Origin of the sequence: Variovorax sp. CCNWLW186 (assembly GCF_037203865.1) — a bacterium.
Lineage (GTDB): Bacteria > Pseudomonadota > Gammaproteobacteria > Burkholderiales > Burkholderiaceae_C > Variovorax.
The window spans coordinates 57030-168884 of record NZ_JBBCBO010000002.1 but is presented as its reverse complement, the minus strand read 5'-3'; the positions used below and the strand labels follow the sequence as shown (position 1 = coordinate 168884).

Below are 111855 nucleotides of genomic sequence, written 5' to 3'. Positions count from 1 at the left end.
CGTTAATATTGCCGCTCGACACATGTTGCGCATCTTGAGAGTGCGAATTATTAGACTCGGCCATCTTGAAAGAATTTTAAAACTAGTTTTACGAAAAACCAGGTTCTAACTAACGCTGGCCTCGGATACATTTTTAGTTAACGCCGATGCTCAGATAGAATCTTTTACGGCGGCATCAACAAGTCACGAATCATTTTGCGCTTCGCCACTACTATTTACAGAACGCGAGGCACCGACTGCCTATTAACTATTTTATTCAAGATAGATACATTGCAGACCCACTCGAAAATGCGAACTCGATAACTGAATGGCCGATCATTATGACTGCCCGAAGAAGCGAGATTCCGGGTGTATCGAGCAGCTTGGCGAAAGCTAAGGATGTTGTGCAAAACTTCCTGTAAGCCGAAAGGATGGCAGAAATAAAAAAGCGCCTCAAAAGGCGCTCTTTTACTGGAGGAGAGGGAGGGATTCGAACCCTCGGTACTATCGCTAGTACGCCTGATTTCGAGTCAGGTACATTCGACCACTCTGCCACCTCTCCGGTGCTGTCGAGCCTGCGATTCTAGCAGACAAAAACGGGGGTTTTAAAGCCCCGGGCGCGTCAGGCGCGCAACACTTCCAGCCCGCCCAGGTAGGGCCGCAGCGCGGCAGGCACGTTGATCGAGCCGTCTTCGTTCTGGTGGTTTTCCAGCACCGCGACCAGCGTGCGGCCCACGGCCAGGCCCGAGCCGTTGAGTGTGTGGACCAGTTCGTTCTTGCCCTGCGCGTTCTTGAAACGGGCTTGCAGGCGGCGGGCCTGGAAGGCTTCGCAGTTCGAAACCGAGCTGATCTCGCGGTAGGTGTTCTGCGCCGGCAGCCACACCTCGAGGTCGTAGGTCTTGGTGGAGCCAAAGCCCATGTCGCCGGTGCACAGCAGCACCACGCGGTACGGCAGTTCCAGCGCCTGCAGCACGGCTTCGGCGTGGCCGGTCATCTGCTCGAGCGCGTCGTAGCTCTTTTCGGGGTGCACGATCTGCACCATCTCGACCTTGTCGAACTGGTGCTGGCGGATCATGCCGCGGGTGTCGCGCCCAGCGCTCCCGGCTTCGGAGCGGAAGCACGGCGTGTGGGCGGTGAGCTTGATTGGCAGTTGGGCCTCGGGCACGACTTCGTCGCGCACGAAATTGGTCAGCGGCACTTCGCTGGTCGGAATGAGGTACAGCGCCGAGTGGTCGGGCGCGGGTTCTCCGTCTTGCCCGCCCTTCTTGGCCGCGAACAGGTCGCCTTCGAACTTGGGCAGCTGGCCGGTGCCGCTGAGCGTGGCGGCGTTGACGATGTAGGGCACGTAGCACTCGGTGTACCCATGCTTCTCGGTCTGGGTGTCGAGCATGAATTGCGCGAGCGCGCGGTGCAGCCGGGCAATCGGCCCCTTCATCACGGAGAAGCGCGAGCCCGAGAGCTTGGCGCCCATTTCAAAGTCGAGCCCGAGCGGTGCGCCAAGGTCCACATGGTCTTTTGGCGTGAAGGTCAGCGGCGCGGCATTGGCGCCGGCTCCGCCCTGGGGACTCCAGCGGCGCATTTCGACATTGCCCGTTTCGTCTTCGCCGACCGGCACGCTGGCGTGCGGCAGGTTGGGTACGGCCAGCAGCAAGGCGTGCAGTTCGGGCTGGATTTCATCCAGGCGCTTGGACTGCGACTCCTGCTCGGCCTTGAGCGCGTTGACCTCGGCCATCAGCGCATCGACCGATTCGCCCTTGGCCTTGAGCGGGCCGATCTGCTTGTTCAGCGTGTTGCGTCGGGCCTGGATTTCCTCGGTGCGGGTTTGCAGCGTCTTGCGCTCGGCCTCGAGCGCGGTGAACGCCGATACGTCGAGATAGGGCTGGTTCTTCTTGCGTTTTTCGAGGCCGGCCACAGCGGAGGCCAAATCTTTGCGGAGCAGGGTGATGTCGAGCATGCAAGGATTTTAGGCGGGCGTAGTATCTCGGCCTCGACAACCAAAGGGGAAACAACAATGCAAGCCTATCTGACATTCAACGGCAACGCCGCCGAAGCACTGGCCTTCTACGCCAAGGCGCTGGGCGGCAAGGTCATCTTCAGCATGACCTTCGGCGAAAGCCCCATGGGCGCTGAAACGCCCGATGCCTACAAGAGCAAGATCATGCACGCCACGCTGGAAGCCCGCGGCCACCAGCTGATGGCGTCCGACATGCCGCCGGGCATGGCGTTCGAAGGCTACAAGGGGTTTTCTCTCTCGGTGCAGGGCAACAACGTGGACGAAGGCAAAAAGCTCTTCGAGGCGCTGGCTGAGGGCGGAGAGGTCACGATGCCTTACGGCCCGCAGTTCTGGGCCGTCGGCTTCGGCATGCTGACCGACAAGTTCGGCGTGTCTTGGATGGTGAACTGCGAGAAATAATCCGAAGCTGCGCTGTCAGCCGACCGTGGCTGGATCGACATTGGCGCCGCAGACGATCAGGCACACCTTCTCGCCCTCGCGCGGCACGTAGGCGCCGGTTTGCAGCGCTGCCAGCGGCAGCGCTGCGGCGGGTTCCACGGCCAGCTTCAGCTCCTTCCACAGCCACTGTTGAGCGGCGCGAATGGATTCGTCGGACAGCAGCAGTGCGTCCTGCACGTACTTCTGGGTAATTTCCCAGGAAATGGCGCCGATGCGGCGTGCGCCAAGCGAATCGGCGGCAATGCCGCCCACGTCGACGTCGACTGGCTCGCCGGCCTGGCGGGCGCGGAACAGCGTCGGCGCTTTTTCGGGTTCGAGCGCCACCACGCGGGCGCGCTTTTCGAACCAGCCGGCGAGGCCGCCGATCAGGCCGCCGCCGCCCACGCTCACCAACACTGAATCTGGCAGGCCGCCCTGCGCTTCGATTTCGACCCCCAGCGTGCCTGCGCCGGCCACGACTTCGGGCTGGTCGTAGGCATGGGTCAGCAAGGCGCCGCTCTCCTTCTGGCGCGTAAGGCAGGCCGCAAGGGCGTCGGGATAGAGCTCGCCGACCACGACCACCTCGGCACCGAGCGCCCGCAGGCGGGCGCGCTTGGCTTCGGGCGAGACGCCAGGCAGGAACACCTGGCAGCTCACGCCCAGCGCCTTGGCCGCCGCCGCGGTGGCGATGCCCGCATTGCCGCCCGAGGCCACGACCACGCCGCTTTCGGGAATGTCATTGGCCAGCAGGCGGTTCATCATGCCGCGCGCCTTGAAGCTGCCGCTTACCTGGATGTGCTCGAGCTTGAGCCACACCTCCACGCCCGGCACCTCGATGCCGAAAGCGGAAGCCGGCAGCTTCCAGAGCGGGGTTTCGCGCAAGAAACCGCCGGCGCGTTCGCGCAGCCTGCGGGAAGCGCTCTCTGTTTCAAGGCGCCAGTTCGTCGTGTCTTTGTTCAAGAGATGTGTCCCGGAGGAGGAATGTCGTCGAGCTTGAGGCCCTTGGGGAGCGGAAACTTGATGGTTTCCTCGATGCCGTCCATCTTGCGGACCGACACCGCGCCGAACGCCCGCACGCGCTCGATCACCTCGCGCACCAGCACTTCGGGGGCCGAGGCGCCCGCCGTGAGGCCGATGCGGCCCTTGCCTTCGAACCACTCCGGCTTGAGCTCGTCGGCCGAATCGACCATGTAGCTTTCGGTGCCCAGGCGCTGCGCCAGTTCGCGCAGCCGGTTGCTGTTGGAGCTGGTGGGGCTGCCGACCACGATCACCAGGTCGACCTGGGGGCTCAGTATCTTCACCGCGTCCTGGCGGTTCTGCGTGGCGTAGCAGATGTCCTGCTGCTTGGGCTCGCGCACCATCGGAAAGCGCGCGCGCACGGCGGCCGCGATTTCGGCGGCGTCGTCCACGCTGAGCGTGGTCTGCGTCACGACGGCGAGCTTTTCGGTCTGCGCGGGCGACACCGTTGCCACGTCTTCCACATCTTCCACCAGGTGGATGCCGCTCGAGAGCTGGCCCATGGTGCCTTCGACCTCGGGGTGCCCCTTGTGGCCGATCATGATGAACTCGTAGCCTTCCTTGGCGAGCTTGGCGACCTCGACGTGCACCTTGGTCACCAGCGGGCAGGTGGCATCGAAAACGTCGAAGCCGCGATCGCGCGCCTCTTGCTGCACCGCCTTGCTCACGCCGTGGGCACTGAACACCAGCGTGGCGCCGGGCGGCACGTCGGCCAGGTCTTCGATGAAGATCGCACCCTTGGCCTTGAGCTCGTTCACCACATAGGTGTTGTGCACGATCTCATGGCGCACGTAGATGGGCGCGCCGAACTTGGCCAGCGCGCGCTCAACGATTTCAATGGCGCGGTCCACCCCCGCGCAAAAACCGCGCGGCTCGGCAAGGACGACTTCTTCGAGGCCCTTGTTCATAGGACTCCGATCAGCCGCACCTCGAAGGTCACGGGCTGCCCGGCCAGCGGATGGTTGAAGTCGAAGCGCACCGCGGTTTCGTTCGATTCGACCACCGCGCCCGCGTAGCTGCCCGTGCCGTCGGGCGTGGGGAACTGCACCACGTCGCCGACCGCATATTGCTCGTCGGGATCGCCCATCTGCGCGAGCAGCTTCCTGGCCACCCATTGCTGCATTTCGGAGTTGCGCTCGCCAAAAGCCTCGCCGGCGGGCAGCTCGAAGGTGGCGTGCGTGCCCTCTTCCAGGCCCATGAGCCGCTGCTCCATGGCCGGCGAAAGCTCACCCGTGCCCAGCGACAGGGTCGCGGGCTTGTCGGCGAAAGTGTTGATGATGTCGCCCGCCGGACCGGCCAGCCGGTAATGCAGGGTAAGGAACGAGCCGGAAGTCACAACGTGGGACATGGGTGCAGCGGAGATAGGCAAAGACAAGGTGGGTGTCCCGATAAACTGGACTGCATTTTAAGGAGCCGGGGGTTCCACCCGCTCTTTCAAGGTTTCACCAGGTTTTCGATGGCATTCAAGGATCTCCCCGCTCACGCCCGCCCGCGCGAAAAACTCATCGCGCGAGGCGCCGCCGCGCTGGCTGACGCCGAACTGCTGGCGTTGCTGCTGCGCACGGGCGTTGCCGGAAAAAACGTGCTCCAACTCGCCCAGGAGCTGCTCGATCACTTCGGCGGCCTTTCGGGGCTGCTGCAGGCGGGCGCCGAAGACCTGAAGGTCATCAAGGGCATGGGCGGCGATGCCAAGCGCGCCGAAGTCATCGCGGTGCTCGAACTGGCGCGCCGTGCCATGGCCGAGCGGCTGAAGGAGCGCACGGTGTTCGACTCGCCGGGGGCGGTCAAGGAGTACCTGCAGATGCACATCGGCTCACGTCCGTACGAGGTGTTCGCGGTATTGTTTCTCGATGCCCAGCACCGGCTGATCGTGCTCGAAGAACTGTTTCGCGGCACGCTCTCCCAGACCAGCGTCTACCCGCGCGAAGTGGTCACGCGTGCGCTGCATCACCACGCCGCGGCCGTGGTGCTTTCGCACAACCACCCCAGCGGCAGCATCGAGCCCTCGCGCGCCGACGAATCCCTGACGCAAACGCTCAGGGCTGCGCTCTCGCTGATCGACGTGCGCGTGCTCGACCACGTGATCGTCAGCGCCGGCCAGAGCTTTTCGATGGCCGAGAAAGGGCTGCTCTGATGGCTTCTTCCCGCACGCCGCCCATCAAGGACCTGGCAGACCTGAAGCAGGTGCAGCGCACACTGGCTGAAACCCGCGAGCGCGAAGCGGCCACGGCAGCCGCCAAGGCCGCGGCCGAACGCAAGCGCGCGGCCGAAAAAGACCTGTTCACGCGCGCCATCGGCGCCACGGAGCCGCTTCGCCGCAAGGCTGCCGTGGTGCCGCTCGCGCCGGAGCCACCCGCACCGATCCCCGTGCAGCACCAGCTCGACGAACAGCGCGTGCTGCGCGAATCGCTTTCCGACGAGTTCGACGTGACGACCTTGCTCGACGTCGACGACGCCATGAGCTTTCGCCGCCCGGGCATCGGCACCGACGTGACCGCGCGGCTGCGCAAGGGCGACTGGAGCATTCAGGCGCAAATCGACCTGCACGGGCTGCGCAGCGATGAAGCGCGCGAGGCGCTCGGCGGGTTCATTCGCAACGCCTACAAGCAGGGTTTGCGCTGCGTGCGCGTGGTGCACGGCAAGGGGCTGGGGTCGCCCGGCAAGCAGCCGGTGCTCAAGACCAAGGCGCAGCGCTGGCTCATCCAGAAGAACGAGGTGCTGGCCTTTGTGCAGGCCAAGCCCGCGGAGGGCGGCGCAGGCGCGCTGGTGGTGCTATTAGCGCCAGCGCGGCGCTGAGGCTGAATTGCCCGGCGGCTTACGCCAAGTGATTCTTCAGCGGAATGGACGCATCCGCCACCGCCGCTGCATCCGGATTGCGCCCTGCTTCGAGCAGCTTGCGGCACATCATGTGATCGACCGGCGCATTGACCGATTCGACGCACACCAGCTGTCCATCCACATAGTGGAACAGCGAGAACGCATCGGGCTTGGGCCCGGCGCGCCGCACGCTTGCCAGCCCCGGCGTGCCTTCGGCCGGCATCAGGCCGACCATCTGCAGCCGCAAGCCGCCCTGGTCAGACCAGAACCACGGCACCACGTCATGCGGCCGGGCGGCGCCGGTCAACGTGGCCACGGCCGTGCGTGCCTGGTCGTTCGCGTTCTGCACCGACTCGAGCCGCAGCGCGCGGCCTGCGCGCCGATCAGGGAAGCGCGTGCAATCGCCTACCGCGAGCACGTCGGCCGCGCTGGTCTGCATATGGCTGTCGACCACAATGCCGTCCGCGCACTCGATGCCCGCGGCCTGCGCCAATGCGGTCTCGGGCACAGCCCCGATGCCGAGCAGCAGCAGGTCCACCGGCTGCTTCGCGCCGTTGACCTGAATGGACAGCAGCCGATCGCCTTCGACCTCGAACGCACCGGTACGCGCACCAAGCACGATGTCGATGCCCGCCGTGCGATGCGTCGCGAGCACATGCGCCGACAGCTCGGGCGACACGGCGCGGCCCAGGAGGCGCGGCGCGCTTTCGATCACCTGCACACGATTGCCGAGCGCATTGGCGGTGGCCGCCACTTCGAGCCCGATGAAGCCGCCGCCCAGCACTGTGACCTGCTGCGCATCGGCCAGCCGCTCGCGCAGGCGATGCGCCTCGTCGGCGGCGCGCAGGGTCGCAACGTTTTCAAGGCCCGGCTTCAGGTCGGGCATCTGGCGTGCACGCGTGCCGGTGGCCAGCACCAGCCGCTCCCATGGCAGGACAGCGCCCGAACGCAGCGTGACCGTGTGCGCCTCGCGGTCGATGGCCACGGCCGCATCGCCCAGGTGCAGCGTGATGCCCGCTTCGCGGTACCAGTCGGCGGCCTTGTGCGGCTGCCTGGTCTCCTCGGCGCTCTTCAAAAAAGCCTTGGAAAGCGGCGGCCGGTGGTACGGCTCGCAGGCTTCCTCGCAAACCAGGTGCACGCGCGCGCCCTGCCCGGCTTCAGCCAGGCCCGCGCAAAGCTGGGCCGCGGCATGGCCGCCGCCGATGATGACGATTGAATTCATTGAAGAGAGTCTCTTTCGGAGTCGTTGTCTGTCTTATTGCTCACCGCGGTTTCGCATCCAGTCCGCGGTCTGGAAGAACGAATCGCGCAACCTGGCGCGCAACCCCTCGGGCACGCCGGTTTCACCCATCGCCTGGTCCATGCAGGCCAGCCACTGGTCGCGCTCCTTGATGCCGATGCTGTGCCCGCCAATGCTCTGCGGCAAATGGCGCGCACGCAGCATCGGATGGCCGAAGCGGTCGGTGTAGTGCTGCGGCCCGCCGAGCCATCCGCACAAGAACCAGAAGAGGCGCTGGCGCGCATTGTCGAGGCTGGTGCCGTGCACCGCGCGCAGCTGTGCATAGGCCGGTTCGAGCTCCATCAGGTCGTAGAAGCGGTCGACCAGCGCCTGTACCTTGGGTTCGCCGCCGATCCATTCGAACGGGGTGTCGACGGGGGGCTTTTCATGAATCTGCATGGCGGGAGTATCCCTCCAGCAGCCCCCCAGGCCCGCACGCCGGCTGAATTCTCGCGATTCCAGTACCGGCATCAGGACCATTCGGGCACCCATATGTATATGTCGATTGAGGATTTAATAATCCACGGTTTTATTGATATGGTCCCGTCCTTGTTTTCCAAGAAGGAGAAGAACATGCGCTTGAACTTCATTGCCGCGGCCCTCGCCGCCTCCGCCCTCTTCACGGGCATTGCGGCCCACGCGGACCAGCTTGCCGACATCAAGAAAAAAGGCGAACTCGTGGTCGGCGTGCTCGGCACCGACGAACCCGCCACCTTCATCGACCCCAAGACGCGCCAGATCGTCGGCTACGAAGTCGATCTGGTGAACGCCATCGCCAAGAAGATCGGCGTGAAGCCCGTGCTCAAGCAGATCGCCGTGGCGGCGCGCATTCCCGAGTTGCAGCAGGGCCACGTCGACCTGGTGGCCGCGGGCCTCACGCACAACAAGGAGCGCGAGGCGCAGATCGACTTTTCGCTCACCACCTTCGTCACCGGCCAGAAGGCCATCGTGAAGAAGGACAGCGGCATTACCGACGTGCCGCAGCTCGCCGGCAAGAAGGTGCTGACCATCCGCGGCGGCACCCAGGAGCCGAACATCCGCAAGGCCGTTCCCACCGCCGAAGTGGTGACCTTCGACACGAGCCAGCAGGCCTTCCAGGCGCTGCAGCAGGGCAAGGGCGTGGGCTATGTGGACGACGAGGCCGCGCTGCTGCGCAGCTATGCCAAGCTCGGCCCGCAGAAGGCGAAGTACGTGGTGCTCAAGCAGAACCTGAGCACCGAGGCGCTGGCCATCGGCATCAAGAAGGGCGAGAGCGGCCTGAAGGCGGTGGTGGACGACACGCTGCGCGAGCTGGAGAAGTCGGGCGAAGCGCAGAAGATCTTCGTCAAGTGGTACGGGCCGAACACGGCTTCGGGCTTCCAGACGCGGGACTTCAAGTTCGAGAGCGACAAGATCGACTGATCTCGAGTCTTTCTCCTTCCCCCTTTGGGGGAAGGCAGGGATGGGGGCTTGCGGCGTCCGAACGGCCAGCGGCGCGTTGAATGCCCTCGTGCCCCCACCCCAACCCTCCCCCAGCGGGGGAGGGAGCCAATCCCTCCCGCGGCGGTGATACTGTCGCCCCTCATGCCCCTGTTCGACTATTCGCTGCTGCTCACCGGCCAGTACCACGACATGCTGGTCGCGGGCCTGCTGCTCTCGCTGCAGCTGCTGGCCGCTTCGCTTGTTTTGGCCCTGCCCATCGCGCTGGTGGTGGCGCTGCTGCGCCTTTCTCCACTTGCCCCACTGCGCTGGCTGGGCTTTGCGTATGTGGAGTCGATCCGCAACATTCCGCTGCTCGCGCACATGCTGTTCTGGTACTTCGGCGCGCCCGAGCTGCTGCCCGAGGGCATCAAGCAGTGGCTGTATGAAGGCCACATCGAAGCGTACAGCGCCATCATCGCGCTGGCGCTCTACACAGCCGCCTTCATGGCGGAAGACATCCGCAGCGGCATTCGCGCGATTCCCGCGGTGCAATTCGAGGCCGGCCGCGCGCTGGGCTTCGGCTTCATGGGCACCATGCGCCGCGTGGTGCTGCCGCAAGCGCTGCGGGTGACGGTGCCGCCGCTCATCTCGCAGACGCTGAGCCTGTGGAAGAACACCTCCATCGCCACCGTGATCGGCGTGGCCGAGCTGATGTACCAGGCCGGGCAGGTCGAGAGCGCGACATTCCGCAGCTTCGAGTCGTTCGCATTCGCGAGCGCGGCCTACCTGACCGTGTCGCTCGCGATCACGGGGCTGGCCACCTGGTACCACCACCGCTTTCCGGTAAGAACCATCTAGAGCGGCTGGCCAGATGCTCGAAATCATCAACGACTACTGGGTGTACTTCCTCATCGGGCAGTACCCGAACGGCCCGCTCGGCGGACTGGTGCTCACGCTGCTGCTGGCCTCCTGCGGGCTGGTGCTCGCGCTGCCGCTGGGCATCGCGCTCGGCCTCGCACGCGTAAGCCCGTGGCGCTGGCTGCGCTGGCCGGTAACGGGCTTCGTCTTCGTGGTGCGCGGCTTGCCGTTGCTGATGGTGATCTTCTGGGCCTACTTCTTCCTGCCCAGCGTCACGGGCGTGAAGACCGACCAGTTCACCACCATGCTGATCGCGCTCGTGATCTTCGACGCGGCCTACCTCGCCGAGATCGTGCGCGCCGGCATCCAGGGCCTGCCGCGCGGGCAGATGGAAACCGCGCGTGCGCTGGGCCTCGGCTACGGCCGCGCGATGCGGCTGGTGGTGCTGCCGCAGGCCCTGCGCAGCATGCTGCCCTCGCTAGTGAACCAGTTCGTCTCGACCATCAAGGAGACCTCTCTCGGCTACATCATCGGCCTTGCCGAGGTGTCGTTCATCGCCACGCAGATCAACACGCAGGTGTTCACCAAGCCGGCCCAGATCTACCTGATCCTGGGCCTGACCTATTTCATTCTCTGCTTCGGGCTGTCGCGCTTCGCCTACTGGCTGGAGCGTCGACTCGCGCGGCGCGGCATGTCCGTGGCCGACCCCGCCACGGCTCCCAAGGTGTCCGTATGATCGAACTTCAGAACGTCAACAAGTGGTATGGCAGCTATCACGCCCTGGTCGACATCAGCGAGACCATCCACAAGGGCGAGGTGGTCGTGGTGTGCGGGCCCTCGGGCTCGGGCAAGTCGACGCTGATCCGCACCTTCAACCGGCTCGAGCCGATCCAGTCGGGCCGCATTCTTTTCGAGGGCAAGGACATCCATGCGCCCGGCACCGACGTGAATGCGTTCCGCTCGCGCATCGGCTTCGTGTTCCAGCAGTTCAACCTGTTCCCGCACCTCACGGTGCTGCAGAACTGCACGATGGCCCCGATGCAGCTGCGCGGCCTCACGCGCAAGGAAGCCGACGAGCGTGCGATGGCGCTGCTGCAGCGCGTGGGCCTGGCGCACAAGGCGAATGCGTGGCCCAGCGAACTCTCGGGCGGCCAGCAGCAGCGCGTGGCCATTGCGCGCGCGCTCGCCATGCAGCCGCCGCTGATGCTGTTCGACGAGCCCACCAGCGCGCTCGACCCCGAGATGGTGGGCGAGGTGCTGCTGGTGATGCGCGACCTCACGCGCGACGGCATGACCATGGTCTGCGTCACGCATGAGATGGGCTTTGCGCGCGAGGTGGCCGACCGCGTGCTGTTCATGGACGAAGGCAAGGTGCTAGAGCGCGCAACGCCCGACGACTTTTTCAACCGGCCGCAGCACCCGCGCGCGCAGCAGTTTCTTTCGGACATCCGGTCGCCGTTCTCGCGCGGCGCATGACATGCTCTCCACGCCCATGACAGCCACGCAGACTCTTCCGCTGATCGATGTCGCGCCGCTCGTGGCCGGCGCGCCTGAACGCGACCGTGTGGCCGCGCAGATCGGCGCCGCCTGCCGCGCGCACGGCTTCTTCTATGTCACCGGCCACGGCGTCGACCCCGCGCTGGTGCAGCGGCTCGAACTGCTGAGTCACCGCTTTTTCGAGTTGCCCGAAGAAACCAAGATGCAATGGCGCATGGCACTGGGCGGGCGCGCCTGGCGCGGCTACTTTCCGCTCGGCGGCGAGCTGACCTCGGGCCGGCCCGACTGGAAGGAAGGCCTGTACCTGGGCATCGAACTGCCGGCCACGCATCCGCTGGTACAGGCGAAGACGCCGGTGCACGGGCCGAACCTGTTCCCCGACGTGCCGGGATTTCGCGAAACCATCCTCGACTACATGGCGGCCGTGACGCAGCTGGGCCATCGGTTGATGGAAGGCATCGCGCTGAGCCTGGGCCTGCCGGCCATGTATTTCGCCGAGCGTTACACCGCTGACCCACTGATCCTGTTCCGCCTCTTCAACTACCCCTCGCAGCCCGTGCCCGAAGGCCTGGACGTGCAATGGGGCGTGGGCGAACACACCGACTACGGCCTGCTCACCATCCTGCACCAGGACAACGTCGGCGGCCTCGCGGTACATACGCCGGGCGGCTGGATCGATGCGCCGCCGATTCCCGGCTCGTTCGTCTGCAACATCGGCGACATGCTCGACCGCATGACGGGCGGGCTCTACAAATCGACCCCGCACCGGGTGAAGCGCAACACCTCGGGGCGCGACCGGCTTTCGTTTCCGCTGTTCTTCGATCCGAACTTCGAGGCCCGCGTGCAGCGCATCGAAGGGCTGCAAGGTGCGGAGGCACGCGACGACAGTGCCGAGCGCTGGGACCGCGCCAATGTGCACGCCTTCAGCGGCCGCTACGGCGACTACCTGCTCGCCAAGGTGTCGAAGGTGTTCCCGCAGCTGCGAGACGAAGTGCTCTGAGCGCTAGCGACTGTCTGCCGCTTTGTAGCGGCGCCGCGGTCTTCGCCTGTAACCGCGGCTATCCTTCACCCGCGTCTTCGCGCTTTACGCCTGGGAGCATCGAGAGACTACATTGGCGAACGGGTGCGGCTATTCGGATCAGCGCGGCGAACGCGCTGGCGCTGGCGCTGCATCAAGCGTTGCCCTGAACGCGCATGTAGAGGTTCATGTCATTGCGATGTTCCTCGGCCAGCCGACCGTGCTCGGCGATGACGTCATCCATTCGTTCCATGGACAATTCCGCGTAAGTAACGGCTACTTGATCTCGGATCATTGAAGCCATCCGGTGCAAGGCATGGGCAAACAGTCGCAACGCAATAGCCTCGACATACAAGGCATCCGATGCGCACCGAGCGGTACGGTATGCATGTGCAGCCTTGCGCTCCTCCTGCGAACCACGTTCGCATTGCAGGAAGTTCATCAGTTCCTGTGCGGTGGTTTGTTCGGCGTTGGTAGCGGCCGCCAACACGGGGTGTACCCACTCGCCCATCCCTACCGCATCCGCACGTGCGCCAAGAGACGACCAAGCCGGCGCGCTCGCGTACCAGGGCGACTGAGCGCAATCCGACGCTAGTTGCTCGGCCCTTTGACGAGCCTCCTTGTTCTCCGGCGCCACAGCCTGCCAGGCGGCAAAGCGCGTGCGTTGCCCGTCGAGAAGATTGCGCAAGGCGCCTGTCAACCTGTCCCCACCTGGGTCGTCCAGCAAGTACACGATGTTCACGGCCAGATGAATCGCGTCCTGGGCTAGCGCCTGCGCACCGAAATCGTGTTCCTGGAGTAGCGCAGATATTGCGACCGCATGCAGGTCTGCCAGTGCATTCAGCCCGTACCAGGCATAGAGATTGGTGGCGGTTCCCTGGCTAACCTGGAGTTGTCCGACGCCGTGTGAGAGTTCTGTTTGACTGCGCTGCATCACCGGAAGGTGGCGGCGCAGTGCGTGCAGGCTGCTCGCCCACACCTCGTTTTGCGCCATGCGGCGCTTTTCTTTTTCGTTCATTGCCTGGCTCTTGTCGACGTGCCTCTTGGCGTGGATTGCAGCATGTTCTTGGCGCTTTGGTCGCCGGTTTCACAGCATCGCCGCCCCTCAACCGCCCATCACCGGCCCCTGCTGCTGGTTGGCTTGCGCTGCGGCCTGCGCCTGAGATTGGGCCCGATCGATCGCGCGCTGCTCGTCGAACTGCTGCACGTCCTGCATGGTCTGCTGCACTGTGCGCAGAGGCTCCGTGGCTTCAAGAGCGGCGTACCGGCCGGGCAACGAGGTCGACCTGAACAGAACCGTTCCGTTGATGCCGTGGACGTCGCCCAGATCGTCGGGCTTCCTGATGTTCGACATGTAGCAGGCAGCCGTCGCCTGTGCCACCCATCTGGGAGACGTACCCTCGGGAAGCACCTCTTTGAGGGTGTTGTACAGCGCATGCTGGGGATGACTCGGGTCGCTGAATTCGCGCAGCAACGGGCGGCTTGTATCGGCCACGGCAGTGGCGGATATCTGCTTGTCGTGCGTGCCAGCCTCCAAATCTTGCCGGCTGTCGCGGCCTTGCACGATCTGCGTCGTCCCAGGCTGATCGCGCTGATCCCTCTCATCGCGCTCATCACGCCGCTCCAGGCCGTCGTATCCGCGCTCTGCGGCCATGCGCGCCATCTGCTGGCGCATCTGGGCCAATTCGGCCTGCGCCGCAACTACCTGGGCCTGCGCCGCAGCCACCTGGGCTTGCGCCGCCGCAATGGCTGCGGCATCGCCTTGAGGGTTCGAGTGCACCGGGGCAGCCATTGAGGTGTGGGTTGTCGGCGAGTGCATCGCCTCGGCGCCAGCGGCCGGCCGAGCAGGGCTGACATGCGCCTGTGCCACAGGCTCTCCTCGGCTTGGGGCCGGCGCCTGCTCCTGCATGCGTTCCTGCGTGCGGTCCACCGAAGGCTGCAGCGTCCTTTGAGGGCTCGGCTCGTTCCCGAACCGCTCCCTGTCCTGCGCCAGCGCAATCTTCAGGTCGCGCATATGGGCCTGCTCCTGCGCCAGGTGCATCCGGTACAACCGGCTGCCCTTGTCCATCTGGGATGTATCCAGCTTGCCCACGGGCCGCAACGAGCCCGGGGAAATCTGCTCGGGCTCGTCGCGGCGCCGGTGTGCCTCGGCAAAGCTCATGCCGCCCGGCGTGGGCACGATGCGCGATTCATGCGTGGTGATGCGTTCGATCTGCTGCGGTGTCAGGTGGCCGTTCGCGGGCTGCGGCGGTGCGGGCACCTGCTGGCGCGTGGCATTGGGCTCCTCGCGCACATGGCCCTGGGCGGCGTTGGTGACGGCGGCCGGCACCGAGCCGTGCTGCTTCCACCCATGCTGACCATAGGCCTCCAGATAGCGCTGCGCGATGGCTTGCGGACTGTGGACGATGTTGTCCGCGATGACGCGCTGTGCCGCCGCGTCCAGTTGGTGGCTCTGCGCCGGGCTGGCCGTGACCGTGCGCTGAACCGGCATGCCGTGCGTCAGGGGCGTGGCCGGCGCGATGGCCTGACGCGTCCAGGCATGGCTTTGCGGGTCGCGGGTCCACGGCTCGTTGGCGCCGATGCCGGGGCGCACCGTTTCGCCGATGTGCTCGGGCGCCTGCCTGAACGGGTCTTGGGGTGTGCGCGGGTGGGTCAGCGCCAGGTCGACGGCAGTGCTGCTGGCCTTGTAATTCAGTTCGTCGGCCAGGAGGGCATTTGCGCGCACCGCCCGCACGGGCATGCCGGCCCGCCCTGGGCCTTCGTCAGCGCTCATGCGCATCCAGCCCTGTCCGGGGCGTTCGTCGTAGTACCAGCTGTTGCCGTCGCTGCCGCGCTGGGTGTGGATGTGCTGCTGGTCTGCAGCGTCCAGAAGCTTGTCGCCGCCGAGGACGCCGGCGGCGCCGCCCAGGATGCCGCCGCCCACCGCACCCCAAGGGCCGGCAACCGCGCCACCCAGGGAACTGCCCGCCACTGCACCCGCTGCGCCGCCACCGGCGCGCCCGGCGAAGTGCAGGATTTCGGATTGGGCGCCGGTGGTGTTGCCCTGGTTGAGAAGGTGGGCGACTTTTTGGCCGGTGATGTAGCTGTCGACGACGCCGACACCGATGGCGGTGGCTTTGAGGCCGAGAGCGGCGGCTTCGGCGGCACCAAATTGCCGCAACAGCCCTGGCGAAGCTTCGCGCGCCCCCTGCACGACATGCAGGTTATCCACTGATTTCACATAGGTGTGTGGCTCGAATAACTGCCGATTGGGTGTGATGTATTGGGTGGCACCACCGGTTTTTTTAATCTGCCCATCCAATTCACTCGTGGGAGCAACGGTGCTGACAAGGACTTCGGTGGGACCTTTGGGGACGATTTTGTAGACGTCGTACTTGGCGGATTCGCTGGCGATAGGGAGGCCAAAATGATCTGAGATGTTTTTGCCGGATTTTATTGCGGCGTCAAGATCCGATTCTTTGCCCCAGTAGACAGATTTTGGATGCGGGCCCCTTCCTCCTGCGGCGACAATTTTGACAAGCGGTTCATTTATTGACGTTAATCGAGGGATTTCCCGACCTGAAGTGAGGTGTTCAATGGCAAGGCTGTTGATTTTTTGCGGTGAAGCCTCAGGGCTGCCTTCGATAAGATGTTGTCGATATTTTCGACCTTCCGTTGTTCTGAGAAATGCAATAGCTTCTTTTTCACTAATCCCGTTCGGCTTGAATGTACTGTAACTTGAGATGGCGGAGGCATGTTGCTGCCTTATGGAGTCCGAGGTCAATCCTTTATTTTCTATGATTAACCCTTCCTAAAATTTCTTTTTGAAGGGACTCGGTGTCGGAAAGAAGTTCCTTTTCTTCTTCTGAAAGCCCTCCTTTCATTTCCGTGGAAAAATTAACATATGCCTCATCAACATTGGGTGATTTATATGACTCATATAGGCCGTCACCAAAAAGATAGCCGCATGGAATCTTTTCGACGGGAGTTCGCACCCTCTCTGCTTTGGCATCCTCAATCAACGGAAGGAGGGCTTCATATAAATCCTGCACGACCACAATGCCCGGATACTGCTTGCACACCCACTCCAAATGCTCTGCAGCGGCTTTGAGTTTTACGGAATCTATGGCTTGGGTCATGTTGTCACCTCAATTAAAAAATATCTTCGATCTGGATAAATTGGATGCACATGGCGCAACGGATGAGAAATTAGAAGCTCGCAAATTAATTCTTGAAGCCCCACTCCTGGTGATAGTATATTTTGCGATGGCTTCCGCATGCTGCTGCTTCAAATTTGTCGATGTTAGATCGAAATCACCCATGGTCTCTTTTTGTGGTTTTTCTTATGCCTTCAATAATTGAATTAATTTCTCTGTCTCCTTCCGTTAATCCTCCTTCCATTTCTATGGAAAAGCAAACATAAGCGCCTTCAACATCCGGGTTTTCATAGGGTTGGTAAACGCCTTCGCTCTTGAGATATCTGCATGGCATTTCTTGCCTATTCATTGGACGCGAAACCCTGCCATTTTTTGCATCCTCAATCAAAGATCGCAAAGCGTCATACAAATGACCTATGTCACTGACGCCAGGGTATTGCTGAAGTACCCACTCCAAGTGCTTGGCCGCCGCTTTGAGATTTATGGGATCTATGGCGTGAGTCATATCGTCGGCTCAATTAAAAATTCTCTTCGATCGGATGAGTTGAAAGATGGCGCAACGGATGCGAAATTAGAAGTTAAATTCATTCTTAATGTTCCACTCCTGACGAAGCTCACCCATGATGCTCTCTGGAGTGATTGAAATACTGTTTTCCATTGTCGCCAAGCGGAGGAAACGTTTCAGAAGATGCGCCATGGGAAGGTGAGACGAACGATTGAGACGAAGCGTCTTACAAAGCTCTGCGGCCCAAAACTTCAGGCCATCCATGTTCGCGCATTCTGATAATGGGATCGAAACGGCGTGATCGAATTCAGATCGAATAACTCCATTCACAGCAAAGAGTTTCTCGTCGAGCGTGTCGAGCCAAGCCTCGTAGTCGTGCAAGGCAGTCACGTGGGACTTCAGGTGAAACCAGGAAGGGTGAACTCGTTGATAAAAGTCGTGCAAGTCCTCATAAATCATGCGCGTTTGTGCAACAGAGCGGATCAGTTAAAGCCTTTCGGCAGGCTTTGCCGAGTGCCTTCGTCAAACCCGCCAGTCCTTCCCAACGCCAGCCCGCCGGCCGCCCCCTTGATCGGCGCCGGCGCCATGCTCGCCCGCTCCTTGAAAACCTTGTCCTTGAAGAACCAGTTCTTGTGGGCCCGGATGGGCTTGCAGCCTTCATAGAAGATCAACTCCTCGTCGGCGGGCAGCTCCTTGATCTCCTGCGGCAGAAACAGGGCCCGGCGCTCTTCGGTGTAGTTGGTCGAGACCTGGTTGGAGCCGCCGCCTCGGCTGGTGCTGCGGTGCTCCTTGCGGATGGTCTTGTAGCCCAGCATCTCGCTGTATTCAGCCGCATCGCTTTGCTCGCGTGGCGCAAACACGATCTGTGCGCCGTGGTTGGTGATGAAGTTCTGTGCGTCGTTGTCGCCGTAGGCCGAGCGCAGCTGAGCGCGGCTTTGCACGATGCACAGGTCGCGCACACCGTAGCTGGCCGAGATCGAGATGCGCTTGGCCCACACATCCACTCGCCCCATGGCGGTGAATTCGTCCATCAGCATGAGCATCTGGTATTTCAGGTCCGGCTCGTCACCCAGTTGCTTGGTGAGGTTGTTGCCGATCACGCTGCTGAAGAAGATGTTCAGCAGCTTGCCGCTTTCATCGAGCTTGTTGGTCGGGATGTCGACGTACAGCGTGGTCGGATGTTTGCGGATGGCGGTAATGTCGAAGTCGGTGGCGTTGGTGGCAGCGGCCAGCACCGGACTGAGGAACTGCTGCAGCGGCGCCTGCATGGTGGCGATCACCGAGGAGAAGGTTTGCTCGGCCAGGCCGGCGAGGTTGCCAAAGACGGTGCGCGTTTGCACGCTGACGAAACTGGACTCTTGCGGGTTGTCCACGATTTCCTTGAGCATCGCCAGAGTGCCCCGGCCGTCGGTGCCGCTGGACAGGCGCAGGATGCGTTCAAGACTGGGAAAGTTCTCGTCGGTGTTGGGGTCCTGGGCACGCCCGAGGATCCGACCCCAGTGGTCCCATGCCTCGAACATGTAGGAGGCGAAGGCCGTGAAGGCGGCGCGGCCCTGGCTCGTCCAGAAAGGATCCTTGCCAGGCTCGTCCGGGTAAAGAATGGCGGCGATGGTCTGGATTTCGCCGATGCGCTTGCCCGCATCCATGCCCACCAGCAGGGTGAAGGCGTTGAAGCGGTGGGTCTTTCCCTGGTCGTCGTAGGGGGCCCACACATAGATGGTGTGACCCTGTGCCGCGCGCCAGCCGCTGGTGGCTTTGCGCAGTTCGCCCTTGAGGTCGAGCACGACCATGGAGTGCAAATACGACAACAGCACCGGGATGGCGATGCTGGTGGTCTTGCCCGAACGGGTCGGACTGACCGTGATGACGTGCTGGGCGCCGCCCAGCCACAGGGACTGGCCTTTGTACTTGCCGATGAGGATGCTTTGCGGGGTCTGCTTGAGCAGGCCGGCTTTCTTGAGATCGGAAAGTTCGGCGAAGCTGGCGTCGCCATGCAGGGATTCGGCCTTGGCTCGAAAAAGCGGGATGAGCAATGCGGCCCAGCCCAACAGTGGTACGCCAAAGCCCAGGGCGCCGCTGAGCTTGATCTTGGTAGCGTAGGGCGCGTACTGCGGCAGGTCTGCCGCCTGAATGTATTGCCACCACGTGTTCCAGGCCAGCGGTGCGTCTCGCAGATCGAGGATGAGCAGAACAAGGTAATTGGAGAGAAACCAGCCGCCTGCCAAGACCCCCAAAAGTGTCACCAACGCGATAAGTAGCCTGCTTTTGCTCATATCCTGAGTCATCTCCCTATTAATAAGGAAAGACTTATACAAGCCGCGGCAATCTCAGCAGGTTGTGCAATGGGCCATCGAACATAAGACTGCGGCCCTGTTGCCAAATTCTTCACGCATTCGAGTTGCCCGCGATCTGGTGGGCACCCATAAAGGCCGGAGCAATGAGGTTCAGGCTGACATGGCTGCGGCTGGGCACGCTCACCAAGCGCATGGAAAACACGACTGACTGAGCGCTAGATTCAGGCGCGCTTCTCCGCGGGGGCGGGAAACCACAGCGGCAGGTGCGCCATGGCGTCGTGCAGCGAATCGAGCACATGAAACGCCTGCCCGATAATCGACTCCGGCGGGTGCTTGAGGTCCGGCACGATGACGACCCTGAGGCCCGCCGCCAGCGCCGCCTTCGCGCCGTTCTCGCTGTCTTCGAAGGCCACGCACTGCGCCGGGTCCACACCCAGGCGCTCCGCCGCAAGCAGGTACAGCGCCGGGTCGGGCTTGGCGCGTGCCACCTCGTCGCCGCCCGCGAAGGCCTCGAAGTGATGGAGCACGTCGAGGCTGCCCAGGCAGGCTGCGATCTGGCCGCGCGTGGACGACGATGCAACCGCACAGCGTGTGCCGAGTCCGCGCAAGGCAGTTAGCAACTCGGCCGCGCCGGGCTTGATGGGGAAGAGCGGCCGCAGGTCGCCGTCGGCGCGCTGCAGCTGCAGCGCGGCGGTCACTTGCGATGCCGCGTGCTGGTAGGCGGCCGCGCCGCCGAGCAGCGCAGCAAGGATCTGCTTCGACTCAGCCATGGCCAGCCCCACGCATTGCAGGTACTGCGCGTGCGAAAGCTCGATGTCCAGCGTGCGGGCAGCTTCGATCCAGGCGGCCATGATGGGCCGCTCCGAATCGATGAGCAGCCCGTCCATGTCGAAAATTGCGGCGGTGAACATGAGGCGAATCCTAAGCCAGCACGCGCTGCGGCGCCTGAAACAGAAAAGGGGCCGACCGGCCCCTTTTTCGAACACCGGCGTCTGATGGAGATCAGTCCCGCACCAGCGCCCGGTTCAAGCCCAGGGCCGCCAGCGTGCCGACCGCGCCGGACAGCAGGTAGACGCTGACATAGGCCAGCCCGAAATTCGCCGACAGCCCCAGCGCCACCAGCGGCGCGAAGGCGGCACCGATGAGCCAGGCCAGGTCGGCCGTGAGGGCCGCGCCGGTGTAGCGGTACTTGGGCTCGAAGTTCGAGGTCACCGCACCAGCCGCCTGGCCATACGAGAGCCCCAGCAGCACGAAGCCCAGCAGAATGAAGATGTCCTGCCCGATGCGGCCGCCGTCGAGGAGCGTGGGCGCAAAGCCGCTGAACACCGCGATCATCGCGGCCAGCCCGCCCAGCGTGAAACGCCGGCCCACACGGTCGGCAATCAAGCCCGAAGCCACGATGCCGCCGGCGCAGAACACCGCACCGATCATTTGCACCACCAGGAATTCGGTGATCGATTGGTCGGAGTACAGCGTGATCCACGACAGCGGGAACACGGTGATCAGGTGGAACAGCGCGTAGCTGGCCAGCGCGGCAAACGCGCCGATCAGCAGGTTGGCGCCCTGCGAGCGGGTCAGCTCGACCACGCTGGTGGGCTGCAGCTCGCGCTCTTCGAGCAGCCGCGAATACTCTTCGGTGGCCACCAGCCGCAGGCGCGCGAAGAGCGCCACCACGTTGATCGCGAACGCAACATAGAAGGTGTAGCGCCAGCCCCAATCGAGAAAATCCTTGAGCGCCAGGCTGCCGTAGAGATAGGCAAAAAGTGCGCTGGCCACAAAGAAGCCGAGCGGAGCGCCCAGCTGGCCGAGCATGGCGTACCAGCCGCGGCGGTTCTGCGGCGCATTGAGCGCCAGCAGCGAAGGCAGCCCGTCCCACGAGCCGCCGAGCGCCAGGCCCTGTGCAAAGCGGAACACCGACAGCAGCACGATGGACGTGAATCCGATGCTGGCGTATCCCGGCAAGAAGGCGATGCCCGCGGTGGAGGTGCCCAGCAGGAACAGCGCGATGGTCAGCTTGGCCTCTCGCCCGAACCGCCTCTGGATGGCCATTGAAATGACGGTACCGAACGGCCGCGCAATGAAGGCGAACGAAAAAACCACGAAGGCGTAGAGGGTTCCCTCGAGGCGCGCTTCGAACGGAAAGAAAACCGCCGGAAATACCAGCACCGAGGCGATGCCGTAGACGAAGAAATCGAAGTATTCCGATGCCCGCCCGATGATCACGCCGACGGCGATCTCGCCCGGCGCGATATGGGAATGTCCGTCGCCCTGCCGGGCGTCGTTTTCGGACGTGTTCGGCACCGGCGGTGCGCCTTGCGGAAGGATGCTGGACGTCGTCGTCATTGCGTTTTGTAATTCGGGTGTCACGTGCAGTGACAAAGGTAGACCATGAACAGGGAGGCTCCAAGCGTCTCACCGAACGGGGATTCCCGCCATAGGACAAAACGTCCAATAGCGGGGCGCAACCTTTGATCGTAGATTGTGGGGTCTTTGCGCAGCCCCTGCACTTCTTTCTTTCGGCATGCCCACCCTCAAAACTCTTCGGCGATGGTCCCTGTTGCTTCCCCTTGCCTTCCTGGCAGGCTGCAACACGGTGCTCATGAATCCTTCCGGCGACATCGCCAATCAGCAGGGACGACTCATCGTTGTCTCGACCGTGCTGATGCTGATCATCATCGTTCCGGTGATCGCGCTGACGCTCTTCTTTGCCTGGCGCTATCGCCAGTCGAACAAGGAGGCCGACTACAGCCCCGACTGGGACCACTCCACCCAGCTCGAACTGGCCATCTGGGGCGCGCCGCTCCTGATCATCATCGCGCTGGGCGCCATCACCTGGATCAGCACGCACACGCTCGACCCGTACCGGCCGCTCAGCCGGCTCGACGCCGAGCGCCCGATTCCCGCCGAAGCCAAGCCGCTGGTGGTCGAAGTGGTGGCGCTCGACTGGAAGTGGCTCTTCATCTACCCCGAGCAGGGTTTTGCCACGGTGAACGAAATGGCCGCGCCGGTCGACCGGCCGATCACTTTCAAGATCACGGCCTCTTCGGTGATGAACTCCTTCTTCATTCCCGCACTGGCCGGCCAGATCTACGCCATGCCGGGCATGGAAACCAAGCTGCACGCGGTCATCAACAAGCCCGGCGAGTTCGAGGGCTTCTCGGCCAACTACAGCGGCGCCGGCTTCTCGGGCATGCGCTTCAAGTTCCACGGCCTGAGCAACACCGACTTCGACCAGTGGGTGCAGAAGGTCAAGGCGGGCAAGGACGGCGAACTCACGCGCGAGCAGTACAAGAAGCTCGAAGTGCCGAGCGAGCGCGAGCCCGTGCGGCACTACGCCACGGTTGCGCCGGACCTGTATGACGCGATCCTCAACCTCTGCGTGGACCGCAACAAGATGTGCATGAAGGAAATGATGGCCATCGACGCGAACGGCGGGCTGGGCAAGCCCGGCGCGTTCAACGTTGCCACCACGCAGGCCTGGCAGGCTGACCCCCTCATCAATTCGCCAACGCGCAAGTACGTCACGGCGATGTGCACCACCGAAGAATGACGATGCTCGAAAACCTTGACCTGACGAAGCTTGTCTTCGGCCGCCTCACGTGGGAGGCGATTCCTTACCACGAGCCCATTCTGCTGGCGACCTTTGCGGCCGTGGTGCTGGGCGGCTTGGCCATCCTGGGCGCAATCACTTACTTCAAGCTCTGGGGCACCCTGTGGCGCGACTGGATCACCAGCATCGACCACAAGAAGATCGGCATCATGTACATCGTGCTCGGCCTTGTCATGCTGCTGCGCGGCTTTGCCGACGCACTCATGATGCGCGCCCAGCAGGCCATTGCCTTCGGCGACAACGCCGGCTTTTTACCGCCGCACCACTACGACCAGATCTTCACCGCGCATGGCGTGATCATGATCTTCTTCGTGGCCATGCCGCTGGTCACGGGCCTCATGAACTTCGTGGTGCCACTGCAGATCGGCGCGCGCGACGTGGCTTTTCCGTTCCTGAACAACTTCAGCTTCTGGATGACCACCTTCGGCGCCGGCCTCGTGATGGCGTCGCTCTTCGTGGGCGAGTTCGCCAAGACCGGCTGGCTGGCGTATCCGCCGCTCTCGGGCATTCTCTTCAGCCCCGACGTGGGGGTCGACTACTACATATGGTCGCTGCAGATAGCGGGGGTAGGTACCCTGCTCTCGGGCGTCAACCTGCTGGCCACCATCGTGAAGATGCGCGCGCCCGGCATGACGATGATGAAGATGCCGGTGTTCACCTGGACTGCCCTTTGCACCAACGTGCTCATCGTGGCTGCCTTCCCGGTGCTCACCGCCGTGCTCGCCCTGCTGTCGCTCGACCGCTATGCCGGCACCAACTTCTTCACGAACGACCTCGGCGGCAACGCCATGATGTACGTGAACCTGATCTGGATCTGGGGCCACCCCGAGGTGTACATCCTGATCTTGCCGGCCTTCGGCATCTTCTCGGAAGTGGTGTCCACCTTCAGCGGCAAGCGCCTCTTCGGCTACGCCTCGATGGTGTACGCCACCATCGTGATCACCATCCTGTCGTACCTCGTCTGGCTGCACCACTTCTTCACCATGGGCTCCGGCGCCAGCGTGAATTCGTTCTTCGGCATCACGACGATGATCATCTCGATCCCGACGGGCGCGAAGATCTTCAACTGGCTCTTCACCATGTACCGCGGCCGCATCCGCTTCGAGCTTCCCATGATGTGGACCGTCGGCTTCATGGTCACCTTCGTGATCGGCGGCATGACGGGCGTGCTGCTCGCGGTGCCCCCGGCCGACTTCGTGCTGCACAACAGCCTGTTCCTCATCGCGCACTTCCACAACGTGATCATCGGCGGCGTGCTGTTCGGCATGCTGGCGGGCATTACCTACTGGTTCCCCAAGGCCTTCGGCTACAAGCTCGATCCGTTCTGGGGCAAGTGCTCGTTCTGGTTCTGGCTCGTCGGTTTCTGGGTCGCGTTCATGCCGCTGTATGTTCTGGGCCTGATGGGCGTCACGCGCCGCATGAGCCACTTCCAGGACATGTCGCTGCAGTTCTGGTTTCAGGTGGCGGCCTTCGGCGCGGTGCTGATCGCGCTGGGCATTGCGTCCTTCCTGATTCAGCTGGTCGTGAGCTTCGTGCGCCGCGAGTCGCTGCGCGACACCACGGGCGACCCGTGGAACGGCCGCACGCTCGAATGGTCGACCTCGTCGCCGCCGCCGGCCTACAACTTCGCGTTCACGCCGCGCATCCATGACAACGACGCCTGGACCGACATGAAGCGCCGCGGCTACGCCCGCCCGCTCGAAGGCTTCACGCCCATCCACATGCCCAAGAACACCAGCGCCGGCTTCATCATCGCGGCCCTGGCGGCGGTCTGCGGCTTTGCGCTGATCTGGCAGATGTGGCTCGTGGCGGGTATCGGCTTTGTCGCCATGCTGGCCGCCGTGATCATCCACACCTTCAACTACAAGCGCGACTACTACATTCCCGCGGAAGACGTCGTCCGTACCGAAGCCGAACGCACGCGCCTCCTGGCAGCAGCCCATGTCTGATACCACCGCCCTCCACTCCCCCGCGGCCGGCCACGCCCACAGCGACCAGACGGGCAAGCCGCCCGTGTTCGAGCTGTTCCACGTCGGCAACGACCACCACCCCGAGAACGGCACACTGCTCGGGTTCTGGCTTTACCTGATGAGCGACTGCCTCATCTTCGCCTGCCTGTTCGCGGTGTATGGCGTGCTGGGCCGCAGCTATGCGGCCGGCCCCTCGGGCGCCGACCTGTTCGACCTGCCGCTGGTGGCCGTCAACACCTCGCTGCTGCTGCTGTCTTCCATCACCTACGGCTTCTCGATGCTCGAAATGCAGAAGAAGCGCATGGGCGGCACGCTGGTGTGGCTGGCCATTACGGGCCTGCTGGGCGCGGGCTTCATCGGCCTGGAGATCTACGAGTTCGCGCACCTCATCCATGAAGGCGCGGGCCCGCAGCGCAGCGCGTTCCTGTCGTCGTTCTTCGCGCTGGTCGGCACCCACGGCCTGCACGTGACCTTCGGCATCATCTGGCTCGTCGTGCTGATGTTCCAGCTGCCCAAGCACGGCTTCACCGCCGCCAACCGCCGCCGCCTGATGTGCCTTTCGATGTTCTGGCACTTCCTGGACGTGGTGTGGATCGGCGTCTTCACCTTCGTTTATCTGATGGGATCGATGGCATGAGCACCGCCCACACCAACACTGCCGCCGCGCACGGCCATGACGCGCACCACGAGCACCACGCACACGACGACCATCACGACGATGGCCCCGTGAGCCACAGCACCTTCAAGGGCTACATGACCGGTTTCGTGCTGGCCGTGATCCTGACCGCGATTCCGTTCTGGCTGGTGATGGGCAAGGTGCTTGCCAACACGCACACCACCTCGCTCATCATCCTCGGCTTTGCCGCGGTGCAGATCGTGGTGCACATGATCTACTTCCTGCACATGGACGCCAAGTCCGAAAGCGGATGGAACATGCTGGCGCTGATCTTCACCATCGTGCTCGTCGTGATCACGCTGGCCGGCTCGCTCTGGGTCATGTACCACATGAACGCCAACATGATGCCGATGTCGGTGCACGACATGAAGAACATGCCTTGACGACGACCCTGCCGCCAGACCACAGCACTCGCAACACAATGGCCGGACGGCAGCGCTCCACGGCCGCGCGGGTGATCTTCATGGTCTGCGCGGCGCTTGCCTTTGCCGGCTTCGTCGCGCTCGGCAACTGGCAGGTCGAGCGCAGGGCTTGGAAGCTCGATCTCATCGCCCGCGTCGAACAGCGCGTGCACGCCCCGGCCTCAGAAGCCCCAGTGCGCGACCGCTGGCCGCAGATCAACGCGGCCGCCGACGAATACCGTCATCTCCGCGTCACCGGCACTTTTCTGCACGACAAGGAAACCCTGGTGCAGGCCAGCACCCGGCTCGGTGCCGGCTTCTGGGTGCTGACTCCGCTGCAGGCCGCCGATGGCACCACGGTGCTGGTCAACCGCGGCTTCGTGCCGCTCGAGGCACGCGAGCGCTCGTCGCGCACGGCCACCGAGCCCAAGGGCGAGACCGCCGTGACCGGCCTGCTGCGCATCACCGAGCCCAAGGGTGGGTTCCTGCGCAAGAACGATCCCGCCGCCGATCGCTGGTTCTCGCGCGACGTGCAGGCCATTGCCGCCGCGCGCGGCCTGGGCAATGCGGCGCCCTACTTCATCGATGCCGAGGCCATGCCCTCCGCCCCTGGTGCAGCACCGGCATGGCCCGCTGGGGGGCTCACGGTCATCGCCTTTCCCAACAGCCATCTTGTCTACGCCATCACCTGGTACGGCCTGGCGCTGATGGTCGCGGGTGCGGCCTGGTTCGTGTGGCGCGACGATCGCCGCCGCCGCAAGCTCGCCAACCCAGCCGACAGCAGCGGCGACAATGCCTCTCATGCCGACGGAAGACATCACCAAGACGACCGCCGCCCCGACTGAGGTCTCCGCGGTGGCGGGGGAACTGCACGCGCCCCGCGCGGGCGTGGCAAGTCTGGACAACGCCACCGGCCACAAGAACATGCAGCAGCTGATCCAGCTGCGTTGGTTTGCGGTGGTCGGGCAGGTGATCACCATCCTGTTCGTGCACTACGGCTTCGGCATCCGGCTGCCGCTCGACCAGCTGCTGCTGGTGCTGGCGTGCCTGGCTCTCTTCAACGTGGTGAGCCTGCTGCGCTCGCGCACGCTTCGCAAGGTGACGAACGGCGAATTGTTTCTGGCGTTGCTGGTCGATGTGGCCACGCTCACTGCCCAGCTTTACCTCAGCGGCGGTGCGACCAATCCGTTCGTTTTTCTGTATTTGTTGCAGGTCATTCTGGGTGCGGTGCTGCTCAAGGCATGGTCGACATGGACCATCGTGGTTGTCACCGGCCTGTGCTTCGCGGGGCTGGCGCTTTTCTCGCGCCCCCTCGCACTGCCGCTCGACCACGACCGGGGGCTCTGGAGCCCTTATGTGCAGGGCATGCTGATCTGCTTTGCGCTCAATGCGGCGCTGCTGGTGGTGTTCATCACGCGCATCAGCCGCAACTTGCGCGCGCGCGATGCGCGGCTGGCCGACCTGCGCCAGCGCGCGTCGGAAGAAGAGCACATCGTGCGCATGGGCCTGCTCGCATCGGGCGCGGCGCACGAGCTGGGCACGCCGCTTGCCACGCTGGCGGTGATCCTCGGCGACTGGCGCCGGCTGCCGCATTTCAGTTCCGACCCCGAGCTGCTGACCGAAGTGGCCGAGATGGAACTGCAGATCCAGCGCTGCAAGAGCATCGTGAGCGGCATCCTGCTGTCCGCCGGCGAGGCGCGGGGCGAATCGTCCGAAGAAACGACGGTGAGCACTTTCCTCGACGAACTGGTGGAGGAATGGCGCACCACGCGCCCCGTGGAAGAGTTCGACTACGACAACCGTTTTGGCCGCGACCTGCCCATGGTTTCCGACTCGGCCGTGAAGCAGATGATCTGCAACGTGCTCGACAATGCGCTGGAAGCCTCGCCGCACTGGTTGCGCCTGGAAGTGGCGCAGGACGCCGATGCGCTGACGCTCACGGTCACCGACGCGGGGCCGGGCTTTCCGCCCGCTATGCTGAAGCAGTTCGGCAAGCCCTATCAGTCGAGCAAAGGCCGGCCGGGCGGCGGGCTCGGGCTGTTCCTGGTGGTGAACGTGGCCCGCACGCTCGGAGGCCGCGTTGCGGTGCGCAACCGGGCTGAAGGCGGCGCCATCGTGTCCATTGCGCTTCCGCTCGCGGCCGTGGTGCTGGAGGAAGAGGACGACGACGAGGCCATCGACGACACCATTGCCATGACTGGAACCAAAAGCCCATGACCGAAGAAGCCGCCGAAGCCGAGCGCCAGTTGCTGATCGTCGAGGACGACGCAGCCTTTGCGCGCACGCTCGGCCGCTCGTTCGAGCGCCGTGGTTATGCGGTTACGCACGCGAGCAACGCCGACGAGGTCGAAGCGCTGCTGCAAGACCATTCGCCCGGCTACGCGGTGGTCGACCTGAAGCTCAACGGCGAAGCCTCCGGCCTGGCGTGCGTGCAGATGCTGCACCGGCACAACCCCGAGATGCTGATCGTGGTGCTCACGGGTTTTGCGAGCATTGCCACCGCAGTCGAGGCCATCAAGCTGGGCGCCTGCCACTATCTGGCAAAGCCTTCCAACACCGACGACATCGAAGCCGCCTTCGGCCGCGCGACGGGCACCACCGAGGTAGAGTTGACCAACCGCTCGACGTCGATCAAGACGCTGGAGTGGGAGCGCATTCACGAAACACTTGCCGAAACGGGCTTCAACATTTCCGAGACCGCGCGGCGACTTGGCATGCACCGGCGGACGCTGGCGCGCAAGCTCGGCAAGCAGCAGGTCAAATAGCAAGGCGAAATCGACAAACATGAATTCCGGAAAGCCGACATCCACTGTGCGTGACCAGACCACGCTGGAAGAAATCTTCAACGCGCTGAGCCACGGCCTCGGCTTGCTGCTGGCGATCGTGTCGTTGCCGATCCTGGTCTACAGCGCCGCGCAGAAAGGGCAAGCCGCCAGCATCGTCGGTGCATCTCTCTTTGCAGGAACGGCCATCGTGCTGTACCTGATCTCGACGCTGTACCACGCGCTACCCACCGGCAAGGCCAAGGCGTGGTTCAACCGGCTCGACCACGCGGCCATCTACTTGTTCATTGCGGGCAGCTACATGCCGTTTCTGTTCGGCGTGCTGCGCGGGCCGTGGGGCTGGACGTTGTTCGGAGCCATCTGTGCGGCGGCAGCGCTGGGCGTCGGTGCCAAGCTGTTCAACCGGCTGCAGCATCCGCTGTGGTCAACGGGGCTCTACGTGGCAATGGGCTGGATGGCGTTGATGGCGGCGGTACCGCTGTACGAACGCATGTCGCCGGCAGGCCTGGGTTGGCTAGTGGCCGGTGGGCTTTTCTACACGGCCGGTGCGGTGGTCTTTTTGTTCGACAACAAGGTGCGGTTTGCCCACTTCGTATGGCACCTGTTCGTGCTGGCTGGCAGTTCTTGCCACTTCTTTGCTGTGCTCTGGCATTCGCACGGCTGATCTCTTTGGTCTGAGCGGCGCTTTCGTTCGGGGCGCTCTTGTTCAGGGGTGTCGTTGAGGGCGCTGCTGTTCGGAGGCCCTGTTGTTCAGGGCGCGTGCAAAGGCCACCGGGTACTCCCCTCCGCGAATGTCCCCCGGGGCTGCGCCCCCCCTCCTTTATTTCGCTGCGGGGAGCACCCGATGCCCTGTGCACACCGGGCGCTGCGCTTGTTCCATTCGATCAACGACCGCTCTTGATCACGCGCCCGTCGATGGGGTGCCTTGCGCAGCGAAATAAAGGAGGAGGCCGCAGGCCGGGGGACATTCGCGGAGAAAGGTACCCCGTCGGCGGGTGCGCCGCCCTGAACAACAGGCTCTCAGTAATGCGGCGGCAACTCGTCCCGCAAGCTGCGCGCTGTCCCCTCCTGCCCCGCGTTCTGGCTCTGCTGTTTCAGCTGGGTCACCTGAAGAATCAGGCTGTCGATCTGCTGCTGTTGGCGGTAGATCGTCATGTTCAGTTGCTCCAGCAGATCTTCCGCGTAACTCGACTTGATCTCGAGTTCGGTCAACCGCTCTGCAATGTCGTCCGGTAGATGTTCCATGGCTCTATTGGACAGGAACCGCCGCCAGAACGCTTTCCTCGACGGGCGTGGCGACCTCGTTCACCATGCGGCTCAACATGAGCGCGGCCCGCAACGGGTACAGCGTGCGCTCATCTCCCTCTGCCTTGTTGCTCACGATGGTGCCGGTCGAAGGCCCCATGCTGGCCGTGCGCACCGCGTCGGGCCGATGAACCGGCACCATGAACGGCGAGTGCGTGGTGTAGATGATCTGGTTGTCGAAGTCTCGCTCGAAGTGCTCGAGCAGGTCGGCCTGCGAGCGCGCATGCAGGTGCAGGCCTGGCTCGTCCAGCAGCAGGATGGCATCGCCTGCACGGCCACCCTTGGTGTCCGCAAAGAAGGTGATGTAGAACGAGAAGAACCACTGGAAGCCGCGGCTGCGCTCGTCGAGGTTCACTTCCACCTCGTAGGTGTCGTCGGGGTCGGACACCAGCGTGTCCATGTACGGTCCGTCGAGATTGAAGCGCACCTTGAGCTCGCGGTCCTTCCAGAGCCGGCGAATCTCGGAAGTGACGACGGCGCCCGCGCGATTGACGAGCTGGTTGCGCGTGGCCAGGTCGTTCTTGTCCAGCAGGTCTTGCAGTTGCTGCGGGTCGAGCCCGGCTGCCTTGCAGAGCTTTTCGAAGCCCTGCTGCTCGGGTGCCGCCTGGCCCCAGCCCTTGCGCACCAGGTAGTCGGCAATGTTCTGGCGGCCGGGCAGCGCCGGATACTCATCCACGTAGATGAAGCGGGGCAGCTTCTCGAGCACCCACTGCTTTGCCTTCGCGAGCGCCGGCGTGTCGTTGGCAATCGCGCGGGCCATGTCCTCGAGTTCGACCAGCATCTGCTCCTGCTTGTCGCTGAGCTCGGCATCCGCAGCGGCCAGCGCCTTGCGCAAGGTTTGCAGCGCCTTCACTGCGCCTTCCGACCACCGGATGTAGTCGGGGCTCAGGATCATGGCGGCGTCGAAGGCGTCGGCCTCCTGCTCCAGCGTCGCCCGTGCTTCCTCGGCCACTTTCTCGGCTGCGGCCTTCACCGCCGGCACGATCTTGCGCACCTTGCCCTTGATGTCCGACACGTCGAGCGATAGCTCAGCCAAGCCTTCGAGCCCCGTCCAGCGCGCCGTGCCGTAGCCTCGGCCCGCGGTGACGTGCCGCACGTTGGCCGCGCGCGGAAGCATCTCCGCCAGTTCGGCCCACTCGCCCTCGTCGAGGGCCCAGCGTGTAGCGACGACCGGTGTATCGGCCTGGCACTCTTCAAGGCGGCGGTGCCGCGGAAAGTCCTTGATCGGGCTGAGCTCGGTTATGCCTTCAGCGGGGTTCAGGCTGTGCAGCGCGCGCAGCAGGTTCGACTTGCCGCTGTCGTTGCGGCCGAGAATTGCCGTGAGCTGTGTGGAATCGATGGAGCCGCTGTCGTTGATCGAGCGAAAGTTGGTGATCTGGAATGACGCCAAGCGCATGTAAGGGGGTTCTCATCGAATGAATGCAGGGCCGGGGAATGTATTGCATTCCCAGGCCCTTCCCGCCCGCGGCTAAAGAAAAAAATCTATCTCTATCAATTACTCACTCGGCCGCGCGCCGCAGCGTATCCACCACCGGCCTGCGCAGCACGTCGCGCAAGCCCCACCATCCTGCGGCCAGCGCCAGCACCGCACCCGCGAGCGCGCCGGCCACCGGCACCACGGGCGATGCGGTCCAGGTGAAGTCGAACACGTAGCGCGCCAGGCCCCAGCCGATGACCGATGCCACGATGCTCGCCAGGAAGCCCGCGAGCAGGCCGACGCCTGCCAGCTCGGCACGCTGCACCTGGCGCAGCAGGCTGGCGCGCGCGCCCACCGCGCGCATCACCGCGAACTCGCGCGCGCGCTCTTCACGCGTGGCGGTGACTGCGGCAAACAGCACCACCAGGCCCGCCGCAAGCGTGAAGCCGAACAGGAACTCGACCGCGCGAATGACCTGGTCGAGCACGCGCTGCACCTGGTTGATGGTGGCGCTCATGTCCACGTTGGTCACGTTGGGGTAGCTGCGCACCAGCGCGTTGTCGAAGCCGCGGGTTTCGGGTGCGCGGAAGGCGCCCATGTAGGTCACGGGCACATCGGGCAATGCGGCCACGGTGTACATCACGAAGAAGTTCGCATGCATCGAGCCCCAGTCGACCTTGCGCAGCGAGGTGATGCGCGCGTCGTTCTGCATGCCGCCGATGTCGAAGCGCAGCACGTCGCCCAGCTTGAGGCCAAGCGTTTCGGCCAGGCCTTCTTCCACGCTCACTTCGCCGGGCGCGTCGGGCTTCCACGCACCCGCGACGATGCTGTTGTGCGCCGGGGCCTCCACGCTGTTGCTGAGGTTGAACTCGCGGTCCACCAGGCGCTTGGCGCGGTCTTCCACGTAGTCGTCGGGCGACACCGGCTTGTCGTTGATGGCCACCAGCCGGCCGCGGATCATCGGGTACCAGTCGAACTTGCGCACGCCCGCATCGCGCAACGATTTCTGGAACGCCGTGCTCTGGTCGGGCATGACGTTGATGACGAAGCGGTTGGGTGCATCGGGCGGCGTGGCCTTGCGCCAACTCGCGACCAAATCGGTGCGCAGCAGCACCAGCAGCACCAGCGCAAGCAGGCCGACTGCCAGCGCGCTCACTTGGACCACGGCGTACGCCGGCCGCGCCGAGATCTGGCGCGTGGCCAGCACCAGCCAGCGCGGCGCGGTGGTTTCGTTGACGCTGCGGCGCAGCACCTTCACAGCGAGCCAACTCAGCAGTGCGAACACGGCCACGGCGCCCGCAAAGCCGCCGACGGCAATCAGGCCCAGCTTCAGGTCGCTGCTGGCCGCGATCAGCAAGGCCGCAAAGCCGGCCACGCCGATGCCCAGCACCGCGAGCGACGCGGGCTTGAGCCCGCCGACATCGCGCCGGATCACCCGCAGCGGAGGCACCTTGGCCAATTGAAGCACCGGCGGCAGGCCGAAGGCGAACAGCAGCGTGAGCCCCATGCCCAGGCCGAACGCCACGGGCCACAAGGTGGCCGCCGGCAGCGCCGTTTCCACGAGCCCCGCAAGCAGCACGACGAACATGTAGTGCACGGCAAAGCCGATGGCCACGCCGAGGCCGCTGGCGACGATGCCGACGACCGCGAATTCGAACGAATACGCCATGGCGATGGTGCGCTGGCTCTGGCCGAGCACGCGCAGCATGGCGCAGTCATCGAGATGATTGGCCGCAAAGCCGCGCGCGGCCAGCGCCACGGCCACGGCCGAGAGCAGCGCCGCTAGCAGCGCGACCAGGCTCAGGAATTTCTCGGCCCGGTCCAGCGTCTGGCGCATTTCGGGGCGCCCGCCTTCGAAGGAGTCGAGCCGCACGCCGCGCATTTCGCCCTTCTTGATGGTGGCCTCGGCCCAGTCGGAAAAGCGCTTGACGTCTGCGTCGTCTCCGGCCACGGCATAGCGGTAGCCCACCCGGCTGGCGGGCTGCACGAGGCCGGTGCGCGGCACGTCGGCCTGGTTGAGCATGACGCGCGGCGAAAAGCTCATGAAGCCAGCGCCCCGGTCGGGTTCGAGCGTGATGACGCGTCCGATGCGCAGGCTGCTGTCGCCAAGAAGAAGCATGTCTCCCACCTTGAGCGCGAGCGAATCGAGCAGCGAGGCATCGACCCAGACCTCGCCCGCCGGGGGAATGTCGCGCGTGATGCTGCCGGGCGCATCGGCGGCATTGGCGGTTTGCAGGTTGCCGCGCAATGGGTAGCCCGCGGTCACGGCTTTCAGCGCCACCAGCTTGCTGGCGCCGCCCTGGGCGTCGTCCGCCCGGGCCATGGTGGGAAAGCCGTAGGTGCTGGTGCCCTGGAGCCCGAATGCGCGCGCCTGCGCGATGAAAGCCTCGGGCGTGGGGTTGTCGCTCACTACCACGGCATCGCCGCCGAGCAGCTGCCGCGCGTCGCGCTGCAGGCCTCCCTGCAATCGGTCGGCAAAGAAGCCGACGGCCGTGAGTGCGGCCACGGCCAGCAGCACGGCAACGATCAAGAGGCGCAGTTCGCCGGCGCGCAAATCGCGCCAGAGGGTGCGCCAGCCAAGGCGGAGGGAGGCATTCATGGGCGAGACGATAGCCGACGCGGGCGCGCCGGCGCCTTTCAGGGACTTACCGTGAGTAGGGAGAACAGCCCTTAGGCCGGATTGCGGCGCGCGAGTTCCGGCTGCAGCACGAGCCGGTCGACACCCGCATAGCAGACGAAGTGCCGGTTGGTGGCACGGCCAATGGCGCACAGGCCGACGCGCGTGGCCACCTCGTGGCCCATTTGCGTGATGCCGCTGCGCGAAACCACGATGGGCACGCCCATCTGTGCCGACTTGATCACCATTTCGCTGGTGAGCCGGCCTGTCGTGTAGAAAACGCGGTCGCCCGCCAGAGCGCCCGCCGGCTGCATGGCGCACCAGCCCGCAATGGTGTCGATGGCGTTGTGCCGGCCCACGTCTTCGACGAAGCAGTGCATCGTCGCCTCGGTACCGCCGGGCTCCAGCGTGAACAGCGCACACCCGTGCACCGAACCGGCCGACTTGTAAGTGCTCTCCTGGAGGCGGATGGCGTTGACCAGCGTATAGAGCTGCGCCTGCGTCATGCGGGTGGGCGGCAGCTGGAGCTTGTCGATGTCGGCCATCAAATCGCCGAAGACGCTGCCCTGCCCGCAGCCGGTGGTGACCACCTTCTTTGCGGTGCGCTCTTCGATGCGGTCGATGCCGGCGTGCGTCTTGACGGCGGCGGCGCCCACTTCCCAGTCGACGGTGACCGATTCGACGTCACTGGCCGATTCGATGAGGCGCTGGTTCAGCAGGTAACCCAGCACCAGCAGTTCGGGCTGGGCGCCGAGCGTCATCAGCGTGACCAGTTCGCGCCGGTCCACATACACCGTGAGATCGCGCTCGGCCGGAATGGACACGGTGCCATGGGCGCCATGCTCATCGACGACCGCGACCTCGCGCGTGAGCGCGGCGCGGGCCTGGGTAAGACGTGGAAGCTGCAACGGCAAACGCGTCGTCACTGCGCCTTGGGCGTGGGATTGACGGTGGCCGCGGGCTGGTTGGTGCTGGGTGGCGATGCGGCCGTGGGGGCCGGCGAATGCGCGCCCGAAACCTCGAGCGGCTTGGCCTGTTCCACCGGCGGCGCAAAGGCGAAAGGCCCGGGGTCGGCGCAAGGCGGCGTTGCGGCGGCCGTGGGCACCGGCTTGCCGGCCGCGGCCGCGCTGGCGCGGTATTTCGCGGCCACGCGGTCCTGCGCCAGGCAAAGCTTGTACGAATCGACCTTGCCGCTCCAGGCCGTCCTGGCGGCGGTTTCGGCGGCCTTGGCCTTGGCCTCGGGCGTGGCGGGCGGCGGCGGCAGCTTGGCCCATGCCATGGGCGCGGCCAGCGCAAGCACCAGCGCGGAAAGTTTCAACGACACAGACAGCTTCTTCATGAGGACGTTCCTTCGGCGGGCCGCGGTGCCCGCACTACGACGGGTGCCGACGCATCGGCCGGAACCGTGCGCTGCGCGGGGATCTTGCCCGCGGCAATGTCGTCGTACCAGAGTTCGTGGTGTTCCTTGGCCCAGGTCTCGTCGACGTAGCCGGTGCGCATGGCCTTGTAGGCGCCCGTCATGCCCAGCGTGCCGATGTAGATGTGGCCCATGATCATCGCCATCATCAGCAGCGTTGCAACGCCGTGGATCATGTGCGCCACCTGCATCTCGCCGCGGGTGTAGACGAAGCCGGGCAGCAGCTTGTCGAGGAAGAGCCCCGAGCCGATGACGAAGAGCCCGAGGAACAGCACGCCGCCCCAGAAGACCAGCTTCTCGCCCGCATTGAAGCGGTGCGAAGGCACTTCCTTGCCGCCGAAGAGGCCGCCGAAACGCGCAAGCCATTTCAGGTCCATCGCGCGCGGAATGTTGTCGCGGATGAAGGTGAACACCATGAACACCGTCGTCACCACGAACAGCGGGCCGACGAAGTTATGGACGTTCTTGAGCGCGTAGGTAATCCAGCCGAACAGCGTCAGGCCCATCCACGGCAAGAGGAAGAACTTGCCAAAGGCCATCACGATGCCGGAGATGGCGAGCGTGACGAACGCGATGGCGTTCGACCAGTGCGTGGCCCGCTCGAACGGTGTGAAGCGCTCGATCTTGCGGCCGGTTTCCTGGCCGTGCAGGCGAATGGGCCCGCGCGTGAAATAGAAGATGGCAAGCGCCAGCAGCGTGACGAACAACAGGGCCGCGCCGTAGGGAATGAGCCAGTCGTTGCGCACCTGGCGCCAGGCTTCGCCGGCATTGGTGAAGCGCGAGCCGGGGTACTGCACGAACGGCTGGATCAGGTTGCCGGCTTCAGGCGCCTCGCTTTTCGGCAGGCTGCTGTAGCCGGTAACGCCCTGCCCCACCTGCCGCCACATGGGCGCGTTGTTTCCGGGCTGCACCTTCATGCGCTCGCCGTTGGTCTGGTTCGGGTAGTTGGGGTCGGCACTCGCTTCGGGCTTGACCTCGAAGATGTTCTGGCTGCGGATGCCGCCCGCGGCGGGCGCCGGTGCGGCGGTTGCAGCAGGTGCCGGGGGTGCGGCCGTCGTTCCCGGCGCGGCCGGCGGCTGCGCCTGCGCAAGCGCCGAACCCAGCGCGGCGGAAAGAACGAGAGCGGTCAGCGCTTGCTTCATGGGCTCTCCGTTCAGTTCTCTTTGTTGTATTCGTTCTGCCCGTTTTGCGTGCGGGTCTTGAGCTGCTGCTGCCAGGCGGTCTTGTCGCCGACCTTCCAGTCGGGCGCGGTGAACACCGTGCCGGCGTTCTCCTTGGTGCCGGTGCCGCTCCAGGGAACGGCGTCGTGCTTCACGCCCTGCGCATTGGTCTGCGGCTTTTCGCCGCAGGCCGTCACGCAGGTTGCGACCAGCGCAACACCCAGGACGACGAGGCCCTGCCGCTTCACTTCTGCACCCCGTTCACCGGCGGCGTGCCGGCTTGCTGCGAGCCGTAGGCAGTGCCCCAGCCCCACACTTCGGCGCCCTTGCCGCGCTGGACGACGCGGGTGCGGAAGATGTCGGCCACCACGTCGCCGTCGCCGGCCAGCAGAGCCTTGGTCGAGCACATCTCGGCGCAGGCCGGAAGCTTGCCCTCGGCCAGTCGGTTGCGGCCGTACTTTTCAAATTCGGCTTCCGAACCATTGGCCTCGGGGCCGCCGGCGCAGAAGGTGCACTTGTCCATCTTGCCGCGCACGCCGAAGGTGCCTTGCGACGGGAACTGCGGTGCGCCGAACGGGCAGGCGTACGAGCAATAGCCGCAGCCGATGCACACGTCCTTGTCGTGCAGCACCACGCCTTCATCGGTGCGGTAGAAGCATTGCACCGGGCACACGGCCATGCAGGGTGCGTCGGAGCAATGCATGCAGGCCACCGAGATCGATTTCTCGCCCGGCACCCCGTCGTTCAGCGTGACCACGCGGCGGCGGTTCACGCCCCACGGCACTTCGTTTTCGTTCTTGCAGGCAGTGACGCAGCCGTTGCATTCGATGCAGCGTTCAGAGTCACAGACAAATTTCATTCGCGCCATGGTGCTTCCTTATGCCTTTTCCACATTGCAGACCGTGGTCTTGGTCTCTTGCATCATGGTCACGCTGTCGTAACCGTAAGTCGTGCCGGTGTTGATGGCTTCGCCGCGTACCACCGGGGCAGCGCCCGCCGGGTAATAGCCGAGCATGTCGACACCCTGCCAGCGGCCCGAGAAGTGGAACGGCATAAAGACCGTGTCGGGCCCCACGCGCTCCGTGACCAGGGCCTGCACGTTGAGCTTTGCGCCGGTGGGTGTGTGCACCCAGGCGCGCTCGCCGTTGCGAATGCCCTTCTCGGCCGCGACCTTCGGGTTGATCTCGATGAACATCTCCTGCTGCAGCTCGGCAAGCCAGGGGTTCGAGCGGGTTTCCTCGCCGCCGCCCTCGTACTCGACCAGTCGGCCCGAGGTCATGATGTACGGGAATTTCTCGTGCACCTTGTCGGCGATGTTCTTCTGCTGCACGGTCTTGTAGAGCGTGGGCAGGCGCCAGAACGCCATCTTGTCGTCGTGCGTCGGGTACTTGGCCATCAGGTCGGGCCGGTTGCCGTACAGCGGCTCGCGGTGCTGCGGAATGGCGTCCGGGAAGTTCCAGACCACTGCGCGCGCCTTGGCGTTGCCGAACGGATGGCAGCCGTGGTTCTTCATGAACACGCGGATCATCCCGCCCGAGCTGTCGGTCTTCCAGTTCTTGCCCTCGGCCTTCGGCTTCTCGGCCTCGGTGAGCTCGTCCCACCAGCCCAGCTTCTTGAGCAGCATGTGGTCCAGCTCAGGGTAGCCGGTGGTGATGTCGGCGCCCACCGAATGCGAGCCGTCTTCGGCCAGCAGGTTCTTGCCGTCGCGCTCCACGCCGAAGTTCGCGCGGAAGTTGCCGCCGCCTTCCATCACGTGCTTGGACGTGTCGTACAGGTTGGGCGAACCCGGGTGCTTGAGCTCGGGCGTGCCGTAGCAGGGCCACGGCAGGCCGAAGTAGTCACCGGTGAGGTCGTAGCCGTTGACCTTGTCCTTCACGCCGGCCTTCACCTTGAGCGTGCGCACGTCGAAGGCGCCCATGTTGCGCATGTGCGCCTGCAGGCGCTCGGGGCTCTGGCCGGTGTAGCCGACGGCCCAGCAGGTCTTGTTGATTTCGCGCAGGATGTCGTCGGGCAAGGGCTCGTCCATGCCCTTGACCTTCTGCATCTTGTAGTTCTTGCTCAGTTCCTTGCCAAAGCCCAGGCGGTCGGCGAACTGCTGCATGATCATGTGGTCGCTGCGGCTCTCCCACAGCGGCTCGATCACCTTCTCGCGCCACTGGATCGAGCGGTTCGACGCCGTGACGGAACCACTGGTCTCGAACTGCGTGCACGCGGGCAGCAGGTAGACGGCGCGGTTGGGATTCTGGTCTTCCGGCCGGCCGGGCATGGCGGCCATGGCGGCCGTGGCCGACGGATACGGGTCGACCACCACCAGCAGGTCGAGCTTGTCCATGGCGCGCTTCATCTCGAGACCGCGGGTCTGCGAGTTGGGCGCATGGCCCCAATAGAACACGCCGCGAAGGTTCGAGTCCTGGTCGATCAGCTCGTTCTTCTCGAGCACGCCGTCGATCCAGCGCGACACGGTGATGCCGGGCTTGGTCATCATCGCGGGCGATGCGAAACGGCCCTTGATCCATTCGTAGTCGACGCCCCAGGTGGCGGCAAAGTGCCTCCACGAGCCTTCGACGATGCCGTAGTAGCCGGGCAGCGAGTCTGGGTTGGGGCCCACGTCGGTCGCGCCCTGCACGTTGTCGTGGCCGCGGAAGATGTTGGTGCCGCCGCCCGACTTGCCCACGTTGCCGAGCGCCAGCTGCAGGATGCACGACGCGCGCACGATCGCGTTGCCGATGGTGTGCTGCGTCTGGCCCATGCACCACACGACGGTGCCGGGGCGGTTTTCATTGAGCCAGGTGGCTACCTTGAGCACCTGCGCCTCTTTCACGCCGCAGGCCTCTTCGACCTTGTCGGGCGTCCACTTGGCCAGGACCTCTTCGCGCACTTTTTCCATGCCGAAGACGCGGTCGTTGATGTACTGCTTGTCTTCCCAGCCGTTCTTGAAGATGTGATGCAGGATGCCGAACAGGAAGGCGATGTCCGAGCCCGAGCGAATGCGCACGTACTCGTCGGCCTTGGCCGCCGTGCGCGTGAAGCGCGGGTCGACCACGATCATCTTGCAGCCGTGCTCCTTGGCATGGAGCATGTGCAGCATGCTGACGGGGTGGGCCTCGGCCGCGTTGGAGCCGATGTACATGGCCACCTTGGCGCCACGCATGTCGTTGTACGAATTGGTCATGGCGCCGTAGCCCCATGTATTCGCCACGCCCGCAACGGTGGTCGAGTGGCAGATGCGCGCCTGGTGGTCGCAGTTGTTGCTGCCCCAGAAGCTCACGAACTTGCGCAGCAGGTACGACTGTTCGTTGCTGTGCTTGGACGAACCGATCCAATAGACCGAATCGGGGCCGCTGGCCTGCCGCAGGTCTTTCAGCCGGGCCGTGATCTCGGTGAGCGCGGTGTCCCAGCTGATGCGTTCGTACTTGCCGTTGACCAGCTTCATCGGGTAGCGCAGCCGGTACTCGCCATGGCCGTGCTCGCGCAGCGCGGCGCCCTTGGCGCAGTGCGCGCCCAGGTTGATGGGCGAGTCGAACACCGGCTCCTGCCGCACCCACACGCCGTTCTCGACCACGGCGTCGGAGGCGCAGCCTACCGAGCAGTGCGAGCACACCGTGCGCTTGATTTCAACCTTGCCGGCGCCCACCGCGGTGGGACGGGCATCGCCTGCCGCCTCGGCCTTGCGCATCAGCGTGAGCTGGCTGGCAGCCAGCCCCACGCCCACGCCGAGCCCGGAGCGGCGCAAAAAGGCACGCCGGTCCATAGTGGGCAGCGCGCCCGAAAGGCCGCGCCGCAGGCTGTGAATGAACGGAGAAGACTCGCGTTCCCCTTGCCGCGACACGCTGTTCGCGGGGGTCGTTTTCTTGGTCAGCAACATCGTGGGTGTCCGCTTCAGGCCGAAGCGGTCTTGTAGTAGTGCTTGACGTGTTCGCTGAGCGAATAGCCGCCGCCTTTTTCAGGCGCGGGCTTCAGCTCGGGAGCGGCAGCCTCGACGGCTGCGGGGGCCTCGGCCACCTTGGGAAGCACCGAAACCGCGGCGACCGCGGCACCTGCGGTGGCGGCGCCAAAAAAGAAACCTCGACGCGAGGCCGGCTTGATACCGGCCGCTTGGCTGTCCTGCATGTGATCTCCAGGAGTGGCTGGGGGCAAATCAGATGTGAACTGATCTTCGTACATCTGGATACTAGTCTAGACCCTAATTTCTAACAATCGTATTTCTACGGAGCAAAAAGCTCAGTCGAGCATGTCGAAGCCCTGGACTTCGACCTCGGCAAAAGCGCGGGTGAAACCCGCCAGGGACGCATAGAAATGCGCCTTGGGATGTTGCGCGACCGCGTCGCACAAGGTCGGCAGCCAGGACTGCAGGTGCGCCGCAAAAAACGCCTGCTGCTGCGCGAGGTTGGACACCGCCGCGTCGTCACCGGCAATAAGGTAGCGCATCACCTCGAACAGGCAGGCGACGTGGTCTTCGCTTTCGGACACGGCCTCGTCCCGCGCGAGGCCCAGCCGCGCCAAGTCGGTGCGCAGCTGCGCCAACGGCTTGTCGTTGAGAAAACCGCTCAGGTAGTGCGAGCCGAACAGGTAGACCTCGGGCTTGCCCATGCCGCCGAAGAGCGCGTCGTATTCGGCATGCACCGCGGCGGCATCGGTGCCGCGCGCCGTGCCGACCAGCTGGCGCCAGGGCTCCTCGAGGAAGGCACCGGCTGCGGGAGCCTCGGTGGGCGCCACGCTGAAGGCGCCGAGCAGCTCGGCGTCGGGCGCGGCGTACCAGAGGCGCGCAAGCAGACCGTAAACCTCGGCACGCGCAATCTCCTCGTCGAGCGCCGAGGTCATGGGGGGAAACTGGCTCATAGCTGCGTGATCTTCATTTCGTTCTGCGCGCTGTACAGGTCGATGACCCGGCAGTCGCTGCACATCTTGAGCCGCTCGAGCGCCTCGCCCTGGAACATGGCGTGGCCCGCCAGCTTGCCGAGCATCGCTTCGATGGCTTTCTGCGTGCCGAATGGCTTGCTGCAGCGGATGCAGGCCCAGGGCTTGGCCTCGTTGAGCACCACGGGCTGCTTGCGTTCGGGCGCAGCCAGCAGGCGCGGCACGAGCGCAATCGCGTTTTCGGGGCAGGTGGTTTCGCACAGGCCGCACTGCACGCAGTTCTTTTCGATGAACCGAAGCTGCGGCGCGTTCTGGTTGTCTTGCAGCGCGCTGGCGGGGCAGGCGCTCACGCAGGCCAGGCACAGGGTGCAGGTGTCCTTGTTGACTGTGATCGCGCCGAAGGGAGAACCGGCGGGCAGGGGGATTGAGAGGGGTGGGGCGGCATCGTTCGACGGCGCCGCAAGCACGGGTGCCTGCGCCATCAGGTGGTCGAGCGTCATCTCCAGAGTGCCGCGCTTTTCCCCGCCGACGGCAAAGCGTGCCGCGGTGACCGGCACGCGCTGCCGCGTGGCGCGCAGGCCAGCCATGGCCGCATCGAGCGCGGCCGGCGTGGCGGCCTCGATCAGGTGGAAATGCGTTCCGGTGTAGCCCAGGCCCGTGAGCAGCGCCTGTGCAACGGCCATCTGCTTCTTCAGCGCATCGAGGTATTGCGGCGCTTCCTCCCCGGTGGAGAGCACCGCCACTTGCGAGGCCCCGAAGGCGATGGCGCTGAGCCAAAGGTCGATGCCGGTGCTGGCAACATGCATCAGCGCCACCGGCAGCACATGCGCGGGCACGCCGGCCAGGCCGTCGCGCTTGCCGCGCCCGAGCTGCGCCGCGCGGCCGAGCTGCTCGACGAGCCCCTGCCCGCCCTCTTCGTTGTGCAGCAGCACCGCGGCATCGCGGCCGCCGGCTCCCGTGTAGGTAGACAGCAGCGTGCGCAGCTTGCGGCCCTGGTCGGGCGTGCGCGGGTAGGTGTAGCCCAGCGCGCCGGTCGGGCACACGGTGGTGCAGGCGCCGCAGCCCACGCAAAGCTGCGGATTGACAACGATGCGCTGGCGCTCCTTGTCGCTGGAGATGGCATGCGCCGAGCACACCTCGACGCATGCGTTGCAGCCCACCACTTCATTGCGGCTGTGGGCGCAGAGCTTCTGCTTGTAGTCGAAGAACTTGGGCTTCTCGAACTCGCCCACCATTTCGCGCAGGCGAAGCAGGGTCGACAAGCCTTCGGCATGCGCGAGCCCACCCGCCAAGTGGAAATAGCCTTGCGGCGGCGCATGCCAGTCGATCAGCGCGTTGGCGCCCAGGTCGAGCACCAGGTCGAAATCCGCATCGAGCGCCTCGGGCGCGCGGCTGAAGTTGATGGCGCCGGCCACGGTGCAGGCCTTTTCGCAGTCGCGGTGCGAGCCGCATTTCGCCAGGTCGATCTGGTAGTCGAGGCCGATCGCCTGGTCGGGGCAGGCGCCCAGGCAGGCGTTGCAGCGCGTGCACAGGTCGAGGTCGATGGGGTTGTCGCGTGTCCAGCGCAGCGAGAACTTGCCCAGCCAGCCGGTGAGCGAGCCCACGCGTCCCGCCATCACGGGCCAGCGGCGCTCCTGCGCGCCGCCGGTGGCACCCGGGCCGGTGGAAAAGATGGAGACCTGCAGCGAATCCGCCACCAGCGTCGCGGCCTTCTCGGCCTGGTCGAGCGGGCCGACGATCAGCAGCCGGCCCTGGCTCACGTAGCTCACCGTCGAGACCGGCTCGGGCTCGGGCAGGTGAGCCAGCGCCAGCAAGGCGGCAATCTTCGGGCTGGCGTTCTTCGCGTCGCGGCTCCAGCCGCCGGTCTCGCGGATGTTCACGAAGCGGATCGGCGAGGTCGCGCCTTCGGTCTGTTCGGCCAACTCGGTGAACAGCTTGCGCTCCTGCGTGCAAGCGACCACCACGTCGTCGCCCGAACGGATGGCGCGCTGGAAAGCGGGCGCCTCGCGGCGGCACAGGGTGGAGTGAAGGGGCAGCGACTCAGCCAGCGCCGCGCCGAGCTTCTTCGGCTCGAGCGGCATCGTCTGGTTGCAGTCGCAGATCAGCGTTGTGGTCATCGGTCTTCTGGCTTGCAGGCTTCGCATCGGCAACCTGCTGGCTGGGGAGGGAGTCTCCCGGGTGCTCTGACTGTGCCACGTCCGTGGGCGCAGCGTCTTGCGGGGTTTCCGCTGATTTTCCGGCAGTTTCCTGCGCTTTTTTTTCTTCTTCCTCTTCGTCGTCGAACAGCTTGAGGAACTTGGCGCTCGCCATCTGGCGCAGCACGTTGCCCGGAATCGGCGTCGACTCGGAGTAGTCGTCTATATAAGTGTCCATGCCGTCCATCACGTTGAACTGCGGGTCGGCAAAGAGCTTCTTGAAGGCGGTGTTTTTCACCTCGGGCGCGACGTTCCTGCCAACGAAGGGCCGGAAGTCGGACTCGGGCGTGAGCGCCTGGGCGTCGGCCAGCGTGGGCTGGGGAACTTCGGACGGGTTTTCGGCGGGAAGGGCTACCGCTGCTTCGAGCGCAGCGGGCACGGGCATGGCGGTTCCGGCGACCGCATCGGCGGGCTTTTCGGCCTCTTGCGCAACAACGGGGGGCGGCGCCTCTTCGCGGGCTTCCTTCTTGCGCCGCGACCACCGGTCGAAGAAATTCTCAGGCATCGCCCGCTCCGCGTCCGCGCTTTTTCTCGGTCGACACGCTGGCCGCGTTGCCGAAGCGGTCGACCAGCGGGCGGAAACTCTCGGGCCGCTTGCGGCGCTTGGGCTCAATCACGTAGTGCGCCTGCACGAAATCGCGCATCCACTCGATCACCTCTTCGGGCGCGGGCACCTGCTCGACCGTTTCCTGCGCATCGAGCCAGCGGCCGGCCTCGTTGTAGCTGAGGCTCACCACCACGGGCCGTGCCAGCGGCTCGTCGGCAATAGTGGGCTCTTCTTCCATGCGCCACAGCACGAACCAGCAGGGCGCGGGCGTGGTGGCATTCAGGTGGTAGCCCTCGACGTCGTCGCGGAACAGTTCTGTCTTGAAGCCCGGGTGCAGCCAGCGCTGCGCGCTCTCGCTTGCTTCGAGCAGGCGCGGTTCGGTGCCGAAACCGGGCTGGTCGGGCCCGACGCTTTCAAGAATCCAGCGCCAGGATTGCCAACGGTTGTCGATGCGCTCGCGGCGCATCACGATGGCAACGTCAATGGAAGGATTCATCCGCCAATCGTAGCGCCGCGGCATGGCGCTTCTGGTTTGAGGGTCATCCGCGGTGGCTGGCCGGCTTTGCCTTGCTCAGGCGCCCGGCGCGCCCTGCATCAGCAGGCTGCGCAGCTTGCGGTGCAGGGGCGTGGCTTCGGCGGCCGGCACGCCGCCCGCCTCGCGCAGCGCAATGTCGCGGCTCTCGGCGTTGTGCAGGTCGATCTCGCGCACTACCCTGCCGTTGTCGTAGACAAACGCCACGTCGGCCAGGGCCAGCACGTCTTCGATGTCGTGGGTGATCATCAGCACCGGAATACCCCACTGGCGGCGAACCTGGGCCAGCTCGTTGCGCAGCTCACTGCGCAGCATGGGGTTGAGCGCGGCAAAGGGCTCGTCGAGCAGCAGCACCTGCGGTTGGCAGGCCAGCGCGCGGGCCAGCGCCACGCGCTGCTGCTGACCGCCCGAGAGCTTTTGCGGCCGGCTGTCGGCCAGCGCCGCGAGGCCGAAACCTTCGAGCAGCGACTGCACCATTTCAGCCTCGCGCGGCGGCAGCTTGCGCCGGTGCCATGCGGTCAGGCCGAAAGCCACGTTTTCTCGCACCGAGAGGTGCGGAAACAGCGCGTAGTTCTGGAACAGGTAGCCGATGCGCCGCTCCGGCGTGGGCACGTCGATGCGGTGGGCCGAGTCGTAGAGCGTGCGGCCGTCGAGCCGCACATGGCCCTCGGAGGGATGCAGCAGCCCCGCGATGGCCTGCAGCGTGAGCGTCTTACCCGCGCCCGAGGGACCGTACAGCGCGGCAAAAGGCACGTCGGTCGCGAAGCGCGCCGCCAGGTCGAAGCGGCGTGTGCCGTCGGTGACCGTGAGCTTCAGGTCGACGTCGATCATGGCTTGCCGAAGCCGTAGCGCGCGAAGACTTCGCGCGCGGCATCGCTGGAGAGAAACGCGATGAAATCCGCGCCTAATGCCTTCTGCCTGCTGTCGACCACCACGGCGACAGGGTAGGTCACGGGCGTGTGGCCTGCGGGCGCGAACGCAACCTTGACCTTGTCGCCCGCCGTGGCCGCATCGGTGCGGTAGACGAACCCGGCCTCGACCTCGCCGCGGGCCACATAGTCGAGCACCTGGCGCACGCTGTCGGCCTGCACGAACTTGGGCTCGAGCACGCTCCAGAGCCCTGCCCCTTCCAGCACCTGCCGCGTGTAGCGGCCGACCGGCACGGTCGCCGTCTTGCCGATTGCGATTTTTCTCACGCCCGCGCCGGCAAGGTCCTGCAGCGATTTCACGCCGGCCGCGTCCCTGAGCGGCTCGACCAACACCAGGCTGTTGCCGGCGAAGTTGCGGCGCGTGTCCGCGTCGACGAGCTTCTGCACAGAAGCGCGGTCCATGGTTTCCTGGTCGGCACTCGCGAACACGTCGACCGGCGCGCCCTGCGCGATCTGCTGCAGCAGCACGCCGGAGGCCGCAAAGTTGAAGCGCACCCTGGCGCCCGGCTTCGCGGCTTCGAACCTGGGGCCCAGCTCCTTGAATGCGTCCGTCAGGCTGGCCGCCGCGGACACGGTGATCTGCTGCGCCGCCGCGCTCAGCGGCAATGCCATGACCAGGACAAGAGACAGGAGGCGGAGCGGACGCATGTTGGTTTTCGGATGGGGGTGAGCCGGTCAGCGCAGCGAAAAGAACCGGTTCGACAGCACCAGCACGGTGATCGACAGCAGCGAGGTCACCGCCACCAGCAGCAATGCCAGGTCGTCGTTGCCGGATTGCGCGGCGTCGTAGATCGCCATCGACAGGGTCTGGGTCTGCTTGGGAATGGAACCCGCCACCATGAGCGAGGCACCGAATTCACCCATCGCCCGTGCAAACGCGAGCAGCGTGCCGGCCAGGATGCCGGGCCAGGCCAGCGGCAGCGTGACGCGCACGAACACGGAAAACGGCGACTGGCGCAGCGTGCTGGCAGCAGCTTCGAGCGAGCGGTCCACGCCCGCGAACGCGGCGCTGGCCGACTTGAGCACCAGCGGCAGCGCCACCACGGCCGACGCGACGACGGCGCCGTGCCAACTGAAGATGATGCTGTAGTCCAGATGCTCACGCAGCCAGCTGCCCAGTGGGCTGCGGCGCCCCGCGGCCACCAGGATGGCATAGCCGATGACGGTGGGTGGCAGCACCAGCGGCAGCATGCACACGGCTTCGAGCACCGAGCGGCCCGGAAAGCGCTTGCGCGCAAACACCCAGCCGAGCGCCACGCCGGCAACCAGCGCCAGCAGGGTCGCGACCGAGGCCACCTTGAGCGACAGCCCCAGGGGGAACCAGTCGGTCGAGGCGATGAGGGCATGCGTCGTATTCATGAAGATACAGCGCAATTGTTGCACGAACGCGTTGCCCCTCTAAAAGGCCTCTGCGGAAGGTGCGGGAAGACGGCGCCGATATCCTTCCGGATACAGCGCGCGGGGGACGGATCAGGGCGCGAGCAGGCGCGTCAGCGCGCGGACGTCCGCCGCCGTGGCCAGGCGCGCGGCATTCTCGATGGCCCGGTAATGCTTGACGATTTCTTCACCCACGGGCGTGAGCGCGGTGCCGCCGCCGCGCGAGCCGCCGGCCGCGGTGTTCACGGCCGGGGAACTGAGGGCGTTGTTCATCTCGTCGATGAGCATCCAGGCACGCCGGTACGACATGCCCAGCTTGCGCGCCGCCGCCGAGATCGAGCCGGTCTCCGCCACGGCTTCCAGCACGTCGATCTTGCCGGGGCCGAAGGCGATGCTGTCGTCCCTGTAGATGCGAAGGCGAAACTGGACTCTGGTTTTCATGCCGGTGGTGGTGAGCGGTGCGGGAGAGATGAGCGCAAAGGTTAAACCATGCCCGCACCCACGCCCACGCCCTCACCGCCGCACCGCGTCAATCCACTTTTGCCAGCACGCCCGAGCCGGTTCCGTACCCAGCCGCCGCCACCGGCTGGCCGCCACGCGCAATGCGCACCGCGCAGTACTTGAACTCCGGAATCTTGCCCATCGGGTCGAGCGCGGCATTGGTCATCAGGTTGGCTGCCGCCTCGTAGTAGGCGAAGGGCACGAACACCGCGCCATTCGGCGTGCCGTCGTCGCGCCGCACATGGATGGCCACCTCGCCGCGCCGCGACTGCACCGTGATCACGTCGCCGGCCTGGAGCCCCAGCTTCAGCAGGTCGGCCTGGTTCATCGAGGCGGTCGCCATGGGCTCCAGCGCGTCGAGCACGGTGGCGCGGCGCGTCATGCTGCCGGTGTGCCAGTGCTCGAGTTGCCGGCCCGTGATGAGCACGAACGGGTATTCGGCATCGGGCCGCTCGTTCGCCGGAATGATGTCGGCCGGCACCAGCTTCACGCGGCCGTCCGCGGTCGGAAAGTCGTCGATGAACACGGTCGGCTGGCCCGGGTCTTCCTCGCTCAGGCACGGGTAGGTCACGCTCGAATCGCGCTGCAGCCGCTCCCAGCTGATGCCGCTGATCACCGCGTGCATGGCCTGGCGCATTTCCTCGTAGACCGCTGCCACGCCGGACTCTTCGCCCTCGTAGTTCCACTGCAGGCCCATGCCCTTGGCAATCTCCTGGATGATCCAGAGATCGGGCCGCGCATCGCCCGGCGGGTTGAGCGCGCGCTTGCCCAGCTGCACCATGCGGTCGGTGTTGCTTACCGTGCCGGTCTTCTCGGGCCAGGCGCTTGCGGGCAGCACCACGTCGGCGAGCCACGCGGTCTCGGTCATGAAGATGTCCTGCACCACCAGGTGCTCCAGGCTCGCGAGCGCATGGCGTGCATGGTTCAGGTCGGGGTCGCTCATGGCGGGGTTTTCGCCCATGATGTACATGCCGCGCACCTTGTGCGGATCGGTGTCGGGCGCCAGCGCCTTGTGCATGATCTCGACCACGGTGTAGCCCGGCGTTGCGTCGAGCGGCGTGCCCCAGAAGTTCTCGAACCACGCGTGCACCGCCGGGTTGTCGACGCGCTGGTAGTTGGGGAACATCATCGGGATCAGCCCCGCATCGCTCGCGCCCTGCACGTTGTTCTGGCCGCGCAGCGGATGCAGGCCCGAGCCCGGCTTGCCGATCTGCCCTGTGACGGTGGCCAAGGCAATGAGGCAGCGCGCGTTGTCGGTGCCGTGCACGTGCTGGCTCACGCCCATGCCCCAGAGAATCATCGAGCCCTTGGCGGTGGCAAAGGCGCGCGCCACTTCGCGCAGGGTTTCGGCCGGCACGCCGCAGATGGGTGCCATCGCCTCGGGGCTGTAGCCCTTCACGTTCTCGCGCAGCGCCTCGTAGTTGCTGGCGCGCGTGCGCACGAACTCCTGGTCGACCAGGCCCTCGTCGATCACGGCATGGATCAGCGCGTTGAGCATGGCCACATCGGTGTCGGCCTTGAACTGCAGCGTGCGCCAGGCGTGGCGGCTGATGTCGGTGCGGCGCGGGTCGGCCAGCACGATCTTCGCGCCGCGCTGCGCAGCGTTCTTCATCCAGGTGGCAGCGACCGGGTGGTTGGCCGTCGGGTTGGAGCCGATGACGAAGATCAGCCCCGCATGCTCCACGTCGTTGACCTGGTTGCTCACCGCACCCGAGCCCACGCCTTCGAGCAGCGCGGCCACGCTGGAGGCATGGCACAGGCGCGTGCAGTGGTCGATGTTGTTGCTGCCGAAGCCCGTGCGCACGAGCTTCTGGAACAGGTACGCCTCTTCGTTGCTGCCCTTGGCCGAGCCAAAGCCCGCGAGCGACTTGGCACCGTAGGTGTCGCGCAAGCCCGAGAGCTTGCCGGTGGTGAGCGCGAGCGCCTCTTCCCAGGTGGCCTCGCGGAAATACTCGCTCCAGTCGTCCGGACGCGGCGTATCGCCGAAGTCCTTCGGCACGCCGGCCTTGCGGATCAGCGGCTTGGTCAGGCGCTGCGGGTGGTGCGCGTAGTCGAAGCCGAAGCGGCCCTTCACGCACAGGCGGTTGTGGTTGGCCGGGCCGTCGCGGCCGTCGACGCTGACGATCTTCTCGTCCTTCACGTTGTAGGTCACCAGGCAACCCACGCCGCAGAACGGGCACACCGAATCGACCTTGCGATCGACCTCCTGCGAGCCGATGTGGCTCTTGGGCATGAGCGCGCCCGTGGGGCAGGCCTGCACGCATTCACCGCAGGCCACGCAGGTGCTGTCGCCCATCGGGTCGTCCAGGTCGAACACGATCTTGCTGTCCGCGCCGCGCATGGCATAGCCGATGACGTCGTTGACCTGCTCTTCGCGGCAGGCACGCACGCAGCGGTTGCACTGGATGCAGGCGTCCAGGTTGACGGCCATCGCCGGGTGCGAGATGTCGGTCCTGGGCTGCTCGCGGCGCAGCGCCTTGAGTTCGGGCCGCACCGCGATGTCGAGCTTTTTTGCCCAGGCGCTGAGCTCGCCGTGCTGCTGGGTGGCGTCGTCGCCGATCCACTTGTAGCCCTGGTCGGGCATGTCGGACAGCAGCATCTCGACCACCATCTTCTGGCTCTTGAGGGCGCGCTCGCTGGTGGCCTTCACTTCCATGCCGGCCGTCACGTTGCGGCAGCAGCTGGGCGCCAGCGTGCGCTCGCCCTTCACCTCGACCACGCAGGCGCGGCAATTGCCGTCGGGGCGGTAGCCGTCCTTGAAGCACAGGTGGGGAATCTCCACGCCGTGGCGCTCGGCCGCCTTGTAGATGGTCTCGCCATCGAAGGCCTGGATGGGTTGGCCGTCGAGCGTGAATTCGATGGTTTGCGGCATGAGCTCCGCGAGCTTGGACGGGGCGTTCATGCCACCTCCTCCGGAAAATATTGCTGGATGCACCGAATCGGATTGGGGGCCGCCTGTCCGAGTCCGCAGATGGAGGCGTCGCCCATGACCTGAGCCAGGTCTTCGAGCGTGGTGTTGTCCCACGTGGGGGCCTGCATCAGCGCCGCGGCCTTGGCGGTGCCGACGCGGCATGGCGTGCACTGGCCGCAGCTTTCATGCTCGAAGAAGCGCATCACGTTGAGCGCGGCATCGCGTGCGCGGTCGTGCTGGCTCAGCACCATCACGGCGGCCGATCCGATGAAGCAGCCGTAGGGCTGCAGCGTGTCGAAGTCGAGCGGAATGTCGTTCATTCGCGCCGGCAGAATGCCGCCCGACGCGCCGCCGGGCAGGTAGGCGTACAGCGAATGGCCGTCGAGCATGCCGCCGCAATATTCGTCGATGAGCTCCTGCACCGTGATGCCGGCCGGCGCGAGCTTGACGCCCGGGTGCTTCACCCGGCCGCTCACGCTGAAGCTGCGCAGGCCCTTGCGGCCGTTGCGCCCGAAACCGCTGAACCATGCCGCGCCTTTTTCGACGATGTCGCGCACCCAGTAGAGGGTCTCGAAGTTGTGCTCCAGCGTCGGGCGGCCGAAGAGGCCCACCTGCGCAATGTACGGCGGGCGCATGCGCGGTTCGCCGCGCTTGCCTTCGATGCTTTCGATCATGGCGGACTCTTCGCCGCAGATATAAGCACCCGCGCCGCGCCGCAGTTCGATGCGCGGCAGTGCGCACGGCGGATCGGCCTGCAGCCGGGCCAGCTCCCGCTCCAGTAGCGCGCGGCAGTCGTGGTACTCGTCGCGCAGGTAGATGTAGCACTGCTCGATGCCGACGATCTGCGCCGCCACCACCAGGCCTTCGAGAAAGCGGTGTGGGTCGCGCTCGAGGTACGTGCGGTCCTTGAAGGTGCCGGGCTCGCCTTCGTCGATGTTCACCGCCATGAGCCGGGGCGCGGGCTGGTCGCGCACGATGCGCCACTTGCGCCCGGCCGGAAAGCCCGCGCCGCCCAGGCCGCGCAGGCCCGAGTCTTCCATCGTCTTGATGATGGCCTCGGCGTCTTCCTCGCCGTTGACCAGCGCTGAAGCGAGGGCATAGCCGCCATTCGCGCGGTAGGTGGCATAGTCGGTGAATGCCGGCATGCGCTCGATGGCGCCGGGCAGCGGCGAGACGCTTTTCAGCGCGAACTCGGCCGCATCGAAATGCGCGACCGTGGCTTCATCGGGGTCGGACTTCAGGGCCTGCAGCACCTTGGCAGTCGTCGCGAGCGGCACCGCCTGGCGGTCGACGACCACCGCGGGCGCCTGCTCGCAGCGACCGACGCAGGGCGCCGCAATCACGCGCACGTCGTCGCCGTCCACGCCCAGCAGTTCGGGCAGGCGCGCCAGCAGATCCTTGGCGCCGGCCAGCTCGCAGGCCAGGCCGTCGCACACGCGCACCGTGAGGCCCGGCGCTTCGTCGCCGCCGCGCACCACTTCGAAGTGGTGATAGAAGGTCGCGACCTCGTACACCTCGGCCATGGGGATGTTCATTTCCCGCGCCAGCGCCACCAGGTGGCGGTCGTGCAGGCAGCGGAAAGCGTCGTTCAGCTTGTGCAGGTGCTCGATGAGCAGGTCGCGCCGGTGGCCCTCGGCGGGGGGCGCGCCGATGAGCGTGCGCACTTCGAGCAACGCCGCCTCCTCGGGCTGCCGGCCCTTCAGCTTGCTCTTGCGGCGGATGCGCTCGCGCATTTCGTCGGCTGTGGCTAGCGGCACGATGGTGTGCGTGCGGGCTGTCGCTGTCTCGCGGGTCGTGGCTGGGTGGTTGTTCACTGCCTGGGCCTTTTCTCGATGTCTCGGAACTGCCCCCGATGCTTGAGGGCTGACCGAGTGTGTGGGGCGGCCCTGGGCCCGTCAAATTCGATCGGAGCATCGATCGATTCAATAACTAAATGGTGCGCCGGGCCCGAGTCGGCCGCGCCCGCCGGCCAGTTACTCGCCGAGCGCGCCGCTGTGCAGCCGCACCTGCTCGCGCCAGGCCGGCGTTTGCAGGAAAACCAGCGCGGCATCGAGCGCCCGCGAGGGGCGCACGCCGGTCTGGGTCATGAAGCCGAGCGGCGTCTTGACCTCCGGCCCCACGAGCGGCAGCGCCTCCAGCTCGCGGTAGCTGCGCACGGCCGCGACCATGGCGCCGGGCAGCACGCTGCTCACCGTGCCCGCGAGCACGGCCAAGGCAAGGGTAAGTACCGAGTTGGTCTCGATGGCCGGCGCCACGGCCGTGTCGGCTTCACGCAACGCCTGGTCGATGATGGAGCGGTTGTGCATGTCGGGCGTGAGCAGGCACAGCGGCAGCTTGCCGGCATCGGCCCACGACATCGGCTGGCCGATGCGCAGCCGGTCGGCCGAGGGCCGCTCGGCACGCCTCAAAAGATAGTAGTGCTCCACGCTCTGCGGCCAGGCCGTGAGCTTGATGCCCGGCAGGTGCATGCGCTCGGTGTAGCCGAGCGCCAGGTCGACCGAGAGGCTCTCGAGCCCTGTTTCCAGCTCTTGCGAACTCATCGACAGCACGGCCGGCACGATACCGGGGTGCAGTTCGTGCAGCATCGCGGCAAAGCGCGACAGCATCGGAATGGCGGTGGGCACCGCCGCCATGCGCAGCCGCCCGCGCGGATGCCCCTCTTCGCTGCGCAGCTCCTGCAGCAGCACCTCGTTGTCGCGCAGCATGCGCTGCGCCGTGGCCAGCACCCGCTCGCCCTCGTGCGTAAGGCCCACGTACACGCGCCCCCGCTTCACGATGACCACGCCGAACTCGCTTTCGAGCGAGCGCAGCGCGTTCGACAACGCCGGCTGCGTGATGTGGCAGGCCTGCGCCGCGCGCCCGAAATGCTTGTGCTCGCTCAGCGCCACCAGATAGCGCATCGAAGCCAGCAGATTCACTTCGCCTGCTCCGGCACGCGTTTACTGAAGCTGGGCGGGCGCACCATGCGTCAGGTGTTCTTGCTGATCGAGATGGTCGGGAACTTCGAGGAGAAGTCCTTGGCCTTCTCGGCAATGCCCACGGCCACTTGCCGGGCCACGGCCTTGTAGATGCCGGCCACTTCGCCGTCAGGGTCGGCCACCACGGTGGGCTTGCCGCTGTCGGCCTGCAGGCGGATGTTGATGTCCAGCGGCAGCGCGCCGAGGTATTCCATCTCGTACTGCGCGGCCATCTTCTTGCCGCCTTCGGAGCCGAAGATGTGCTCGACATGGCCGCAGTTCGAGCAGATGTGCACCGCCATGTTTTCGACAATGCCCAGGATCGGCACGCCGACCTTCTCGAACATCTTGATGCCCTTCTTGGCGTCGAGCAGCGCGATGTCCTGCGGCGTGGTGACGATCACCGCGCCGGTCATGGGCACGCGCTGGCTCAGCGTGAGCTGGATGTCGCCGGTGCCGGGCGGCATGTCGACGATCAGGTAGTCGAGGTCTTTCCAGTTGGTCTGGCGCAGCAGCTGCTCCAGCGCTTGCGTGGCCATGGGCCCGCGCCAGATCATGGCTTCGTCCTGGTCGACCAGGAAACCGATCGACATGACCTGCACGCCGTGGTTCTCGAGCGGCTCCATGGTCTTGCCGTCTTCGCTCTCGGGGCGGCCCTCGATGCCCAGCATCATCGGCTGGCTCGGGCCGTAGATGTCGGCGTCGAGCAGGCCCACGGCGGCGCCTTCGGCCGCCAGCGCCAGCGCCAGGTTGGCGGCCGTGGTGCTCTTGCCCACGCCGCCCTTGCCGGATGCCACCGCAATGATGTTCTTCACGTTGGGCATCAGCTGCACGCCGCGCTGCACCGCATGGCTGATGACCTTGGTGACGATGTTGACGGAGACGTTGCTCACGCCCGGCACCGTCTTGGCCGCCGCCACCAGCGCCTTGCGCATGGCCGCGTGCTGGCTCTTGGCCGGATAGCCGAGCTCGAGGTCGAACGACACGTCGCCGTCTGATATCTGCAGGTTCTTGAGCGAGCGCGTCGCCACGAAATCCTTGCCGGTGTTCGGGTCCTGGACGGCCTTGAGCGCGTCCATGAGCCCTTCTGGGGTGAGTGCCATTGATCTAACTCCTGAATGGCGGGTAGTCTAGTGGCTCGCCCGGCGCCTCCGCGCACTTCGTGCGGCTTCGCCTTCCTGCACCTGGGGGCAACGCGGGCGGCCCGGCAAGGCCGGATTTCCCGACAACCCGGGAGCGCAAGCCCCTTTTCAACAGACAACAGCAACAAGAAGATGCCCGAGACACCCCCCGCCACCGGTCTCCTGCTCACCGGCGGCGGCGCCCGGGCTGCCTACCAGGTCGGCGTGCTCGAAGCCATTTCCGAAATCCGGCGAACGGCCGGTTTCGCGGGCCAGCCCAATCCCTTTCCCGTGATCACCGGCACCTCGGCCGGGGCCATCAACGCCGCCGCGCTGGCTTGCGGCGCCGACGATTTCGACGGAGTGGTCGCGCACATTGCCCAGGTCTGGCGCAACTTTCACGCGGGGCAGGTCTACCGCGCCGATTCGCTCTCCGTGCTCGGCAGCGGCACGCGCTGGCGCATGCTGCTCGGGCTGGGGCGATTTGCCGCCAACTGGATGCGCATCAAGCCCCGCTCCCTGCTCGACAACGCGCCGCTGGCCGAGCTGCTGGCCCGCATGGTGCCGCTCGACCGGCTGCCGCAGCTCATGCAGCAAGGCCACCTGCGCGCGCTGGCGGTGACCGCGTCGAGCTACAGCTCGGGCGAGCACGTCACCTTCTTCGAAGCCGCCGCGCCGATGGAACCCTGGGTGCGCTCGCAGCGACTTTCCGTGCGCGACCGCATCAGCCATGCGCACCTGCTGGCCTCGTCGGCCATTCCCTTCGTGTTTCCGGCCACGGCGCTGCCGATGCAGGGGCATACCGAATATTTCGGCGACGGCTCGATGCGGCAGTCGGCGCCCATTGCCGCGGCAATCCACCTGGGCGCCCAGCGCATCCTGGTGATTGGCGCGGGCCGCATGCACGAGCCGCGCGACACCGACGCGCCCAACACCTACAGCGGCTATCCCACCATGGCGCAGATCGCGGGCCATGCGCTGTCGAGCATCTTTCTGGACGCGCTGGCCGTGGACATCGAGCGCCTGCGGCGCATCAACCACACGCTCGGCCTCATTCCTGAAGAAGCCCGCAAGTCCAGCTCGCTGCGCCCGCTCGACCTGCTGGTGATTTCTCCGTCGGAGCGGCTCGACGTGATTGCGGCTCGCCATGTCGATGCGCTGCCCGGCGCGGTGCGCCACCTGCTCGGTGGCTCCAAGGTTGCGGCCGACGTGAAGGGCGGCGCGCTTGCGAGCTACCTGCTGTTCGAATCGGGCTACACGCGCGAGCTGATGGCGCTCGGGCGGGCCGACGCGATGCGGCAGCAGGACGAAGTGCTGCGGTTCTTCGGGTGGAACGCCGCTGCCTGAGGCAGGTCAGCGCCTGCCGCCGCCGTTTGCGGACAGGCCCGCCAAAAGCAGATCCAGGCTCGCATGAAATTCGCTGTCGGCCGTGCTGCCTGCGGCCGCATTCGCAATGTCGATCAGGTGCGCGAAACGCTCCTTTGGCAAGGCCCTGAAGCGCGCGATGGTGAGCTCCGCCGATTCCGCGGCCTGCAGCGCCAGCGGGCCCGCCAGCTCGGCTTGCGCAAGCCCCGTGATCAGCGCCGACACCGCGCGGAATGCGACGAGCAACCCCTCCCCCGAGCGCCCGCTGCGGGCCAGCGCACGCAGCATCGCCTCGGTCACCTCGAACACCGCCGGCGACCGGCTTCGACGCGTGAGGATCAGCGGAATGGCATGCGGATGCGCCCGCACCGCCTGCCACAACGCCGTGGCAATCGCCCGGACCTCGTCCTGCCATTGCGCATAGTTGACAAGCGGCCAGCGCGCCTCGCCGATCACCGCCTCCACCACCAGCAGATCGATGTCCTCGCGCTGCTTCACGTAGTTGTAGAGCGTCATGGCGCCCGTGCCGAGTTCGGCGGCAAGCGCGCGCATGGAAAGCCCTGCGAGCCCTTCCCTGTCGACAAGGGCCAGTGCGGCGGCCTGGAGCTGCGAATGTGTGAATTTGGCGGGTCGTCCCATGGAGGCGGATGTTGACGCAGTTTGAAAGAGGCGAGTATATTTGAATACGTACATCGTACGTTTAAGGAAATTCAAATGAAACTCGCGCCCGGGGATGTGGCCCCCGCCATTGCCGCAAGCACCATCCATGGCAAACCGGTCGAAATTCCGGACCCGACGTCGCGCTACGTGCACCTGCAGTTCCGCCGGTTCGCGGGCTGCCCCGTGTGCAACTTCCATCTGCTCACCATGGGCAGGCGCCAGGCGGAAATTGCCGACGCTGGAATTCGCCAGGTTGTCTTCTTTCATTCGTCGCGCGAAGAAATGCTCAAGTACCAGGCGCAGCTACCGTTCGACTGCGTTGCCGATGCAAGCAAGAAGCACTTCAAGGCGTTCGGGGTCAAAACGTCCGTGCGGGCGCTGCTGAACCCCCGCGTCTTCTGGAGCGGGCTGCGGTGGGTGTTGGCGGCCAGGCGCTTCTACACAAAGGCCGAGAACGGCATCTTCGGCCTGCCTGCGGACTTTCTGGTGGATGCGGAAGGCCGCGTCGTGGCCTGCAAGTACGGCGCGCATGCGGACGACCATTGGGAGGTCGGCGAATTGCTGCAGCTGGCCAGCAAGGAGCAGCAGCCTGCTCAGGCGGCGCCGGTCATGGCGCCTGCATTGCCCGTCTAGCCGCCCACCGCCCGCACGATCGCTTCTTCTACAGGGCAGCGCGCCTGCGGCGGCGCATCGAGATTGAACGGTTGCGCCGGCAGCAGCGGCGGCTGGGCCATGAAACGCGGCCGCGTGCCGCGGTGCGGCTGGGCCGAATGCACCAGGAACGGATGGCACAGGTACACGGTGCCCGCCGCCCCCGTCGCCAGCACCTCGGGCCGCGAGGCGGACTCGGCAAAGCCGTTGCGCGCCAGTTCACCGAGTGACAGGCCTTCCTCGCCCGCGGGCATCAGCATTCGGGCGATGTCGGCATGCGAGCCGGCGCGAATGCGCGTGGGCGCGTCGTCCTCGTCCACATCCGAAAACAGGAAGAGCATCAGCAGTGCCCGCCCCTTGGAGCGAAGGTTCGCGCGCCATGACATGAAGTCCGGGTTCTCCAACCCGAAGCTCACATCGATGTGCCAGCCGGCGTCGCCCGGATCTTCGGCAGAAGGAAAGCGCACGGGAAAGGTGCCCATGCTGCGGCACGGCTGCCACCGGCCGGGGCCGACGAGCAGGTTGAAGGCCTCGTGCAGGAGCGGTGTATTGGCGGCCTCGACGAAAGGCCTCTGCGGGTACATGCCGAGCCTGACAACAGGCTTGGTCCAGGTCGAAGGATCGTCCGGATTGCATCCGGTATCCCGCCAGAGAATCGTGCGGGCCTCTTCTGCGAGTTCGCGTGAAAAGGCGTTGTCGATGCGCAGGAATCCGTCGCGGATGAAGGCTACGAAGCGCGGGTCGTTCGCGGGAAAAATCGGATGATCAGGCATGTCGATTGATTGATCGAGGCCGAAAAACAACGAGCAAAGAGGTTCGCGAGGCGGCGCACCCGCTACCCCGCCGCGGAGATCCCGAGTTCGGAACACACCCGCCCCACCAGTGCCTTCAGCGACGCAAGCTCGGCTTCGAGCCGCGCCACGTTGGCCTTGAGCGCTGCGAGCTCGCCGAGCGACGCATCGTGCGGCGCGTAGGCACCATCGGCCGAAGCGCCGCCAGGTCCGGCGACCTCTTCCGCCGGCGCACCGCTCAGCAGATGCGCCCAGCGGCTTTCGCGCGCCCCGGGCAGGCGCGCGAGCTTGACGACCAGCGCGCCGGCTGGCCGTTCAGCGAGTTCGTCGAGAAAGCCCTCGACCGACGAGATGTCGGCAAAGCTGTGCATGCGGTCGCAGGCAATGCGCAGCTCGCCGGCCGTTTGCGGGCCGCGCAGCATCAGCACGGTGAGCAAGATGACCGACTGCGAGGGAATGCGCAGCACGCGGTCGATGTTGTGCTCGTAGCGAAAGGCGCGGCCGCCGCTGGTTTCCGCCACCAGGCTGTAGCCCTTCAGGCTGTCGATGGCGGCCTGCACCTGTGCCTCGCTCAGGTCGAGCACGGGGTTGCGGCTGGTCTTCTGGTTGCAGCCCGATACCAGCGAATTGAGCGTGAGCGGATAGCTGTCGGGCACGGTGCGCTGCTTTTCGGCCAGCACGCCGAGCACGCGGGTTTCGACAAGCGAAAGAATGGGTAAGGCCTGGGTCATGACTCGGAAATTCTGAATGAAAACATTGGCGGCAAAGGCCGGCTCACGGTGCGGTCACGCCGAGTATCGGACCCAGCTCCCTCGTGAGATCGCTGCGCCGCAAGGCAAGCGAGTACAGCGCCGACACGGTGCCGTCGAGGTAGAGCGCATCGCGGCAATGCAGCACGTCGCGAAAGTAGAGGGCGAACTCGTAGAAGTTCACCGGCTGCTCGCTGATCACGAACATTGCCGTGTGGCCCGATACGCCCACGCCGTTGCGGATCTTGCGCGAGTCCGAATGTGGAATGAAGGCCGGATGCACCACGCCATGGCGCAGCAGCAGGGGGCCCGATTGGGTCGCCAGCCGAACACCGCTCTTCGAAAGCGCCGGATATTCCGACGATTCGACCACGCGCGGCCCGGCATCGGACACCAGGAAAACGCCGTTCGGCTTGAGAAAGAAGTTGCCCGCGCCCCCCGACAGGTTGAGCGGCGAAATCTCGCGTCCCTCCTGCACCAGCAGGCCGACCGGCGAAAAGTCGGCGTGGTACATGCCGGCATTCATCGCGAACAGCAGTTGCCGGTTGCGCCCCGCTAGCCAGGCTTCGAGGCGTTCGAGGCTCTTGAACTCGACGCCCGTGTCATCGCGCAGGAACAGCTCGAGCCGTTCCGTGCGCAGGTCGACCCTGACGACGGTGTAGCGCGGCGGATCTTCCACGGCGGCTGCCGCGCTGGCCATGCCGGCGGCGCTGGCCACGCCGGCCGCGCAGAGCGCCAGCAGGAGCAGCAGCTTTCTCATGAAGTAATGGAAAGCCGCCTCCGCCTCAGCCGTTCTGGATGCGGCTGACCAGCGCCTTGGTGAACCCCGCCGTGTTGGCGGTGCCGCCGAGGTCGCCGGTGCGCACCTTGTCGATGTTGAGCGTGTCGTCGATGGCCTTGCGCAGGCGCGTGGCCAGGTCGGGCAGCTTGACGTGCTCGAGCATCAGCGCGGCGGCCAGCAGCAGCGCGGTCGGATTGGCAATGCCCTTGCCGGCGATGTCGGGGGCGGAGCCGTGCACGGCCTCGAAGATCGCGGCATCGGCGCCGATGTTGGCCCCCGGTGCCATGCCCAGGCCGCCGACCAGACCGGCCACCAGGTCGGAGAGGATGTCCCCGAACAGGTTGGTGGTCACCAGCATGTCGAACTGCCACGGGTTGAGCACCAGCTTCATGGCGCAGGCGTCGACGATGATCGAGTCGAGCTCGAACTTGCCCTTGTATTTCCGTTCGTACAGATCGAGGCCCGTCTCCAGGAAGAGGCCCGTCAGCACCTTCATGATGTTGGCCTTGTGGACCAGCGTGACCTTCTTGCGGCCCGTGGCAATGGCAGTCTCGAACGCGTACTCGAGCAGGCGAAGGCAGCCCTGGCGCGTGTTGATGCCGGTGGCCATGCCCACGGCGTGCGGGTCTCCGTCGATGCGCACATAGTGCTCGTGGCCGATGTAGAGGCCCTCGAGGTTTTCACGCACGACCATCAGGTCGATCTTGTCGAAACGGCCGCCCGGAACAATGGTGCGGGCGGGGCGCAGGTTGGCGTACAGCTGGAATTCTTCGCGCAGGCGCACGTTCGACGAGCGGTAGCCGCCGCCCGACGGGGTTTCGAGCGGGCCCTTGAGCGCCAGGCGGGTGCGGCGGATGCTGTCCAGCGTGGCCTGGGGCAGCGGATCGCCCGAGGCCTTGACGCCGCCGAGGCCGGCAATCTGGCGGTCCCACTCGAACGGGGCCTTCAGCGCATCGAAAGCCGCCAGCGTGGCGTCGACGATTTCGGGGCCGATGCCATCGCCGGGGATCAGGGTTGCGGGAATGGGGCTGGTCATCGGAAAACTCGCTTTCTGTGTATCTATCTTGTATATCTCTTCGCCATATCAGGAGGGAGCGTTGGCGAAATGCGCGGCATGGAGCATACGTCGCGCCGGAGACACCCCGCCGGCTTTCGGGTCACTCGGGGTCCGGCAGCTCGTATTTGCGGCGCGGCGGCGAAGCCGTAATCCCGGCCAATCGGGCGGTGAGATCGGCGGCATTGGGCAGGGTGCGATGCAGCCACCTAAAATGCCCGGTTCCCGGAAGCAGCCCCAGGCCGCCTCTGAAGCCAGTCAGCCACTCCCCGAAAGCGCCCTCCCCGATGTCCGCCCCGCGCAAGCTCTTCGTTACCACCGCCCTGCCGTATGCCAACGGCAAGTTCCATATCGGCCACATGATGGAATACATCCAGGCCGACATCTGGGTGCGGAACCAGCGAATGAATGGCGCCGAGGTCAACTTCGTCTGCGCCGACGACGCGCATGGCGCGGCCATCACCATTGCGGCCGACAAGGCCGGTGTGACGCCGCAGGCCTTCGTGGCCGAGATCGCCGCGGGCCGCAAGCCCTACCTGGACGGCTACTACATCTCGTTCGACAACTGGCACTCGACCGACGCGCCCGAGAACCACCAGCTCGCGCAGGACATCTACCGCGACCTGCGCGCCAACGGCCTCATCGAAACCAAGAGCGTCGAGCAGTTCTACGACCCGGCCAAGGGCATGTTCCTGGCCGACCGCTTTATCAAGGGCGAGTGCCCGAACTGCCACGCCAAGGACCAGTACGGCGACAACTGCGAGGTGTGCGGCGCCGTGTACGCGCCCACCGAGCTGATCAACCCGTACTCGGCCCTGTCGGGCGCCAAGCCGGAACTGCGCAGTTCCGAGCACTTCTTCTTCAAGCTCTCGGACCCGCGCTGCGAGGCCTACCTGAAGGACTGGACCGCGGCCCCCGGCCATGTGCAACCCGAGGTGCAGAACAAGATCCGCGAGTGGCTCTACAAGGACGACGAAGGCAAGGGCGGCCTGGGCGATTGGGACATCAGCCGCGATGCGCCCTACTTCGGCATCGAGATTCCCGATGCGCCGGGCAAGTACTTCTACGTGTGGCTCGACGCGCCCGTGGGCTACCTTGCCTCGCTGAAGAACCTGCTCGACAAGCGCTGCATCGAGCTCGGCGGCGACGGCATCTCGTACACCGAGTACATGGCCGACCCCGACCTGGAGCAGGTGCACTTCATCGGCAAGGACATCATCACCTTCCACACCCTCTTCTGGCCCGCGATGCTGCATTTCAGCGGCCGCAAGGCGCCCGATGCGGTGTACGTGCACGGCCACCTGACGGTGAGCGGCGAAAAGATGAGCAAGAGCCGCGGCACCGGCATCGACCCGCTCAAGTACCTCTCGATCGGCCTCGACCCCGAATGGCTGCGCTACTACATCGCGGCCAAGCTCAACGGCCGCAACGAAGACATCGACTTCAACCCCGAAGACTTCGTGGCGCGCGTTAACAGCGACCTGGTCGGCAAGTACATCAACATTGCGAGCCGCGCGGCCGGCTTCATCGGCAAGCGCTTCGGCGGCAAGCTGGGCGAAATTTCAGCCGACGGCGACGCGCTGCTGTTTGCGCTGCGCGATGCGGCGCCGCAACTGCATTCGCTGTACGACGGCCGCGACTACGCCCGCGCGCTGCGCGAGGTGATGGCGCTGGCCGACAAGGTGAACGAGTACGTCGACCAGAACAAGCCCTGGGAACTGGCCAAGAAAGAAGGCCAGGAGGCGCGCCTGCACGACGTGTGCACCGTGTGCATCGAGGCTTTCCGCCTGCTCACGCTGTACCTGAAGCCGGTGCTGCCGGCGCTTGCCGTCAACGTCGAGGCCTTCCTCAAGATTGCGCCGCTGACCTGGGCCGATGCCGCGCAGGCGCTGCCGGTCGGTCATGCCATCGGCGAATACAAGCACCTGATGCAGCGTGCCGACGCGAAGATGGTCGACCAGCTGTTCGATGCGCCCGAGCCGGTAGCGGCAGCGGCAACGGCCATTGAAGCCACCACCGGTGCGCTGCCCGGCGGCGAGGCCATTGCGCCCACCATCACCATCGACGACTTCGCGAAGATCGACCTGCGCATCGCGAAAATCGTGGCCTGCGAGAAGGTCGAAGGCTCGACCAAGCTGCTGCGCCTGACGCTCGATGCGGGCGAGGAAAAGACGCGAAACGTGTTCAGCGGCATCGCCTCGGCCTACCAGCCCGAGCAGCTCGTGGGCAAGCTCACGGTTCTGGTCGCCAACCTGGCGCCGCGCAAGATGAAGTTCGGCATCAGCGAAGGCATGGTGCTGGCCGCCAGCCATGCCGACGAAAAGACCAACCCCGGCATCCACGTGCTCGAACCCTGGCCCGGCGCCACGCCCGGCATGCGGGTTCGCTGATTTGCTAGAGGACCGCACCATGCTGAAGCGCACCATCCTTGTGTTGTCATTCGCGGCCATGCTGAACGGCTGCGCGGTGGTGACCGTGGCAGGTACCGCCGTGAGCGTGGGTGCCGGCGCGGTGGGCCTGGCCGCCGATGCCGCCATCGGCACCGCGCGCATCACCGGCAAGGCCGTGGGCGCGGCGGCCGACGCGATGATTCCCGACAGCGACTGAGCCCGGCCGAGCGATCAGCGGGCGGGTGACGCCGCCAGCCCCGGCTGGGCGGCGTACGGTGCCGAGGAAGCGGGGTACACAATGGATGCCCATGCATTCACCGCTGAACATCACCCGCTTCCGCCCACGCCTGCTGGACGCCATGGCGGGCTACGACCGGGGACGCTTCTTCAAGGATCTGGGCGCGGGCGCCACCGTCGGCATCGTGGCGCTGCCGCTGGCCATGGCCTTTGCCATCGCCTCCGGGCTCAAGCCCGAAGCTGGCATCTGGACGGCGATCATCGCGGGCTTCCTGATCTCGCTCCTGGGCGGCTCGGCGGTGCAGATCGGCGGGCCGGCCGGCGCTTTCATCGTGATAGTCTACGGCATCGTCGAACGCTACGGCCTTGCCAACCTGCTGATATCGACCGCCTGCGCCGGCGTGCTGCTGTTCGCGGCGGGGCTGTTCGGGCTCGGCCGGCTGGTGCGCTTCGTGCCGCTGTCGATCGTGGTCGGGTTCACCAACGGCATCGCGGTGCTCATTCTTCTGTCGCAGCTCAAGGACCTGCTCGGGCTCACGGTGGAGAAGATGCCGGCCGACGTGTTCTCGCAGCTGCACGCCATGGCGCTGCAGATCGGCACCTTCAACCCCTACGCCTTCGCGCTGGGGCTGGCCTGCGTGGCCGGGCTGATGGTCTGGCCGCTGCTGCTGCAAGGTGAATCGAAGGTGGGCCATGCGGTGCAGCGGCTCGCGGGGCGCATTGCGCGCACACGGGCGGTGCGGGTGGGCGCGCGCATGCCGGGGCCCATCGTCGCGCTGGTCACCCTCACGCTGGTGTCATGGGGTTTCGAGCTGCCGGTGGAAACCATCGGCACGCGCTTCGGCGGCATTCCCGAAGGCTTGCCGACGTTCGCGCTGCCCGATTTCTCGTGGGAAACGGTCAAGCAGCTGGTCACGCCCACGCTGACCATCGCGCTGCTGGGTGCCATCGAGTCGCTGCTGTGCGCCCGCGTGGCCGACCAGATCAGCGGACAGCCGCGCCACGACCCGAACCAGGAACTGATGGCGCAAGGCATTGCCAACCTGGTGACGCCGTTCTTCGGCGGCATGCCCGCCACCGGCACCATCGCGCGCACCGTGACCAACATCCGCTCGGGCGGCAATTCGCCTATCGCCGGCATCGTGCATGCGGTCACGCTCATGGTGGTCGTGCTGCTGGCGGCGCCGCTGGCGCGCCATGTGCCGCTAGCGGTGCTGGCGGGCATTCTGGTGTTCGTGGGCCTGAACATGGGCGAATGGCGCGAGTTCACGCCCGGCCAGCTGCGGCACTTCAGCCGGCATTACCGGCTGCTGATGCTCGGCACTTTTTTTCTCACCGTCGTTTTCGACCTGACGGTGGCGGTGCAGGTGGGCATTGTGCTGGCCTGCGCGCTATTCATCCGGCGCATGAGCGGGCTTTTCAGCGTCGAGCTGGTCACCCTGCAGCCGCCGGTGCTCACCTATCGGATGTACGGCGCGCTGTTCTTCGGCGCGGCAGCCAAGCTCGATGAAGCAGTGAACGCGGCCGAGAGCGCGCCACGCGGCATGACGGTGGTGCTCGATGCCACGCACCTCATCTACCTGGACGCGACCGGGGTCGATGCGCTGCGGCAATTGCATCGGGCGGTGCTGGCGCGCGACGGGCTGCTGCGGTTGGAGTCGCTGCAGCCGCAGCCGCTCGAGGTGATCGTGCGTTCGGGCTTTGCCGATGAGCTGACGAGCGGCCGGCTGCACGACGCCGAAGGCTAGTTCTCAGTTTGCCTCCGTGCCCCGGTCGGGCGAGGAGCCGCTGCGCACCACGCGCTGGTCGTCGTTGAGCGTGGCGGTAAACACCATCGGCGAATTGGGCGGCTGCACCCAGCGCCATTCCCATTCGGTTTCGCGCTTGAGCGCATAGGGCGTGACCTTGGCGGGCTTGCCGAGCAGCTTGCGCAGGTCTTCCATCATCATGCCGGGCTGCACCTTGGCAAAGTTCTCGGGCGTGAGCACCTGGCGCAGCGCGCTCATCTTGCCGTCGGCGCCGATGGTGATCATGTAGTTTTTCTGGCCCTGCGGCTGGCGGTTGTACTCGAGCACGCGGCCGTTCGGCACGTCCCAGATGTTCTCGGGCTCGCCGAACCGGGCCCGCACATCGGCCTCGGTGGACACGCCTTCTTCCAGTTCGTCGATGCGCTGCGGGTCGCATCCCGCAAGCCCCATAACCGCCGCCAGCAAGGCCGCTGCCGTGCCGATCCGCCACTGTTGTCGTCGCTTCATGCCATCCCCGGTAAAATTCGCGCTACAAAGGTCCAGTCTATGTCCATCTTCCGCCGCCCCCACTACACCTCCGAGATCACCAGCTTCATCGAGGAGATGAAAGAAAAGAAGCCGACGCTGGAAGCCGAACAGCGCGCCGGCCGGGCCCTGCTGTGGGACAAACACCTCGACCGCAGCCTGCTCGAGGAATACAGCGAAGCCCGCGTGCCGCAGCAGCCGTACGTCTACCAGACCCAAAGCAAGTAATGGTGCCCAGCCGGCATCCATCGTTGGCCGTCATCGCGCCTGCAGCTATTGAAATGATAGCAAGCGCCCGATGAAGGACAACGAGGACAACGACACGCTCGTGGCCAGCATGCCCGAGGTGGTCGACCAGGTCGCGCTCGCCAGGCTCTATGGCGAGCCGTTGTTCGCGATGCCGAAGGACCTGTACATCCCGCCCGAGGCGCTGCAGGTTTTTTTGGAGGCCTTCGAAGGCCCGCTGGACTTGCTGCTCTACCTCATCAGGAAGCAGAACTTCAACATTCTCGACATCCCGATGGCGGGGCTCACGCGGCAATACCTGAGCTACGTCGACGAGATTCGCCAGACCAACCTGGAGCTCGCGGCCGAGTACCTCCTGATGGCCGCGATGCTGATCGAGATCAAGTCGCGCATGCTGCTGCCGCCCAAGAAGGTGGCCGACGGCGAAGAGGCCGAAGACCCGCGCGCGGAGCTGGTGCGCCGCCTGCTCGAATACGAGCAGACCAAGCTGCAGGCCGCCGCCATCAGCGCCATGCCGACCTACGGTCGCGACTTCTGGAAGGGGCAGGTCTACATCGAGCAATCGCTCAAGCCCCGCTTCCCGGACGTGAACGTGGTCGAGCTGCGCGACGCGTGGGCCGACATCATGAAGCGCGCCAAGCTCATTCAGCACCACAAGATTTCGCGCGAAGAACTCAACGTGCGCGAGCACATGAGCATCGTGCTGCGGCACCTGCAGGGGCAGCGCTTCGTCGAGTTCGAAAAGCTGTTCGACGTGTCTCGCGGCGCGCCGGTGCTGATCGTCACCTTCATCGCGATGCTCGAGCTTGCGAAGGAAACGCTGATCGACATCACGCAGGCCGAAGCCTTCGCGCCCATTTACGTGCGGCTGGCGTACTCGCCGGCCTGAGCTTTCCGGCTTTCGCCCCCGTGAACTCCGCCGTGCGCGACTTCGACGTCCTCATCGTCGGCAGCGGCCTCGCAGGCCTCTCGGCGGCGCTGCACCTGGCGCCGACGCACCGCGTGGCGGTGCTGACCAAGCGCGCACTGAACGATGGCTCCAGCGCCTGGGCGCAGGGCGGCATTGCCGCCGTGCTGGCCGCGGGCGACAGCTTCGACGCGCATGTGGAAGACACGCTGGTGGCCGGCGCCGGGCTCTGCGACCCCGAGGCCACGCGCTTCGTCGTCGAGCATGCGCCCGAGGCCATCGACTGGCTGCGCGAACTTGGCGTGCCGTTTTCCGCAGAAGCCGACGGCGGGCTGCACCTGACGCGCGAAGGCGGCCACAGCCAGCGCCGCATCGTGCATGTGACGGACGCCACCGGCGCGGCCGTGCAGCAGACGCTGATCGAGCGCGTGCGCCGCACGCCGAGCATCACCCTCTTCGAGCACCACACGCTGGTCGACCTGATCACCGGGCCCAAGCTGGGGCTGGCCGACCCGGCTTGCCTGGGCCTGTACGCGCTGGACGACGAGACCGACGAGGTGCTGAGCTTTCGCGCGCCGCACACCATCCTGGCGACGGGCGGTGCGGGCAAGGTCTACCTGTACACGACCAATCCGGATACGGCCACGGGCGACGGCATTGCCGCGGCCTGGCGCGCGGGCTGCCGGGTTTCGAACATGGAGTTCATCCAGTTCCACCCCACGTGCCTGTACCACCCGCATGCGAAGTCCTTCCTGATCAGCGAAGCGGTGCGCGGCGAAGGCGGGCTGCTGAAGCTGCCCGAATCGGCGGGAGGCACCCGCTTCATGCCCCAGCACGACGAGCGCGCCGAACTCGCGCCGCGCGACGTGGTGGCGCGCGCCATCGACTTCGAGATGAAGAAGCACGGCCTGGACTGCGTGTACCTGGACATCTCGCACCAGAGCCCGGCGTTTCTGAACGAGCACTTTCCCAACATCCTCGCGCGCTGCGCGGAGCTGGGCATCGACATCACGCAGGAGCCCATTCCCGTGGTGCCGGCCGCCCACTACACATGCGGCGGCGTGCTGAGCGACCTGGCCGGCCACACCGATGTGCCGGGCCTCTACGCCATCGGCGAGACCGCCTGCACCGGCCTGCACGGCGCAAATCGCCTCGCGAGCAACTCGTTGGTCGAATGCATGGTGTTCGCGCGCGCGGCAGCCGGCGCCATTGCGGCAGCCCCGGCGCGCAGCAGCGTCGATCTGCCGCAGTGGGACGACAGCCGCGTGACCGATGCCGACGAAGCCGTGGTCATTTCCCACAACTGGGAAGAGCTTCGGCGCTTCATGTGGGACTACGTGGGCATCGTGCGCACCAACAAGCGGCTGGAGCGCGCAAGCCACCGCATTGCGTTGCTGCAGGCCGAGATCCACGAGTTCTACGCCCACTTTCACGTGACGCGCGACCTGCTGGAACTGCGCAACCTGGTGCAGGTGGCCGAACTCATCGTGCGCTCGGCGCAGGCCCGGCATGAAAGCCGCGGGCTGCATTTCAGCCGGGACTATCCTTCGCTTGCCGAGCCCTCCGCGCCGACGGTATTGACGCCGCCGGCCCGCTGACCGCCCCACCCGCTTTAGCTTTTTCTTCATTCAAGGATGCCCGGCCACCGACGCCCGCAGGGAGAAACCCAACCATGTCGAACACCACCGCAACCCCTTCGTCCGAGACGCCGGCGGCCGCCACGCCCTACGGCACGCTGCCCCCGGCCTCGCCACCCGCATCGCGCAAGCCCGTGAGCCTGCCGCGCCTGGCCGACATGCATGCGCGCGGCGAGAAGATCTCGATGCTCACCGCCTACGACGCCACCTTTGCGGCCATGGCCGACGCGGCGGGCGTCGATTGCCTGCTGGTGGGGGATTCGCTCGGCATGGTCTGCCAGGGCCTGAACAGCACTGTGGGCGTGAGCCTGGACACCATGCGCTATCACACCGACAGCGTCTCGCGCGGCCTGCGCCGCGTGCAGGGCACGGCCTGGCTGATTGCCGACCTGCCCTTCGGCAGCTACCAGGAATCGCGCGAACAGGCCCTGCGCAGTGCCACCGTGCTGATGCAGGCGGGCGCGCACATGGTCAAGCTCGAAGGCGGCGGCTGGACCACGGAGACGGTGCGCTTTCTGGTCGAGCGCGGCATTCCGGTGTGTGCGCACCTGGGCCTGACGCCGCAGACCGTGCATGCGCTGGGCGGCTACCGCGTTCAGGGCAAGGGCGATGCAGCCGGCGCGCTGCTGAAGCAGCATGCACACGCATTGCAGGATGCCGGCGCCGCGATGCTGGTACTCGAAATGGTGCCGGCCGCGCTGGCCGCCGAGCTCACCGCTGAACTGAAGCACTGCGCCACCATCGGTATCGGCGCGGGCAAGGGCACCGCCGGCCAGGTGCTGGTGTTGCACGACATGCTGGGCATCAACCTCGGCAAGATGCCGAAGTTCGTGCGCAACTTCATGGCCGATTCCTCGAGCATCGCGCAGGCCCTCGAAGCCTATGTGCGCGCGGTGAAGGACGGCAGCTTTCCCGACGATCAATTGCACGCCTGGTAAGGAGCACAGACCATGTACATCGCACACACCATCGCCGAGCTGCGCGAGCACCTTTCGGCTTTCAAGCGCCCGGCCTTCGTGCCCACCATGGGCAACCTGCACGACGGCCACCTGGCGCTGATCGAACAGGCCAGGCCACTGGGCGACGTGACGGTGGCGAGCATCTTCGTCAACCGGCTGCAATTCCTGCCGCATGAAGATTTCGACACCTATCCGCGCACCTGGGACAGCGACTGCGAGAAGCTGCGCGCCGCCGGCTGCAACGTGCTGTTCGCGCCGGACGAAAAAGCGCTCTACCCCGAGCCGCAGACCTGCAAGGTGCACCCGGACCCGGCGCTGGCCGACATCCTCGAGGGCCACTTCCGCCCCGGCTTCTTCATCGGCGTGTGCACGGTGGTGATGAAGCTCTTCCAGTGCGTGCAGCCGCGCGTGGCCGTGTTCGGCAAGAAGGACTACCAGCAGCTCATGATGATCCGCCACATGGTGCGGCAGTTCGCGCTGCCCATCGAGATCGTCGGCAGCGAAACCTTCCGCGCCGACGACGGCCTGGCGCTGTCGTCGCGCAACGGCTACCTGAGCGAAACCGAGCGCGCGGAGGCCGTGCAGCTCTCGAAAGCGCTGAAGGCCATGGCCGCGGCCGTGCAAGCCGGCGAGCGCGATTTGGCCGCAATCGAAGCGCGGGCAATGCAGACGCTCACGGAGCGCGGCTGGCAACCGGACTATCTTGTGCTGAGGCGCCGCGCCGACCTGCAGGCGCCCACTTTCGGGCTGGCCGGCGAGCCGCTCGTGGCGCTGGCCGCGGCGCGGTTGGGCGCTACGCGGCTGATCGACAACCTCGAGATCGAAAACCCGGCTTCTTCATGACCTACAGCGTCAAGGAAATCTTCTACACCCTGCAGGGCGAAGGCGGCCAGGCGGGCATGCCGGCCGTGTTCTGCCGCTTTGCGGGCTGCAACCTGTGGACGGGCCGCGAGGAAGATCGCGATACGGCCGTCTGCCGCTTCTGCGATACCGATTTCGTGGGCACCGACGGCACGCTCGGCGGCAAGTTCAAGACCGCCGATCTGCTGGCCGACACCATCGCTGCGCAATGGCCGGCCGGCGATGCCGAGCACCGGCTGGTGGTGCTCACCGGCGGCGAGCCGCTGCTGCAGGTGGACGCGGCGCTGGTCGACGCGCTGCATGCGCGGCGCTTTCGCATTGCCGTGGAAAGCAACGGCACGGTCGCGGCGCCCGAGGGCATCGACTGGCTCTGCATCAGCCCCAAGGCCGGTGCGCCCTGGGTTCAGCAGCGCGGGCAAGAGCTGAAGCTGGTGTGGCCGCAGGCCGAATTCGACCTCGACACCATGGCGCGCACGGGTGAGTTCACGCATCGCTTTTTGCAGCCGATGGACGGGCCCGACCGCGTGGCCAACACCGAACTGTGCATTGCCGAGTGCATGCGACAGCCCGCATGGCGCCTCAGCGTGCAGACCCACAAGATCACCGGAATCCGCTGAGCGCGGAGAGATTTTTCAGATGCGATTCACCATCAGCCAACGCTTTTTCTTCGATGCCGCCCACACCCTGAAGCGCGACATCGAGGTGGAAGGCAGCCGCCGTATTCACGGCCACACGTACCACGCCGAAGTGTGGCTCGCGGGCCAGCGCGATCCCATCACAGGCATGGTGGTCGACCTGGGGCTGCTGCGCCGCCGGCTGGACGACGTGCGCGAGTTGCTGGACCATCACCTGCTGGACGACGTGGAGGGGCTGCATCCGCCGACGCTGGAGAACCTGTGCCTGTTCATTGCGGACGCGCTGCCGGATTTTCGCGCTTCACTCGCGCGGGTGCGCGTGTGGAGAGAGGCGCTGGGGGACAGCTGCACGCTGGAGTTCTAGGGTTTTGCTCCCTCCCCTTCCGGGGGAGGGTTGGGGTGGGGGCAAGCAGCCTTCACATCGCCGTCGGCCCGTTCGGCGCCGCGAGCCCCCATCCCAGCCTTCCCCCAGAGGGGGAAGGAGCAATGCGGGGTCAGGCGGCGCCTATGCCTGCCACCAGGCTTCCAGGCGCCTGGCCATTCTTGAGGCCCGCCGTAAACGCCAGCATCCGGTCAATCGGCACCCGCGCCCGCAACCCCAGCGCCGGGTCCACCTGAATCTCACCCGCGCCCGTTTCCAGCGCATTCGCCAGCTCCACCAGTCCGTTCATCGCCATCCAAGGGCAATGCGCGCAGCTTTTGCAGGTGCCCCCATTGCCCGCCGTCGGCGCCTCGATGAAAGTCTTGCCCGGGTTCAGCGTGCGCAGCTTGTGCAGCATCCCGCTATCGGTGGCAACGATGAACTCCTTCGCGTCCATGCGCTGCGCCGCACTCAAAATGGCCGAGGTGGAACCCACCGCATCGGCGAGCGCAATCACGTCGGCCGGCGACTCCGGGTGCACCAGCACCTTTGCAGCGGGGTGCGCCTTCTTCAGCAGGTCAAGCTCCAGCGCCTTGAACTCGTCATGCACGATGCAGGCGCCGTTCCAGCTGACCATGTCGGCGCCGGTCTGGCGCTGGATGTAGTCGCCCAGGTGGCGGTCCGGGCCCCAAAGAATCTTGCGGCCTTGCGCATGCAGCGCGCTCACCACGTCGAGCGCGCAGCTGGAGGTGACGAGCCAATCGGCGCGCGCCTTCACGGCCGCGCTGGTGTTGGCGTAGACGACCACGGTGCGGTCGGGGTGCTGGTCGCAGAACGCGCTGAACTCATCGACCGGGCAGCCGAGATCGAGCGAGCAATTCGCGTCCAGGTCGGGCATGAGCACGCGCTTTTCGGGCGAGAGGATCTTGGCGGTCTCGCCCATGAAGCGCACGCCCGACACCACCAGCGTCTGCGCGGCGTGGTCGCGGCCGAAGCGCGCCATTTCGAGCGAATCGCTCACGATGCCGCCGGTTTCCTCGGCCAGGTCCTGCAGGTCCGGGTGCACGTAGAAGTGCGACACCATCACTGCATTGCGCTCGCGCAGCAGGCGGCGAATGCGCTCCTTCAGGGCGATGCGTTCGTCGGGCGAGGGTTCGGGCGGCACACGCGCCCAGGCGTGGCGGGTGTCGCAGGCCGATCCGGCTTCGGCCACCGGTTGTTCGTAGTCGACGTCGATGACGAAAGAAGAAGCCACGGCCGCCGTCCTCAGCTTTCCTGGAATCGCATCGAAAAATCGATGGCCTTCACATCCTTGGTGAGCGCGCCGACCGAGATGCGGTCCACCCCGGTTTCAGCCAGGGTGCGCAGGCCTTCGAGCGTGACGCCGCCCGATATTTCGAGCACGGCCTTGCGTTCGTTGCCGGCCGTGTCGTTGATGCGAACGGCTTCGCGCAGCGTGGGCAGGTCCATGTTGTCGAGCAGCACCATGCGCGCGCCCGCATCCAAGGCCTCGCGCAGTTGCGCCAGCGTTTCGACCTCGACTTCGACAAAGGCCGCGCGATCCGCCACCGGTGCCACTGCACACAGCGCCGCAGCCACGCCGCCGGCCGCCGCAATGTGGTTTTCCTTGATGAGCACCGCGTCGTAAAGACCGATGCGGTGGTTCACGCCGCCGCCGGTGCGCACCGCGTACTTCTGCGCCAGGCGCAGGCCCGGCAAGGTCTTGCGGGTGTCGACAATGCTGGCGCGCGTGCCGCGAACGGCGTCGGCATAAATCGCGGTCTTGGTCGCAACCGCACTCAGCAGCTGAAGAAAATTGAGCGCGGTGCGCTCGGCCGTCAGCAGTGCGCGGGCCGAGCCTTCGATTTCAAGCACCGTCTGGTCGGCCGCGCAGCGTTCGCCCTCGCCGCACAGCCATTCAATGCGAGCTTGCGGATCGAGCTGCCGCACGGTGGCTTCGACCCAGGGCGCGCCGCACAGCACGGCCGATTCGCGCGCCAGCACGCGGGCGCGAGCCCGGCGGCCCGGGTCGACCAGCGATGCAGTCAAGTCACCGTCCGCCACGTCTTCCTGCAACGCGCGTGCGGCATCGGCTTGGGCCAGCGCGGCCAAGGCCGGCGCCGAAAAATCAAAGCGAGGGCTCATGGCTCTTTTTTGTCTCTTCAGTCTTGTCAGGGTGAACCGCGCGACCCGTGGGCACGGACGGTTTCCGGCACCGGATCACGGCCGGTGAGCGACGCGACGGCTTCCCGCGGGCTCACCCGGCCATCGAGCAGCGCCACCACGCCTTCGGCGATGGGCATTTCCACCCCCAGGCCGCGCGCGCGCTGCACCACGGTGCGCGCGCAATACACGCCTTCGGCCACATGGCCGAGCGAGGCGACGGCTTGCGCCAGGGTCTGCCCTTGGGCCAGCAACAGGCCCACCTTGCGGTTGCGCGACAGGTCGCCCGTAGCGGTCAGCACCAGGTCGCCCAGGCCGGAAAGGCCCATGAACGTCTCGGCCCGCGCACCGAGCGCCAGCCCGAAGCGGGTCATTTCGGCCAGGCCGCGCGTGATGAGCGCGGCGCGCGCATTCAGCCCGAGCGCCAGGCCGTCGCACAGCCCCGTGGCAATGGCCAGCACGTTCTTGACCGCGCCGCCCACCTCGACGCCGACGATGTCGTCGTTGGCATAGACGCGCAGGGCCGGGCCGTGAAAGGCATCGACCAGCGCGTCGCGCACTGCGGCGTGCGGGCTCGCGGCCACCAGTGCGGTGGGACGGCCTTCGGCCACTTCTTGCGCAAAGCTCGGGCCGCTGAGCACGCCCGCTATCAAATCTGGAGCAACCTGCGCCCAGATCTCGTGGGCGAGCAGGCCGAAGGAAGTGGGGGAAGAAGCGTCGAGCGCCGGCTCCACGCCCTTGCAGAGCCACGCAACGGGCACGGTGCAGCCACGCAGCGCGATAAGCTGTTCACGCAGGGCCGCCATGGGCGTGGCCACGATGACGAGGTCGGCGCCGGCATACGCCTGGCCGATGTCCCCGGCCCGCACGGCAAGCGAGGCCGGCAGCGCCAGCCCCGGCAGGTAGCGGGTGTTTTCGCGCGCCTTCGAAATGGCATTGGCCTGGGCGGCATCGCGCGCCCAGAGCGTGACCTCGTGGCCGACGGCGGTGCTGAGGGCCGCATTGACGGCCACCGCCGTGCCCCAGGCACCGGCGCCATGAACGCAGATCTTCATCGGCGTTGGCGGCGTTGTGCCGGTTTACTGTGCGAGGGTCGGGGCGGGCTGGCCGGCGGCCTGTGCCTGCTGCTGCTCGTACATGGCCTGGAAGTTGATTTCGGCCAGGTGCACGGGCGGGAAGCCGCCGCGCTGGATCACGTCGGCCACGTTGCCGCGCAGGTACGGGTAGACGATCTGCGGGCAGGCAATGCCGAGGATCGGGCCCATCTGGTCTTCGGGCAGGTTGCGGATCTCGAAGATGCCGGCTTGTTTGGCTTCGACCAGGAACACAGTCTTGTCCTGGATCTTGGTCTGCACGGTGGCCGACACGGTGATCTCGAAGATGCCTTCAGCGACGGGCTGGGCGTCCACGCCAAGCTGGATGTCGACGGTGGGCTGCTCTTGCTCGAGCAGGATGCCGGGCGAGTTGGGCTGTTCGAGCGACAGGTCCTTGAGGTAGACGCGCTGGATCTGGAAGATGGGATCTTGGGCTTGCTGGTCGGCCATGGCTGAACTTTCGAGAATCAAAACAATGCCCGCCGGGGAGAGGTTCCCGCAGCGGGCTGCAGATGAATGAGCAGGCGATTATCGCCCGGCGCCCGGACCGCTTCCGTGACACCCGGCCGATTCGTTTTCAGGCGGCTTGCAGCAGGGGCACCAGGCCGCCGCGGCTGTCGAGCGCCATCAGGTCGTCGCAGCCGCCCACGTGGGTGTCGCCGATGAAAATCTGCGGCACCGTGCGGCGCTGGGTGATTTCCATCATGGTGCTGCGGGCCTCGGGATCGGTGTCGATGCGAATTTCTTCGATCTCGTCGACGCCCTTGGACTTGAGGATCTGCTTCGCACGAACACAGTACGGGCAGAACGCGGTGGTGTACATCTTGACGGCTTGCATACGCTGTACCTTGGGAAGACTTAGGCTTTTTCAACCGGCAGGTTAGCCTCTTTCCACGCCTTGAGACCGCCGGAGACGGCTTGGGCCTGCTCGTAACCGAGTTTCTTGGCCATGGCCACGGCGCGCTGGGCGCGGGCTCCGGTGGCGCACACCAGGAGCAGCGGCACGTTCTTGTTCTTGACCGTACCGGTCAGCTTTTCTTCCAGCAGGTTCAGCGGCACGTTCTTGGCGCCGATCATGTGTCCGGTAGCGAACTCTTCGGGTTCGCGCACGTCCACCAGCACCGCGCGTTCGCGGTTGATGAGGTGCACCGCGCCCTGGGCCGTGAGGGTGCCGCCGCCGGCGCCGCCGCGAATCAGCGGCCAGGCCAGCATGCCACCCGAGCTGAGTGCAATCAGGATCAGCATCCAGTTCGCGGTGACGAATTCGATCAATTTCACGGGGGTTCCTTGGATGGCAAACCCGGGATTTTAGAATGCTGGTTTTCCCAAGCGCTGCCAAAGGCCTCCCACATGCACAAACTGGTACTGATCCGCCACGGCGAATCGACCTGGAATCTCGAAAACCGCTTCACCGGCTGGACCGACGTCGACCTGACCGAAACCGGCATCGAGCAGGCCAAGCAGGCCGGCCGGCTGCTCAAGGCAGAGGGCTACGACTTCGACGTGGCTTACACCAGCGTGCTCAAGCGCGCCACCCGCACGCTCTGGCACACCCTGGACGAACTCGACCGCACCTGGCTACCGGTGGTGCACTCGTGGCGCCTGAACGAGCGCCACTACGGCGCCCTGCAGGGCCTGAACAAGGCCGAAACCGCCAAGAAATACGGTGACGAGCAGGTGCTGGTCTGGCGCCGCAGCTACGGCACCCCGCCGCCGGCCCTGGAAGCCGACGATCCGCGCAGCGAACGCAGCGACGTGCGCTACGCCAAGCTTTCGCCCGAGCAGATTCCACTCACCGAGTGCCTGAAGGACACCGTCGCGCGCGTGCTGCCGTTCTGGAACGAATCGATGGCGCCGGCCATCCGCACCGGGCGCCGCCTGGTGGTGGCCGCGCACGGCAATTCGATTCGCGCGCTGGTCAAATACTTGGACGGCATTTCGGACGACGCGATCGTCGGCCTGAATATTCCCAACGGCATTCCGCTGGTCTACGAGCTCGACGACGACCTGAAGCCCCTGCGGCACTACTACCTGGGCGACGCCGCGGCCGCCGAAAAGGCCGCCGCGGCGGTCGCCTCGCAAGGCAAGGGCTGAAGAATTAAAACCCCTCGGCGGCGCTCCCCCGTGGAACCCCGGCAGGCAATTTGCTTCCAAGCTGTGTATATTGGTTCGACAGCCGACAAGGACAATCACTCATGATGGGCCACAAATTGAAGATTACCGGCTGGGTCGCCGCCGGCGCCGTTGCCGGCGTCTTGACCACCGTCTCGTTGCAGACGGTCGCACGCGGCTCGCTCGCGCCGCTCCCGCTCGAGGAATTGCAGCAACTCGCCGCCGTTTTCGGCATGGTCAAGAGCGACTATGTCGAACCCGTCGATGAGAAGAAGCTCATTTCCGACGCCATTTCCGGCATGGTCGCCGGCCTGGACCCGCATTCCCAGTACTTCGACAAGAAGTCCTTCAAGGAATTCAGGGAAGGCACGACCGGCCGCTTCGTCGGCGTGGGCATCGAAATCTCGCAGGAAGACGGCCTCATCAAGGTGGTATCGCCCATCGAGGGCTCCCCGGCCTTCCGTGCGGGCCTGAAGCCGAACGACCTGATCACCAAGATCGACGACACGGCCGTGCGCGGCCTGTCGCTCAACGAGGCCGTCAAGCGCATGCGCGGCGAGGCCAACACCAAGGTGCTGCTGACCATCTTCCGCAAGGACGAAAGCCGCACCTTCCCGGTGACGATCACGCGCGAGGAAATCCGTACCCAGTCGGTGCGCGGCAAGGTCGTGGAGCCGGGCTACGGCTGGATCCGCCTGTCGCAGTTCCAGGAACGCACGGTGGACGACTTCGTGAAGAAGGTCGAGGAAATCTACAAGGAAGACCCCAACCTGAAGGGCCTGGTGCTCGACCTGCGCAACGACCCGGGCGGCCTGCTCGACGCAGCGGTGGCCATCTCGGCGGCCTTCCTGCCCGAGAACGTGACCGTGGTTTCCACCGACGGCCAGCTGGCCGAAAGCAAGTCGGTCTACAAGGCGGCGCCCGAGTTCTACCAGCGCCGTTCGGGCAGCGACCCGCTGCGCAACCTGCCCGCGGCCCTCAAGACCGTGCCGCTGGTGGTGCTGGTGAACGAAGGCTCGGCCTCGGCCAGCGAAATCGTCGCCGGCGCATTGCAAGACCACAAGCGCGCCACCATCATGGGCAGCCAGACCTTCGGCAAGGGCTCCGTGCAGACGGTGCGCCCCCTGGGACCGGACACGGGCCTGAAGATCACCACCGCGCGCTACTACACGCCGAGCGGCACCTCGATCCAGGCCAAGGGCATCGTGCCCAACGTGCTGATCGACGAGAGCGCCGAGGGCAGCCCCTTCGCCGCCCTGCGCATGCGCGAGGCCGACCTCGAAAAGCACCTGGCCAGCGGCCAGGGCCCCGAGACGAAGGACCCGGAACGCGAAAAGGCACGTGACGAGGCCCGCAAGCGCCTCGAGGAAGAAGCCAAGAAGCCGCCGCAGGACCGCAAGGTGCCCGAGTTCGGCACCGACAAGGACTTTCCGCTGATGCAGGCGCTCAACCGCCTCAAGGGCCAGCCGGTGCTGGTCAGCAAGACGCAGGTCATCGTCGACAACAAGGAAGAGAAAAAAGAGAACTGATCGGGAGCTCGGCGCTTTCAGATCCGGAAATACCGCGGAACCGGCGCTGCCGGGCCGCGGTATTTTTTCGTTTGGCACAAAAGCCGGGGTGAGCCACCATGAATGACGACGACCTGCTGCGCTATTCGCGCCATATCCTCCTCGAAGAATTCGGCATCGACGGCCAGGCGCGCGTGAGCGCCGGCCGCGCGCTGGTCATCGGCGCGGGCGGCCTGGGCTCGCCGGTGGCGCTGTACCTTGCCGCGGCCGGTGTCGGGCACGTCACGCTGGTGGACGACGACGAGGTCGACCTCACCAATCTCCAGCGCCAGGTGGCCCACACCCATGCGCGGGTGGGCAGCCTGAAGGTCGAATCGGCCGCGCAGGCCATGCGCGACATCAATCCCGGCATGTCCATCGAAACGCACGCCGCACGCGCCGACGAGGCGCTGCTGTCGCGCCTGGTCGAGGCGGCGGACGTGGTGATCGACTGCTGCGACAACTTTGCGACGCGGCAGGCGGTGAACCGCGCCTGCGTGGCGCACGGCAAGCCGCTGGTGGCGGGCGCCGCCATCCGTTTCGACGGCCAGTTGAGCGTTTACGACACGCGCGACGAGGCGTCTCCCTGCTACGCGTGCATTTTTCCGCCCGACGCGGCCTTCGAGGAAACGCTCTGCGCGGTGCTCGGCGTGTTCGGTCCCGTGGTGGGCACCATCGGCACGCTGCAGGCGAGCGAGGCGCTGAAGCTGCTCGCGGGCATCGGTCCTTCGCTGGCGGGCAAGCTGTTGATGTTCGACGGACGCCGCACGGCATTCGACACGCTGCAGATTGCGCGCGACCCGCATTGCAGCGTGTGCGCGCATCGCGCGGGCACCGCCTGACGGCAGCCCCATTCCTTCGGCGCCCTCCTCGTCTCTTCCCGGCCTCAGCGCTGCTTTGCGCCCTTCGCCTTGGCCGCTCCGGCGGCTGCGCCGGAGCCGGGCTTGTTGGCCTGCGACAGCACGCCCTTGCAGTCCGCATCTTCGCCCGGCCCGGTCTCGATGGTCGCCGCCAGCGCCAGCAGCGGATTGAGCGCGCCCAGCACCAATGCGGCCAGGCCGCGCTCCGCCAGCGGAACCACCTGAACCCCGCCGGACGGTGAACCGAACGTGCCGCCGATGACCAGCGGCGTGCGCAGCGAGAGGAAGCTCGCGTCCTTGGGCTCGGGCCGCACCACGAAGTCGAGCTTCTCTGTCGCCAGGTTGGCTTGGCCGGTGGCATAGAAAACGGTGTCGGCCGTGTCGAGCACCACGCTGCGGCTGGTCATGAGGCCCTTGTTGACGTCGAACGCCATCGCGGCGCAGCGCAGCTCGACGTTCTGGTCGCCGCGCAGCAGGAACTTGATGATCTCGGCGCCGTCCAGGCCCATGAACTCGAGCAGCAAATTGCTGAAGCGGCCCCGTCCGGTCAGGGCCGCCACGTCGCCCGAGGCGCCGCCGAGCCAGCTGGCCACCGAGTTGCCCCGCCCCGAAAGGTTGATCCGGCCATCGAGCCGGCTGAAGCTGCTGCGCATGGTCTCGATCTTCGGCACCACGCGGTTGAGCTGCATGTTGCGCAGGTCGAGCGAGGCGCGAATGTCCGCCGGGTTCTGCGTGGCGTCGATGCGGATGGCGCCGACCAGCTTGCCGCCGGCCACGCCCAGGTCGAGCGGGTCGAGGGCGAGCACGCCCTCGGTCAGCTTGACCTGCACGCTGCCGCGGTCGAGCGGCACGTCGCGCACGTTGCGGATGCGATCGGCCGTGTACTTCACGTCGGCGTTCATTGCGCGCAGGCGGTCGAAGTCGAGCGTGGCGGTGGGCAGCACCTTGTCGCCCGCCGCCCGCTTGGCCTGCTTGATGGTGGGCGGCGGCGCCACGCCTTCGACCGCCTTGGCCGAGCGCTCAGTGGGCGGCAAGCCGATGAGGGGGCCCAGGTCGTCCATGTCCATCAGGCGCGAGCGCAACTCGCCCGCGAGGCGCGGCAGCTTTCCGGCCTGGTCGAAACGCATGTCGCCCGCAATGTCCGAAAGGCCGAGCCTGCCCTTGAGCCCTGCCACTTCCCACAGCTTGGCGCGCTTGCGCAGGTCGCCGCTCAGCGCATAGGGCGAGGTCTCAGGCAGCGCGATGCCAAGCAGCGGAAACAGGGCACCGAGCGTCTGGCCCTTGAGTTCGAACTTCGCGTCGATGCCGTCGAGATCGGCGAAGTCGGTCACGGTGCCTTCGGCCTTGAAGCGGGTCTGCCCCGCCGCGGCATCGATCTCCATCGGAAACGGTTCCTGGCCGGCCGACTTGAGTTGCAGCACGTTGCCGGTGCGCCCCTCGGCCGTGAGCGGCTGGCCCTTGTAGCGGCCCTTGATGCGGTAGCTGAGCGGCAGCGTGCCGCGGCCCGTGTCGTAGCTCACGTCGGCGTGCAGATCGACGCCCAGGTGCGTGGCCAGGAAATCGATCGTGCCGTTGTCGACCTGCATCAGGCCGATGACGGGCACGGTTCCGGGATCTGAGGTGTCCTTGCCGAGCGCCCATGTGCGGCGCCCGTCCGGTTCCATCTGGAGCCCCAGCGTCGGCGAGAACAATGCCAGGCGCGGAATCACGATCTTCTGCGTGAGCAGAGGCCACAGCCGTATGTCGAACTCGGCGCGCTCGGCCTTCACCAAGTAGGGATCGCGGGCCCATGGAGGGTTGGCAAACTCAATGCCGTCGAACTTCACGGTGGCGCCGCGCAGGCCCACGCCCACATCGAGCCGCCGGGTGATCTCGAACTTGCGCCCGGTTTTTTCGCTGACGTAGCGGTTGATCGGCTCGCGCAATGTGTCCCACGGAAAGAACGCGACCACCACCGCCAGCGCGGCCAACAGCAGCACGAAAGCCGCAAGCAGCTTGAGCCAGAGTGGCCGGTTGCGAAGGACGTTCGTTGCCATGGTGTCTGGATATACCTGCCCCTCGACGGCCCGGGTCGGCAATGAACCGCAAAAACCGTGCGGCATTGCCTACGGAAGGGCGCGGCGAGCCCGACTCGTCAGAACCCGCCTACAACACCCATCCTCCGAACCCTGCATGATGCGTGGCGGCGACGCCTCAATCTTCGATGCGCAGGCAATCGCCAGCAGGGGCGGTCGCGAAGACACCTGCCAACAGAGGAAGCGCGGTTCGGCATGGATACCAGATTGCAGACATACATCGTCGAAGACAACCTCACGATCCGTGAAAACCTCATCGGTACCCTGGAAGAACTCACCTGCACGACGGTCGTCGGCTTTGCCGAAACCGAAGCGCACGCGCGCCAATGGCTGCAGGACCACAGCGACGAGTGGGACCTTGCGGTGGTCGATCTTTTTCTCAAGCAGGGAAGCGGCCTGGGCGTGCTCCAGGCCTGCACGTCGCGCCGGCCGAACCAGAAGGTGGTGGTGCTCAGCAACTACGCAACGCCCGACATCCGGCGGCGCTGCGCCGAATTCGGAGTGGATGCTGTGTTCGACAAGTCAAACGAGATCGACGCGCTGGTCGACTTCTGCATCCTGGAGGCGGTGGCTCATCGCCCCGCCACCGGCACAAAATGAAAAAGAGGCCGAAGAAGCCGCGCCGGACCTCTTCGCCTCCTTCTTCAGCCGCCGGCCGGTTCTTTTCTCAATCGATCAGCTTGTTCTTCAGCGCGTAGTACGTGAGGTCGCTGTTGGAAGACAGGTTCATCTTCTCCATGAGGCGCGTGCGGTAGGTGCTGACGGTCTTGACCGACAGCGACAGCGTCTTGGCGATGTCGCCCGCGGTCTCGCCCTTGGCAAGCTTCAGGAACACCTGGAATTCGCGCTCCGAGAGCTGCTCGTGCGGCGCGGCGTCGTCCTTGCGGTCGAGCTGGCGGGCGAGCAGTTCCGCCACGGCCGGGGTGATGTAGCGGCGGCCCAGCGAGATGGTGCGGATCGCGTTGACGATCTCCATCGGATCGCACTCCTTGTTGAGATACCCGCTCGCGCCCTGGCGGATGAGGTTCATCGCGTAGTGCTCTTCGGGGTAGCCGCTGAGGATGAGAATTCCCACGTCCGGCGCCTTGGCGCGGATCATGGCAAGCGCGTCGATACCGCTTTGCCCGGGCATCGAAAGGTCCATCACCAGCACGTCGAGTTCGGTGGTGCGCACCAGCTCGATGGCCTCGCGCCCGCTGGCAGCCTCGCCGGCCACGCGCAAGTCGACGTGTTCGGAGAAGAACTGCCGCAGGCCCGAACGCACGATAGCGTGGTCGTCCACAATTCCAATTTTGATCATCTGTTACTTTCTTCGTTGTGTCGCGGCCCAGGAGGCCGCAACATGCCGATCCCCTGGTTGTTATCAATTATTCACGAACTTGTGCTGAAAGCACCTTTGAAAGTTTCATGCACTGGCTAGCTCCTCCAAAAATGGCCGTGAGCCTACTGCTCGCGGCACTGGCTGCGCTGGCCCTCGTCGGTATCAACGAGGCCGGCTACCGCCAGTCGACCCAGGCCCTGGCGAACATCGACGAGGCGCAAAGGGTTCGCGCCACGGTCAACCTGATCCTGCAGAGCATGCTCGATGCCGAAACCGGACAGCGAGGCTACCTCCTGACCGGCGAAACCAGCTACCGGCAACCCTACGACATGGCCGTCAAGCAGGTCGATGGATACCTTGCCACACTGCGCCAACTTTACGCCGAACGGCCGGCAGAGCGTACCCAATTGGCGGAGCTCTCCAAGCACGTGCTGCGCAAGATAGCCGAAATGGACATGAGCGTGCGCCTGCGGCAGGACGGCAAGGAGGATGCCTGGAAGTTCGTCATCACCACCGACGTGGGGCGCGAGGAAATGGACGCCATCCGCAAGAGTGCCCACGACCTGGTGGCGGCCAGCAACAAGACCCTGCAGGAAAGCCAGGTGCAGGTGATGAAGTCGCTGCGGCTTGCGCGAGTCGGCACCGCCATCGTGGCGCTCGCCGCCCTCATCGCGTTCTTCCTGTACCTGCGGCAGACGCATGCATTGCGCTCCATCGGCGAGCGCCAGCAGGAAACGCTTCAGCGCGAGCGCAACGCACTCGAAGACGAGGTGCGCGAACGCACGGCCTCGCTGGCCGAACTGGCCACCCACCTGCAGGACGTGCGTGAAACCGAGCGCGGCTATCTCGCACGCGAGCTGCACGACGAGCTCGGCTCGCTGCTGACGGCGGCCAAGCTGGACGTCGCCCGCCTCAAGTCGAGGCTGCTGGAGGCACCGGACGCCACCCAGCGGCTGCAGCACCTGACCGAGCTGCTCAACAGCGGCATTGCGCTGAAGCGCCGCATCATCGAGGACCTCCGGCCGTCGTCGCTGTCGAACCTCGGGCTGGTGGCGTCGCTGGAAATCCTCGGGCGCGAATTCGCCGAGCGCTCGGGCATCCAGGTGCAGATGGCGCTGGAGCCCGTGACCATGGACGAGTCGCGCCAGCTCACCATCTACCGCATGGTGCAGGAGAGCCTCACCAACATCGGCAAGTACGCCGAAGCCAGCGAGGCGACGATCGTGCTGAAGAACTACGAGAACCACGTGATCGTGGAAGTTGCCGACAACGGCAAGGGCTTCGACCCGCAACGCATCCACCCTTCGACGCATGGCCTCGCGGGCATGCGGCACCGGGTGGAAGCCGCACGCGGCAAGCTCACCATCTCTTCCACGCCGGGCCGGGGCACGCGCCTGAGTGCGATGTTGCCGGTGGTCAAGCCGCGCTGAGGCACGGCCGGTTGCGCGACCGGTGCGGCCGCAGGTGCGCATGAACGGCCTGCCCGCGAAGGGGAACTCGGTCGTCTCCTACGTTCCCCGCGCCCAGCCGCTGACAGGGCCTTGCAGGGGCGCCACTTAAGGTTGCTCCTGTGCCGTTCATTTCATCTTTTGAACGCGCAGTCCCACAACAACGAGCGAAGTCTCGAAGGAGTCCACATGTTGCATTACACGGTGGTGTTTCTGGTCATTGCGCTGATTGCCGCTGTGTTCGGCTTCGGCGGCATTGCCGCCAGCGCGGTAGGAATCGCAAAGATCCTTTTCGTGATCTTCGCCGTACTTGCCATTGCCAGTTTCCTGGCCGGCTTGCTCAGGCGCAAGTAGCGTAGTTACGATCAATAGGCTCCCGCAATTCATCTCCCCGGAAAGGAAATTCTCATGAACACGACGACCAAGACTCCCTCGCAACTCGCCGATGACGCACGCCAGACCGCCAACGAGGCTGTCGAGTCGACCCGCGCCTACGCACAGAACGCGGTGAATGCGGCCGGCGAGAAGGTCCGCGAGCTGCGCCGCGACGCAGAACCGGCGGTCGAACAGCTGGCAGCGCGCGTGCAGCAGGCCGTGCAGCGCGGCCTGGACGCAGCCTCGACCACCAGCGCCCGCGCACAGCGCCGCCTGGAGCAGGCAGCGGACGTCACCGGCCGCTACATCTCCGACCAGCCCGTGCGCTCGGTGCTGATTGCCGCCGCAGCGGGTGCAGCCATCACCGCGCTCATCGTGCTGGCCAGCCGTAGCCGCCGGGACGAATACTGATCCGCTGACGCCCCGTTCCACCGATTCCGCGCACCATGCTTCATCCGATTTTTTCCACGGTGCTCGGGCATCCGGAACTCATCGCCGAACACGCCGCCAACTACGCCGCTCTCGTGAGGCAAGAGGCCTCCGAGGCGGGACGCGGGCTCGTCGCCCGCATTGTTGCGGGCGTGGTCGCGGCCGCGAGCGCCATGCTGGCGCTCGGGCTCATCGGGGTTGCGGTGTTGATGGGCGTGCTGCATGGCAGCTTCCATTGGGTGCTGGTGGCGGTGCCCGGCGTTGCGCTGGTGATTGCCGGCATTTGCGCCTGGGTGGCAAGCCGTCCGTTCCCGGGCTACGCGTTCGACGATCTTCGCGCCCAGGTCGACGCAGACCTGCAGGCGTTGCATGAAGCAGGAGCCCGCCATGACCGGCACTGACCGCAGTTCACTCACGCCGCAGGAGCGCCTTGCGCTTTCGCGCCGTGCACTCGTGCGGCATCTGAACGGCGAAGACGACGAGCCGCGCGACAGCCGCTACGGCAGGCGGTACGCGGCGCAGGAAGATCATCCGGAGATGTACGCCGCAGACGGCGCGCAGCAAGAGGCGCCGCCTCGCAGCAGCCGCCATAGGTGGACGTCGATGGCGCGCAGCATGACCGAGCGCTGGTGGCGCCGGCACCCCGCCCATGCGGTGGGCCAACTCGCACGCCCCTTGCTCGAGCACTATGCGCGCAAGGAGCCAGCCAAGCTCATGGCCATTGCCGCCGCCACGGGCGCCGCCATCGTGCTGGTCAAGCCATGGCGCCTGCTCTCGTTCACGGCGGTGCTGGCGGCGGTGCTCAAGACATCCGATGTGGCAGACGTCGTCAACACGTTGATGCATCAGAAAAACACCAGCCCACGAAAGGACCCTCCATGAATGCGAACTCCCCGGGTACCAACCCGGCAAGGCACGAGCACCTGGTGCTCGACGAAAAAGCCATCGAGGCGGCGGCCAACAGCCTCGACGAAGGCGCGGTCACGCCGAGCTACGGCCCCTGGCGCGACGATGTCGTGAAGCTGCTGAACGATGCGCTGGCCACCGAACTGGTGTGCGTGCTGCGCTACAAGCGCCACTATTTCACTGCCAGCGGCGTGTCGTCGCCTGCCATCGCAGAAGAATTCCTGGTGCACGCCAACGAAGAGTCGGCCCACGCCGACCGCATTGCGGAACGCATCGTGCAACTGGGCGGCGAGCCCGACTTTGCGCCCACCCACCTGCTCGAACGCAGCCACGCCGGCTACGACGAATCGACCGACCTGCAGGCGATGGTGCGCGCCAACCTCGTGGCCGAGCGCATTGCGGTGGAAACGTACCGGCAGATGATCGCGCTGATCGGTGACAAGGACCCGACCACCCGGCGCATGCTGGAAGACATTCTTTCCGACGAGGAAGAGCACGCGGACGAGCTCAAGGACTGGCTCGGCCACTGATCTTTACGGGCCCTCGCGAGGGCTCCGCAACAAAAAAAGCCCGGACGAGCCGGGCTTTTTTGTTTGGGACGAGGCAGAGCGCTTTCAGCTCTTCACTTCAAGCTGGTTGTTCACCGAGGTCACGCCCTGCACGCCCTTGGCGATTTCCTCGGCGCGTGCCTTTGCGGCGGCGGTGGGCGCGGGGCCCTTCAGGCTCACGGCGCCGGCCTTTGTGTCCACGTCGATCTTGATCGCGCTCAGGTCCGGGTCTTTGGCCAGGCCCGCGGCGACCGATGCGGTAATGGCGGCATCGTCCACCGTCGCGCTCGCGGCCGTACCGGCTCGCTTTGCGGCATCCGTCATGTTGGCCATGCCGTCCTTCACCTCGGCAGTGGTGCCGGAGGCATCGATCTTGGCCTTGGCGTCCTTGACGGCCTCGCCTGTCTTGGCCGCGGCAGTCTCCGCCGCCTTCTCGGTCTTTGCAATGGCGCTGTCGAGCTTCTCGCCCGCGGTGCGGTTGTCCGAGGCGTCGCAAGCGGCGAGCGTCAGTGCCGCGCCCGCCATCAGCAGCACGGCGAGCCATGTGCGTGGCGACGGCATGGCGAGGGTCTGAACAGTTCTTTTCATTGGAATCCTCCGTTTCGCTCTGAAGAGCGGGTGACGCGCGCGGGTTGCGCGCAGGGGGTCCGGACGAGACCGGACCGCCTTCCCAATCTAGCTTTCAGGGCGAAGACGCGGGAGTCGTGGCCGGCGCGAAACCCTGTAGGACAAGAAGGCTCAGGCCGTGACGATCCAACCCTCGATCGGATCGAAATTCTCCGGCAAGCCGAAACCCGGCCCAGGCGCGGATACGCGTTGCGCGCTCCACGCGGCCTGAACAAGGCAAAGCACCGCATCGATGTGATCGCCGCGCGCATCGCCCAGTAATTCGGTGCGTTGCGCCTTGCTGAGCGCCACCCGCAGGCCCAGCCGCGTGTTGCCCGCCTCGAGCGCGGCGAGCAGGCTCGTGCGCGCCGCCAGCCGCTCGGGCGTTTGCTTGGCCGCCTCGTCGCTCTTGTAGCTGCGGCGGCCGATCAGCTCGCGGGCCAGCAGCCCGGGGTAGGCCTCGAGCGCGACACGGTCTTTGTTGCTGCCGATGTGCAGCCCCGGAAGGCTCGCGCCGGCAGCCAGGAGCGGCGGCACGCCCGCATGGAGCATGAAAGCCACCGGCGGGTTGACCCATTTCATCGACGTGCTCGAACCGGCGGGCGCATCGGTGGCGCGGTGCGCAAACTTGCCGCCGACCGGGCGCGCCGCACAGAACGCGGCAAAGGTGGCGCGAATCTCCGCGCGGCTCAGGCCTGCATAGTGGGCCATGAGCGCATTCCATTCCAGCGGCCACCGCAGGTGCTCGACCAGTTCGCGCGGAAGGCCGAACGGAAAATCGAACCCGCCGATCCACGCCGGCTCGCTGCGCAGCCACTCGGCCCAGGCGTCGAGCGTGGTGAAGCGCTGGAGGCCCGTCAGCACCAGTTCGCCCGCCCCGCTGGTGCGTCCGGCGGCGACGACGATCGGCTTGCGCGACGTGGGTGCGCAAGAAAAATCGCATCCGAACAGCAGCGGCGAATTCATCTCACCCTAGCGCGAGTGCCACCACCCCGGCGGCAATGAAAGCTGCGCCCAGCAGCCGCAGCAGGCGATCGCCCTCGCGCAGCAGATGGCCGCCGATCAGCGCGGCGAAAAGCATCGAGACTTCGCGCGCCGGCGCAACATGGGAAATGGGCGCCTGCTGCACCGCATAGAGCACCAGCACATACGAAACGGGGCTGATCACCGCCACCAGCAGTGCGTACTTCCACTGCGCGCGCCACATCCGCGCCGTTTCGGCGGGGTCGTGCAGCCCGGCGGGCAGCAGCAGGCCCACGCGAACCAGGTTGCCGAAGTAGTCGAGCAGGATCGGGGACATCGCCAGGAATTTCACCGCATAGCTGTCGGCCACTGTGTAGGCCGCGATGAAGGCCCCCGTCAGCATGCCGTAGCGAACGCCCTTGTGAACCCGCGCGCGCTGGGCCGGGTCATGCTTCTTGCGCCAAAGGCCCGGTCCGCCGGCCACCAGGAAGACGCCCAGCACCACGCCCGCAATGCCGGCGACGCCGACGAGGCTGATGCGCTCGCCAAGGAACAGGATGGCGACCAGCGACGACAGCAGCGGTCCCGAACCGCGCGCCAGCGGATAGACCACGGTGAGATCGGACTTGCGGTAGCCGCGCAGCAGAATGACGTAGTAGATGACGTGCAGCACGCCGCTCAGCCCGACGAAGCCCCACTCCTTCAAGCCCCAGGTCGGCACCACGCTCCAGCCCAGCGTGACGCCCACGGGGGCCCACACAACGGCCATCAAGACGCCGCTTTGCAACGCGAAGCGTGCGTCGCCGTTCGCCTTTTTGGCGGCGATGTTCCAGCTGGCGTGAATGATCCCGGCAAGCAGGATCAATGCGAAGGCGGAGAGCGGCACCCCGGGTTATGCGAGGCCGGGAGAACGCGGAGTGCCTGGCGCGGGCACCACTGGCCTCAGTGGCGGCCGACGATGGCCGCGGTGGCCATCAGTTCCTCGAGCAGCGCCAGCGAGACCTTGCCCGACACCGCATACGGATTCAGCTCGGGCTTTTCCGAGTACTTGAGCAGCGTCGAGGCGTTGAGCTTGGAGAGGTTGACCTGCCCCATGGTCCAGCCGCCGAAGCGGCGCTCGGAAATTTCTTCGTAGTGCAGCAGCACCACGTCCTTGTGGCGCGCATCGCGCTGGATGTGGCCGTAGAGTTCGCTCACGGCCATGCGCCCGCCTTCGATGGCCTGCAGGAAGGTGCCGGCACCGTAGCAAAGAATGCCCGTGATGCCGCAGGACGGGTTGTGCGTGCGCGATTGCGCGAGGATGGCGTCGATGGCCTCGGGGCTGGTATCGACGGCGCGGCTGGCGTAGAGAAGTCGGACCAGCATGTTCAGCTCCTCCTCGGCAGCAGCGAAAGAAATTCGCGGCGCAGGCTCGGGTCTTTCAGGAACACACCGCGCATCACGGAATTGATCATCTTGCTGTCCATTTCCTTCACGCCGCGCCAGGCCATGCAGAAGTGCTCGGCTTCCATGACGAGCGCCAGGCCGTCAGGCTGGGTTTTTTCCTGGATGAGGTCGGCCAGCTGCACCACCGCCTCTTCCTGGATCTGGGGCCGGCCCATGACCCATTCCGCAAGGCGCGCGTACTTCGACAGGCCGATCACGTTGGTGTGCTCGTTGGGCATGATGCCGATCCACAGCTTGCCGATGATCGGGCAGAAGTGGTGCGAGCAGGCGCTGCGCACGGTGATCGGGCCGACGATCATCAGCTCGTTCAGGTGCTCGGCATTGGGAAACTCGGTGAGCGAAGGCGGCGCCACGTAGCGGCCCCTGAACACTTCGTTGAGGTACATCTTGGCCACGCGGCGCGCTGTGTTGCCGGTGTTGTGGTCGTTCTCGAGGTCGATCACCAGGCTTTCGAGCACGCCCTTCATCTTCACTTCGACTTCGTCGAGCAGCGACTCGAGCTCGCCAGGTTCGATGAACTCGGCAATGTTGTCGTTGGCGTTGAAGCGCTTGCGCGCGGCAGTCAGGCGTTCGCGGATCTTCACCGAGACGGGGGTGCCCTCGTCGTCGTTGTTTCCGTCAGGGCGCGGTTCCACGTCGGTTTTCCTCAGCATCCGCGCATGGTATCAGCGAACGCATTTTGCAGGCCCGGCAGGGAGAAGCCAGCAAAAGCGCGCCTCATGCCAGCACAAAATCGGCCACCAGCGGCAGGTGGTCAGACATTCGCGCCCAGATCGGCCCGCGCGGCACCGAGCAGGCCACCGGCTCCAGGTGCCGCCCATAGACGAAGTCGAGCTGCGCCACGGGCAGGCGCGAGGGATAGGTGAGCGTTCGCGACCCGCGCAGGTCGCTGGTGTCGCGCAGGCCCATGGCGTTCATGGCGTAGCGCATGCGCGCGCCCCAGTCGTTGAAGTCGCCCGCAACGACCACCGCCTCGCCGGCCGGCACTTCGCGCTCGATGAACTCCCGCAGCCGGGCAACCTGCCGCACGCGGCTGCCCTTGATGAGCCCCAGGTGCACGACGATGGCATGCACGGGTCGGCCCTCCACCTCGATGACGACATGCAGCAGCCCGCGCTGCTCGAAGCGGTGGTCGGAAATGTCCTGATGGCCGGTGCGGATCACCGGCCAGCGGGTCAGCAGGGCATTGCCGTGCTCGCCGTGGCGCGTGATGGCATTGGTTTCATAAACCGCGGTGTAGCCCTCGGGCGCCAGGAAGTCGGCCTGGGGAAGCTCTGGCCAGCGCTCGAAGCGAAGCGCAGCCTGCCGGTTCATCTTTCGCACCTCCTGCAGGCAGACGATGTCGGCGTCGAGCTGCTCGATGGCATGGCCCAGGTTGTGGATCTCCAGCCGCCGTGCCGGCCCGATGCCTTGCACACCCTTGTGGATGTTGTAGGTCGCGACCCGAAGGGTGTGTGCCGGCAGGTTCATCGGGCAAATTCTGGCAGCAACAGAATGGCTTCGGCATTCGACGGAGAAAAGCACGCGTCAGCCGCCTCGCGGTAGGGCAGCCATTTCCAGTCGGTGTGCTCGCGCGGCGCCAGGGTGGGCACCAGGCGCTCGGGCACGCACAGGCCGAACAGGTGTTCGGTGTTGTGCGTCACGCCCGGTTCATAGCGTGCGCGCCAGCCTGGGTAGATTTCGTAGACGTTGCTCAGCTGCCAATCGACCAGCCCCGCGGCCAGGGGCGTGCCCTCGCCGCATTGGATGCCGGTTTCCTCGGCCACCTCGCGCGCTGCGGTGAGCATGAGCGGCTCGTCGGCCAAGTCCTTGCTGCCAGTGACCGATTGCCAGAAGTCATTGGCATCGGCACGCCGGATCAGCAGCACGTCGAGTGCCGGCGTATGAATGACGACCAGCACCGACTCCGGAATCTTCCAGGGCCGGGTGCTCGTCGTCATGGGCGCATCAGGCGGTTTGGGGCGTGTTGCGCAGCTTGATGTGCAGCTCGCGCAACTGCTTCTCGTCGACCGGGCTCGGCGCCTGCGTGAGCAGGTCTTGCGCGCGCTGGGTCTTGGGGAAGGCGATCACGTCGCGGATCGACTCGGCACCGGTCATCAGCATGACCAGGCGGTCGAGGCCGATGGCGATGCCGCCATGCGGCGGGGCGCCGTATTGCAGGGCGTCGAGCAGGAAGCCGAACTTGAGCTGGGCGTCCTCGGCGCTGATCTTGAGCGCGCGGAACACCTTGCTCTGCACTTCCTCGCGGTGGATACGCACCGAGCCGCCGCCCATCTCGATGCCGTTGAGCACCATGTCGTAGGCCTTGGCAATGCACTTCTCGGGGGCCGTGTCCATGAGGTCTTCATGGCCGTCCTTCGGCGCGGTGAACGGGTGGTGCACGGCGCTCCAGCGCTGGCCTTCCTCGTCAAACTCGAACATCGGGAAGTCGACCACCCACAGGGGCGCCCAGCGGTCGTCGAACAGGCCGGCCTTCTTGCCGAAGGCGCTGTGGCCGATCTTCACGCGCAGCGCGCCGATGGCGTCGTTGACGATCTTTTCCTTGTCGGCGCCGAAGAACAGGATGTCGCCGTTGCGGGCGCCCGTCCGGGCGATGATCTCGGCCAGCGAGGCGTCGTCGAGGTTCTTGACGATCGGGCTCTGCAGACCTTCGCGGCCGGCGGCTGCGTCGTTCACCTTGATGTAGGCCAAGCCCTTGGCGCCGTAGATCTTGACGAACTCCTGGTACGCGTCGATCTCGCCGCGCGACAGGCCGCCTTCGGCTCCGCCGCCCGGCACGCGCAGCGCAACCACACGGCCGCCCTGCATGGTGGCGGCGTTGGAGAACACCTTGAACTCGACCCGCTTCATGAGCTCGGTGAGTTCGGTGAACTCGAGCTTCACGCGCAGGTCGGGCTTGTCGGAGCCGTACTTGAACATGGCGTCCGCGTACGTCATGGTCGGGAACACCGGCAGGTCGATGCCCGCGGCATTGCGGAACACGTTGCGGATCATGCCCTCGAACATCTCGCGGATTTCTTCTTCGGCGAGGAACGAGGTCTCGATGTCGATCTGCGTGAATTCGGGCTGGCGGTCTGCGCGCAGGTCTTCGTCGCGGAAGCACTTCACGATCTGGTAGTAGCGGTCGTAGCCGGCCACCATCAAGAGCTGCTTGAAGAGCTGGGGCGACTGCGGCAGCGCAAAGAAGCTGCCGTCGTGCACGCGGCTGGGCACCAGGTAGTCGCGCGCGCCTTCGGGCGTGGACTTGCCGAGCATCGGCGTCTCGATGTCGATGAAGCCGTTGGCGTCGAGGAACTTGCGCGTTTCCATCGTCACCTTGTAGCGCAGCATCATGTTGCGCTGCATGGCCGGGCGGCGCAGGTCGAGCACGCGGTGCGTGAGGCGAGTGGTTTCCGACAGGTTGTCGTCGTCCAGCAGGAACGGGGGCGTGACCGAGGGGTTGAGCACCTTGAGCTCATGGCACAGCACTTCGATCTTGCCGCTCTTGAGCTGGTCGTTGGTGGTGCCCTCGGGGCGCGCGCGCACCAGGCCGGTGATCTGCACGCAGAACTCGTTGCGCAGGTTCTCGGCCACAGCGAAGGTGGAGGCGCGATCGGGGTCGCACACCACCTGCACGTAGCCTTCGCGGTCGCGCACGTCGACGAAGATCACGCCGCCATGGTCGCGGCGGCGGTTGACCCAGCCGCACAGGGTGACGGTTTGGCCCATCAGGGCTTCGGTCACAAGACCGCAATAGTGAGTACGCATGGCCATATCTTGATTTCCAGCGCCGCGAAGGCGCGTTTCTTACTTGTTCGCGAGGGTCGAGGGGCCGCCGGGAACGACCACGCCCATCGAGACGATGTATTTGAGCGCTTCGTCCACGCTCATCTTGAGTTCGATGCAATCGCTGCGCTTGAGCATCACGAAATAACCGCCCGTCGGGTTGGGCGTTGTGGGTACATAGACGCTGAGGTAGTCGCCGCCGCCCAGGTGCTCGACCACGTCGCTACCCGGCGCGCCGGTCACGAAGGCGATGGTCCACACACCCTCTCGGGGCCACTGCACCAGCACCGCGGTGCGAAAGGCGTTGCCGTTCTCGGAAAACAGCGTGTCGGACACCTGCTTGACGCTGGAGTAGATCGAGCGCACGACCGGAATGCGCCGCACCACCGCATCGCCCCATCCGAGCAGGCGTTTGCCCACGAAGTTGCTTGCAATGGCGCCCACGCCCAGCAAGATGGCCAGCGTGAGCAGCACGCCGAGCCCGCGCACGTTGTTTTCGTGCAGCCATGTCTGCCAGACCACCGGCAGCACCCAGAGCGTCTGGTCCAGCGTGTCGATGATCCACTTCAGCACCGCCAGGGTGATGAACAGCGGAACGATGACCAGCAAGCCGGAAAACAGCCATTTGCGCAGGGCGAGCATGGTGTGTTGTTCTCGGTCGCTCGTCAGTCGCTCTTGGCCGCGGCAGCTGGCGCCGGCGCAGGGCTGGAGGCAGGGGCGGGTGCAGGCGCGGGGCTGGAAGCCTCCGCGGTCTTGGCGGCTGGCGCGGCAGCGCTGTCGCCATTGGTCGCGGGTGCAGCGGTGGCAGCTTCGGCCTTCTTGCCGCCGCCATCGCGGAAATCGGTCACGTACCAGCCGGAACCCTTGAGCTGGAAACCGGCGGCGGTGACCTGCTTTTCGAAGGCACTCGCGCCGCATGCCGGACACACCGTGAGCGGCGCATCGGACATTTTTTGCAGGGCGTCCTTGGCAAAGCCGCAGGCGCTGCACTTGTAGGCGTAAATGGGCATGGAATTGAGTAAAAAAGCGGCGCAAAAACCGAGCAGAGGCCGCTCGCAAAGCCCTCGATTATAAGGGTGCCCCTGCAGGCATGAACCCGCATGGCCCGGCCAGTGCACCCGTGGAACCGGCTCTGCCGGGCCGCCGGGTGCGCCCCCCAGTGGGGGGAGGCGCCAAAGGCGCTTCGGGGGGCGTTCCTAGGCTGCGAGCATCCGGTGCGGCGTGCGGGTGTTGGTCACCCACTGCGGCGCCAGCGATCCGGCCACCATCCCGCCGAACGAGGCGAGCACGCCGGCCAGTTGGGCCGGAAACTCGGCGCCCCAGGGCATCGACAGGAACAGCAGCCAGGTGCCGATGCCGAACAGGATCGAAGCGAGCGCCCCCTGCGTGGTGGCGCGGCGCCAGTAAAGCCCGCACACCAGCGGCACGAAGGCGCCGACCAGAGGCACCTGGTAGGCGCCCGACACCAGTTCGTAGATGGGCGTGCCCTGCATGCGGATGGCATAGGCCAGCACGGCCGCGCTGAAGACCAGCACCGTGATGCGCATGGTCATGAGGTTCTGGCGGTCGGTGCCCGCGGGCCGGAACTGGCGCCAGATGTTCTCGGTGAAGGTAACGCTCGGCGCCAGCAGCGTGGCCGAGGCGGTCGACTTGATGGCCGACAACAGCGCGCCGAAGAAGAGCACCTGCATCACGAACGGCATCTTCTCGAGCACCAGGGTCGGCAGCACCTTCTGCGGATCGTCCTTGAGCAGCGCGGCGGTCTGCTCCGGCATGATCAGGAGCGCGCTGGCCACCAGGAACATCGGCACGAAGGCGAACAGGATGTATGCCACGCCGCCGATGACCGGCCCGCGCGTCGCGGCCTTGACGCCGTTGGCCGACATGACGCGCTGGAACACGTCCTGCTGCGGAATGGAGCCGAGCATCATCGTGATGGCCGCGGCAAGGAAGAACACCATGTCGTGCCAGTTGGGCTCGGGCCAGAACTTGAAGAGGTCCTTGCTGACCGCGAAGGCCACCACCTTGTCGGCGCCGCCGGCCATGTTGCCGGCGAACACCGCAATGATGGCAAGCCCCGCGACGAGGATGATCATCTGGATGAAGTCGGTCACCGCCACCGACCACATGCCGCCGAAGAGGGTGTAGGCCAGGATGGAAACCACCCCGATCACCATGCCCACCGGAATGCTGATGGCGCCGGCGGAAAGCACGTTGAACACCAGCCCGAGCGCCGTGACCTGCGCCGACACCCAGCCCAGGTAGCTCAGCATGATGATGAGCGAGCAGGCCACCTCCACGCCGCGGCCGTAGCGCTCGCGGTAGTAGTCGCTGATGGTCAGCAGGGTCATGCGGTAGAGCTTGCCCGCGAAGAACAGCCCGACCAGGATGAGGCAGGTGCCCGCGCCGAACGGATCTTCGACCACGCCGTTCAGCCCGCTTTCGATGAACTTGGCCGGAATGCCGAGCACCGTTTCGGAGCCGAACCAGGTGGCGAAGGTGGTCGTCACGATCATGAAGAGCGGCAGGTGCCGCCCCGCAATGGCGAAGTCGGTGGTGTTCTTCACCCGCTTGGCGGCGTAGAGGCCGATCGCAATGGTGACCAGCAGATAAACGACAACCAGCGTCAGCAACACGGGGACTCTCCTCTAGAACAACTTCACGCGCACCAGCAACTGCATGGCGAGCAATCCCAATACAAATCCTATGCCACCGTAGATGATGGTCTGCAGCAACCGGTTGGTGCGCTTTTGCGCGGCCAGCAGTTCGAGCAGCTCGCGGCGGTTGTCGGCCGGCCGATTTTCAAGGAAATCGTGCAGCAGCCGCGGCAGTTGCGGCAGCAGTTTTGCGTAGCGCGGCGCCTCGGCCTTGAGCTGCTGGAACAGCTTCCTGGGGCCAATCTGATCGACCATCCACTTTTCGAGGAATGGCTTGGCGGTGTGCCAGAGGTCGAGCTCCGGGTCGAGCTGGCGGCCCAGGCCCTCGATGTTGAGCAGGGTCTTCTGCAGCAGTACCAGTTGCGGCTGGATCTCGACGTGAAAGCGCCGCGAGGTCTGGAACAGCCGCATCAGCACCATGCCGAGCGAGATTTCCTTCAAGGGCCGGTCGAAATACGGCTCGCACACGGTGCGGATTGCCGCCTCCAGCTCGTCGATGCGGGTGCCTTCGGGCACCCAGCCGCTTTCCAGGTGCAGCTCGGCTACGCGCTTGTAGTCGCGCCGGAAGAAGGCCACGAAGTTCTGCGCCAGGTATTCCTTGTCCGACTCCGTGAGCGTGCCGATGATCCCGAAATCAAGCGAGATGTAGCGCCCGAAGGTCTCCGGCGCGAGGCTCACCTGGATGTTGCCCGGGTGCATGTCGGCGTGAAAGAAGCCGTCGCGGAACACCTGGGTGAAGAAGATCGTGACGCCGTCGCGAGCGAGCTTGGGAATGTCGACACCGGCTGCGCGCAGACGGTCGAGCTGGGCAATGGGCACGCCGTTCATGCGCTCCATCACGATCACCTCGGGGTGGCAGAAGTCCCAGAACATCTCGGGGATGAGCACGAGGTCGAGTTCGGCCATGTTGCGGCGCAACTGGGCCGCATTGGCCGCTTCCCGCACCAGGTCGAGCTCGTCGTGCAGGTACTTGTCGAACTCGCCGACCACCTCGCGCGGCTTCAGGCGCTTGCCGTCGGGCGATAGCCGCTCGACCCAGCCGGCCATCATGGCCATGAGGGCAAGGTCTTTCTCGATCACGCCGCGCATGCTGGGACGCAGCACCTTGACGGCCACCTCCCGCACCTCGCCCTGGTTGGTGCGGATGGTCGCAAAGTGGACCTGGGCAATGGACGCGCTGGCAATTGGCGTCTCGTCGAACTGCACGAACACATCGCCCACCGGTCGGCGGAAGGCCCGCTCGATGGTGGCAATGGCCACGGACGACGGGAACGGCGGCACGCGGTCCTGCAGAAAGGCAAGCTCGTCGGCAATGTCGGGCGGCAGCAGGTCGCGCCGGGTGGAGAGCACCTGGCCGAACTTCACGAAGATGGGGCCCAGCCGCTCGAGCGCCTCGCGCAGGCGCTGGCCGCGCGGCGCGTCGAGGTTGCGGCCGATGGAAACGACCCGCGCCACCACGCGCAACCAGGGTTTCTGGAAGCTCGTGAGCACGAGTTCGTCCAGGCCGTAGCGCAGCGCGACCCAGACGATGAAGAAGCCGCGGTAGAAGCGCCTCATTCGGCCGTGCTCGCCGGGCCGGCTGCCGAACCGCCGGTTTGCGGGGGCTTGCCGCCGACGAACTGGCGCAGCGCGCCCGCCACCTTGCGGGCGCCGTTGGCGATGGTGTGTGCCGGCACGTCGCCAATCAGGCGCGCGAGGTCGTCCTCGACGTCCCAACGCACATGGTCGACCAGCCAGTTGACCTCGGCCGCAAGCTGCACGTCGCCGATGATCTGCACCGATGGCTTGTCGCCACGCAGCGTGGCGCGCGCCAGGTCGAGGGGGGACTCATCCGTGACGGTGAGCGTGAGCTCAGGCACCAAGCCTGGCGGCGCCAGGTCGAGCAGGCCGGCGGGCGTAGCCACCAGCTCCATCGTGACGAAGCGCCACTGGAAGCGCACCACCCGCCCCTGCTGCCGCAGCAGCCGCTGCTGGGCTTCGGGCTCCTGCTGCAGCACATGATTGAGAAACAGCACCGCGCGATGCTGGATCTCGTGCACAGCCCAGGCGGGTGGCTGCAGCCGTTCGCCGATGCGATTGAACAGGTCGTCGAGAAAAGAAAATGGGGACGATGGTGTGGCCATGTCCCCATTATCGGTTCTGTAAGCGGCCTCATGGCCGCCGGAATGCGCTTACTGCAGCGCTTGCACGCCTGCCACCAGCCAGCCGCTGTTGCCGCTGACGGGCTTGGTCATGTTCCAGACTTCGCGGAACGGGCCCGGGCCGGCCGAGTCGTCCTCGCGGATCATGCCGGAGAACTCCACGCTGGCCATGTAGGCATCGGCCAGTTCCTCGATGCCGAGCAGCTTGGCGTCCAGCATCACCACCTCGGTCTTGTTCGGAGCGCCGCCGGTGTGGCTGGCGCGGTCGGCCAGCTGCGTGCGGATCTCGTCGACCATGCTATCGGTCATCATGGAGCGCAGCGTGGCGACGTCGGCGCGGTCCCAGGCGTCTTGCAGCGTGACGAAGTTGCGCTTGGCGGCGCCAAGGAAGCCGTCCACGTCGAAGCCGACCGGAATGCCCCACGACTGCGAGCCCGAGAGCGCCGAGCCGATCATGCTGCCGCCGGCCGCGGCACCCGCCGCGGAAAGGCTGCTGCCATGCCGCTCGTCGGTGTGCGCGGGCGAGGCGTCAAAGGCGGTTGCGTTGCGCTCCCACGGCCGTGCCGAGGCGTCGTTGCCGACGTTGGCAGGGCTGTACTGCGCAGGCGCACTGGCGTTGGCCGGGTTGCCCGCGCCCTGGAAGGCGAAGCCGCCCTGGCGGTTGGCGCCCGACGAGGCGGCCGAACGCGCCTTGAACATGCGCCACACAAACAGGCCGGCCATGACCAGCAGGCCGATCAGCAGGATGTTGGCAAAGCCGGCGCCAAGGCCGAGCGAATTCGCGAGCCAGGCCAGGCCCAGGCCGGCGGCCAGGCCGCCGAGCATTGCACCCCATGGGCGCTTGGGTGCCGCGGCAGCGGGCGCCGGCGTTGCGGGCCGCGGCGCTGCGTTGGTTGCGTTTTGCTGCGCGGGCGCGCTGGGCGATGCGGCTTCACGCTGCGTCACGTTGGACGATTGGCGACCGACCGATTTGCCGCCGCCGATGCGGGCTGCATCGGCCTGCACGCTGACCAGGGCCAGCACGCAAGCCAGGAACAAAGAACTCAAACTTTTCATGTCGTCTCCTCTTTAGAGCGAAGAATTCGCGTCATCAACACTTGATTCCAACATGAAGGGCGACCACGCCCCCCGTCATGTTGTGATAGTCCACATGCCCGAAACCGCCCTCTTTCATGAGGGTCTTGAGCTCGTCCTGCGCGGGATGCATCCGGATCGATTCGGCCAGGTAGCGGTAGCTGGCGTCGTCGCCCGCCACCAGCTTGCCCAGGCGCGGCAGCACATTGAACGAATACCAGTCGTAGGCCTTTGCGAGCGGCTTGGCCACCTTCGAGAACTCGAGCACCAGGAGCTTGCCGCGCGGCTTGAGCACGCGGTTCATTTCCTTCAGTGCAATGTCCTTGTGCGTCATGTTGCGCAGGCCGAAGGCGACGGTCACCACGTCGAAGTGGTCGCTCGGGAATGGCAGTTTTTCTGCGTCGCACACCAGCGTGGGCAGCGCGACGCCGGCATCGAGCAGGCGGTCGCGGCCAGTGCGCAGCATGGCTTCGTTGATGTCGGTGTGCACCACCTGGCCGCTGGCGCCGACCTTCTTGGAGAAAGCCAGTGCGAGGTCGCCGGTGCCGCCCGCGATGTCGAGCACGCGCGAGCCTTCGCCCACGTTGGCCACCATCACGGCGTAGGCCTTCCAGGCGCGATGCAGCCCCATCGACATCAGGTCGTTCATGAGGTCGTAACGCGTGGCGACGGAGTCGAAGACGCCGCGAACACGTTGCGCTTTCTCGCTTTCGTCGACTTTTTCGAAGCCGAAGTGGGTGGTGCTCATTGGCCTGATATTAGGCCGGAAGCACACACCTCAAGATGGCGACCCTGCGAAGACGCCGGGCATTTGTTGCTTTTTCTTCAAATAGCGGGGCGCTGCAGAGCGCGCCGCGCTTGCGTGCGCGGCTATCTTTTCGGTAGCGGAGGCCGTTTGGGGCTCAGTGGCTGCTGCAGGCGGAGCCGCCCTTGTCGATCATCGGCGCGTCGCGGTCCACGCCCGCGGCGGCAAGCCGGCGTTCGTATTCGGCCCAGAGCTCGGCCTGCTTGGCGCCGAGTTCATACAGCAGGTTCCACGAGAAGATGCCCGTGTCGTGCCCGTCGCTGAAGACCGGCTGCACGGCGTAGTTGCCCACCGGCTTCAGGTCGACCAGCTCGACTTCGCGCTTGCCGGTCTGCAGCACTTCCTGGCCCGGGCCGTGGCCCTGCACTTCGGCGGATGGCGAATAGATGCGCATCAGCTCGAACGGAATGCGGAACGTGGCGCCGTCCGAGAACCCGACCTCGAGCATGCGCGACTGGCCGTGCACGGTGATCGATTGCGGCGTCGGTGCGCCGGCTTGCAAACCTGCCATCAGAAGCTCCTTGTGCCCAGTCGGGCGATCATCGCACTCTCGAGCGCGGGCAGGCGCGCGGCCACGGCGGCTTCCTGGGCTGCATTGGCCTCGCGCTGCGCCGGCGCCCAGACGGACCCCGGAAAATGCGTGTCGTCGGCGAACCGCGCAATCACATGCCAATGCAGGTGCGGCACCATGTTGCCGAGCGCCGCAAGGTTGATCTTGACCGGCGCCAGATGCTCGCGCAGGCACTGCTCGACCACCGTCACCGCCTCCATGCACAGCACGCGGTCGGCGGCACTGAGATCGGAAAATTCTGCTGCATGCTCGCGCCAGATCACCCGATAGAAGGCCGGAAAGCCGGCCTCTTCGGCATGAATGACGCGAAGCTTCGCGCCTTCGAACACGACGCGGCCACCCGGGCCTTCGCAGAACGGACAGCCCGGGACCGAGCCGGTGGTGGCCATGGTCATACCAGCACTCGCTCGATGCCGCCATGGTTGGCGGCGGCCACGTATTCGGGCATCCAGTCCTTGCCGAGAATCTTGTTGGCCATTTCGACCACGATGTAGTCGGCTTCGAGCAGCCCGTTGTTCAGGTCGTTGCCGTAGCGCGAGAGGCCTTGCAGGCAGCTCGGGCAGCTGGTCAGGATCTTGACGTTGTCCTTTTCGCCGACCTGGCCGTTCGCACGCAGCGCGGCCTCGCCCTTCTTCAGTTCTTCTTCCTTGCGGAAGCGGATCTGCGTGGAGATGTCGGGCCGCGACACGCCCAGCGTGCCGGACTCGCCGCAGCAGCGGTCGTTCTTGAGCACGTTGTCGCCGACCAGCGCCTTCACCGTCTTCATCGGGTCCTGCAGCTTCATGGGGCTGTGGCAGGGGTCGTGGTAGAGATAGCCACCACCCGCGGCATCGGCCAGCGTGATGCCCTTTTCGAGCAGGTACTCGTGGATGTCGATGATGCGGCAGCCCGGGAAGATCTTGTCGAACTGGTAGCCCTGCAGCTGGTCGTAGCAGGTGCCGCAGCTCACCACCACCGTCTTGATGTCCAGGTAGTTGAGCGTGTTGGCCACGCGGTGGAAGAGCACGCGGTTGTCCGTGATCATCTTCTCGGCCTTGTCGAACTGGCCGCTGCCGCGCTGCGGATAGCCGCAGCACAGGTAGCCTGGCGGCAGCACGGTCTGCACGCCCGCGTGCCAGAGCATCGCCTGCGTGGCCAGGCCCACCTGCGAGAACAGGCGCTCCGAACCGCAGCCCGGGAAATAGAACACCGCCTCGGTTTCCGATGTGGTCGCCTTCGGGTTGCGGATGATCGGCACGTAGTCGGCATCCTCGATGTCGAGCAGCGCGCGCGCCGTCTTCTTCGGCAGGTTGCCCGGCATCTTCTTGTTGATGAAGTGGATCACCTGCTCTTTCAGCGGCGCCGGGCCCAGCGTGGCCGGCGGTGCGGCCGTCTGCTTGCGGGCAAGCCCGCGCAGCAGGTCGTTGCCCAGGCGCTGCGCCTTGAAGCCGATGCCCACCATGCCCGCGCGCACTGCCTTGATGGTCTGCGGGTTGGTCGCGTTGAGGAAGAACATCGCGGCCGCATTGCCGGGGCGGAAGCTCTTCTGCCCCATCTTGCGCAGCAGGTTGCGCATGTTCATCGACACGTCGCCGAAGTCGATCTTCACCGGGCACGGCGTGAGGCACTTGTGGCACACGGTGCAGTGGTCGGCCACGTCCTCGAACTCTTCCCAGTGCTTGATACTGATACCGCGGCGGGTCTGCTCTTCGTACAGGAAGGCTTCCACCAGCAGCGAGGTCGCCAGGATCTTGTTGCGCGGGCTGTACAGCAGGTTGGCGCGCGGCACGTGGGTGGCGCACACCGGCTTGCACTTGCCGCAGCGCAGGCAGTCCTTCACGCTGTCGGCAATGGCGCCGATATCGCTCTGCTGCATGATGAGCGACTCATGCCCCATGAGGCCGAAGCTCGGCGTGTAGGCGTTGGTCAGGTCGGCATGCAGCTCGATGTTCTGGCCGGCGGGCGCGCGCAGCAGCTTGCCTTTGTTGAAGCGGCCTTCGGGGTCGACGCGCTGCTTGTAGTCCATGAAGGGCGCGAGCTCTTCGTCACTCAGGAATTCGAGCTTGGTAATGCCGATGCCGTGCTCGCCCGAAATCACGCCGTCGAGGCTGCGCGCCAGCGCCATGATGCGTACCACTGCCGCGTGCGCGGTCTGCAGCATGTCGTAGTTGTCGCTGTTGACGGGAATGTTGGTGTGCACATTGCCGTCGCCCGCATGCATGTGCAGCGCCACCCACACGCGGCCCTTGAGCACCTGCTTGTGAATGGCCGTGCACTCGGCCAGGATCGGCGCGAACTCGGCGCCCGAGAAGATTTCCTGCAGCGGCTGGCGCAGCTGGGTCTTCCAGCTGGCTCGCAAGGTGTGGTCCTGCAGCTGCGGGAACAGCTTGTCGACGTCGCGCAGCCATTCGGCCCAGAGCGCACGCACGCCCTGCACCAGTGCCACGGCCTGCGCCACGCGGTCTTCCAGCAGCTCGGCCGCGGGAATCTCGTGCGCATCGTCGGTCTTGCCGAGCGGCAGGTTGCCGCGCAGCAGAAAGGCCTCGAGCGCGTCGGTGAGCGCGAGCTTGTTCTGCAGCGAGAGCTCGATGTTGATGCGCTCGATGCCGTCGCTGTACTCGGCCATGCGCGGCAGCGGAATCACCACGTCTTCGTTGATCTTGAAGGCGTTGGTGTGCTTGCTGATGGCGGCGGTGCGCTTGCGGTCGAGCCAGAATTTCTTGCGCGCCTCGGGGCTGATGGCAATGAAGCCTTCGCCGCTGCGCGAATTGGCGATGCGCACCACTTCGGAGGTGACGCGCGCCACCGCATCGGCGTCGTCGCCCGCAATGTCGCCGAACAGCACCATCTTCGGCAGGCCGCCGTGCTTTTTCGACTTGGTGGCGTAGCCCACGGCCTTTAGGTAGCGGTCGTCCAGGTGTTCGAGGCCCGCCAGCAGCACGCCGCTGCGCTTCTGCTCCGCGAACATGAAGTCCTTGATCTCGACGATGCTCGGCACGGCATCTTTCGCGTTGCCGAAGAATTCGAGGCACACGGTGCGCGTGTGCGCCGGCATGCGGTGCACCACCCAGCGGCAGCTGGTAATGAGGCCGTCGCAGCCCTCTTTCTGGATGCCGGGCAGGCCCGAGAGGAACTTGTCGGTCACGTCCTTGCCGAGGCCTTCCTTGCGGAAGGTGCGACCCGGAATGTCGAGGCGCTCGGTGCGCAGCTTGGTCTTGCCGTCGGCGGCGAAGTACTGCAGCTCGAACACGGCGCTTTCGGCGTCGTGGATCTTGCCAAGGTTGTGGCCTATGCGCGTGACTTCGAGCCATTCGGCCTGCGGCGTCACCATGCGCCACGACGCCAGGTTGTCGAGCGCCGTGCCCCAGAGCACGGCCTTCTTGCCGCCCGCGTTCATTGCCACGTTGCCGCCGACGCACGAGGCTTCGGCGGAGGTGGGGTCGACCGCGAACACATAGCCGGCACGCTCGGCCGCGTCGGCCACGCGCTGGGTGACCACGCCCGCTTCAGTCCAGACAGTGGCCACGGGTGCTTCCAGGCCGGGAAGCGAGACCATCTCGACCTCGGTCATGGCCTCGAGCTTCTCGGTGTTGATGACCACGCTCTTCCACGTGAGCGGAATGGCGCCGCCGGTGTAGCCCGTGCCGCCGCCGCGCGGAATGATGGTCAAGCCCAGCTCGATGCAGCCCTTGACGAGCAGCGCCATCTCGGCTTCGGTGTCGGGGCACAGCACCACGAACGGATATTCGACGCGCCAGTCGGTCGCATCAGTCACGTGCGACACGCGCGAGAGGCCGTCGAACTTGATGTTGTCCTTGGCTGTCAGGCGGCCCAGCACGCGCGTGGCCTTGCGGCGCAGGGCCGCCACGTCGCGAAAAGCGGTGTCGAAGGCCGCAACGGCCTGGCCGACGAGCCCCGTGAGTTCGCCCACGAGCTGGTCGCGCGGCAGGTCGCTGTCGGGGGTGCGGCGTTTCTGGACTTCGGCCAGGCGGTGCCTGAGCGCATCGACCAGCTGGCCGCGGCGGCGCGGGTTGTCGAGCAGGTCGTCGACGAGGTAGGGGTTGCGCTGCACCACCCAGATGTCGCCGAGCACTTCGTACAGCATGCGGGCCGATCGGCCGGTGCGGCGCTCGGCGCGCAGGGTCTGGAGCAGTTCCCAGCCGCGCTCGCCCAACAGGCGGATCACGATCTCTCGATCGGAAAAGCTGGTGTAGTTATAGGGGATCTCGCGCAGTCGTACAGGCTCTGCGGCCTGCGACAACAGCGTGGTCAACGCGGTCGGAGCATTCATCGGGGGTGGCACCTCGGCCGGGCGCTGCGCGCCCATAGCCGGGGGTGGGGATTTTAGGCCACCGCCCGCGGGTTTGCCCGGAGGGGCCTTAGAACAGCACCCGACTGCGGATGGTTCCGTTCACCTTGGCCAGCTTTTCCAGCGCCAGGTCGGAGTAGGCCGCGTCGATGTCCATCACCACGTAGCCGATCTTCTCGTTGGTCTGCAGGAACTGCGAGGAGATGTTGATGTTGTTGTCGGAGAAGATCTTGTTGATTTCCGACAGCACGCCGGGCACGTTGCGGTGCACGTGCAGCAGCCGGTGCTTGCCGGGGTGGGCCGGCAGCGCCACTTCCGGAAAGTTGACCGACGAGGTCGAGGTGCCGTTGTCGCTGTACTTCACCAGCTTTTCCGCCACCTCGAGGCCGATGTTGGCCTGCGCCTCCATGGTCGAGCCGCCGATGTGGGGGGTCAGAATCACGTTGTCGAGGCCCCGCAAGGGCGACTGGAACTCGTCCTTGTTGGTGCGCGGCTCGATCGGGAAGACGTCAATGGCGGCGCCCAACAGCTTTTTCTGCCTCAGGGCTTCGGCCAGCGGCTCGATCTCCACCACCGTTCCGCGCGAAGCGTTGATCAGGATGGAGCCCGGCTTCATGGCGGCGATTTCGGCCGCGCCGATCATCCACTGGGTGGCCTGCGTCTCGGGCACGTGCAAGGTCACGATGTCGCTCTGGGCCAGCAACTGGTGCAGCTCGCGCACCTGGCGCGCATTGCCCAGCGGCAGCTTGGTGACCACGTCGAAAAAAGCCACCTGCATGCCCAGCGCCTCGGCCAGCACCGACAGCTGGGCGCCAATGGAGCCGTAGCCCACGATGCCGAGCGTCTTGCCGCGAATCTCGAAGGCGTTTTCGGCCGATTTGAGCCACCCGCCGCGGTGCGCCACTGCGCTTTTTTCAGGCACGCCGCGCAAGAGCAGGATGGCTTCTGCCAGCACCAGCTCGGCCACCGAGCGGGTGTTGGAATAAGGTGCATTGAACACCGCCACGCCGTGTTCGCGCGCAGCCTCCAGGTCGACCTGGTTGGTGCCGATGCAGAAGCACCCCGCCGCCACCAGCTTCTGGGCGGCCGCAAAAACCTCGGCCGTCAGTTGCGTGCGCGAGCGGATGCCCAGGAAGTGAACGTCGGCAATCTTTGCCTTGAGCTCCGCGTCGGGGAGCGCGCCCGGCAGAGATTCCACGTTGGTGTAGCCCGCGGCATGCAGGACCTCCACGGCGGAAGGGTGGATGCCTTCGAGCAAAAGGAACTTGATCCTGCTTTTGTCGAGGGAGGTTTTGCTGCTCATGACGTACTCGCGGAAGCCCCGGCCACGGCAACAGGCTAGGCCGAAAAAAGGGGAAGGCGATGCTAGCATGCTGCGCCGCAGCATGAGGGACCAAGCCCTGCTGGAAGCCTTGTGCCAAAGGGGTTTTCCCGATTGGAAAATGACAACAGTCCGTGCGCCAATGTGACGCGGTCATGTCATCCATATGGCCTAGCATCCGCGCTTTCATTTCCCATCAGGAGTCTTCATGCGATTCAAGACGCTCGCGCTGGCATCGGCGCTGGCCGCCACCACGCTGTTCAATGTGGCCCACGCCCAAACCGAAATCCAGTGGTGGCATTCCATGAGCGGCCCGCTCGGCGAATGGGTCAACGACCTCGCCAAGCAGTACAACGCCAGCCAGAAGGAATTCAAGGTCGTGCCGACCTACAAGGGCCAGTACGACGAATCCATGACGGCCGCAATCGCGGCCTATCGCGCCGGCAATGCGCCGGACATCCTGCAGGTGTTCGAGGTCGGCACCGCCACCATGATGGCCTCCAAGGGCGCCATCAAGCCCGTGGGCGAAGTCATGAACTCCGGCGGCGCCAAGTTCGACCCGAGCGTGTACGTGCCGGCCGTGTCGGGCTACTACACCGCCCCCAACGGCCAGATGCTGAGCTTCCCGTTCAACAGCTCGACGACCATCTTCTATTACAACAAGGACGCCTTCAAGGCGGCCGGCCTCGACCCCGAGAAGGCGCCCACCACCTGGCCCGAAGTGATTGCCGCGGCCGACAAGCTCAAGGCGAGCGGCCACAAGTGCCCGTTCACCACCAGCTGGATGAGCTGGACCCAGCTCGAGAGCTTCTCGGCCTGGCACAACACGCTCTATGCGACGCAGAACAACGGCTTCGGCGGCACTTCGGCGCGCCTGGCCTTCAACTCGCCGCTGCAGGTGAAGCATTTCGAGAACCTGGCCAAGATGTCGAAGGACGGCACCTTCGTCTACAAGGGCCGCAACAACACGGCCGACGCCGCCTTCCCCTCGGGCGAATGCGCCATGATGACCGGCTCCTCGGGCCTGTACGCACGCGTGGCCAAGGACGCCAAGTTCAAGTACGGCATCTCCACCCTGCCCTACTACCCCGACGTGAAGGGCGCGCCGCAGAACACCGTCATCGGCGGCGCCAGCCTCTGGGTCATGGCCGGCAAGCCGGCCGACCACTACAAGGGCGTGGCCAGCTTCTTCACCTTCCTGTCCGACACCAAGGTGCAGTCCGAAAGTCACAAGCGCACGGGCTACCTGCCCATTACCACCGCGGCCTACAAGCTGACCGATGCCTCGGGCTTCTACAAGGACAACCCCGGCACCGACGTGGCCGTGACGCAGATGATCCGCAAGACCACCGACAAGTCGCGCGGCGTGCGCCTGGGCAGCTTCGTGCAGATCCGGACCATCATCGACGAGGAAACCGAGCAGATCTGGAACGGCAAGCGCACCGCCAAGGAAGCACTCGATGCCGCCGTCAAGCGCGGTAACGAGCAGCTCGAACGCTTCGAAAAAGCCAACAAAGGCTGACGCCCCGTTCGGCTCGGCGCCGAAGTAGACTCGCCCGCCCGCCACTGCAAAAGCCGTGGGCGGGCGTTTCGTTTTTTGAGGGATTCGAGGGGCTATGGAAAAACGCGTTCTATTCCGATCGGCATGGCTGCCATGGCTGCTGATCGCGCCGCAAATGGCGGTGATCCTGGTGTTCTTTTTCTGGCCCGCCAGCCAGGCGATCTGGCAGTCGATGCAGACCGAGGACGCCTTCGGCACCTCCACCGTCTTCGTGGGCCTGGAGAACTTCAAGCACCTGTTCGACGACCCGGCCTACATCGAGTCGTTCAAGGTCACCGCGCTGTTCTCGGTGCTGGTGGCCGGCATCGGCATCGCGATCTCGCTGCTGCTGGCAATCTTTGCCGACCGCATCCTGCGCGGTTCGCTGTTCTACAAGACCTTCCTGATCATTCCGTACGCGGTGGCGCCTGCCATCGCGGGCGTGCTGTGGGTGTTCATGTTCTCGCCCAGCATCGGCGTGGTGAGCTATGGCCTGCGCAAGATGGGCATGGACTGGAACCACCTGCTCAATTCCAACCAGGCGCTGTCGCTGATCGTCGTGGCCGCCATCTGGAAGCAGATTTCCTACAACTTCCTGTTCTTCCTGGCCGGGCTGCAGTCCATTCCCAAGGCGCTGATCGAGGCCGCGGCCATCGACGGCGCCGGTCCGCTGCGCCGCTTCCTGACCATCCAGTTTCCGCTGCTGTCGCCCACCACCTTCTTCCTGCTGGTGATCAACGTGGTGTACGCCTTTTTCGACACCTTCGCGATCGTGCATGCCACCACCGAAGGCGGCCCGGGGCGCGACACCGCCATCCTGGTCTACAAGGTGTGGCACGACGGATTCCGGGCGCTCGACCTGGGCGGCTCGGCCGCTCAATCCGTGGTGCTGATGGTGATTGTCGTCGTCCTCACGGTGGTCCAGTTCCGCTACGTCGAAAAGAAGGTCCAGTACTGATGGCGCACCCTTTCCCTTTTGCTTTTTTCCTCCGGAGCATCCGCCATGATTGAACGCCGGCCCGGCCTCACCGTCCTTTCGCACGTGGTGCTGATCCTGGGCATTGCCATCGTGGCCTTTCCCATCTACCTGGCCTTCGTCGCCTCGACCCACACACGCGACGAGATCCTGCGCGTGCCGATGCCGCTTGTGCCCGGTGCGCACATGGTCGAGAACTACACCGCGGCGCTCCTTGGCACCGAGACGCAGGGCGCGCGCGTGGTGGTGGGCCGCATGATGTGGATCAGCCTGGTCACGGCGCTGGTCATCAGCATCGGCAAGATCGCGATCTCGCTGCTCTCGGCCTTTGCCATCGTGTATTTCCGCTTTCCGTTCAAGAAGATCGTCTTCTGGATGATCTTCGTGACGCTCATGCTGCCGGTGGAGGTGCGCATCCTGCCCACCTACAAGGTGCTGGCGGACCTGAACATGCTCAACACCTACGCGGGCCTGACCGTCCCGCTGATCGCGTCGGCCACGGCAACCTTCCTGTTCCGGCAGTTCTTTCTCTCGGTGCCCGACGAGCTGGTAGAGGCCGCGCGAATAGACGGCGCGGGGCCGATGCGCTTCTTCAAGGACATCCTGGTGCCGCTATCGCAGACGTCGATCGCCGCGCTCTTCGTGATCCAGTTCATCTACGGCTGGAACCAGTACCTGTGGCCGCTTCTGGCCACCACCAGCGAAGACATGTACCCGGTGGTCATCGGCATCAAGCGCATGATCGCCTCGGGCGACGCCGCGGTCGACTGGAACCTTGTAATGGCCACCGCCATGCTGGCGATGATTCCGCCGGCCATCGTTGTGGTCCTCATGCAGCGCTGGTTCGTCAAGGGCCTGGTCGACACTGAAAAATGAGCCTCGGCGCGCTAGCCACAACCTGATATTCACAACAGAACAACATGTCAGCCATTTCCTTTCGCAACGTCATCAAGCGCTACGGCAAGGGTGCCAAGGCCAACCAGGTCATCCACGGCGTCTCGGCCGAGGTGAACAAGGGCGAATTCGTCGTCATCGTCGGGCCTTCGGGCTGCGGCAAGTCCACGCTGCTACGCATGGTGGCCGGCCTCGAAGACATCTCGGCCGGCGACATCGCCATTGGCGGCCGCGTGGTGAACCAGCTCGAACCTTCCGAGCGCGACATCGCCATGGTGTTCCAGAACTATGCGCTCTATCCGCACATGAGCGTGTTCAAGAACATGGCCTACGGCCTGAAGATCGCCAAGCTGCCCGAAGCCGAAATCAAGACCCGCGTCGACAAGGCGGCCAAGATCCTCGAGCTGGGCCACCTGCTCGAGCGCAAGCCGCGCGAGCTTTCGGGGGGCCAGCGCCAGCGCGTGGCCATGGGCCGCGCCATCGTGCGGCAGCCGCAGGTCTTCCTGTTCGACGAACCGCTGTCCAACCTGGACGCCAAGCTGCGCGCACAGACCCGCCTCGAAATCCAGAAGCTGCACCGCGAGCTGGGCATTACCTCGCTCTTCGTCACGCACGACCAGGTCGAGGCCATGACGCTCGCGCAGCGAATCATCGTGATGAACGGCGGCGTGATGGACCAGTTCGCAACGCCCGAAGAGGTCTACAACCGGCCGGCTACCACCTTCGTGGCCAGCTTCATCGGTTCGCCGCCGATGAACCTGCTGCAGCATGCGCCCGGCGTGCGGGCGGGCCAGATTCTCGGCATTCGCCCCGAGCACATGAAGCTCGACGAAAGCGGCTGGTCCGTGCAGGTCGAGTCGGTCGAGCTGCTGGGCGCCGAACGGCTGGTGTATGGCCGCATCGGCGACGAGCAGATCATCATGCGCACCGACGAAGGCGATCATCCGCCGGTCGCGGGCGACACGGTAAAGATTGCGGCGCGCGAAGACAAGCTGCACTGGTTCGACGCCGGCTCCGGCAAGCGCGCGGACTGAAGCAAGATGCCGGAACTGAAACCCTGGCCCTACCCGCGCTGGGTAGCGCACCGCGGCGCCGGCAAGCTAGCGCCCGAGAACACGCTGGCCGCGTTCAGGCTCGGCGCCTCGCACGGCTACCGCATGTTCGAGTGCGACGCCAAGCTCAGCGCCGACGGTGTGGCCTTTCTCATGCACGACGCCGAGCTCGACCGCACCACCAACGGCCACGGCATCGGCGGAGAGCAGCCGTGGAGCGCGCTCTCGCAGCTCGACGCGGGCGGCTGGCACTCGCGCGCCTTTGCGGGCGAGCCGCTCGCCACGCTCGAGAACCTGGCCCGCTTCTGCCTGGCCAGCAACCATCTGCTCAACATCGAAATCAAGCCCACGCCCGGTACCGAGCGCAAGACCGGCGAGGCGGTGGCGCGGCAAGCGGCCAGGCTTTGGCACGGCGCGGCCATTCCGCCGCTGCTCACCTCCTTCCAGGTCGAGTCGCTCAAGGGCGCCCAGGCGGTCGAGCCCGGCTTGCCGCGCGGGCTGCTGCTCGACAAGCTCTGGAGCGGCTGGCTGGAGGCCGCCATCGGCCTGGAGTGCGCCGCCATCGTCTGCAACCACAAGCTCTGGGACGCCGACACGGTGGCCCAGGTGCACGGCGCCGGCATGCGCGCGCTGAGCTACACGGTGAATGACGAACAGGCCGCGCAGCGGCTGATCGCCCTGGGCACCGACGGCATCATCACCGACCGGGTCGACCTGTTCAGCCCCGCCGCCTGACCGCCCCGGCCACCGGCCGCGGCGGCTCGACACACGCTGTCACGAGCCGTTCCGCGGGCCGCAAATGGCGCCTTCTATGATGGCAGCCATGAGTTTCATCCCACGCCTGATGGCCTTTTGGCTGGCGGCCCTGCTGTGTTGCGGCGCCGCGGTGGCGCAGCCGGACGCCGGCACCGGCGCCAACAGCAGCGCCGCCGCAGCCGCGGCGCTCGCGCCCGAACCCACCGTGGCCGAACTGCGCGAGCAGCTCTCCAAGATCACCGCTTCGGCCAGTTCCGAACCCGACGCCGACGTTCGCAAGCTCGTCGCGCAGATCAACGAGATCGGCACCCAGGCCGACAAGTTCGTTGCCGCACGCACCGGCGAACTGGCCGACCTGAACGCCCGGCTCGGCGAGCTCGGCAACCCGCCGGCCGCGGGCACGACGGAAGACCCCGACATCACGCGCCAGCGCGCCCGCCTCACCAAGGAGCGCAATGCGCTGGATGCGGACATCAGGCTCGCGCGCCTCCTGGCCATCGACGTGCGGCAGCGCAGTACCGAGCTGCTCACCCAGCGCCGGGCGCTTTTCGAGGCGCAGATCACCGAGCGTGCCCCTTCTCCGCTCGGCGGCGAGTTCTGGCGCGACCTGCGCGAGGCATGGCCCAGCGATCTCGAACGCCTGAGCGCGCTGGCGTCCGGCCTGCAAGACGGACTTGCGCTGGCCATGCAGCAGGATGGAGCCCGAACCGCGGTTCTCGGGGCGCTGCTGCTGGCGGTGCTGCTCGCGATACTGGGCAACTGGGTGGCCGAGCACCTGCTGACGCGCATTGCCGCGCGGCTGCTGCCGGCGGGCCGGCTTCGGCGTTCGCTGCTGGTCATCGCCATCGTGGCAAGCCATGTGCTGCTGGTTGCCATTGCGGCGCACGGCTTCGTGTGGGTGCTCGAGGAATACGCCACCTGGGAGCCGCAGGCACGCAAGGCCATGCGTTCGATGGCGCAGGCGCTGGTGTTCATGGCTTTCGTCATCGGGCTGGGCCGCGCGCTGCTGGCCACCAGGCGCCCGACCTGGCGCCTGCCGCCCATTCCCGA

Annotated in this window: 114 protein-coding genes and 1 tRNA gene (2 of these 115 running past the window's edge); 44 read left to right on the top strand and 71 right to left on the bottom strand. The window is 65.7% G+C overall.

Annotated features, from left to right (window positions below):
* From V9K97_RS03265 to serS, 3 genes are all read right to left on the bottom strand, one after another.
* A protein-coding gene (locus V9K97_RS03265) for a hypothetical protein (RefSeq protein ID WP_337316191.1) crosses the window boundary here: on the bottom strand, positions 1-64 show its 5' end (the start). The gene continues 374 nt to the left of window position 1, outside the view; only the first 64 of its 438 coding nucleotides appear in the window; the start codon lies at positions 62-64; its stop codon lies beyond the left edge, outside the window.
* Positions 65-451: 387 nt separating this feature from the next.
* Positions 452-541: transfer RNA gene (locus V9K97_RS03260), tRNA-Ser, on the bottom strand.
* Positions 542-601: 60 nt separating this feature from the next.
* The gene (gene serS, locus V9K97_RS03255; RefSeq protein ID WP_337316189.1) at positions 602-1933 is read right to left on the bottom strand and encodes a serine--tRNA ligase; all 1332 of its coding nucleotides are present in this window, start codon (positions 1931-1933) and stop codon (positions 602-604) included.
* 57 nt (positions 1934-1990) lie between these two features.
* On the opposite strand from serS, the gene V9K97_RS03250 reads away from it, so the two are divergent.
* Positions 1991-2392, top strand: coding sequence for a VOC family protein (locus V9K97_RS03250; protein WP_337297114.1), 402 nt, complete (start codon positions 1991-1993; stop codon positions 2390-2392).
* 15 nt (positions 2393-2407) lie between these two features.
* On the opposite strand, the gene V9K97_RS03245 is transcribed toward V9K97_RS03250, so the two are convergent.
* The 3 genes from V9K97_RS03245 to V9K97_RS03235 are packed head-to-tail and all read right to left on the bottom strand — an operon-like array spanning position 2408 to position 4775.
* A complete protein-coding gene (locus tag V9K97_RS03245) occupies positions 2408-3370 on the bottom strand; it encodes a threonine/serine dehydratase (protein ID WP_337316188.1) in 963 nt (320 codons plus the stop codon).
* The gene (gene ispH / locus V9K97_RS03240; RefSeq protein WP_337316186.1) at positions 3367-4335 is read right to left on the bottom strand and encodes a 4-hydroxy-3-methylbut-2-enyl diphosphate reductase; all 969 of its coding nucleotides are present in this window, start codon (positions 4333-4335) and stop codon (positions 3367-3369) included. The genes V9K97_RS03245 and ispH overlap by 4 nt, the downstream gene beginning before the upstream one ends.
* Positions 4332-4775, bottom strand: coding sequence for an FKBP-type peptidyl-prolyl cis-trans isomerase (locus V9K97_RS03235; RefSeq protein WP_337316184.1), 444 nt, complete (start codon positions 4773-4775; stop codon positions 4332-4334). Before V9K97_RS03235 ends, ispH begins: the two co-directional genes overlap by 4 nt.
* A 108-nt stretch (positions 4776-4883) precedes the next feature.
* On the opposite strand from V9K97_RS03235, the gene radC reads away from it, so the two are divergent.
* Both radC and V9K97_RS03225 read left to right on the top strand, forming a co-directional pair.
* Positions 4884-5561: a RadC family protein gene (gene radC, locus V9K97_RS03230; protein WP_337316182.1), complete on the top strand. Its 678-nt coding sequence runs from the start codon at positions 4884-4886 to the stop codon at positions 5559-5561.
* The gene (locus tag V9K97_RS03225; RefSeq protein ID WP_337316180.1) at positions 5561-6223 is read left to right on the top strand and encodes a Smr/MutS family protein; all 663 of its coding nucleotides are present in this window, start codon (positions 5561-5563) and stop codon (positions 6221-6223) included. Before radC ends, V9K97_RS03225 begins: the two co-directional genes overlap by 1 nt.
* A gap of 19 nt (positions 6224-6242) precedes the next feature.
* Here V9K97_RS03225 and V9K97_RS03220 read toward each other — a convergent pair whose 3' ends face one another.
* Together V9K97_RS03220 and V9K97_RS03215 are read right to left on the bottom strand one after the other, a co-directional pair.
* A complete protein-coding gene (locus V9K97_RS03220; RefSeq protein WP_337316178.1) occupies positions 6243-7466 on the bottom strand; it encodes an NAD(P)/FAD-dependent oxidoreductase in 1224 nt (407 codons plus the stop codon).
* 33 nt (positions 7467-7499) lie between these two features.
* Positions 7500-7922: a group II truncated hemoglobin gene (locus V9K97_RS03215; protein ID WP_126748457.1), complete on the bottom strand. Its 423-nt coding sequence runs from the start codon at positions 7920-7922 to the stop codon at positions 7500-7502.
* A gap of 174 nt (positions 7923-8096) precedes the next feature.
* On the opposite strand from V9K97_RS03215, the gene V9K97_RS03210 reads away from it, so the two are divergent.
* The 5 genes from V9K97_RS03210 to V9K97_RS03190 all read left to right on the top strand — a co-directional run bounded on the left by V9K97_RS03210 (position 8097) and on the right by V9K97_RS03190 (position 12279).
* Entirely contained in the window at positions 8097-8924 is an 828-nt protein-coding gene (locus V9K97_RS03210) for an ABC transporter substrate-binding protein (protein WP_337316176.1), read from the top strand.
* A gap of 162 nt (positions 8925-9086) precedes the next feature.
* Positions 9087-9782 carry an amino acid ABC transporter permease gene (locus V9K97_RS03205; RefSeq protein ID WP_157615266.1) on the top strand — a complete coding sequence of 232 codons (696 nt, stop codon included), beginning with the start codon at positions 9087-9089 and terminating at the stop codon, positions 9780-9782.
* Positions 9783-9795: 13 nt separating this feature from the next.
* Positions 9796-10518 carry an amino acid ABC transporter permease gene (locus V9K97_RS03200; protein ID WP_337316174.1) on the top strand — a complete coding sequence of 241 codons (723 nt, stop codon included), beginning with the start codon at positions 9796-9798 and terminating at the stop codon, positions 10516-10518.
* Positions 10515-11258 (top strand): amino acid ABC transporter ATP-binding protein, encoded by a 744-nt coding sequence (locus tag V9K97_RS03195; RefSeq protein ID WP_337316172.1) that lies wholly within the window; start codon positions 10515-10517, stop codon positions 11256-11258. The genes V9K97_RS03200 and V9K97_RS03195 overlap by 4 nt, the downstream gene beginning before the upstream one ends.
* A gap of 16 nt (positions 11259-11274) precedes the next feature.
* Complete coding sequence (locus tag V9K97_RS03190; RefSeq protein WP_337316170.1) at positions 11275-12279, top strand: isopenicillin N synthase family dioxygenase; 1005 nt, start codon at positions 11275-11277, stop codon at positions 12277-12279.
* A gap of 172 nt (positions 12280-12451) precedes the next feature.
* Here V9K97_RS03190 and V9K97_RS03185 read toward each other — a convergent pair whose 3' ends face one another.
* The 8 genes from V9K97_RS03185 to V9K97_RS03150 all read right to left on the bottom strand — a co-directional run bounded on the left by V9K97_RS03185 (position 12452) and on the right by V9K97_RS03150 (position 21575).
* Complete coding sequence (locus V9K97_RS03185) at positions 12452-13315, bottom strand: hypothetical protein (RefSeq protein WP_337316168.1); 864 nt, start codon at positions 13313-13315, stop codon at positions 12452-12454.
* A gap of 87 nt (positions 13316-13402) precedes the next feature.
* A complete protein-coding gene (locus V9K97_RS03180; protein WP_337316166.1) occupies positions 13403-16060 on the bottom strand; it encodes a hypothetical protein in 2658 nt (885 codons plus the stop codon).
* 4 nt (positions 16061-16064) lie between these two features.
* Positions 16065-16415: a hypothetical protein gene (locus V9K97_RS03175; RefSeq protein ID WP_337316164.1), complete on the bottom strand. Its 351-nt coding sequence runs from the start codon at positions 16413-16415 to the stop codon at positions 16065-16067.
* A 175-nt stretch (positions 16416-16590) separates the two neighbouring features.
* A complete protein-coding gene (locus V9K97_RS03170; RefSeq protein ID WP_337316163.1) occupies positions 16591-16938 on the bottom strand; it encodes a hypothetical protein in 348 nt (115 codons plus the stop codon).
* 66 nt (positions 16939-17004) lie between these two features.
* Positions 17005-17328, bottom strand: a complete 324-nt coding sequence (locus V9K97_RS03165; protein ID WP_337316161.1) for a hypothetical protein — start codon at positions 17326-17328, stop codon at positions 17005-17007.
* Between the two features lie 92 nt (positions 17329-17420).
* A complete protein-coding gene (locus V9K97_RS03160; protein WP_337316159.1) occupies positions 17421-19163 on the bottom strand; it encodes a type IV secretory system conjugative DNA transfer family protein in 1743 nt (580 codons plus the stop codon).
* 290 nt (positions 19164-19453) lie between these two features.
* Positions 19454-20143, bottom strand: coding sequence for an HAD family hydrolase (locus tag V9K97_RS03155; protein ID WP_337316157.1), 690 nt, complete (start codon positions 20141-20143; stop codon positions 19454-19456).
* Between the two features lie 91 nt (positions 20144-20234).
* On the bottom strand, positions 20235-21575 hold the full coding sequence (locus V9K97_RS03150) for an MFS transporter (RefSeq protein WP_258501973.1): 1341 nt from the start codon (positions 21573-21575) through the stop codon (positions 20235-20237).
* Between the two features lie 178 nt (positions 21576-21753).
* On the opposite strand from V9K97_RS03150, the gene cyoA reads away from it, so the two are divergent.
* Genes cyoA through trhA form a run of 8 tightly spaced genes read left to right on the top strand, consistent with a single transcriptional unit; the run spans position 21754 to position 29336 of the window.
* Entirely contained in the window at positions 21754-22782 is a 1029-nt protein-coding gene (gene cyoA, locus V9K97_RS03145; protein ID WP_337316155.1) for a ubiquinol oxidase subunit II, read from the top strand.
* Positions 22779-24791 carry a cytochrome o ubiquinol oxidase subunit I gene (cyoB, locus tag V9K97_RS03140; protein WP_443302470.1) on the top strand — a complete coding sequence of 671 codons (2013 nt, stop codon included), beginning with the start codon at positions 22779-22781 and terminating at the stop codon, positions 24789-24791. The genes cyoA and cyoB overlap by 4 nt, the downstream gene beginning before the upstream one ends.
* A complete protein-coding gene (cyoC, locus tag V9K97_RS03135; RefSeq protein WP_258501979.1) occupies positions 24784-25449 on the top strand; it encodes a cytochrome o ubiquinol oxidase subunit III in 666 nt (221 codons plus the stop codon). The genes cyoB and cyoC overlap by 8 nt, the downstream gene beginning before the upstream one ends.
* Positions 25446-25871, top strand: coding sequence for a cytochrome o ubiquinol oxidase subunit IV (cyoD, locus tag V9K97_RS03130; RefSeq protein ID WP_337316151.1), 426 nt, complete (start codon positions 25446-25448; stop codon positions 25869-25871). The genes cyoC and cyoD overlap by 4 nt, the downstream gene beginning before the upstream one ends.
* Before the next feature lie 38 nt (positions 25872-25909).
* A complete protein-coding gene (locus tag V9K97_RS03125; RefSeq protein WP_337316149.1) occupies positions 25910-26734 on the top strand; it encodes an SURF1 family protein in 825 nt (274 codons plus the stop codon).
* The gene (locus V9K97_RS03120) at positions 26691-28106 is read left to right on the top strand and encodes an ATP-binding protein (protein ID WP_337316147.1); all 1416 of its coding nucleotides are present in this window, start codon (positions 26691-26693) and stop codon (positions 28104-28106) included. Before V9K97_RS03125 ends, V9K97_RS03120 begins: the two co-directional genes overlap by 44 nt.
* Positions 28103-28654 carry a response regulator transcription factor gene (locus V9K97_RS03115; RefSeq protein WP_337316145.1) on the top strand — a complete coding sequence of 184 codons (552 nt, stop codon included), beginning with the start codon at positions 28103-28105 and terminating at the stop codon, positions 28652-28654. Before V9K97_RS03120 ends, V9K97_RS03115 begins: the two co-directional genes overlap by 4 nt.
* A 19-nt stretch (positions 28655-28673) precedes the next feature.
* Entirely contained in the window at positions 28674-29336 is a 663-nt protein-coding gene (gene trhA / locus V9K97_RS03110) for a PAQR family membrane homeostasis protein TrhA (protein ID WP_337316143.1), read from the top strand.
* A 356-nt stretch (positions 29337-29692) separates the two neighbouring features.
* Here trhA and V9K97_RS03105 read toward each other — a convergent pair whose 3' ends face one another.
* The 22 genes from V9K97_RS03105 to apbC all read right to left on the bottom strand — a co-directional run bounded on the left by V9K97_RS03105 (position 29693) and on the right by apbC (position 54497).
* Complete coding sequence (locus V9K97_RS03105) at positions 29693-29917, bottom strand: SlyX family protein (protein WP_337316141.1); 225 nt, start codon at positions 29915-29917, stop codon at positions 29693-29695.
* 4 nt (positions 29918-29921) lie between these two features.
* The gene (locus V9K97_RS03100) at positions 29922-31373 is read right to left on the bottom strand and encodes an AAA family ATPase (RefSeq protein ID WP_337316139.1); all 1452 of its coding nucleotides are present in this window, start codon (positions 31371-31373) and stop codon (positions 29922-29924) included.
* Between the two features lie 103 nt (positions 31374-31476).
* Complete coding sequence (locus V9K97_RS03095) at positions 31477-33993, bottom strand: ABC transporter permease (protein ID WP_337316137.1); 2517 nt, start codon at positions 33991-33993, stop codon at positions 31477-31479.
* A 71-nt stretch (positions 33994-34064) separates the two neighbouring features.
* On the bottom strand, positions 34065-34937 hold the full coding sequence (locus V9K97_RS03090) for a formate dehydrogenase accessory sulfurtransferase FdhD (RefSeq protein WP_337316134.1): 873 nt from the start codon (positions 34935-34937) through the stop codon (positions 34065-34067).
* Positions 34934-35350: a hypothetical protein gene (locus V9K97_RS03085; protein WP_337297133.1), complete on the bottom strand. Its 417-nt coding sequence runs from the start codon at positions 35348-35350 to the stop codon at positions 34934-34936. The genes V9K97_RS03090 and V9K97_RS03085 overlap by 4 nt, the downstream gene beginning before the upstream one ends.
* Positions 35347-36570, bottom strand: a complete 1224-nt coding sequence (locus tag V9K97_RS03080; protein ID WP_337316132.1) for a formate dehydrogenase subunit gamma — start codon at positions 36568-36570, stop codon at positions 35347-35349. The genes V9K97_RS03085 and V9K97_RS03080 overlap by 4 nt, the downstream gene beginning before the upstream one ends.
* Before the next feature lie 11 nt (positions 36571-36581).
* Positions 36582-36836 carry a hypothetical protein gene (locus V9K97_RS03075; protein WP_337316130.1) on the bottom strand — a complete coding sequence of 85 codons (255 nt, stop codon included), beginning with the start codon at positions 36834-36836 and terminating at the stop codon, positions 36582-36584.
* Positions 36833-37456: a formate dehydrogenase FDH3 subunit beta gene (gene fdh3B, locus V9K97_RS03070; RefSeq protein ID WP_126748436.1), complete on the bottom strand. Its 624-nt coding sequence runs from the start codon at positions 37454-37456 to the stop codon at positions 36833-36835. The genes V9K97_RS03075 and fdh3B overlap by 4 nt, the downstream gene beginning before the upstream one ends.
* 9 nt (positions 37457-37465) lie before the next feature.
* Positions 37466-40453, bottom strand: a complete 2988-nt coding sequence (locus tag V9K97_RS03065; protein WP_337316128.1) for a formate dehydrogenase subunit alpha — start codon at positions 40451-40453, stop codon at positions 37466-37468.
* Positions 40454-40467: 14 nt separating this feature from the next.
* Positions 40468-40698 carry a formate dehydrogenase gene (locus V9K97_RS03060; RefSeq protein ID WP_157615302.1) on the bottom strand — a complete coding sequence of 77 codons (231 nt, stop codon included), beginning with the start codon at positions 40696-40698 and terminating at the stop codon, positions 40468-40470.
* A 111-nt stretch (positions 40699-40809) separates the two neighbouring features.
* The gene (locus V9K97_RS03055) at positions 40810-41427 is read right to left on the bottom strand and encodes a TorD/DmsD family molecular chaperone (protein WP_337308446.1); all 618 of its coding nucleotides are present in this window, start codon (positions 41425-41427) and stop codon (positions 40810-40812) included.
* Positions 41424-43562 (bottom strand): 4Fe-4S dicluster domain-containing protein, encoded by a 2139-nt coding sequence (locus V9K97_RS03050; RefSeq protein ID WP_337316126.1) that lies wholly within the window; start codon positions 43560-43562, stop codon positions 41424-41426. Before V9K97_RS03050 ends, V9K97_RS03055 begins: the two co-directional genes overlap by 4 nt.
* Positions 43486-44145: a DUF3306 domain-containing protein gene (locus V9K97_RS03045; RefSeq protein WP_337316124.1), complete on the bottom strand. Its 660-nt coding sequence runs from the start codon at positions 44143-44145 to the stop codon at positions 43486-43488. Before V9K97_RS03045 ends, V9K97_RS03050 begins: the two co-directional genes overlap by 77 nt.
* On the bottom strand, positions 44138-44707 hold the full coding sequence (locus V9K97_RS03040; RefSeq protein WP_337316122.1) for a DUF3305 domain-containing protein: 570 nt from the start codon (positions 44705-44707) through the stop codon (positions 44138-44140). The genes V9K97_RS03045 and V9K97_RS03040 overlap by 8 nt, the downstream gene beginning before the upstream one ends.
* A 51-nt stretch (positions 44708-44758) precedes the next feature.
* Positions 44759-45550 (bottom strand): ABC transporter ATP-binding protein, encoded by a 792-nt coding sequence (locus V9K97_RS03035; RefSeq protein ID WP_337316120.1) that lies wholly within the window; start codon positions 45548-45550, stop codon positions 44759-44761.
* Positions 45547-46296 carry a molybdate ABC transporter substrate-binding protein gene (gene modA / locus V9K97_RS03030; RefSeq protein ID WP_337316118.1) on the bottom strand — a complete coding sequence of 250 codons (750 nt, stop codon included), beginning with the start codon at positions 46294-46296 and terminating at the stop codon, positions 45547-45549. The genes V9K97_RS03035 and modA overlap by 4 nt, the downstream gene beginning before the upstream one ends.
* A gap of 27 nt (positions 46297-46323) precedes the next feature.
* A complete protein-coding gene (gene modB / locus V9K97_RS03025) occupies positions 46324-47007 on the bottom strand; it encodes a molybdate ABC transporter permease subunit (RefSeq protein WP_337316116.1) in 684 nt (227 codons plus the stop codon).
* 111 nt (positions 47008-47118) lie between these two features.
* Entirely contained in the window at positions 47119-47466 is a 348-nt protein-coding gene (locus V9K97_RS03020; RefSeq protein ID WP_157615313.1) for a winged helix-turn-helix domain-containing protein, read from the bottom strand.
* Between the two features lie 88 nt (positions 47467-47554).
* Positions 47555-50428, bottom strand: a complete 2874-nt coding sequence (fdhF, locus tag V9K97_RS03015) for a formate dehydrogenase subunit alpha (RefSeq protein ID WP_337316114.1) — start codon at positions 50426-50428, stop codon at positions 47555-47557.
* On the bottom strand, positions 50425-52170 hold the full coding sequence (locus V9K97_RS03010; protein ID WP_337316472.1) for an NAD(P)H-dependent oxidoreductase subunit E: 1746 nt from the start codon (positions 52168-52170) through the stop codon (positions 50425-50427). Before V9K97_RS03010 ends, fdhF begins: the two co-directional genes overlap by 4 nt.
* Before the next feature lie 240 nt (positions 52171-52410).
* On the bottom strand, positions 52411-53355 hold the full coding sequence (locus V9K97_RS03005; protein WP_337316112.1) for a LysR substrate-binding domain-containing protein: 945 nt from the start codon (positions 53353-53355) through the stop codon (positions 52411-52413).
* A 50-nt stretch (positions 53356-53405) separates the two neighbouring features.
* The gene (gene apbC, locus V9K97_RS03000) at positions 53406-54497 is read right to left on the bottom strand and encodes an iron-sulfur cluster carrier protein ApbC (RefSeq protein WP_337297145.1); all 1092 of its coding nucleotides are present in this window, start codon (positions 54495-54497) and stop codon (positions 53406-53408) included.
* 171 nt (positions 54498-54668) lie between these two features.
* On the opposite strand from apbC, the gene V9K97_RS02995 reads away from it, so the two are divergent.
* Positions 54669-55862 (top strand): patatin-like phospholipase family protein, encoded by a 1194-nt coding sequence (locus V9K97_RS02995; RefSeq protein ID WP_337316110.1) that lies wholly within the window; start codon positions 54669-54671, stop codon positions 55860-55862.
* A 6-nt stretch (positions 55863-55868) separates the two neighbouring features.
* On the opposite strand, the gene V9K97_RS02990 is transcribed toward V9K97_RS02995, so the two are convergent.
* Positions 55869-56519, bottom strand: coding sequence for a TetR/AcrR family transcriptional regulator (locus V9K97_RS02990; protein WP_337316108.1), 651 nt, complete (start codon positions 56517-56519; stop codon positions 55869-55871).
* Between the two features lie 75 nt (positions 56520-56594).
* Between V9K97_RS02990 and V9K97_RS02985 the strand changes: the two genes are divergently transcribed.
* Entirely contained in the window at positions 56595-57173 is a 579-nt protein-coding gene (locus V9K97_RS02985; RefSeq protein WP_337316106.1) for a redoxin domain-containing protein, read from the top strand.
* Here V9K97_RS02985 and V9K97_RS02980 read toward each other — a convergent pair.
* The 4 genes from V9K97_RS02980 to V9K97_RS02965 form a co-directional block, all read right to left on the bottom strand.
* Entirely contained in the window at positions 57170-57964 is a 795-nt protein-coding gene (locus V9K97_RS02980) for a phytanoyl-CoA dioxygenase family protein (RefSeq protein ID WP_337316104.1), read from the bottom strand. The genes V9K97_RS02985 and V9K97_RS02980 overlap by 4 nt on opposite strands.
* Before the next feature lie 62 nt (positions 57965-58026).
* On the bottom strand, positions 58027-58713 hold the full coding sequence (locus V9K97_RS02975) for a YceH family protein (RefSeq protein ID WP_337316101.1): 687 nt from the start codon (positions 58711-58713) through the stop codon (positions 58027-58029).
* 43 nt (positions 58714-58756) lie between these two features.
* The gene (locus V9K97_RS02970; RefSeq protein ID WP_337316099.1) at positions 58757-59491 is read right to left on the bottom strand and encodes a phosphodiester glycosidase family protein; all 735 of its coding nucleotides are present in this window, start codon (positions 59489-59491) and stop codon (positions 58757-58759) included.
* Positions 59492-59516: 25 nt separating this feature from the next.
* A complete protein-coding gene (locus V9K97_RS02965; protein ID WP_258502016.1) occupies positions 59517-60548 on the bottom strand; it encodes an isocitrate/isopropylmalate dehydrogenase family protein in 1032 nt (343 codons plus the stop codon).
* Positions 60549-60853: 305 nt separating this feature from the next.
* Between V9K97_RS02965 and metG the strand changes: the two genes are divergently transcribed.
* From metG to V9K97_RS02950, 3 genes are all read left to right on the top strand, one after another.
* On the top strand, positions 60854-62956 hold the full coding sequence (gene metG, locus V9K97_RS02960) for a methionine--tRNA ligase (RefSeq protein WP_337316097.1): 2103 nt from the start codon (positions 60854-60856) through the stop codon (positions 62954-62956).
* A 19-nt stretch (positions 62957-62975) separates the two neighbouring features.
* The gene (locus tag V9K97_RS02955; RefSeq protein ID WP_337316095.1) at positions 62976-63173 is read left to right on the top strand and encodes a hypothetical protein; all 198 of its coding nucleotides are present in this window, start codon (positions 62976-62978) and stop codon (positions 63171-63173) included.
* 91 nt (positions 63174-63264) lie between these two features.
* Positions 63265-64941, top strand: coding sequence for a SulP family inorganic anion transporter (locus V9K97_RS02950; RefSeq protein ID WP_337316093.1), 1677 nt, complete (start codon positions 63265-63267; stop codon positions 64939-64941).
* A 3-nt stretch (positions 64942-64944) separates the two neighbouring features.
* On the opposite strand, the gene V9K97_RS02945 is transcribed toward V9K97_RS02950, so the two are convergent.
* Positions 64945-65448, bottom strand: a complete 504-nt coding sequence (locus V9K97_RS02945; RefSeq protein WP_337316091.1) for an outer membrane protein assembly factor BamE — start codon at positions 65446-65448, stop codon at positions 64945-64947.
* A gap of 39 nt (positions 65449-65487) precedes the next feature.
* On the opposite strand from V9K97_RS02945, the gene V9K97_RS02940 reads away from it, so the two are divergent.
* The 7 genes from V9K97_RS02940 to V9K97_RS02910 all read left to right on the top strand — a co-directional run bounded on the left by V9K97_RS02940 (position 65488) and on the right by V9K97_RS02910 (position 71075).
* Positions 65488-65694, top strand: a complete 207-nt coding sequence (locus V9K97_RS02940; protein ID WP_126748409.1) for a DUF3460 family protein — start codon at positions 65488-65490, stop codon at positions 65692-65694.
* 70 nt (positions 65695-65764) lie between these two features.
* Positions 65765-66601, top strand: a complete 837-nt coding sequence (locus tag V9K97_RS02935; RefSeq protein ID WP_337297154.1) for a segregation and condensation protein A — start codon at positions 65765-65767, stop codon at positions 66599-66601.
* Positions 66602-66633: 32 nt separating this feature from the next.
* Positions 66634-68217, top strand: a complete 1584-nt coding sequence (gene nadB, locus V9K97_RS02930) for an L-aspartate oxidase (RefSeq protein WP_337316470.1) — start codon at positions 66634-66636, stop codon at positions 68215-68217.
* A gap of 74 nt (positions 68218-68291) precedes the next feature.
* Entirely contained in the window at positions 68292-69194 is a 903-nt protein-coding gene (panB, locus tag V9K97_RS02925) for a 3-methyl-2-oxobutanoate hydroxymethyltransferase (RefSeq protein WP_337316089.1), read from the top strand.
* 12 nt (positions 69195-69206) lie between these two features.
* The gene (panC, locus tag V9K97_RS02920) at positions 69207-70058 is read left to right on the top strand and encodes a pantoate--beta-alanine ligase (RefSeq protein WP_337316088.1); all 852 of its coding nucleotides are present in this window, start codon (positions 69207-69209) and stop codon (positions 70056-70058) included.
* Positions 70055-70693, top strand: a complete 639-nt coding sequence (gene queE / locus V9K97_RS02915; RefSeq protein ID WP_337316086.1) for a 7-carboxy-7-deazaguanine synthase — start codon at positions 70055-70057, stop codon at positions 70691-70693. The genes panC and queE overlap by 4 nt, the downstream gene beginning before the upstream one ends.
* Positions 70694-70712: 19 nt before the next feature.
* Positions 70713-71075 carry a 6-carboxytetrahydropterin synthase gene (locus V9K97_RS02910; protein ID WP_258502028.1) on the top strand — a complete coding sequence of 121 codons (363 nt, stop codon included), beginning with the start codon at positions 70713-70715 and terminating at the stop codon, positions 71073-71075.
* A gap of 130 nt (positions 71076-71205) precedes the next feature.
* Here the strand turns inward: V9K97_RS02910 and nadA are convergent, their stop codons facing one another.
* The 6 genes from nadA to V9K97_RS02880 form a co-directional block, all read right to left on the bottom strand.
* A complete protein-coding gene (gene nadA, locus V9K97_RS02905) occupies positions 71206-72327 on the bottom strand; it encodes a quinolinate synthase NadA (RefSeq protein WP_337316084.1) in 1122 nt (373 codons plus the stop codon).
* Positions 72328-72338: 11 nt separating this feature from the next.
* Positions 72339-73217 (bottom strand): carboxylating nicotinate-nucleotide diphosphorylase, encoded by an 879-nt coding sequence (gene nadC, locus V9K97_RS02900; protein ID WP_337316083.1) that lies wholly within the window; start codon positions 73215-73217, stop codon positions 72339-72341.
* 26 nt (positions 73218-73243) lie between these two features.
* Complete coding sequence (locus tag V9K97_RS02895) at positions 73244-74290, bottom strand: NAD(P)H-dependent glycerol-3-phosphate dehydrogenase (RefSeq protein ID WP_337316082.1); 1047 nt, start codon at positions 74288-74290, stop codon at positions 73244-73246.
* Between the two features lie 24 nt (positions 74291-74314).
* Positions 74315-74779 (bottom strand): protein-export chaperone SecB, encoded by a 465-nt coding sequence (secB, locus tag V9K97_RS02890; protein WP_126748400.1) that lies wholly within the window; start codon positions 74777-74779, stop codon positions 74315-74317.
* Positions 74780-74906: 127 nt separating this feature from the next.
* Positions 74907-75167, bottom strand: coding sequence for a glutaredoxin 3 (grxC, locus tag V9K97_RS02885; protein ID WP_126748399.1), 261 nt, complete (start codon positions 75165-75167; stop codon positions 74907-74909).
* 20 nt (positions 75168-75187) lie between these two features.
* Positions 75188-75574: a rhodanese-like domain-containing protein gene (locus tag V9K97_RS02880; RefSeq protein WP_409514025.1), complete on the bottom strand. Its 387-nt coding sequence runs from the start codon at positions 75572-75574 to the stop codon at positions 75188-75190.
* A 105-nt stretch (positions 75575-75679) separates the two neighbouring features.
* Between V9K97_RS02880 and gpmA the strand changes: the two genes are divergently transcribed.
* The 3 genes from gpmA (at position 75680) to V9K97_RS02865 (ending at position 78830) form a co-directional block, all read left to right on the top strand.
* Complete coding sequence (gpmA, locus tag V9K97_RS02875) at positions 75680-76423, top strand: 2,3-diphosphoglycerate-dependent phosphoglycerate mutase (RefSeq protein WP_126748397.1); 744 nt, start codon at positions 75680-75682, stop codon at positions 76421-76423.
* Between the two features lie 104 nt (positions 76424-76527).
* On the top strand, positions 76528-77970 hold the full coding sequence (locus V9K97_RS02870) for a S41 family peptidase (protein WP_337316467.1): 1443 nt from the start codon (positions 76528-76530) through the stop codon (positions 77968-77970).
* Between the two features lie 98 nt (positions 77971-78068).
* A complete protein-coding gene (locus V9K97_RS02865) occupies positions 78069-78830 on the top strand; it encodes a HesA/MoeB/ThiF family protein (protein ID WP_258502034.1) in 762 nt (253 codons plus the stop codon).
* Positions 78831-78874: 44 nt separating this feature from the next.
* Here V9K97_RS02865 and V9K97_RS02860 read toward each other — a convergent pair whose 3' ends face one another.
* Positions 78875-80884, bottom strand: coding sequence for an AsmA family protein (locus V9K97_RS02860; protein ID WP_337316081.1), 2010 nt, complete (start codon positions 80882-80884; stop codon positions 78875-78877).
* A 234-nt stretch (positions 80885-81118) separates the two neighbouring features.
* Here V9K97_RS02860 and V9K97_RS02855 point away from each other — a divergent pair, with 234 nt between their 5' ends.
* Entirely contained in the window at positions 81119-81523 is a 405-nt protein-coding gene (locus V9K97_RS02855) for a response regulator (RefSeq protein ID WP_258502037.1), read from the top strand.
* A gap of 67 nt (positions 81524-81590) precedes the next feature.
* Here the strand turns inward: V9K97_RS02855 and V9K97_RS02850 are convergent, their stop codons facing one another.
* Positions 81591-82223, bottom strand: a complete 633-nt coding sequence (locus V9K97_RS02850; protein WP_015866882.1) for a response regulator — start codon at positions 82221-82223, stop codon at positions 81591-81593.
* Between the two features lie 131 nt (positions 82224-82354).
* On the opposite strand from V9K97_RS02850, the gene V9K97_RS02845 reads away from it, so the two are divergent.
* The 6 genes from V9K97_RS02845 to V9K97_RS02820 all read left to right on the top strand — a co-directional run bounded on the left by V9K97_RS02845 (position 82355) and on the right by V9K97_RS02820 (position 85932).
* Positions 82355-83674: a CHASE3 domain-containing protein gene (locus V9K97_RS02845; protein WP_337316080.1), complete on the top strand. Its 1320-nt coding sequence runs from the start codon at positions 82355-82357 to the stop codon at positions 83672-83674.
* A gap of 207 nt (positions 83675-83881) precedes the next feature.
* Positions 83882-84046, top strand: a complete 165-nt coding sequence (locus tag V9K97_RS02840) for a DUF1328 domain-containing protein (RefSeq protein ID WP_157615369.1) — start codon at positions 83882-83884, stop codon at positions 84044-84046.
* Positions 84047-84100: 54 nt separating this feature from the next.
* A complete protein-coding gene (locus tag V9K97_RS02835) occupies positions 84101-84478 on the top strand; it encodes a hypothetical protein (protein WP_258502042.1) in 378 nt (125 codons plus the stop codon).
* A gap of 35 nt (positions 84479-84513) precedes the next feature.
* Positions 84514-84897, top strand: coding sequence for a phage holin family protein (locus tag V9K97_RS02830; protein WP_258502049.1), 384 nt, complete (start codon positions 84514-84516; stop codon positions 84895-84897).
* A complete protein-coding gene (locus V9K97_RS02825) occupies positions 84884-85378 on the top strand; it encodes a hypothetical protein (RefSeq protein ID WP_337316078.1) in 495 nt (164 codons plus the stop codon). Before V9K97_RS02830 ends, V9K97_RS02825 begins: the two co-directional genes overlap by 14 nt.
* A complete protein-coding gene (locus V9K97_RS02820) occupies positions 85375-85932 on the top strand; it encodes a ferritin-like domain-containing protein (protein WP_258502051.1) in 558 nt (185 codons plus the stop codon). The genes V9K97_RS02825 and V9K97_RS02820 overlap by 4 nt, the downstream gene beginning before the upstream one ends.
* A gap of 84 nt (positions 85933-86016) precedes the next feature.
* Here V9K97_RS02820 and V9K97_RS02815 read toward each other — a convergent pair whose 3' ends face one another.
* The 19 genes from V9K97_RS02815 to serA form a co-directional block, all read right to left on the bottom strand.
* Positions 86017-86538, bottom strand: coding sequence for a BON domain-containing protein (locus V9K97_RS02815; RefSeq protein WP_337297169.1), 522 nt, complete (start codon positions 86536-86538; stop codon positions 86017-86019).
* Positions 86539-86688: 150 nt separating this feature from the next.
* On the bottom strand, positions 86689-87522 hold the full coding sequence (locus V9K97_RS02810) for a DUF429 domain-containing protein (protein WP_337316076.1): 834 nt from the start codon (positions 87520-87522) through the stop codon (positions 86689-86691).
* A gap of 1 nt (position 87523) precedes the next feature.
* Complete coding sequence (locus tag V9K97_RS02805; RefSeq protein WP_337316074.1) at positions 87524-88405, bottom strand: DMT family transporter; 882 nt, start codon at positions 88403-88405, stop codon at positions 87524-87526.
* Positions 88406-88461: 56 nt separating this feature from the next.
* Positions 88462-88884: a BLUF domain-containing protein gene (locus V9K97_RS02800; RefSeq protein ID WP_126748385.1), complete on the bottom strand. Its 423-nt coding sequence runs from the start codon at positions 88882-88884 to the stop codon at positions 88462-88464.
* Between the two features lie 2 nt (positions 88885-88886).
* On the bottom strand, positions 88887-89618 hold the full coding sequence (gene folE / locus V9K97_RS02795; RefSeq protein WP_258502055.1) for a GTP cyclohydrolase I: 732 nt from the start codon (positions 89616-89618) through the stop codon (positions 88887-88889).
* A 64-nt stretch (positions 89619-89682) separates the two neighbouring features.
* Positions 89683-90435 (bottom strand): endonuclease/exonuclease/phosphatase family protein, encoded by a 753-nt coding sequence (locus V9K97_RS02790; RefSeq protein WP_258502056.1) that lies wholly within the window; start codon positions 90433-90435, stop codon positions 89683-89685.
* Entirely contained in the window at positions 90432-90905 is a 474-nt protein-coding gene (gene nudB, locus V9K97_RS02785; protein WP_258502058.1) for a dihydroneopterin triphosphate diphosphatase, read from the bottom strand. The genes V9K97_RS02790 and nudB overlap by 4 nt, the downstream gene beginning before the upstream one ends.
* Positions 90906-90912: 7 nt before the next feature.
* Positions 90913-92718 (bottom strand): aspartate--tRNA ligase, encoded by a 1806-nt coding sequence (gene aspS, locus V9K97_RS02780; RefSeq protein ID WP_258502059.1) that lies wholly within the window; start codon positions 92716-92718, stop codon positions 90913-90915.
* 33 nt (positions 92719-92751) lie between these two features.
* Positions 92752-93372 (bottom strand): DUF502 domain-containing protein, encoded by a 621-nt coding sequence (locus V9K97_RS02775; RefSeq protein WP_258502061.1) that lies wholly within the window; start codon positions 93370-93372, stop codon positions 92752-92754.
* A 23-nt stretch (positions 93373-93395) separates the two neighbouring features.
* Positions 93396-93740, bottom strand: a complete 345-nt coding sequence (locus tag V9K97_RS02770) for an FmdB family zinc ribbon protein (RefSeq protein ID WP_337316072.1) — start codon at positions 93738-93740, stop codon at positions 93396-93398.
* Between the two features lie 186 nt (positions 93741-93926).
* Entirely contained in the window at positions 93927-95366 is a 1440-nt protein-coding gene (locus V9K97_RS02765) for a sodium:solute symporter family protein (RefSeq protein WP_337316070.1), read from the bottom strand.
* A gap of 12 nt (positions 95367-95378) precedes the next feature.
* A complete protein-coding gene (gene ubiB / locus V9K97_RS02760; RefSeq protein ID WP_258502063.1) occupies positions 95379-96944 on the bottom strand; it encodes a ubiquinone biosynthesis regulatory protein kinase UbiB in 1566 nt (521 codons plus the stop codon).
* Positions 96941-97510: a ubiquinone biosynthesis accessory factor UbiJ gene (locus tag V9K97_RS02755; protein ID WP_337316068.1), complete on the bottom strand. Its 570-nt coding sequence runs from the start codon at positions 97508-97510 to the stop codon at positions 96941-96943. Before V9K97_RS02755 ends, ubiB begins: the two co-directional genes overlap by 4 nt.
* Positions 97511-97558: 48 nt before the next feature.
* Positions 97559-98584, bottom strand: coding sequence for a Tim44 domain-containing protein (locus V9K97_RS02750; protein ID WP_337316066.1), 1026 nt, complete (start codon positions 98582-98584; stop codon positions 97559-97561).
* A 34-nt stretch (positions 98585-98618) separates the two neighbouring features.
* The gene (gene ubiE, locus V9K97_RS02745) at positions 98619-99350 is read right to left on the bottom strand and encodes a bifunctional demethylmenaquinone methyltransferase/2-methoxy-6-polyprenyl-1,4-benzoquinol methylase UbiE (RefSeq protein WP_337316065.1); all 732 of its coding nucleotides are present in this window, start codon (positions 99348-99350) and stop codon (positions 98619-98621) included.
* Positions 99351-99504: 154 nt separating this feature from the next.
* The gene (locus V9K97_RS02740) at positions 99505-99918 is read right to left on the bottom strand and encodes a gamma-butyrobetaine hydroxylase-like domain-containing protein (protein WP_126748373.1); all 414 of its coding nucleotides are present in this window, start codon (positions 99916-99918) and stop codon (positions 99505-99507) included.
* On the bottom strand, positions 99918-100373 hold the full coding sequence (locus V9K97_RS02735) for an HIT family protein (RefSeq protein ID WP_337316064.1): 456 nt from the start codon (positions 100371-100373) through the stop codon (positions 99918-99920). The genes V9K97_RS02740 and V9K97_RS02735 overlap by 1 nt, the downstream gene beginning before the upstream one ends.
* On the bottom strand, positions 100370-104248 hold the full coding sequence (locus V9K97_RS02730) for an FAD/FMN-binding oxidoreductase (protein WP_337316062.1): 3879 nt from the start codon (positions 104246-104248) through the stop codon (positions 100370-100372). The genes V9K97_RS02735 and V9K97_RS02730 overlap by 4 nt, the downstream gene beginning before the upstream one ends.
* 88 nt (positions 104249-104336) lie before the next feature.
* A complete protein-coding gene (gene serA / locus V9K97_RS02725) occupies positions 104337-105569 on the bottom strand; it encodes a phosphoglycerate dehydrogenase (RefSeq protein WP_337316060.1) in 1233 nt (410 codons plus the stop codon).
* A 226-nt stretch (positions 105570-105795) separates the two neighbouring features.
* Here serA and ugpB point away from each other — a divergent pair, with 226 nt between their 5' ends.
* From ugpB to V9K97_RS02695, 6 genes are all read left to right on the top strand, one after another.
* Entirely contained in the window at positions 105796-107109 is a 1314-nt protein-coding gene (gene ugpB, locus V9K97_RS02720; RefSeq protein ID WP_337316058.1) for a sn-glycerol-3-phosphate ABC transporter substrate-binding protein UgpB, read from the top strand.
* Positions 107110-107203: 94 nt separating this feature from the next.
* Entirely contained in the window at positions 107204-108085 is an 882-nt protein-coding gene (gene ugpA / locus V9K97_RS02715; RefSeq protein WP_258502072.1) for a sn-glycerol-3-phosphate ABC transporter permease UgpA, read from the top strand.
* Positions 108086-108130: 45 nt separating this feature from the next.
* Positions 108131-108979, top strand: coding sequence for a sn-glycerol-3-phosphate ABC transporter permease UgpE (ugpE, locus tag V9K97_RS02710; RefSeq protein ID WP_258502073.1), 849 nt, complete (start codon positions 108131-108133; stop codon positions 108977-108979).
* Positions 108980-109023: 44 nt separating this feature from the next.
* Positions 109024-110031 (top strand): sn-glycerol-3-phosphate ABC transporter ATP-binding protein UgpC, encoded by a 1008-nt coding sequence (ugpC, locus tag V9K97_RS02705; protein WP_258502074.1) that lies wholly within the window; start codon positions 109024-109026, stop codon positions 110029-110031.
* 6 nt (positions 110032-110037) lie between these two features.
* Positions 110038-110784 carry a glycerophosphodiester phosphodiesterase gene (gene ugpQ, locus V9K97_RS02700; protein WP_258502075.1) on the top strand — a complete coding sequence of 249 codons (747 nt, stop codon included), beginning with the start codon at positions 110038-110040 and terminating at the stop codon, positions 110782-110784.
* A 76-nt stretch (positions 110785-110860) separates the two neighbouring features.
* A protein-coding gene (locus V9K97_RS02695; RefSeq protein ID WP_443302438.1) for a DUF3772 domain-containing protein crosses the window boundary here: on the top strand, positions 110861-111855 show its 5' portion. 1429 nt of this gene lie beyond the right edge of the window; 995 of the gene's 2424 nt are visible here — the first part of the coding sequence; it begins with the start codon at positions 110861-110863; its stop codon lies beyond the right edge, outside the window.

Coding starts and splice junctions, on each gene's coding strand:
- V9K97_RS02935 (WP_337297154.1), top strand. CDS start 65,765: ATGAAGGACAACGAGGACAACGACACGCTCGTGGCCAGCATGCCCGAG.
- V9K97_RS02995 (WP_337316110.1), top strand. CDS start 54,669: ATGCCCGAGACACCCCCCGCCACCGGTCTCCTGCTCACCGGCGGCGGC.
- serA (WP_337316060.1), bottom strand. CDS start 105,569: ATGAGCAGCAAAACCTCCCTCGACAAAAGCAGGATCAAGTTCCTTTTG.
- fdh3B (WP_126748436.1), bottom strand. CDS start 37,456: ATGGCGCGAATGAAATTTGTCTGTGACTCTGAACGCTGCATCGAATGC.
- modB (WP_337316116.1), bottom strand. CDS start 47,007: ATGAATACGACGCATGCCCTCATCGCCTCGACCGACTGGTTCCCCCTG.
- cyoD (WP_337316151.1), top strand. CDS start 25,446: ATGAGCACCGCCCACACCAACACTGCCGCCGCGCACGGCCATGACGCG.
- V9K97_RS02750 (WP_337316066.1), bottom strand. CDS start 98,584: ATGAAAAGTTTGAGTTCTTTGTTCCTGGCTTGCGTGCTGGCCCTGGTC.
- V9K97_RS02820 (WP_258502051.1), top strand. CDS start 85,375: ATGAATGCGAACTCCCCGGGTACCAACCCGGCAAGGCACGAGCACCTG.
- V9K97_RS03100 (WP_337316139.1), bottom strand. CDS start 31,373: ATGCGCTTGGCGTCATTCCAGATCACCAACTTTCGCTCGATCAACGAC.
- V9K97_RS02910 (WP_258502028.1), top strand. CDS start 70,713: ATGCGATTCACCATCAGCCAACGCTTTTTCTTCGATGCCGCCCACACC.
- V9K97_RS02770 (WP_337316072.1), bottom strand. CDS start 93,740: ATGCCCATTTACGCCTACAAGTGCAGCGCCTGCGGCTTTGCCAAGGAC.
- V9K97_RS03215 (WP_126748457.1), bottom strand. CDS start 7,922: ATGCAGATTCATGAAAAGCCCCCCGTCGACACCCCGTTCGAATGGATC.
- ubiE (WP_337316065.1), bottom strand. CDS start 99,350: ATGAGCACCACCCACTTCGGCTTCGAAAAAGTCGACGAAAGCGAGAAA.
- fdhF (WP_337316114.1), bottom strand. CDS start 50,428: ATGAACGCCCCGTCCAAGCTCGCGGAGCTCATGCCGCAAACCATCGAA.
- V9K97_RS02980 (WP_337316104.1), bottom strand. CDS start 57,964: ATGCCTGATCATCCGATTTTTCCCGCGAACGACCCGCGCTTCGTAGCC.
- V9K97_RS03095 (WP_337316137.1), bottom strand. CDS start 33,993: ATGAATGCCTCCCTCCGCCTTGGCTGGCGCACCCTCTGGCGCGATTTG.
- ugpC (WP_258502074.1), top strand. CDS start 109,024: ATGTCAGCCATTTCCTTTCGCAACGTCATCAAGCGCTACGGCAAGGGT.
- serS (WP_337316189.1), bottom strand. CDS start 1,933: ATGCTCGACATCACCCTGCTCCGCAAAGATTTGGCCTCCGCTGTGGCC.
- V9K97_RS02895 (WP_337316082.1), bottom strand. CDS start 74,290: ATGAAGATCTGCGTTCATGGCGCCGGTGCCTGGGGCACGGCGGTGGCC.
- V9K97_RS02730 (WP_337316062.1), bottom strand. CDS start 104,248: ATGAATGCTCCGACCGCGTTGACCACGCTGTTGTCGCAGGCCGCAGAG.
- V9K97_RS03010 (WP_337316472.1), bottom strand. CDS start 52,170: ATGCGCGAGCGCATCCGCCGCAAGAGCAAGCTGAAGGGCCGGCAGCCC.
- V9K97_RS02800 (WP_126748385.1), bottom strand. CDS start 88,884: ATGCTGGTCCGACTTCTCTACGCCAGCCGCGCCGTCGATACCAGCCCC.
- cyoB (WP_443302470.1), top strand. CDS start 22,779: ATGACGATGCTCGAAAACCTTGACCTGACGAAGCTTGTCTTCGGCCGC.
- queE (WP_337316086.1), top strand. CDS start 70,055: ATGACCTACAGCGTCAAGGAAATCTTCTACACCCTGCAGGGCGAAGGC.
- secB (WP_126748400.1), bottom strand. CDS start 74,779: ATGGCCGACCAGCAAGCCCAAGATCCCATCTTCCAGATCCAGCGCGTC.
- V9K97_RS02860 (WP_337316081.1), bottom strand. CDS start 80,884: ATGGCAACGAACGTCCTTCGCAACCGGCCACTCTGGCTCAAGCTGCTT.
- cyoC (WP_258501979.1), top strand. CDS start 24,784: ATGTCTGATACCACCGCCCTCCACTCCCCCGCGGCCGGCCACGCCCAC.
- V9K97_RS03105 (WP_337316141.1), bottom strand. CDS start 29,917: ATGGAACATCTACCGGACGACATTGCAGAGCGGTTGACCGAACTCGAG.
- modA (WP_337316118.1), bottom strand. CDS start 46,296: ATGCGTCCGCTCCGCCTCCTGTCTCTTGTCCTGGTCATGGCATTGCCG.
- ugpA (WP_258502072.1), top strand. CDS start 107,204: ATGGAAAAACGCGTTCTATTCCGATCGGCATGGCTGCCATGGCTGCTG.
- aspS (WP_258502059.1), bottom strand. CDS start 92,718: ATGGCCATGCGTACTCACTATTGCGGTCTTGTGACCGAAGCCCTGATG.
- V9K97_RS02810 (WP_337316076.1), bottom strand. CDS start 87,522: ATGAATTCGCCGCTGCTGTTCGGATGCGATTTTTCTTGCGCACCCACG.
- V9K97_RS02855 (WP_258502037.1), top strand. CDS start 81,119: ATGGATACCAGATTGCAGACATACATCGTCGAAGACAACCTCACGATC.
- ugpE (WP_258502073.1), top strand. CDS start 108,131: ATGATTGAACGCCGGCCCGGCCTCACCGTCCTTTCGCACGTGGTGCTG.
- V9K97_RS03120 (WP_337316147.1), top strand. CDS start 26,691: ATGCCGACGGAAGACATCACCAAGACGACCGCCGCCCCGACTGAGGTC.
- V9K97_RS02790 (WP_258502056.1), bottom strand. CDS start 90,435: ATGAACCTGCCGGCACACACCCTTCGGGTCGCGACCTACAACATCCAC.
- ispH (WP_337316186.1), bottom strand. CDS start 4,335: ATGAACAAGGGCCTCGAAGAAGTCGTCCTTGCCGAGCCGCGCGGTTTT.
- V9K97_RS03200 (WP_337316174.1), top strand. CDS start 9,796: ATGCTCGAAATCATCAACGACTACTGGGTGTACTTCCTCATCGGGCAG.
- V9K97_RS03125 (WP_337316149.1), top strand. CDS start 25,910: ATGGCCGGACGGCAGCGCTCCACGGCCGCGCGGGTGATCTTCATGGTC.
- V9K97_RS03250 (WP_337297114.1), top strand. CDS start 1,991: ATGCAAGCCTATCTGACATTCAACGGCAACGCCGCCGAAGCACTGGCC.
- V9K97_RS03055 (WP_337308446.1), bottom strand. CDS start 41,427: ATGAGCCAGTTTCCCCCCATGACCTCGGCGCTCGACGAGGAGATTGCG.
- V9K97_RS02850 (WP_015866882.1), bottom strand. CDS start 82,223: ATGATCAAAATTGGAATTGTGGACGACCACGCTATCGTGCGTTCGGGC.
- V9K97_RS02740 (WP_126748373.1), bottom strand. CDS start 99,918: ATGGCAGGTTTGCAAGCCGGCGCACCGACGCCGCAATCGATCACCGTG.
- V9K97_RS03045 (WP_337316124.1), bottom strand. CDS start 44,145: ATGCCTGAGAATTTCTTCGACCGGTGGTCGCGGCGCAAGAAGGAAGCC.
- V9K97_RS02970 (WP_337316099.1), bottom strand. CDS start 59,491: ATGAGAAAGCTGCTGCTCCTGCTGGCGCTCTGCGCGGCCGGCGTGGCC.
- panC (WP_337316088.1), top strand. CDS start 69,207: ATGTACATCGCACACACCATCGCCGAGCTGCGCGAGCACCTTTCGGCT.
- V9K97_RS03175 (WP_337316164.1), bottom strand. CDS start 16,415: ATGACCCAAGCCATAGATTCCGTAAAACTCAAAGCCGCTGCAGAGCAT.
- V9K97_RS02735 (WP_337316064.1), bottom strand. CDS start 100,373: ATGACCATGGCCACCACCGGCTCGGTCCCGGGCTGTCCGTTCTGCGAA.
- V9K97_RS03190 (WP_337316170.1), top strand. CDS start 11,275: ATGACAGCCACGCAGACTCTTCCGCTGATCGATGTCGCGCCGCTCGTG.
- V9K97_RS02845 (WP_337316080.1), top strand. CDS start 82,355: ATGGCCGTGAGCCTACTGCTCGCGGCACTGGCTGCGCTGGCCCTCGTC.
- V9K97_RS03150 (WP_258501973.1), bottom strand. CDS start 21,575: ATGACGACGACGTCCAGCATCCTTCCGCAAGGCGCACCGCCGGTGCCG.
- V9K97_RS03050 (WP_337316126.1), bottom strand. CDS start 43,562: ATGACCACAACGCTGATCTGCGACTGCAACCAGACGATGCCGCTCGAG.
- V9K97_RS03210 (WP_337316176.1), top strand. CDS start 8,097: ATGCGCTTGAACTTCATTGCCGCGGCCCTCGCCGCCTCCGCCCTCTTC.
- V9K97_RS03205 (WP_157615266.1), top strand. CDS start 9,087: ATGCCCCTGTTCGACTATTCGCTGCTGCTCACCGGCCAGTACCACGAC.
- V9K97_RS02830 (WP_258502049.1), top strand. CDS start 84,514: ATGCTTCATCCGATTTTTTCCACGGTGCTCGGGCATCCGGAACTCATC.
- V9K97_RS03155 (WP_337316157.1), bottom strand. CDS start 20,143: ATGTTCACCGCCGCAATTTTCGACATGGACGGGCTGCTCATCGATTCG.
- panB (WP_337316089.1), top strand. CDS start 68,292: ATGTCGAACACCACCGCAACCCCTTCGTCCGAGACGCCGGCGGCCGCC.
- nadC (WP_337316083.1), bottom strand. CDS start 73,217: ATGAGCCCTCGCTTTGATTTTTCGGCGCCGGCCTTGGCCGCGCTGGCC.
- V9K97_RS03060 (WP_157615302.1), bottom strand. CDS start 40,698: ATGCAGGACAGCCAAGCGGCCGGTATCAAGCCGGCCTCGCGTCGAGGT.
- apbC (WP_337297145.1), bottom strand. CDS start 54,497: ATGGCACTCACCCCAGAAGGGCTCATGGACGCGCTCAAGGCCGTCCAG.
- gpmA (WP_126748397.1), top strand. CDS start 75,680: ATGCACAAACTGGTACTGATCCGCCACGGCGAATCGACCTGGAATCTC.
- V9K97_RS03220 (WP_337316178.1), bottom strand. CDS start 7,466: ATGAATTCAATCGTCATCATCGGCGGCGGCCATGCCGCGGCCCAGCTT.
- V9K97_RS02870 (WP_337316467.1), top strand. CDS start 76,528: ATGGGCCACAAATTGAAGATTACCGGCTGGGTCGCCGCCGGCGCCGTT.
- V9K97_RS02880 (WP_409514025.1), bottom strand. CDS start 75,574: ATGCTGATCCTGATTGCACTCAGCTCGGGTGGCATGCTGGCCTGGCCG.
- metG (WP_337316097.1), top strand. CDS start 60,854: ATGTCCGCCCCGCGCAAGCTCTTCGTTACCACCGCCCTGCCGTATGCC.
- V9K97_RS03040 (WP_337316122.1), bottom strand. CDS start 44,707: ATGCCGCGGCGCTACGATTGGCGGATGAATCCTTCCATTGACGTTGCC.
- folE (WP_258502055.1), bottom strand. CDS start 89,618: ATGCTGAGGAAAACCGACGTGGAACCGCGCCCTGACGGAAACAACGAC.
- V9K97_RS03035 (WP_337316120.1), bottom strand. CDS start 45,550: ATGATCGACGTCGACCTGAAGCTCACGGTCACCGACGGCACACGCCGC.
- nudB (WP_258502058.1), bottom strand. CDS start 90,905: ATGACGACGAGCACCCGGCCCTGGAAGATTCCGGAGTCGGTGCTGGTC.
- V9K97_RS02755 (WP_337316068.1), bottom strand. CDS start 97,510: ATGGCCACACCATCGTCCCCATTTTCTTTTCTCGACGACCTGTTCAAT.
- V9K97_RS02940 (WP_126748409.1), top strand. CDS start 65,488: ATGTCCATCTTCCGCCGCCCCCACTACACCTCCGAGATCACCAGCTTC.
- V9K97_RS02965 (WP_258502016.1), bottom strand. CDS start 60,548: ATGACCAGCCCCATTCCCGCAACCCTGATCCCCGGCGATGGCATCGGC.
- V9K97_RS02840 (WP_157615369.1), top strand. CDS start 83,882: ATGTTGCATTACACGGTGGTGTTTCTGGTCATTGCGCTGATTGCCGCT.
- V9K97_RS03225 (WP_337316180.1), top strand. CDS start 5,561: ATGGCTTCTTCCCGCACGCCGCCCATCAAGGACCTGGCAGACCTGAAG.
- V9K97_RS03065 (WP_337316128.1), bottom strand. CDS start 40,453: ATGTTGCTGACCAAGAAAACGACCCCCGCGAACAGCGTGTCGCGGCAA.
- V9K97_RS02825 (WP_337316078.1), top strand. CDS start 84,884: ATGACCGGCACTGACCGCAGTTCACTCACGCCGCAGGAGCGCCTTGCG.
- V9K97_RS03170 (WP_337316163.1), bottom strand. CDS start 16,938: ATGACTCACGCCATAGATCCCATAAATCTCAAAGCGGCGGCCAAGCAC.
- ubiB (WP_258502063.1), bottom strand. CDS start 96,944: ATGAGGCGCTTCTACCGCGGCTTCTTCATCGTCTGGGTCGCGCTGCGC.
- V9K97_RS02835 (WP_258502042.1), top strand. CDS start 84,101: ATGAACACGACGACCAAGACTCCCTCGCAACTCGCCGATGACGCACGC.
- grxC (WP_126748399.1), bottom strand. CDS start 75,167: ATGCAAGCCGTCAAGATGTACACCACCGCGTTCTGCCCGTACTGTGTT.
- V9K97_RS02975 (WP_337316101.1), bottom strand. CDS start 58,713: ATGACCCAGGCCTTACCCATTCTTTCGCTTGTCGAAACCCGCGTGCTC.
- V9K97_RS03185 (WP_337316168.1), bottom strand. CDS start 13,315: ATGAACGAAAAAGAAAAGCGCCGCATGGCGCAAAACGAGGTGTGGGCG.
- cyoA (WP_337316155.1), top strand. CDS start 21,754: ATGCCCACCCTCAAAACTCTTCGGCGATGGTCCCTGTTGCTTCCCCTT.
- V9K97_RS02945 (WP_337316091.1), bottom strand. CDS start 65,448: ATGAAGCGACGACAACAGTGGCGGATCGGCACGGCAGCGGCCTTGCTG.
- ugpQ (WP_258502075.1), top strand. CDS start 110,038: ATGCCGGAACTGAAACCCTGGCCCTACCCGCGCTGGGTAGCGCACCGC.
- radC (WP_337316182.1), top strand. CDS start 4,884: ATGGCATTCAAGGATCTCCCCGCTCACGCCCGCCCGCGCGAAAAACTC.
- V9K97_RS03195 (WP_337316172.1), top strand. CDS start 10,515: ATGATCGAACTTCAGAACGTCAACAAGTGGTATGGCAGCTATCACGCC.
- V9K97_RS02990 (WP_337316108.1), bottom strand. CDS start 56,519: ATGGGACGACCCGCCAAATTCACACATTCGCAGCTCCAGGCCGCCGCA.
- V9K97_RS03115 (WP_337316145.1), top strand. CDS start 28,103: ATGACCGAAGAAGCCGCCGAAGCCGAGCGCCAGTTGCTGATCGTCGAG.
- V9K97_RS02775 (WP_258502061.1), bottom strand. CDS start 93,372: ATGCTCGCCCTGCGCAAATGGCTGTTTTCCGGCTTGCTGGTCATCGTT.
- V9K97_RS03020 (WP_157615313.1), bottom strand. CDS start 47,466: ATGAAAACCAGAGTCCAGTTTCGCCTTCGCATCTACAGGGACGACAGC.
- V9K97_RS03085 (WP_337297133.1), bottom strand. CDS start 35,350: ATGAAGAAGCTGTCTGTGTCGTTGAAACTTTCCGCGCTGGTGCTTGCG.
- V9K97_RS02955 (WP_337316095.1), top strand. CDS start 62,976: ATGCTGAAGCGCACCATCCTTGTGTTGTCATTCGCGGCCATGCTGAAC.
- V9K97_RS03235 (WP_337316184.1), bottom strand. CDS start 4,775: ATGTCCCACGTTGTGACTTCCGGCTCGTTCCTTACCCTGCATTACCGG.
- trhA (WP_337316143.1), top strand. CDS start 28,674: ATGAATTCCGGAAAGCCGACATCCACTGTGCGTGACCAGACCACGCTG.
- V9K97_RS02815 (WP_337297169.1), bottom strand. CDS start 86,538: ATGAAAAGAACTGTTCAGACCCTCGCCATGCCGTCGCCACGCACATGG.
- V9K97_RS02985 (WP_337316106.1), top strand. CDS start 56,595: ATGAAACTCGCGCCCGGGGATGTGGCCCCCGCCATTGCCGCAAGCACC.
- V9K97_RS03080 (WP_337316132.1), bottom strand. CDS start 36,570: ATGAAGCAAGCGCTGACCGCTCTCGTTCTTTCCGCCGCGCTGGGTTCG.
- ugpB (WP_337316058.1), top strand. CDS start 105,796: ATGCGATTCAAGACGCTCGCGCTGGCATCGGCGCTGGCCGCCACCACG.
- V9K97_RS02950 (WP_337316093.1), top strand. CDS start 63,265: ATGCATTCACCGCTGAACATCACCCGCTTCCGCCCACGCCTGCTGGAC.
- V9K97_RS02865 (WP_258502034.1), top strand. CDS start 78,069: ATGAATGACGACGACCTGCTGCGCTATTCGCGCCATATCCTCCTCGAA.